The organism is Geoalkalibacter ferrihydriticus DSM 17813 (assembly GCF_000820505.1).
In the GTDB taxonomy this organism is placed as follows: Bacteria; Desulfobacterota; Desulfuromonadia; order Desulfuromonadales; family Geoalkalibacteraceae; genus Geoalkalibacter; species Geoalkalibacter ferrihydriticus.
Window position 1 is genome coordinate 477,501 of the sequence record NZ_JWJD01000002.1, and the last position, 115,343, is coordinate 592,843.

At 59.2% G+C, this 115,343-nt stretch carries 103 protein-coding genes, 2 tRNA genes, 1 rRNA gene and 1 pseudogene (2 of these 107 cut by a window edge); 35 read left to right on the forward strand and 72 right to left on the reverse strand.

Features of this window, described 5'->3' with window-relative positions:
• From GFER_RS08365 to GFER_RS08390, 6 genes are all read right to left on the reverse strand, one after another.
• Positions 1 to 721 (reverse strand): 16S ribosomal RNA (locus tag GFER_RS08365) (it extends 838 nt beyond the left edge of the window).
• A gap of 153 nt (positions 722 to 874) precedes the next feature.
• The gene (locus tag GFER_RS08370) at positions 875 to 1,138 is read right to left on the reverse strand and encodes a hypothetical protein (protein WP_040098300.1); all 264 of its coding nucleotides are present in this window, start codon (positions 1,136 to 1,138) and stop codon (positions 875 to 877) included.
• Between the two features lie 23 nt (positions 1,139 to 1,161).
• Positions 1,162 to 2,382 carry a tyrosine--tRNA ligase gene (gene tyrS, locus GFER_RS08375; RefSeq protein WP_040098303.1) on the reverse strand — a complete coding sequence of 407 codons (1,221 nt, stop codon included), beginning with the start codon at positions 2,380 to 2,382 and terminating at the stop codon, positions 1,162 to 1,164.
• Positions 2,383 to 2,427: 45 nt separating this feature from the next.
• On the reverse strand, positions 2,428 to 3,207 hold the full coding sequence (locus GFER_RS08380) for a TIGR00282 family metallophosphoesterase (RefSeq protein ID WP_040098305.1): 780 nt from the start codon (positions 3,205 to 3,207) through the stop codon (positions 2,428 to 2,430).
• Positions 3,208 to 3,231: 24 nt separating this feature from the next.
• A complete protein-coding gene (rny, locus tag GFER_RS08385; protein WP_040098308.1) occupies positions 3,232 to 4,794 on the reverse strand; it encodes a ribonuclease Y in 1,563 nt (520 codons plus the stop codon).
• A gap of 20 nt (positions 4,795 to 4,814) precedes the next feature.
• A complete protein-coding gene (locus GFER_RS08390) occupies positions 4,815 to 5,399 on the reverse strand; it encodes a 5-formyltetrahydrofolate cyclo-ligase (RefSeq protein WP_052446209.1) in 585 nt (194 codons plus the stop codon).
• On the opposite strand from GFER_RS08390, the gene GFER_RS18645 reads away from it, so the two are divergent.
• A complete protein-coding gene (locus tag GFER_RS18645) occupies positions 5,398 to 5,640 on the forward strand; it encodes a hypothetical protein (protein WP_139171950.1) in 243 nt (80 codons plus the stop codon). The two genes, GFER_RS08390 and GFER_RS18645, sit on opposite strands and share 2 nt — an antisense overlap.
• Positions 5,641 to 5,806: 166 nt before the next feature.
• Here the strand turns inward: GFER_RS18645 and GFER_RS19510 are convergent, their stop codons facing one another.
• The 4 genes from GFER_RS19510 to GFER_RS08415 all read right to left on the reverse strand — a co-directional run bounded on the left by GFER_RS19510 (position 5,807) and on the right by GFER_RS08415 (position 8,110).
• The gene (locus GFER_RS19510) at positions 5,807 to 6,154 is read right to left on the reverse strand and encodes a cell division protein ZapA (protein ID WP_074669457.1); all 348 of its coding nucleotides are present in this window, start codon (positions 6,152 to 6,154) and stop codon (positions 5,807 to 5,809) included.
• Positions 6,094 to 6,285, reverse strand: coding sequence for a cell division protein ZapB (locus tag GFER_RS08405; protein ID WP_040098314.1), 192 nt, complete (start codon positions 6,283 to 6,285; stop codon positions 6,094 to 6,096). Before GFER_RS08405 ends, GFER_RS19510 begins: the two co-directional genes overlap by 61 nt.
• A gap of 54 nt (positions 6,286 to 6,339) precedes the next feature.
• The gene (gene ftsY, locus GFER_RS08410; RefSeq protein WP_082047975.1) at positions 6,340 to 7,683 is read right to left on the reverse strand and encodes a signal recognition particle-docking protein FtsY; all 1,344 of its coding nucleotides are present in this window, start codon (positions 7,681 to 7,683) and stop codon (positions 6,340 to 6,342) included.
• 67 nt (positions 7,684 to 7,750) lie between these two features.
• Positions 7,751 to 8,110 carry a roadblock/LC7 domain-containing protein gene (locus tag GFER_RS08415; protein ID WP_040098315.1) on the reverse strand — a complete coding sequence of 120 codons (360 nt, stop codon included), beginning with the start codon at positions 8,108 to 8,110 and terminating at the stop codon, positions 7,751 to 7,753.
• A gap of 84 nt (positions 8,111 to 8,194) precedes the next feature.
• Between GFER_RS08415 and GFER_RS08420 the strand changes: the two genes are divergently transcribed.
• Complete coding sequence (locus GFER_RS08420; RefSeq protein ID WP_082047976.1) at positions 8,195 to 9,121, forward strand: RluA family pseudouridine synthase; 927 nt, start codon at positions 8,195 to 8,197, stop codon at positions 9,119 to 9,121.
• Between the two features lie 50 nt (positions 9,122 to 9,171).
• A complete protein-coding gene (locus tag GFER_RS08425; RefSeq protein WP_161807400.1) occupies positions 9,172 to 12,360 on the forward strand; it encodes a YhdP family protein in 3,189 nt (1,062 codons plus the stop codon).
• Between the two features lie 2 nt (positions 12,361 to 12,362).
• Here GFER_RS08425 and ubiE read toward each other — a convergent pair whose 3' ends face one another.
• Entirely contained in the window at positions 12,363 to 13,076 is a 714-nt protein-coding gene (gene ubiE / locus GFER_RS08430) for a bifunctional demethylmenaquinone methyltransferase/2-methoxy-6-polyprenyl-1,4-benzoquinol methylase UbiE (RefSeq protein ID WP_040098321.1), read from the reverse strand.
• Positions 13,077 to 13,310: 234 nt separating this feature from the next.
• Between ubiE and GFER_RS08435 the strand changes: the two genes are divergently transcribed.
• From GFER_RS08435 to GFER_RS08450, 4 genes are all read left to right on the forward strand, one after another.
• Positions 13,311 to 13,616, forward strand: coding sequence for a DUF4212 domain-containing protein (locus tag GFER_RS08435; RefSeq protein WP_082047977.1), 306 nt, complete (start codon positions 13,311 to 13,313; stop codon positions 13,614 to 13,616).
• Positions 13,617 to 13,639: 23 nt separating this feature from the next.
• Positions 13,640 to 15,352: a VC_2705 family sodium/solute symporter gene (locus GFER_RS08440; protein ID WP_052446210.1), complete on the forward strand. Its 1,713-nt coding sequence runs from the start codon at positions 13,640 to 13,642 to the stop codon at positions 15,350 to 15,352.
• Positions 15,353 to 15,388: 36 nt separating this feature from the next.
• Entirely contained in the window at positions 15,389 to 15,610 is a 222-nt protein-coding gene (locus GFER_RS08445; RefSeq protein WP_040098325.1) for a hypothetical protein, read from the forward strand.
• Positions 15,611 to 15,760: 150 nt separating this feature from the next.
• Positions 15,761 to 17,674: a putative nucleotidyltransferase substrate binding domain-containing protein gene (locus tag GFER_RS08450; protein WP_040098327.1), complete on the forward strand. Its 1,914-nt coding sequence runs from the start codon at positions 15,761 to 15,763 to the stop codon at positions 17,672 to 17,674.
• 68 nt (positions 17,675 to 17,742) lie between these two features.
• Here GFER_RS08450 and GFER_RS08455 read toward each other — a convergent pair whose 3' ends face one another.
• The 6 genes from GFER_RS08455 to GFER_RS08480 form a co-directional block, all read right to left on the reverse strand.
• Entirely contained in the window at positions 17,743 to 18,708 is a 966-nt protein-coding gene (locus tag GFER_RS08455) for a 4Fe-4S dicluster domain-containing protein (RefSeq protein ID WP_052446211.1), read from the reverse strand.
• A 326-nt stretch (positions 18,709 to 19,034) separates the two neighbouring features.
• Positions 19,035 to 19,799 (reverse strand): ParA family protein, encoded by a 765-nt coding sequence (locus tag GFER_RS08460; protein WP_040098330.1) that lies wholly within the window; start codon positions 19,797 to 19,799, stop codon positions 19,035 to 19,037.
• Positions 19,796 to 21,358 carry a CHAD domain-containing protein gene (locus GFER_RS08465; RefSeq protein WP_052446212.1) on the reverse strand — a complete coding sequence of 521 codons (1,563 nt, stop codon included), beginning with the start codon at positions 21,356 to 21,358 and terminating at the stop codon, positions 19,796 to 19,798. Before GFER_RS08465 ends, GFER_RS08460 begins: the two co-directional genes overlap by 4 nt.
• An 8-nt stretch (positions 21,359 to 21,366) precedes the next feature.
• Positions 21,367 to 21,846 carry a CYTH domain-containing protein gene (locus GFER_RS08470; protein ID WP_040098333.1) on the reverse strand — a complete coding sequence of 160 codons (480 nt, stop codon included), beginning with the start codon at positions 21,844 to 21,846 and terminating at the stop codon, positions 21,367 to 21,369.
• Positions 21,847 to 21,857: 11 nt separating this feature from the next.
• Positions 21,858 to 24,077 carry a polyphosphate kinase 1 gene (ppk1, locus tag GFER_RS08475; RefSeq protein ID WP_279615509.1) on the reverse strand — a complete coding sequence of 740 codons (2,220 nt, stop codon included), beginning with the start codon at positions 24,075 to 24,077 and terminating at the stop codon, positions 21,858 to 21,860.
• Positions 24,078 to 24,270: 193 nt separating this feature from the next.
• Entirely contained in the window at positions 24,271 to 25,011 is a 741-nt protein-coding gene (locus GFER_RS08480) for an MlaA family lipoprotein (protein ID WP_052446213.1), read from the reverse strand.
• 609 nt (positions 25,012 to 25,620) lie between these two features.
• On the opposite strand from GFER_RS08480, the gene GFER_RS08490 reads away from it, so the two are divergent.
• The 20 genes from GFER_RS08490 (at position 25,621) to GFER_RS08585 (ending at position 56,885) form a co-directional block, all read left to right on the forward strand.
• A complete protein-coding gene (locus GFER_RS08490) occupies positions 25,621 to 26,718 on the forward strand; it encodes a hypothetical protein (RefSeq protein ID WP_052446214.1) in 1,098 nt (365 codons plus the stop codon).
• A gap of 91 nt (positions 26,719 to 26,809) precedes the next feature.
• Positions 26,810 to 28,486, forward strand: a complete 1,677-nt coding sequence (locus GFER_RS08495; protein WP_040098338.1) for a phage tail sheath C-terminal domain-containing protein — start codon at positions 26,810 to 26,812, stop codon at positions 28,484 to 28,486.
• A gap of 14 nt (positions 28,487 to 28,500) precedes the next feature.
• The gene (locus GFER_RS08500) at positions 28,501 to 29,040 is read left to right on the forward strand and encodes a hypothetical protein (protein WP_052446215.1); all 540 of its coding nucleotides are present in this window, start codon (positions 28,501 to 28,503) and stop codon (positions 29,038 to 29,040) included.
• Positions 29,041 to 29,043: 3 nt separating this feature from the next.
• Entirely contained in the window at positions 29,044 to 29,523 is a 480-nt protein-coding gene (locus tag GFER_RS08505) for a hypothetical protein (protein ID WP_040098340.1), read from the forward strand.
• Positions 29,507 to 30,838: a hypothetical protein gene (locus GFER_RS08510; RefSeq protein ID WP_040098342.1), complete on the forward strand. Its 1,332-nt coding sequence runs from the start codon at positions 29,507 to 29,509 to the stop codon at positions 30,836 to 30,838. The genes GFER_RS08505 and GFER_RS08510 overlap by 17 nt, the downstream gene beginning before the upstream one ends.
• Positions 30,839 to 30,853: 15 nt before the next feature.
• Complete coding sequence (locus tag GFER_RS08515) at positions 30,854 to 31,405, forward strand: hypothetical protein (protein WP_040098345.1); 552 nt, start codon at positions 30,854 to 30,856, stop codon at positions 31,403 to 31,405.
• A 143-nt stretch (positions 31,406 to 31,548) separates the two neighbouring features.
• Positions 31,549 to 31,965: a hypothetical protein gene (locus GFER_RS08520; RefSeq protein WP_040098347.1), complete on the forward strand. Its 417-nt coding sequence runs from the start codon at positions 31,549 to 31,551 to the stop codon at positions 31,963 to 31,965.
• 218 nt (positions 31,966 to 32,183) lie between these two features.
• Positions 32,184 to 35,996, forward strand: coding sequence for a protein-arginine deiminase family protein (locus GFER_RS17650; RefSeq protein ID WP_052446216.1), 3,813 nt, complete (start codon positions 32,184 to 32,186; stop codon positions 35,994 to 35,996).
• Between the two features lie 21 nt (positions 35,997 to 36,017).
• Positions 36,018 to 36,617 carry a hypothetical protein gene (locus GFER_RS08530; RefSeq protein ID WP_040098349.1) on the forward strand — a complete coding sequence of 200 codons (600 nt, stop codon included), beginning with the start codon at positions 36,018 to 36,020 and terminating at the stop codon, positions 36,615 to 36,617.
• Between the two features lie 38 nt (positions 36,618 to 36,655).
• Positions 36,656 to 37,330 carry a DNA circularization N-terminal domain-containing protein gene (locus GFER_RS17655; protein WP_052446217.1) on the forward strand — a complete coding sequence of 225 codons (675 nt, stop codon included), beginning with the start codon at positions 36,656 to 36,658 and terminating at the stop codon, positions 37,328 to 37,330.
• Positions 37,331 to 37,333: 3 nt separating this feature from the next.
• Positions 37,334 to 40,690 (forward strand): IPT/TIG domain-containing protein, encoded by a 3,357-nt coding sequence (locus GFER_RS08540; protein ID WP_040098352.1) that lies wholly within the window; start codon positions 37,334 to 37,336, stop codon positions 40,688 to 40,690.
• Positions 40,691 to 40,702: 12 nt separating this feature from the next.
• A complete protein-coding gene (locus GFER_RS08545) occupies positions 40,703 to 41,701 on the forward strand; it encodes a hypothetical protein (protein WP_052446218.1) in 999 nt (332 codons plus the stop codon).
• A 204-nt stretch (positions 41,702 to 41,905) separates the two neighbouring features.
• Complete coding sequence (locus tag GFER_RS08550; RefSeq protein ID WP_040098354.1) at positions 41,906 to 42,709, forward strand: phage baseplate assembly protein V; 804 nt, start codon at positions 41,906 to 41,908, stop codon at positions 42,707 to 42,709.
• A 135-nt stretch (positions 42,710 to 42,844) separates the two neighbouring features.
• Entirely contained in the window at positions 42,845 to 45,277 is a 2,433-nt protein-coding gene (locus GFER_RS08555) for a proprotein convertase P-domain-containing protein (RefSeq protein WP_052446219.1), read from the forward strand.
• Between the two features lie 169 nt (positions 45,278 to 45,446).
• Positions 45,447 to 45,779: a hypothetical protein gene (locus GFER_RS08560; protein WP_040098356.1), complete on the forward strand. Its 333-nt coding sequence runs from the start codon at positions 45,447 to 45,449 to the stop codon at positions 45,777 to 45,779.
• 183 nt (positions 45,780 to 45,962) lie between these two features.
• On the forward strand, positions 45,963 to 46,430 hold the full coding sequence (locus GFER_RS08565) for a GPW/gp25 family protein (RefSeq protein WP_040098359.1): 468 nt from the start codon (positions 45,963 to 45,965) through the stop codon (positions 46,428 to 46,430).
• Positions 46,427 to 48,007 carry a baseplate J/gp47 family protein gene (locus GFER_RS08570; RefSeq protein WP_040098361.1) on the forward strand — a complete coding sequence of 527 codons (1,581 nt, stop codon included), beginning with the start codon at positions 46,427 to 46,429 and terminating at the stop codon, positions 48,005 to 48,007. The genes GFER_RS08565 and GFER_RS08570 overlap by 4 nt, the downstream gene beginning before the upstream one ends.
• A 1-nt stretch (position 48,008) precedes the next feature.
• Entirely contained in the window at positions 48,009 to 52,268 is a 4,260-nt protein-coding gene (locus GFER_RS08575; protein WP_040098363.1) for a hypothetical protein, read from the forward strand.
• Between the two features lie 40 nt (positions 52,269 to 52,308).
• Complete coding sequence (locus GFER_RS08580) at positions 52,309 to 53,232, forward strand: hypothetical protein (protein WP_040098364.1); 924 nt, start codon at positions 52,309 to 52,311, stop codon at positions 53,230 to 53,232.
• Positions 53,233 to 53,342: 110 nt separating this feature from the next.
• Positions 53,343 to 56,885 (forward strand): hypothetical protein, encoded by a 3,543-nt coding sequence (locus GFER_RS08585; RefSeq protein ID WP_040098365.1) that lies wholly within the window; start codon positions 53,343 to 53,345, stop codon positions 56,883 to 56,885.
• Between the two features lie 22 nt (positions 56,886 to 56,907).
• On the opposite strand, the gene GFER_RS08590 is transcribed toward GFER_RS08585, so the two are convergent.
• The 4 genes from GFER_RS08590 to pdhA form a co-directional block, all read right to left on the reverse strand.
• Positions 56,908 to 59,322: a Lon protease family protein gene (locus tag GFER_RS08590; protein ID WP_040098367.1), complete on the reverse strand. Its 2,415-nt coding sequence runs from the start codon at positions 59,320 to 59,322 to the stop codon at positions 56,908 to 56,910.
• 84 nt (positions 59,323 to 59,406) lie between these two features.
• Positions 59,407 to 60,855, reverse strand: a complete 1,449-nt coding sequence (locus GFER_RS17660) for a dihydrolipoamide acetyltransferase family protein (RefSeq protein ID WP_052446220.1) — start codon at positions 60,853 to 60,855, stop codon at positions 59,407 to 59,409.
• Between the two features lie 19 nt (positions 60,856 to 60,874).
• On the reverse strand, positions 60,875 to 61,852 hold the full coding sequence (locus GFER_RS08600) for an alpha-ketoacid dehydrogenase subunit beta (protein ID WP_040098369.1): 978 nt from the start codon (positions 61,850 to 61,852) through the stop codon (positions 60,875 to 60,877).
• A gap of 35 nt (positions 61,853 to 61,887) precedes the next feature.
• Complete coding sequence (gene pdhA, locus GFER_RS08605) at positions 61,888 to 62,874, reverse strand: pyruvate dehydrogenase (acetyl-transferring) E1 component subunit alpha (protein ID WP_040098371.1); 987 nt, start codon at positions 62,872 to 62,874, stop codon at positions 61,888 to 61,890.
• 182 nt (positions 62,875 to 63,056) lie between these two features.
• On the opposite strand from pdhA, the gene GFER_RS08610 reads away from it, so the two are divergent.
• A complete protein-coding gene (locus GFER_RS08610) occupies positions 63,057 to 65,171 on the forward strand; it encodes a 3-hydroxyacyl-CoA dehydrogenase NAD-binding domain-containing protein (protein ID WP_040098373.1) in 2,115 nt (704 codons plus the stop codon).
• Positions 65,172 to 65,258: 87 nt separating this feature from the next.
• Here the strand turns inward: GFER_RS08610 and GFER_RS08615 are convergent, their stop codons facing one another.
• From GFER_RS08615 to GFER_RS08625, 4 genes and pseudogenes are all read right to left on the reverse strand, one after another.
• The gene (locus GFER_RS08615) at positions 65,259 to 65,969 is read right to left on the reverse strand and encodes a VWA domain-containing protein (RefSeq protein ID WP_040098375.1); all 711 of its coding nucleotides are present in this window, start codon (positions 65,967 to 65,969) and stop codon (positions 65,259 to 65,261) included.
• A gap of 89 nt (positions 65,970 to 66,058) precedes the next feature.
• Positions 66,059 to 66,571: a hypothetical protein gene (locus GFER_RS19755; RefSeq protein ID WP_459542344.1), complete on the reverse strand. Its 513-nt coding sequence runs from the start codon at positions 66,569 to 66,571 to the stop codon at positions 66,059 to 66,061.
• A gap of 48 nt (positions 66,572 to 66,619) precedes the next feature.
• A pseudogene (locus GFER_RS19760) lies at positions 66,620 to 67,243 on the reverse strand (ATP-binding protein); the annotation flags it as partial.
• Positions 67,244 to 67,533: 290 nt separating this feature from the next.
• Positions 67,534 to 68,157 (reverse strand): LysE family translocator, encoded by a 624-nt coding sequence (locus tag GFER_RS08625; RefSeq protein WP_040098379.1) that lies wholly within the window; start codon positions 68,155 to 68,157, stop codon positions 67,534 to 67,536.
• Positions 68,158 to 68,170: 13 nt separating this feature from the next.
• Between GFER_RS08625 and GFER_RS18655 the strand changes: the two genes are divergently transcribed.
• From GFER_RS18655 to GFER_RS19195, 7 genes are all read left to right on the forward strand, one after another.
• Positions 68,171 to 68,380, forward strand: a complete 210-nt coding sequence (locus tag GFER_RS18655) for a hypothetical protein (protein ID WP_139171946.1) — start codon at positions 68,171 to 68,173, stop codon at positions 68,378 to 68,380.
• The gene (locus GFER_RS08630; RefSeq protein WP_139171944.1) at positions 68,377 to 68,883 is read left to right on the forward strand and encodes a cytochrome P460 family protein; all 507 of its coding nucleotides are present in this window, start codon (positions 68,377 to 68,379) and stop codon (positions 68,881 to 68,883) included. Before GFER_RS18655 ends, GFER_RS08630 begins: the two co-directional genes overlap by 4 nt.
• A gap of 19 nt (positions 68,884 to 68,902) precedes the next feature.
• Entirely contained in the window at positions 68,903 to 70,126 is a 1,224-nt protein-coding gene (locus GFER_RS08635) for a bifunctional alpha/beta hydrolase/OsmC family protein (protein WP_040098381.1), read from the forward strand.
• 238 nt (positions 70,127 to 70,364) lie between these two features.
• Entirely contained in the window at positions 70,365 to 70,772 is a 408-nt protein-coding gene (locus GFER_RS08640; RefSeq protein ID WP_040098382.1) for a hypothetical protein, read from the forward strand.
• 237 nt (positions 70,773 to 71,009) lie between these two features.
• Positions 71,010 to 71,462, forward strand: a complete 453-nt coding sequence (locus GFER_RS08645) for a hypothetical protein (protein ID WP_040098384.1) — start codon at positions 71,010 to 71,012, stop codon at positions 71,460 to 71,462.
• Positions 71,463 to 71,506: 44 nt separating this feature from the next.
• On the forward strand, positions 71,507 to 72,514 hold the full coding sequence (locus GFER_RS19340) for a RecQ family ATP-dependent DNA helicase (protein ID WP_235264036.1): 1,008 nt from the start codon (positions 71,507 to 71,509) through the stop codon (positions 72,512 to 72,514).
• The gene (locus GFER_RS19195; RefSeq protein WP_235264042.1) at positions 72,400 to 73,407 is read left to right on the forward strand and encodes a RecQ family zinc-binding domain-containing protein; all 1,008 of its coding nucleotides are present in this window, start codon (positions 72,400 to 72,402) and stop codon (positions 73,405 to 73,407) included. The genes GFER_RS19340 and GFER_RS19195 overlap by 115 nt, the downstream gene beginning before the upstream one ends.
• Before the next feature lie 102 nt (positions 73,408 to 73,509).
• Here the strand turns inward: GFER_RS19195 and GFER_RS08655 are convergent, their stop codons facing one another.
• From GFER_RS08655 to secY, 47 genes are all read right to left on the reverse strand, one after another.
• Positions 73,510 to 73,749, reverse strand: coding sequence for a hypothetical protein (locus GFER_RS08655; protein WP_040098386.1), 240 nt, complete (start codon positions 73,747 to 73,749; stop codon positions 73,510 to 73,512).
• A 33-nt stretch (positions 73,750 to 73,782) separates the two neighbouring features.
• On the reverse strand, positions 73,783 to 74,382 hold the full coding sequence (locus GFER_RS17665; protein WP_052446221.1) for an outer membrane protein: 600 nt from the start codon (positions 74,380 to 74,382) through the stop codon (positions 73,783 to 73,785).
• Positions 74,383 to 74,711: 329 nt separating this feature from the next.
• Positions 74,712 to 75,308 (reverse strand): arylesterase, encoded by a 597-nt coding sequence (locus tag GFER_RS08665; RefSeq protein ID WP_074669455.1) that lies wholly within the window; start codon positions 75,306 to 75,308, stop codon positions 74,712 to 74,714.
• Between the two features lie 196 nt (positions 75,309 to 75,504).
• Entirely contained in the window at positions 75,505 to 75,633 is a 129-nt protein-coding gene (locus GFER_RS19515) for a hypothetical protein (RefSeq protein WP_268746201.1), read from the reverse strand.
• Positions 75,634 to 75,762: 129 nt separating this feature from the next.
• Positions 75,763 to 76,374 (reverse strand): ComEA family DNA-binding protein, encoded by a 612-nt coding sequence (locus tag GFER_RS19200; protein WP_052446222.1) that lies wholly within the window; start codon positions 76,372 to 76,374, stop codon positions 75,763 to 75,765.
• The gene (gene cimA, locus GFER_RS08675) at positions 76,371 to 77,948 is read right to left on the reverse strand and encodes a citramalate synthase (protein WP_040098389.1); all 1,578 of its coding nucleotides are present in this window, start codon (positions 77,946 to 77,948) and stop codon (positions 76,371 to 76,373) included. Before cimA ends, GFER_RS19200 begins: the two co-directional genes overlap by 4 nt.
• 87 nt (positions 77,949 to 78,035) lie before the next feature.
• A complete protein-coding gene (locus GFER_RS08680; protein WP_040098391.1) occupies positions 78,036 to 79,268 on the reverse strand; it encodes an aspartate kinase in 1,233 nt (410 codons plus the stop codon).
• 60 nt (positions 79,269 to 79,328) lie between these two features.
• Positions 79,329 to 80,726 carry a dihydrolipoyl dehydrogenase gene (gene lpdA / locus GFER_RS08685; protein ID WP_040098394.1) on the reverse strand — a complete coding sequence of 466 codons (1,398 nt, stop codon included), beginning with the start codon at positions 80,724 to 80,726 and terminating at the stop codon, positions 79,329 to 79,331.
• Positions 80,723 to 81,220 (reverse strand): tRNA (adenosine(37)-N6)-threonylcarbamoyltransferase complex ATPase subunit type 1 TsaE, encoded by a 498-nt coding sequence (tsaE, locus tag GFER_RS08690; RefSeq protein WP_040098397.1) that lies wholly within the window; start codon positions 81,218 to 81,220, stop codon positions 80,723 to 80,725. Before tsaE ends, lpdA begins: the two co-directional genes overlap by 4 nt.
• On the reverse strand, positions 81,217 to 81,666 hold the full coding sequence (locus tag GFER_RS08695) for a CBS domain-containing protein (protein ID WP_040098399.1): 450 nt from the start codon (positions 81,664 to 81,666) through the stop codon (positions 81,217 to 81,219). The genes tsaE and GFER_RS08695 overlap by 4 nt, the downstream gene beginning before the upstream one ends.
• Positions 81,653 to 83,224, reverse strand: coding sequence for a bifunctional ADP-dependent NAD(P)H-hydrate dehydratase/NAD(P)H-hydrate epimerase (locus GFER_RS08700; RefSeq protein WP_040098402.1), 1,572 nt, complete (start codon positions 83,222 to 83,224; stop codon positions 81,653 to 81,655). The genes GFER_RS08695 and GFER_RS08700 overlap by 14 nt, the downstream gene beginning before the upstream one ends.
• On the reverse strand, positions 83,221 to 83,604 hold the full coding sequence (locus GFER_RS08705; protein ID WP_040098404.1) for a holo-ACP synthase: 384 nt from the start codon (positions 83,602 to 83,604) through the stop codon (positions 83,221 to 83,223). The genes GFER_RS08700 and GFER_RS08705 overlap by 4 nt, the downstream gene beginning before the upstream one ends.
• 3 nt (positions 83,605 to 83,607) lie before the next feature.
• On the reverse strand, positions 83,608 to 84,330 hold the full coding sequence (locus GFER_RS08710; RefSeq protein ID WP_412171502.1) for a pyridoxine 5'-phosphate synthase: 723 nt from the start codon (positions 84,328 to 84,330) through the stop codon (positions 83,608 to 83,610).
• The gene (gene glmM / locus GFER_RS08715) at positions 84,330 to 85,697 is read right to left on the reverse strand and encodes a phosphoglucosamine mutase (RefSeq protein ID WP_040098405.1); all 1,368 of its coding nucleotides are present in this window, start codon (positions 85,695 to 85,697) and stop codon (positions 84,330 to 84,332) included. Before glmM ends, GFER_RS08710 begins: the two co-directional genes overlap by 1 nt.
• Positions 85,697 to 86,386 (reverse strand): CdaR family protein, encoded by a 690-nt coding sequence (locus GFER_RS08720; protein ID WP_040098407.1) that lies wholly within the window; start codon positions 86,384 to 86,386, stop codon positions 85,697 to 85,699. Before GFER_RS08720 ends, glmM begins: the two co-directional genes overlap by 1 nt.
• Positions 86,387 to 86,395: 9 nt before the next feature.
• Positions 86,396 to 87,175: a diadenylate cyclase CdaA gene (gene cdaA / locus GFER_RS08725; protein WP_139171940.1), complete on the reverse strand. Its 780-nt coding sequence runs from the start codon at positions 87,173 to 87,175 to the stop codon at positions 86,396 to 86,398.
• Positions 87,176 to 87,199: 24 nt separating this feature from the next.
• On the reverse strand, positions 87,200 to 88,051 hold the full coding sequence (gene folP / locus GFER_RS08730; protein WP_040098409.1) for a dihydropteroate synthase: 852 nt from the start codon (positions 88,049 to 88,051) through the stop codon (positions 87,200 to 87,202).
• Entirely contained in the window at positions 88,052 to 89,989 is a 1,938-nt protein-coding gene (gene ftsH, locus GFER_RS08735) for an ATP-dependent zinc metalloprotease FtsH (RefSeq protein WP_082047983.1), read from the reverse strand.
• Between the two features lie 95 nt (positions 89,990 to 90,084).
• Entirely contained in the window at positions 90,085 to 91,449 is a 1,365-nt protein-coding gene (gene tilS / locus GFER_RS08740) for a tRNA lysidine(34) synthetase TilS (RefSeq protein WP_082047984.1), read from the reverse strand.
• A 75-nt stretch (positions 91,450 to 91,524) separates the two neighbouring features.
• Positions 91,525 to 91,601 (reverse strand) — tRNA-Met (locus tag GFER_RS08745).
• 40 nt (positions 91,602 to 91,641) lie between these two features.
• Positions 91,642 to 91,718, reverse strand: a tRNA-Met gene (locus GFER_RS08750).
• Between the two features lie 103 nt (positions 91,719 to 91,821).
• Entirely contained in the window at positions 91,822 to 92,526 is a 705-nt protein-coding gene (locus GFER_RS08755; RefSeq protein ID WP_040098411.1) for an SPOR domain-containing protein, read from the reverse strand.
• 18 nt (positions 92,527 to 92,544) lie between these two features.
• On the reverse strand, positions 92,545 to 94,209 hold the full coding sequence (gene argS, locus GFER_RS08760) for an arginine--tRNA ligase (RefSeq protein WP_040098413.1): 1,665 nt from the start codon (positions 94,207 to 94,209) through the stop codon (positions 92,545 to 92,547).
• Between the two features lie 96 nt (positions 94,210 to 94,305).
• A complete protein-coding gene (locus tag GFER_RS08765) occupies positions 94,306 to 94,662 on the reverse strand; it encodes an FtsB family cell division protein (RefSeq protein ID WP_040098415.1) in 357 nt (118 codons plus the stop codon).
• 104 nt (positions 94,663 to 94,766) lie between these two features.
• On the reverse strand, positions 94,767 to 95,063 hold the full coding sequence (locus GFER_RS08770) for a ComEA family DNA-binding protein (RefSeq protein ID WP_040098418.1): 297 nt from the start codon (positions 95,061 to 95,063) through the stop codon (positions 94,767 to 94,769).
• A 131-nt stretch (positions 95,064 to 95,194) separates the two neighbouring features.
• The gene (locus GFER_RS08775) at positions 95,195 to 97,300 is read right to left on the reverse strand and encodes an LPS-assembly protein LptD (protein ID WP_082047985.1); all 2,106 of its coding nucleotides are present in this window, start codon (positions 97,298 to 97,300) and stop codon (positions 95,195 to 95,197) included.
• A complete protein-coding gene (locus tag GFER_RS08780) occupies positions 97,297 to 98,568 on the reverse strand; it encodes a bifunctional folylpolyglutamate synthase/dihydrofolate synthase (RefSeq protein ID WP_040098422.1) in 1,272 nt (423 codons plus the stop codon). The genes GFER_RS08775 and GFER_RS08780 overlap by 4 nt, the downstream gene beginning before the upstream one ends.
• A 3-nt stretch (positions 98,569 to 98,571) precedes the next feature.
• A complete protein-coding gene (gene accD, locus GFER_RS08785; RefSeq protein ID WP_040098425.1) occupies positions 98,572 to 99,420 on the reverse strand; it encodes an acetyl-CoA carboxylase, carboxyltransferase subunit beta in 849 nt (282 codons plus the stop codon).
• Positions 99,421 to 99,542: 122 nt separating this feature from the next.
• On the reverse strand, positions 99,543 to 100,346 hold the full coding sequence (gene trpA / locus GFER_RS08790; RefSeq protein WP_040098427.1) for a tryptophan synthase subunit alpha: 804 nt from the start codon (positions 100,344 to 100,346) through the stop codon (positions 99,543 to 99,545).
• Positions 100,347 to 100,450: 104 nt separating this feature from the next.
• Positions 100,451 to 100,984, reverse strand: coding sequence for an SRPBCC family protein (locus GFER_RS08795; protein ID WP_040098429.1), 534 nt, complete (start codon positions 100,982 to 100,984; stop codon positions 100,451 to 100,453).
• 15 nt (positions 100,985 to 100,999) lie between these two features.
• Complete coding sequence (locus GFER_RS08800; protein WP_040098432.1) at positions 101,000 to 102,277, reverse strand: DEAD/DEAH box helicase; 1,278 nt, start codon at positions 102,275 to 102,277, stop codon at positions 101,000 to 101,002.
• 27 nt (positions 102,278 to 102,304) lie between these two features.
• Positions 102,305 to 103,501, reverse strand: a complete 1,197-nt coding sequence (trpB, locus tag GFER_RS08805; protein ID WP_082047986.1) for a tryptophan synthase subunit beta — start codon at positions 103,499 to 103,501, stop codon at positions 102,305 to 102,307.
• 52 nt (positions 103,502 to 103,553) lie between these two features.
• Positions 103,554 to 104,180, reverse strand: a complete 627-nt coding sequence (locus tag GFER_RS08810) for a phosphoribosylanthranilate isomerase (protein WP_040098437.1) — start codon at positions 104,178 to 104,180, stop codon at positions 103,554 to 103,556.
• 16 nt (positions 104,181 to 104,196) lie between these two features.
• Complete coding sequence (locus GFER_RS08815) at positions 104,197 to 105,552, reverse strand: TrpB-like pyridoxal phosphate-dependent enzyme (protein ID WP_040098439.1); 1,356 nt, start codon at positions 105,550 to 105,552, stop codon at positions 104,197 to 104,199.
• Positions 105,553 to 105,572: 20 nt separating this feature from the next.
• Positions 105,573 to 106,352 carry an indole-3-glycerol phosphate synthase TrpC gene (gene trpC, locus GFER_RS08820; protein WP_040098442.1) on the reverse strand — a complete coding sequence of 260 codons (780 nt, stop codon included), beginning with the start codon at positions 106,350 to 106,352 and terminating at the stop codon, positions 105,573 to 105,575.
• A complete protein-coding gene (gene trpD, locus GFER_RS08825) occupies positions 106,349 to 107,422 on the reverse strand; it encodes an anthranilate phosphoribosyltransferase (RefSeq protein ID WP_040098444.1) in 1,074 nt (357 codons plus the stop codon). Before trpD ends, trpC begins: the two co-directional genes overlap by 4 nt.
• Positions 107,423 to 107,432: 10 nt before the next feature.
• On the reverse strand, positions 107,433 to 107,999 hold the full coding sequence (locus GFER_RS08830; RefSeq protein ID WP_040098446.1) for an anthranilate synthase component II: 567 nt from the start codon (positions 107,997 to 107,999) through the stop codon (positions 107,433 to 107,435).
• Position 108,000: 1 nt separating this feature from the next.
• A complete protein-coding gene (trpE, locus tag GFER_RS08835; protein WP_040098448.1) occupies positions 108,001 to 109,482 on the reverse strand; it encodes an anthranilate synthase component I in 1,482 nt (493 codons plus the stop codon).
• A 142-nt stretch (positions 109,483 to 109,624) separates the two neighbouring features.
• Positions 109,625 to 110,122 (reverse strand): 50S ribosomal protein L17, encoded by a 498-nt coding sequence (gene rplQ, locus GFER_RS08840; protein ID WP_040098450.1) that lies wholly within the window; start codon positions 110,120 to 110,122, stop codon positions 109,625 to 109,627.
• A 35-nt stretch (positions 110,123 to 110,157) separates the two neighbouring features.
• Positions 110,158 to 111,174, reverse strand: a complete 1,017-nt coding sequence (locus tag GFER_RS08845; protein WP_040098452.1) for a DNA-directed RNA polymerase subunit alpha — start codon at positions 111,172 to 111,174, stop codon at positions 110,158 to 110,160.
• Positions 111,175 to 111,219: 45 nt separating this feature from the next.
• The gene (gene rpsD, locus GFER_RS08850; RefSeq protein ID WP_040098455.1) at positions 111,220 to 111,849 is read right to left on the reverse strand and encodes a 30S ribosomal protein S4; all 630 of its coding nucleotides are present in this window, start codon (positions 111,847 to 111,849) and stop codon (positions 111,220 to 111,222) included.
• A 20-nt stretch (positions 111,850 to 111,869) separates the two neighbouring features.
• Positions 111,870 to 112,265, reverse strand: a complete 396-nt coding sequence (gene rpsK / locus GFER_RS08855; protein ID WP_040098457.1) for a 30S ribosomal protein S11 — start codon at positions 112,263 to 112,265, stop codon at positions 111,870 to 111,872.
• 11 nt (positions 112,266 to 112,276) lie between these two features.
• Positions 112,277 to 112,645, reverse strand: a complete 369-nt coding sequence (rpsM, locus tag GFER_RS08860; RefSeq protein WP_040098459.1) for a 30S ribosomal protein S13 — start codon at positions 112,643 to 112,645, stop codon at positions 112,277 to 112,279.
• Between the two features lie 21 nt (positions 112,646 to 112,666).
• Positions 112,667 to 112,780, reverse strand: a complete 114-nt coding sequence (gene rpmJ, locus GFER_RS08865; RefSeq protein WP_040098462.1) for a 50S ribosomal protein L36 — start codon at positions 112,778 to 112,780, stop codon at positions 112,667 to 112,669.
• A gap of 73 nt (positions 112,781 to 112,853) precedes the next feature.
• Entirely contained in the window at positions 112,854 to 113,600 is a 747-nt protein-coding gene (gene map, locus GFER_RS08870; RefSeq protein WP_040098464.1) for a type I methionyl aminopeptidase, read from the reverse strand.
• A gap of 4 nt (positions 113,601 to 113,604) precedes the next feature.
• A complete protein-coding gene (locus GFER_RS08875; protein WP_040098466.1) occupies positions 113,605 to 114,249 on the reverse strand; it encodes an adenylate kinase in 645 nt (214 codons plus the stop codon).
• Positions 114,250 to 114,268: 19 nt separating this feature from the next.
• Positions 114,269 to 115,343, reverse strand: partial view of a preprotein translocase subunit SecY gene (secY, locus tag GFER_RS08880; RefSeq protein WP_040098468.1) — the 3' portion only. It continues 236 nt past the right edge of the window; the window shows 1,075 of its 1,311 coding nt (coding positions 237-1,311); its start codon lies beyond the right edge, outside the window; it ends in the stop codon at positions 114,269 to 114,271.

Consider the following 115,343-nt stretch of genomic DNA (forward strand, 5'->3'; position numbering starts at 1 on the left):
GAATATCTACGGATTTCACCCCTACACTCGGAATTCCGCTTCCCTCTCCCGTACTCAAGCTACGCAGTTTCCGATGCACTTCCCAGGTTGAGCCCGGGGCTTTCACATCAGACTTGCGCAGCCGCCTGCACGCGCTTTACGCCCAATAATTCCGAACAACGCTTGCACCCTCCGTATTACCGCGGCTGCTGGCACGGAGTTAGCCGGTGCTTCCTCTGAGGGTACCGTCAGACCGATGGGGTATTATCCCACCGGCGGTTCTTCCCCTCTGACAGAGGTTTACGACCCGAAGGCCTTCATCCCTCACGCGGCGTTGCTGCGTCAGGCTTTCGCCCATTGCGCAAAATTCCCCACTGCTGCCTCCCGTAGGAGTCTGGACCGTGTCTCAGTTCCAGTGTGGCTGATCATCCTCTCAGACCAGCTACCCATCGTCGCCTTGGTGGGCCATTACCCCGCCAACTAGCTAATGGGCCGCGGGCTCATCCAGAGACGGCAGGTCCGAAGATCCCCACCTTTTCCCGCGTGCTCCGAAGAGCTCGTGGGCTTATCCGGTATTAGCACTCCTTTCGAAGTGTTATCCCGGTCCCCTGGGCAGATTACCCACGTGTTACTCACCCGTGCGCCACTCGTCAGCGCCCCGAAGGGCCTGTTACCGTTCGACTTGCATGTGTTAGGCACGCCGCCAGCGTTCGTTCTGAGCCAGGATCAAACTCTCCAGTTAATTATCTGTAAAGTGTGATTCTAGTTTTGTACGCTTGACTTGATTTACCGCAAGCTGCACTTGCTATCTGCTATTTAGTTTTCAAAGACCAGACTTGCCCCTGCCGTTTTTGGCGGCAAGGAAGATCGACTCTAGCGAATCCAGTTTAACCTGTCAAGAACTTTTTTCAAGCTCTTTTTTTCGCCCAAGCTCCTGAAGGCCTCGGCCCTCGCTTGCTTGCGACGAGCGGTGTTTATAACCAATCCCGCTCGCCTGAGTCAACCTATTTTTTTTCAAAAGATCGTTTTTTCTTTCGGGCTGTTTGCGCCCTGTGCCTCGCGGCAACGGAGGCGCATACTGCCAATTCAGCGGCAACAAGTCAATACTTTTTTTCGCCACCAGGTCGATTTTTCTTATGCGGTAGAGATTCAGGCGCAAGTACCGCACCTTAACAATTTCAATCAACAGGAAAAGACCAGGCGCGCAAATTTACGCTTGCCTGCCTGGAGTACAATTTCGCCACGGGGAGGCACTTCCAAGGTCGGATCTTCCACCTTTTCTCCGTTGAGCCTGACCGCTCCCTGCTGTACGAGGCGGCGCGCCTCGCCGTTGGAGGAGACGAGTCCGGCATCATGCAACAGGCGACAAATCCATACCGGCTCAGAGGATGCGACGCTGATTGTGGGCATGTCGTCAGGGGTTTCCTTTTGCTTAAACTGCCGGATAAAATCTTCTTCAGCCTGGAGCGCTGATTCTGAGCCATGAAAACGCGCCACCAGTTCGCGGGCCAGTGCCTTTTTGCTCTCCATGGGGTGCCGCCCGCCTGGCATTACGGCGACCCCGTCTTTGACTTGTTGCAAACTGGCGCGATCGGCATCGGAGAGCAGTTCGTAATAACGCAGCATGAGTTCATCAGAGATACTCATGACCTTTCCGTAAATTTCCTTGGGGGGTTCAGTAATGCCAATATAGTTACCCAGGGACTTGCTCATCTTGTTAACGCCATCAAGGCCCTCGAGCAACGGCATGGTCAATACGCACTGAGGCGGCTGGCCGACCTGCTTTTGCAATTCGCGACCAACCAGCAGATTGAATTTCTGGTCCGTCCCGCCAAGCTCGACATCGGACTCAAGGGCCACTGAATCCCACCCCTGGACAAGAGGATACAGAAATTCATGAATGGCAATGGGCTGATGTCCGGAGAAACGTTTGTGAAAATCATCGCGCTCCAGCATACGCGCGACGGTGTGGCGCGCAGCGAGCTGGATCAGTTCAGCGGCTGACATCTTGCCCATCCACTCGCTGTTGAAGACCAGTCGAGTCCGGTCAGGATCAAGAATTTTAAAGACCTGATCCTGATAGGTACGGGCATTTTCCATCACCTGCTCACGAGTCAGAGGCTTGCGGGTTTCATTCTTGCCGGAAGGATCACCGATCATGCCGGTGAAGTCACCGATAAGAAAGTAGACCTCGTGACCGAGATCCTGAAACTGCTTGAGCTTCTGCACCAGCACTGTGTGCCCAAGGTGCAGATCGGGCGCGGTGGGGTCGAACCCGGCTTTAATGCGCAGCGGCCTGTTGGCTTTAAGGGACCTGGCAAGCTTTTCTTCAAGCTCCGCCTCAACCAGAATTTCCACAGCCCCGCGGCGGATAACATCCATCTGCTCTTTTACCGATAGCATCTCAAGCCAACCTCAATTCTTAATTCAATAGGAAAGGGATCGTGCCTAGGATCGCACAAGGATTCGCTCAATTGTGCGTGCCTGGCCGCTACGCTCATCGACATCAAGTAACACCGCGCTGAAAATGGGGTCTTTCTTGGCGAGTTCAAAGCGCATGGGAACCTGTTTTAGAAACTTCTCGATGGCGATCTCCTTGCGGATTCCGATGACTGAATCCTGACTACCGGTCATGCCGACATCGGAAATAAACGCCGTACCCCCGGGGAGAATGCGCTCATCAGCCGTCTGCACATGGGTATGGGTACCCAGAACCGCCGAGACACGACCGGCGAGATAATGGCCGAGGGCAATTTTTTCACTGGTGGCCTCGGCGTGAAAATCTACAAGGATAACCGGGGTGACTTGCCGCAATTCTTCCACAAGGCGATCAGCAACCCGAAAGGGGCAGTCAAGATTGGCCATGAAGACCCGGCCTTCAAGATTGATCACCCCGACGCGGCCGCCAGCGGGGGTGGAGAAAACTGCCGAACCCTGACCGGGAACACCCTCGGGATAATTACCTGGGCGCAAAATCCGTCCTTCGGACAAGAGACAGTCTAGGCCTTCTTTTTTGTCCCAGATGTGATTGCCCGAGGTAATGACCTGCACACCAAGATCGAAAAGCTCGCGCCCCACCTCTGCGGTGAGGCCGAATCCTCCAGCTGCATTCTCGCCGTTGGCCACCACCAGATCAACCATACGGGCATCCACCAGGGGGTCAAGATGCTGCTTCATTGCCTGGCGACCCGGTCGGCCTACGACATCACCGATAAACAGAATATTCAATACATTCCCCTTGCCGCCAGCTACTTAGCGGGCAAATTCGGTCGCACGGGTCTCACGAATGACGTTGACCTTGATCTGACCGGGATAGGTCATTTCATTTTCGATTTTTTTGGCAATGTCCTTAGCCAGGACAAAAGACTGTGCATCCGTCACTGAATCGCTGGAGACCATGACCCGGATTTCACGCCCGGCCTGGATGGCAAAGCAACTGCTGACCCCACCAAAGGAATGACCGATGCGCTCCAGATCGCCGAGGCGCTTGACGTATGTCTCCAGCGTCTCGCGCCGGGCGCCGGGACGAGCGCCGGAGAGGGCATCGGCCGCCTGCACCAGAATGGCGAGAACGGTTTCAGGTTTTTCGTCTTCATGATGCGCAGCCAGCGCGTGCACGATTTTGGGTGATTCACCGTACTTGCGGGCAAGATCGGCACCGATGACGGCATGGCTACCCTCGACCTCGTGGTCCACAGCCTTGCCGATGTCGTGAAGAAGCCCTGCACGCTTGGCCTGCTTGACGTTGATGCCAAGTTCTGAAGCCATAATGCCACACAGAAAAGCAACTTCCAGCGAATGCTGCAACACGTTCTGACCATAGGAAGTACGATATTTCAGGCGCCCGATAAGTTTGATGATCTCAGGGTGAATCCCATGCACCCCGACATCGAAGGTGGCCTGTTCGCCGGCTTCACGAATCGTGGTGTCCACGTCTTGTTCGGCCTTTTGTACGACTTCCTCAATGCGCGCCGGATGAATGCGGCCATCAGCGATGAGCCGCTCCAGTGAGAGCCGGGCGACTTCGCGGCGCACAGGATTAAATCCAGAGATAATGACCGCCTCAGGGGTATCATCAATGATCAGATCTATGCCGGTTGCGGCTTCAATGGCGCGAATATTGCGGCCTTCGCGACCGATAATACGCCCCTTCATTTCGTCAGTCGGCAAAGGCACCACGCTCACGGTTTTCTCTGCCACATAATCGCCGGCGTAGCGCTGGATGGCCAGAGAGAGTATTTCCTTGGCTTTTTTATCGGCTTTCTCCCGCGCTTCCTCCTCGATCTGCTTGATCATCTTGGCTGCATCGTGACGCGCTTCACTTTCCATGGACTGCATCAGGTACTGCTTAGCCTCTTCAGGACTCATTCCTGAGATCCGCTCGAGAGTATCCGTCTGCTCCTGCACCAAGGCATCAACAGACTTTTCGCGCTGAAGCAACTGGTCTTGCATCTGCTCCAGCTTTTTTTCACGGTTGCCCAGGTCCTCTTCGCGGCCGTCCAACTGAGACACCTTCCGGTCCAGGTGCTCCTCTTTCTGTAACAGACGCTTTTCCTGCGACTGGATATCGCGGCGCAAATCCCGCGCCTCCTGCTCCGATTCAGTCTTGGCCTGCAGAATAAGATCCTTAGCCTCCAGACTAGCCTCTTTGCGAATCGCGTCGGCGTCTTTCTGGGCGTCTTCAATTAGCTGTGAAGCGGCCTTTTGGGCGTCGGCGAGACGCCCTTCGGTAAACTTACGCCGCAACAGGATGCCGACGAAGACGCCGGCGGCCAGTGCGGCCACGATTAGGATGATGGCCAGTTCTATTGTCAAAACCTGAATCCTCCTTGCCTTTATGAATTAGCCCGACGATTTCCGGGGTTGTTGGTTGGGAATATTCCCGCTTCGGTAAAGATCAGCTTCATGGGGACATCATGGGCCTCAAACGGCAGCGCCGCGACCCGCTGAAATTCAAAGCACAGGCCGACGAGAATACTGCGCGCCCCTATCCGCTGCAACGCCCGGTCATAGAACCCCTTGCCGTAGCCGAGGCGATGGCCGGCATGGTCGAAGGCGACGCCCGGCAGCACCAAAAGGTCAATTTCGGCAATGGACACAACAGTCCCCCCCGAGGGCTCAAGAATGCCGAAGCGCCCATGAGCAAGCTGCCCGCGATCGGCGACTTCGATAAACTCGAGAGATTGCCCCTCGACCCGCGGATAACAAACACGCTTGGCAGTGCTGCGGGCTGCGGCAAAAAGCTCTTCAGTAAAGACTTCATTGTTGATGGGGCTGTAGAGCGCCAAGGTCTGCGCCTGCTGAAACACAGCGCTGCCGATCACCTGCTGCTGAACTTGGCGGCTCCACAACAGACAGGTATCAATCGACAGATGGCGTCGATGCGCCAGTAGGCTGTCACGAACAGACGATTTGGCCATGGCAGAGACCCCGGTTACATCCGGCAATCTCCGTGGGGAGGATTCAAACAGAAGTGTACAAAAAGGTGTCGCTTTAACAAAACAGGCGAATCAAACGCCAACGAGGGTCGGAAGCCCGCAGGCGGACCAACTGGCCGCCAAGAAAAATTGTTTGCGGACCCTGCTCGCCACAGCAGGCCGAATCATCCAATTTGGCCTTGTAAAAAGCCGTGGCCTGCCCTTTGACATGTATCTTGCCTGAGTCGTGAAACCAACAGGACAAACGCAAGCCTGAAACGCTCGCGGTAAGTAACCCTTGATGCCGAACTTCTATTGGAAAATCTCCGTACAGAGATTACGTCCCGGCAAACGCCGGTAAAAATTTCCGAACCGCCCTTACCATCCGATTTTCACCCGGAGGGCAGACATTAGCGCGAGGCCTCTCCGCCATCGGGGATGAATCGGTCAAGCTTTTCCAGCAAGACATCCAGGCGACGTTCTCCGACTGCGGCACTTTGCTTGAGATGAAGATAGGAGCCCGCCACATTGAGCAGAGTCAGCACAGCAACATCCAGGGTGTCGACGGCCTTTTGCCGCCCGGAAACCTCGGCGAGGGACCGGTGGATAAAGTCCACCACTTCCTGCACCTGCTCCGGCGTAGCCTCGGTGCGTAAAGAATACTGTTGGCCGAGGACGGTAACCTGATGGGTCCGCTTTAGCGGTTGTCCGGTTCCGGCGACCCCAGCTTGGCCAGAATCCTGTCCAGCTCCTGACAAAATCGCTCACGCTCCTTGAGAAAGCTCTCGTTTTCTTCCCTAAGCTTGCGGCACTCCTCGTCAAGGGACTGAGTTCGAGCCACAAGCTGATCGATCTTTTGCTCCAAGTGGAGTAGCGTGTCCAGATTCATCTCAATCCTTTTTAGCTCTTATCTTGCAATGCTAGGCAAAAACAACCTCGAAAGTCAAGATTCAAGATGATTGCCCTCTTTTTTGAAAAGAGCCGCAACAAACATTTCCGGGTCAAAGGGCCGCAGATCTTCAACGCCCTCGCCAATTCCAACATAGCGCACGGGCAGACCTAGTTCATTGCCTATAGAGACAACAATGCCGCCCTTTGCGGTTCCATCGAGCTTGGTCAAAGCAATGCCGCTTATGCTTACCACCTCGTTGAACTGCCGTGCCTGGGTCAAGGCATTCTGGCCGGTCGTGGCATCGAGAACCAGAAGGGTTTCATGGGGAGCACCGGGGATTTCCCGCCCGAGAACCCGGCGCACCTTTTTCAACTCCTCCATCAGGTTGGCTTTGGTGTGCAGACGCCCCGCCGTATCGAGAATCAAAACATCGGCCTTACGGGCAAGGGCCGCTTTTGCCGCATCGAAAGCGACCGCAGCCGGATCGGCGCCTTCCTTGTGGCGGACAACTTCGACGCCGCTGCGCTCGCCCCAGATGCAGAGCTGCTCAGCCGCCGCCGCGCGAAAAGTATCACCGGCACCGAGCACGACTTTCTTGCCCTGACCCTTGAACTGGCGGGCCAGCTTGCCAATGGTCGTCGTCTTGCCCACACCGTTGACGCCCACCACCATGATAACAAACGGTGTTGCCGCCGCCAAATCAATGGGAGCCGCCTTTAGCCGCATGCGCTGAGTCAATTCTTCCTGCAAGGCGCGGCGCAAGGCGTCCATATCTGCCAGTTCATTGCGATCTAAACGCGCCTGCAAGGCACTCACCAGGTCCTGGGTCGTTTTCATACCCAGATCGGCAGTGATAAGAATCTCTTCCAACTCTTCAAAAAGGTCGGCATCAATGGTCTTGCTGCCGCGCAACAGGGTGTCGATGCGACCGACCAACGACGCCTGGGTTTTGGCCAAACCCTGGCGCATTCGCTCAAAGAGGCTGACGGGGGGAGCCTCTACCTCCACAACCGGAGGCGGGGCGGGTGGCGCAGGCCGGACGGGCTCCTCATCCGGAACCTGCTCAGCGGGCGGCTCCTCCAAGGGAGGAGTCTCGGAAACGACCGACACCTCCTCCTCTTCTTCGGCTACCGTCTGCTCCTGCAACACTTCGGGCACTTGCGCCTCTTGCGCAGAAACGGAATCTGCCTCGCCCTCTTCTTCCGGCAATTCTTCAGCCGGTTTTCGGCCCCGCTTGCGGACAATCCGCAACAGCAGCAGAATAAATAGCAACACGATGACAATGGCCGTTACATAAACCAGGCCCAACGCGCCGAGGTCAAGGTAGGCTTCCGGCACTCCAAGATCGGTGAGCAGCAGTGCGATAGTTTCAAGCACCTGTTCAAACCATTCCATAATTCCCCACAACTCCTTCTTTTCCCGCCTGGCTAAGCGGCAAGGTGTTCAGTGCAAATCGATCAGATCAGCATATTTCCAGCCGTAATCGCTCACGATAGCTTTCCACTACTGAACGGGCGTGGGCGATGAGCGACCGCCGCTGCAGTGTCAGAACCAAAAAATATTCCGGCGAAACCGGTGAAATTAAAACCCTAAGCCTGCGTGCCTGAACCACTATTTCTTCAACATCTGTCTTGTCGAGGCGCTGTGCGACCTGGCGCAGATTTTCCAGAATGATCCCGTGATGAGCCCCAAGAAGCTTAAGCTCAAAGTCGTCCATATGCGAGACATGCTCCACCGCCTCGCCCTCCCAGTCGACAAGAATCGCCCCCAAGGCGCCGGGAATCTGATCGACGATATTGGTTAAAATGGTATTTAAGGACATGACGGCTCCCATCAACGTGCTGCCGGCAGGCAATGCCGGGGATAGTAGCAACGGCGAAACACCATGTAAAGAATACTTTGGCGCATGACGGAAAACTTGTCCGCCGCCGCGCCAGGGAGTATCATGCGCGCCATGCCCGAATGGACTCTCTACCCACATCAAGAGGGGTTTAGCGCCCTGGATTTTTTGCGCTGCCGCCTGCCCGCGGCACCCACGGCCTATCTGCGTCGTCTACTGCTTAGAGGAAAGGTTCTGCGCGGCACTGCTTGCGTACAGGAACACGACCTTTTGGCCTCGGGCGATTGCCTGAGACTGCCCGACAGCGCACGGATCAAAGAGTTTCTAGAGGCTAGTGCCGCCCTCGGGGTTGAGATTTTATGGGAAACGCCGCACTTTCTCATTGTGAACAAACCCCCAGGTCTGGCCGTGCATCGCGGCCAGGGGCATGAAGAAGACAACCTGCTGCTGCGTGTAGAGCGCTTGCTGACGCAGCGTGGCGAAAAAGTCCGCCCTGCGCCCATTCATCGCCTGGATCGCGACACCTCCGGCGCCCTGCTGCTCGGCAAGGATCGCAATGCGGCAGGTGAACTCGGCAAGCTGTTCATGGCTGGGGCCGCCGCGAAAATCTACCTGGCGCTGGTCTGCGGCCCCGGTCAGGGCTCCGGCCTGCTGACCGCGCCGGTTGCCGCCAAGGGCAAAATCAAAGATGCTGTTACCGCGTACCGCTTTCTGACATGCACCTCGGACTTTTCCCTGGTGGAGTTACGCCTGGAAACCGGCCGCACCCACCAGATCCGGCGCCACCTGGCCGCCTGCGGTCATCCGTTAATGGGTGACCAGCGCTATGGCGGTCAGGGCATCAGAGGACAGAGACATTTTTTTCTTCACTGCCGACAACTCTCTTTCATCAATCCCTGGGATGGCCACCCTCGTTCCATCAACGCGCCCCTGCCCGAAAATTTTGTTTCCGCACTCGCCCGTCTGCAACTGTGCGCCGGGGAGCGGGCATGATAAGATTGAACCTGAATCAAAATCAGCGTGACGCTTCTCGGAAGGACAGCATGTTTCGTCGCCACCCGATTCTTGTCGTCTTCGGCCTGCTCCTGCTGGGGATGTTGGCAGCGGTTGCGGTTTTTGTCTTCACTTTTGACCTCAACACATATCGTGAGCGACTGGAACACGAACTCAGCCGGGCCCTGCAGACATCGGTCACCAGCAGCGACGCCCGCCTGACCCTGCACCAGGGCATCGCTCTTGATTTTCGCCAAATACGCCTTGGCGATGAGGAATCGAACCTCACGGCAAGCGCCGAGCATCTCTTTTTGCAACTCGACCTGCTGCCCCTGCTGCGCCGGCGGATTTCTATCGCGGCGGCGGAACTTATGCAGCCGCACATTGTCGTGCGCGCCCTGCCGCAGGTGGAGTCCGCACCCGCCGCAACTCGCTGGACCCAAGAATTCCAGATCCGCAGACTTAAAATTCGCGATGGCCGTCTCACCTGGCACGGTGCTCAGGAGCAAGAGGCGCCAATCGCCTTTCAAGACATTGACCTCGACCTGGAGGGCTTGACCTCGGGCCGTTCCCTGCAATTTCATCTGAGCGCCGCATTGATGCAAAAGGAGAGAGCGGCAGCCCTGCGCTTATCCGGCAACCTGACTCCTGCCGCCGGCCTGGCCGATTGGCAGCACTGGGAAATCAAAGCCAAGATCGATGTCGAAGATCTTGCCGCGACGCAGTTGCCCATCGCGCCCTTCGGCCCCGACCGGGACTGGGCTGTTTCAGGGCGAGGTTCAGTGAATCTTGAAATCTTGGGAAAAGCGGCTTCCGGACTCCATCTGGATGCCCGCTTACGCGGCGACGGTCTTCAGCTGGTTCGCGCCGAGCACATTCTGGCGGTGCAAGGAGCCGGACTGAGAGCGGTCTGGCGGCACCAGGAGGCGGATTGGTGGCTGACTTTGCAGCAGGTAAAACTCAACCAATGGCGTTTAGAGGGTCCCCTGGAAATCGCTGGCGGCCAACAGCCTCTCATGTTTCAGGGTCAGGTGTCCGCCCCACCTCTGGCTGCGGAAGAAATTCTTCCCTGGGTCTCGGCGGCGCTGCCCGATTTTGCCCCCCAGACCCAGAATCTCAAGGTGACCAAAGGAACTCTACACCTCAAAAAACTGAGCCTGTCCGGCGAGCCGCCCTCTGACCCGAGGAACTGGCTGGCAGAAGAGGGGCCGATCAAGGACTTTGATCTTGAGATCACCGAGGCGGATCTGGATCTGGCGCAAGGCAAAATCCGCGCCGCCACGACGCGCCTGAACTTTGCACAGAATCGACTGGAAGTTGGCGCCGGCGAACTGCTCTGGGAAGGGGTTCCTTTGCGCTTCAGCGGCTACATCACCGCGCCGCGCGAACCCGAGGCACAGGTTTTCCTGGAGATCGAGAGCAGCGTTGACGCAACTCACCTGATTGATCTGATCCCCGCCGCTCCCGCTCAACTCAAAGCCCAGGGTCCGTTGAGCCTTCGCCTGGAAATCACCGGCAATCCCCAGACGCCAACCTTCTCCCTGAAGGCCGACCTGGCAAGCACAGATCTGAGCTATGCTAGCCAACTGAGCAAGCGCGCGGGGCTGGCCGCGCACCTGAGCGCTGACGGCCGGTGGCAGGCACCCCGGCTGATCATCGATGAGGCGCAGGGCCAGCTCGGGCCCCTTCGCTTCAGCCTCACCGGGGAATTTGAGCCCGGCGCGGATCGCCGCTATGACCTACATCTGAATTTGACGCAAATCGAGCTGAACGACTTGGGAGAACTCTCGCCGCCAGTAAAACAAGCCAAGTTGGGCGGGAAAATCACGGGAACGCTGAGCCTGGAAGGAGGCGCCGGCCAACTCAGGCGCCGCGAGGCAGAGTTCACGCTGAGCGACGGCCGGGCAAGCTTTGGCGGAGTTGTCGGGGATCTCAATCAGGCTCAGGGGCGCATCCTGGTTTCCGGAACCGAGTTGCGCATCCCGCAAATGAGCGCACGCCTTGGCGAATCGGCTATGCAACTGCGCGCCCGGATCCCCAATCTCAGCGAGCCACGTCTGCAAATACACCTCGAAGGACGCGATCTGCGCCCCCAGGATCTGATTTTCCCCGGGGAAGGTGGACGTTTTGTCTCTGTAGCCGGTGGCCTGATCATCGATGGACAAGAGGTGGTCTTTGATTCCATCTCGGCCGAAACCGCAGGCGGCACTCTTGCCGTAGTCAGCGGCGCGGTGACTAACTTCAACCGGCCCCAGGTCAATCTCAAGATCCTCGCCGAATATGGCAATGTCGATGAAATACTTGAATTTTTCCGGAGTCCGGCGAAACAGGAACCGCCAGTGGCGCGAGAAGGCAGGATACGGGTGCGCATCGAAGTCGAAGCGGCGCGCGGGCAATTTCACAACCTCGACTTTGTCGATGGCCGTGCCGTTATCAGCTATCACAACCGGGTACTCGACGTCTACCCGCTGCGCGCCGATCTCGCCCCCGGCTATTATGTCGGGCGGGTGGTCTGGTCCGGTGGACAAGATGGGCAGGCGCCGCGGCTGAGGGTGTCCGGGTCGGTGCTGGAAGGCGACGCCGAGGCGTTGCACCGTTCGCAAACCCAACTGCGAGGCTTGATCAGCGGCAAATTGCGGGGTGCCTTCTACCTGGAGGGCGCGGGAAACAACTTCTGGCCGAGTGCGCGCGGTGGGTTGAATATCGAGGTGCGCGAAGGAACCTTGTATCGCTTCCCGGTGCTGTCCAAGATCTTTTCTCTGCTCAACGTCTCGCAGATTTTTACTTTCCGGCTGCCCGACATGTCACGCGAAGGCATGCCCTTCAACACGCTGAGCGCCAACCTGGTGCTGCGCGACGGCCGCCTCAACACCGAAGATCTGCTGATTGACAGCAACGCCATGAACCTTTCCCTGGTGGGCGAGGTTAACCTGGTCGAAGACACCATCGATGCGGTAATCGGCCTCAAACCGCTGCGCACGGTGGACAGAATCGTAACCAAAATACCCATAGCGGGATGGCTGCTGGCTGGCGAGGAAGAGGCTCTGGTAACCGTTCATTTCAGGGTCCAGGGTCCGCGTAGCGATCCCGGCGTCACCGCAGTGCCCATCACCTCGCTCTCGGAAAAAGTGTTCGGCATCTTTCGCCGGGTTCTCGGGCTGCCGGGCAAGATGGTTACGGACTTCGAGCGGATTTTCGACGCCGAGACGAATAACGCGGCCCCCACCTCGGCTCCCTGAGATCAGCGGGGCTTTTCGCCCACGTAAATGGTGACGATGCCGCCAGTGCGGTCATGATGCCGCAAGTTGACGAATCCGGCATCCGTCATCAGATCACGGAACTGCTGCTGATCAGGGAACTCAAGAACCGAATCGGGCAGATACTGGTAGGCGCTGCGCCTTGAGAGCAGTCCGCCGATAAACGGCAGCAGGCGTCGGAAATAAAAGTAATAGACTTCGCGAAAAAAACGGCTGCGTGGATTGGAAAACTCCAGTACAACGGCCCGCCCGCCAGGCTTAAGCACGCGGCACATCTCGCGCAGACCGGCCGGCCGGTCGACCACGTTGCGAATGCCGAAAGCGATGGTAATGCCATCGAAACAGTTGTCGGGGTGGGGAATGACTTCGCAAGGAGCATTGACCAGATCGATGCGGTCGCGGTAAACCGAGGCGACAATTTTATCGCGGCCGCGAACCAGCATGCCCTGGGTGAAATCCTCGCCGACAATGCGCACCGAGGAGGGTGTCTGGCGGGCGATTTCCAGAGCGACATCCCCGGTCCCTGTGGCGATGTCGAGCACGCGGCCCTGCGCGGGAATCTGCAGCTGCGCCACGGCGAACGTCCGCCAGCGGCGGTCGACTCCCAGGGACAGCAGACGATTGAGCAGGTCGTAGCGCGGGGCGATACCGTCGAACATCTCGCGGATGCGGCGCCCTTTGTCGGAGAGTTGAGACATTTGACGCTCCTGGAGAAAAGATAGCTCGTTGCCTGGATCTGTTGCCGGCAGCGGCCCCTGTTTTTAGCACAGGCCGCACTCAGGCGCCAGAAAATTTGCCTCAATTATGCGGGCCTCCAGCGCGAAAGAAAGCACATTATTCAACCGCCAAGGTTTGCTTGGACGACAAATTGGGGTAAGGTCTACCTGCAAAGACGCCGCGGACGGCTTACAACCCAAGGAGGTACAAGGCGCATGACAGAAAAGCCAAGAGTATCCGTCAACTTCTTCTCGCCGTCGACCAGGAGCATGAAGGCGGAAGTTTCCGTCGCCGCCACCATCCTTGTCATCTGGGGGGCACTCAGCTTCGGCCTGCCCCTAATCATCTGGCTCGCCGGCCTCGGCGACCCCGAAGGGTTGGGGCGCTCTGTCATCACCGAGGCGCGCTTTCTCGGATTTCCCCTGCATTACTGGCTGATCGCCCAGGGCTGCACCATCGGCTATGTGTTGTTGTGCAAGCTCTACTGCATTTTGTGGGACAAACGGGTCACCAAAATTTAATTGGACCAGGAGGTCTGTTGTTTATGGGAAAAAGAACCCTGCTGATCGGCGCCGCCAGCCTGCCCCTGCTTCTTCTGGCAACCTCTCTGGGATTTGCCCAGGAGGCCGCCGCGCGCGCCGGAGAGGAAATCTTTCAGCTTGAGCCCGGCTTTAAGGACATCCCCGCCCTCATCATGGTGACGCTGATGGTGGTCTATGTCGGCGTCGGCTTTCTCTCGCGCGTCTCCACCACCTCGGGGTACTGGGTCGCCGGCCAGGGCATCGGCAAGTACGGCAACGGTGCCGCTATCGCTTCGGATTGGATGTCAGCCGCCTCCTTCATGGGCGTGGCCGGTCTGCTCTATCTGCAAGGTTGGTTCGGACTGGGCTACATCATTGGTTGGACCGGCGGCTATGTGCTGCTGCTGGTGCTGCTCGCCGCACAACTGCGCAGGTTTGGCAAATACACCATTCCCGAGTTTCTCGGCGACCGCTTCGACTCCCACGGGGTGCGCCTGTTTGCCGCCACGGTCACGGTCATCATCGCCATCACCTACGCAACCGCTCAATTCAAGGGTATCGGCCTGATCTGCGGCTGGATATTCGGCATGAGCTATGCCGCCAGCGTGTTCTTCGCCGCCGGGGTGGTGCTGGCCTACATGCTGATCTCCGGCATGTCGGGGGTGACCCGCAATCAGCAGATTCAGTACGTGGTGCTGATTTCGGCCTTTCTCATCCCTTTGTGGATTCTCATGCAAAAGGCCGGGGGTACCGGCATCTTGCCGCAACTCGAATACGGGCGCCTGCTCTCTGATCTGATGGAGGGGAAAACCGCCGTCGGCGTTCTCGAGGGCGAAGAACTGATGAAGGCCACCAAGGCGTACCTGCCGTGGGGCACCGGCGGCACCATCTACCACTTCATCGCCCTGGTGTTTACCCTGATGGTCGGCACCGCCGGATTGCCGCACATCATGATTCGCTTTTATACCGTCAAAAATGAAGACACGGCACGCCGCAGCGTGCTCTGGGGTTTGTTTTTTATCGGTCTGCTCTACTGGTCTTCCCCGGTCTACGCCGCCCTCGGAAAGTTCTGGAATCCCCTCGGAGGCAGGGCCGTGGCCGACGTCATCATCCTCTCGGCGCCCGAGCGGGCCGATCTGGGCATCGCCTTCATCGGTTATCTCGCCGCCGGCGCCATGGCCGCCGGGATTTCCACCGTCGCCGGTTTGCTCGTCGCCGGTGCCTCTGCAGTTGCCCATGACTGGTACGCCAGCGTTTTTCGACCCAACAGTACAGATAAACAGCAACTTTTCGTCGGACGGGTGTTTACCGCGGTGCTCTGCGGCATCGTGGTGTTGATCGCCCTCAATCCGCCCGCCCTCATCGCGCAGATTGTCGCCATGGCCTTCGCCATCGCCGGCAATACCATCTTTCCAGCCTGTGTACTGGCGGTCTGGTACTCCCGCGCCAACAAATACGGAGCCCTGGCCGGCATGACTTTTGGCTTGGCGATGACCCTGCTCGCCATGTTCGGTTGGATGCTCAACGTGCCCGCCTTTACCGCCACGGGCATTCTGCCGGCCACCTCCTCGGCGCTCATCGTCTGCCCCCTGGCCTTTCTCATCATCATCATCGTCTCGAACTTGACACAAGACAAACTCAGCGCCGCCTCTCTGGACCGCAGTGACCAGGTGTTGCGCAAGTTGCATAACATGCCGGCCGTACTGGCTGAATCTCCCCGCAAGTCTGGGGGCTGAACCAGTGAAGCCTGAAACGACTCAGGGTTGGAGAGTATGAAAAACCTGTTCACCCGTCCACGACTGGCTATTTTTTTCGCGGTCATCGGCATGTTGCTCATGGGCGTGGATCTGCTCATCACCCGCGATGTTTTCGCGCATGTGGGTGAATTGATGGTGCTCAGCCTGCTGTGCCTGGTCACGGCCCTGGTCATTGACCGCGAGCCGCAGCGGACAAACCGCCTCCCGTCCGAATCCGGCAACGAAAGCGAAAACTAACCTGGCTGCGGGCTGAAAAAAGCAGTTGCCCTTTGTCGGGGACGTGCTAGAATAAGAGTGCTTTCATCGTGGGCGGCCTTCCAAGCATTTTTGGAGGGCCGTTTCACCGCAATCCACTTTCCTCTTCCGATTCGGTTCAGACAAGCATTCATGGGATTGAGCAAACAACTCCAGGACTCCGAACTCTTCACCCATCTGCCTGCAGTTCTTTTTCAGGAGTTGCAGCAGCAGGCCACACACCGGAGCTATCCCCCCAACACCTATATTTTTCAGCAGGATGAGCCACCAACGGGCTATCTTTACGTCATCAAGGAAGGGCTCATCGAAATTACGGTTTTAAGTCCCGGTGGGGTCGAGATGGTGGTCGACTACCGCAAGGAAGGCCAGTTTTTCGGCGCGACACCCATCTTTACAGACGAACCTTACAGTGGCGCAGCGCGCACGGTGCGCAGAACCGATTGCTTCCTGATTCCAGCGCAGATCATTCGCAAGGCCGAGCGCGAATACCCGCAAATCAGCGAATACTTCACCCGCATCGTACTCTCGCGGGTGCGCCACCTTTATTCGGAAATCGTCTCCGACCACTCGCACAAGGCCCTCACGCAGATGGAGGCCTATCCCTTCAAGAAGCGCCTGTCCGAAATCATGTCCACCCCGGCGATTACCTGCCGCCCCGAAAACAATACCCGCGAAGTGGCGCGGCGCCTGACCGAGAGCGCCATCAGCGCGATTCTGGTCCTTGACGAAGGCGAGCGGTTACAGGGAATCATTACCGAACGCGACCTGGTGAGCAAGGTTCTCGCCCCGGAAGACACCAACCCCGCCACCCTCACCGCGCGGGAAGTAATGACCCCCCAGGTGCTCGGCCTGCCGCCGGAAACCTACATGTTTGAAGCCATGGCCTTCATGACCGCACACCGTTTGAGACATCTGCCGGTCCTGGATCGCGACGAGGTGGTGGGCATCGTGACCCTGCGCGACCTGATGCGCTTTCGCAGCCAGAAAGCCATGCTGTTGGTGGGCAGTGCCCGCCAGGCGCAGGACTTCGCCTCCTTGGCCGCCGTACGCCGGGAAATTGCCACCGTGGCGCGCACCCTGCTTTCGGAAACCCGCGCCACGCCCGATGTCATGGAAATCCTCTCCTACATTCACCACACCATCATCCGCCGCACCTTTGACCTGTGTTTAGCGCAGATGAAGGCCCAGGGTCAGGAACCGCCCGATATCCGCTATTGCTTTCTGATCATGGGCAGCGGCGGGCGGCGCGAGATGCTCCTCAACCCCGACCAGGACAACGGATTTATTTTCGAGGATTTTCCCGACGAGCGACTGGCGGAGGTGGAGGCGTTCTTTATTCCTTTTGCGGAAAAACTCGTGCATGCCCTCGACACAGTGGGCTATCCTCTGTGCAGCGGCAAGGTGATGGTCAACAACCCCATATGGCGGGGTCGGTTGTGCGACTGGCAGGTTCGCATCAACGACTGGGTCAACGAACCGGAACCGCAAAAGGTACGCTACTCATCCATTTTCTTCGATTTCGTACCCATGGCCGGCGACGGCACTCTGGCCCAGGATCTGCGCGAAATCGTGCACCAGCAAATCCGGTCGTTCCAGGGTTTTCTCTACCACATGATGTCCCTGGATCTGCGTTACCGCGTTCCAGTGGGTCTGCTCGGACGTTTCATCCTTGAAAAAAGCGGTCCGCACAAGGGAGAGCTTTCCGTCAAGCACGGCGGCACGGTCTACATCGTCGACTGCATCCGCATGTTTGCCCTGGAGCGTGAAATCTCCGAAATCACCACCTTCGACCGCCTCGATGCCCTAGTCAAACGCAACGTCTTCGCGTCGGAAACCGCCGAACATATCCGCGCTGCCTTTGAGGCCTTGTCGTTTTTGCGCCTGCGTAACGAAATCGCCAATATCGAGCAGGGCCGCCCACCCAGCCACCACCTCAATCCCCACAGCCTCTCCAAAACCGAACAAGACCTGCTGCGCGAATCCTTCAACGCGGTCAGCAAGTTACAGGACGCCACCAAGCGCCATTTCGCCCGCACACCGTTTTAATGACCCAAGAATTGGCCAAGAGATCTCAGGGCCGACACTCGCCGCGGCAAAACGCACTGAATCGACCTTCAGGATTTTGATCCGGATGGCAGCGCGGAGCGCACCTCGGCCAGGTCGATGCCTGCCGGACAGGCACGCGCACAGCGCGCACAGCCCACGCAGGAACCCTCGCCGCGCAGGGGACCGAAACCGAAGAATTTATGCTCGAAACGAAAACGCAGGCGCCCCCCCTGCTCGGAGGATAGGCTATGCCGGCCGTCCGCCAGGGCTAAAGGAGAGAAAACGCAACTGCCCCAGCGGCGAAAGCGCTCCGGTTGCCTGCTCGGCTGGGCCCTGTCGACCAGATCGTGACAGGTGCAGGTCGGGCAGACCGCCGAACAGGCACCGCAGGACAGACAACCCTGAGCAAAACGCGCCCACAATGCCGCCTGCTCATCCCCCGCAAAAACCTTTCCCAAATCACCCTGTCTGTCATCTAATCGCGCGGCGGGTTGAATGGGCGGCAGGGGCAGATCCTCGCGCTCGTTGGCAAGACAGCCTGCTAGCTGGGACGCCAACCGCTGTCCCTCGGCAGAACCGCACCAGAGCCGCTCACCGCTGACAAAGAGATCACAGGGAGGCTCTGCTTGCCAGGCAGGGCAAAAACAATCGTCGCGCGGTGTGCAAGACGTCCCGATCAGCAGAGTCTTTTGGCGACGTTGCACATAATGCGGATCATCGGCAAAGACCCGGTCGAGGTAAGCGATGGCGTGAAGGTCGCAGGGGGCCAGGCCGACCAGCGCCGTCGCCTTCTCGGCCAGGGCGATGCGGCGATATTCGTCGGAGGCCAAAGACCAGAGACGTTCGCGGGGTGGAAAAAGATATTTCTTGGGGGGAATCAGAGGGGGGTTGCTGCTCAGGGATTGCCAGCGCGAAACCGGTTGCAGCCGACACACGCCGTCGGCTCCACAAAAGGGACCATAGACCTGCCCACGGGAAGACAAAAGGGTGAGAAGAGCCTCACCAAAGCCACTCCCGACGTCGAAACTTTTCATGGAAAGCTCCGCCACGGAAAAAAGGAATGGGCCTATTGTACCATTGCCTCCCGGGGAAACAAGCTTTTCATGAAAAGGAAACACCCATGAGATGAAACAAAATGAAAAACCCCCGCTGGTTGGCGAGGGCTTTTCAGGTCTGTCGGCCGGGAACGTCTCTTCCGGCTCCATCATCCTGCGAGGCAGGACGCTTTGTGTTCCTCATCAGGAACGTTGTAGATATATCGTCACTTGTCATTTCCGTAACAGGAAGCCTCCTTTCTCCTTAGTACATGGTCATATTATTACAGAAAAACGCCTGGTTGCAAGGCCTTCGTGAAACTTTTTCAAAATTCATAAAATTTTCCAATACTTAGGCGTTTCAGAATATCGTCCCAGAGATCTTCAAAGGCCAGAGCAGCGGCACAGCACCCGGCGAAGCTGCCCAGGGGTGCCTTTTCCACACCCATGCGCTCTACCTCGCTGGCATAGGGAATGGCCGCGGTAAGCAAATCGGGCCATTGGCCAGGCAGTTCGGCCACGATCTGGCGGTGTAATCCCTTGCGCCGATCAACCATTGAGAAAAATGGCAAGACAGCAAGGTCATCCAGTTCCTGCCGAACGCGAAAAGCATAGAGTTGCTCCAGGGTGCGCAGCGACAAGGTCGTTGGGATCACGGGTACCAGCAGGGCATCGGCAGCGATAAAGACCGCCTCGGAAACCAGGGAGATACTGGGCGGACAGTCGAGAAAAATGACGTCATACTGGCCAGACAGGGGTTTAAGAACTTTGCGCAGACGCCGGGTCGGCTTTTTCTCCTGATCAAGCAGCAGGTCAAGACTACGGTAGGAGAAATCGGCGGGCAGCAGATCGAGATATGGAAAATCCGTGGCCTTGATCAAATCATCCAGATTGCGGCGGCCACTCACCAGGCCCTCACCTCCCCCTTTGACCTTGGGTTTGATGCGGAAATAATAGGTAGCAGCACCCTGTGGGTCGAGATCCCAGACGAGGGTGCGACGGCCACTTTTTGCCGCCAGCCACGCAAGGTTGACGGCCGCGGCAGTCTTTCCCACGCCTCCTTTGATGTTGTACGTGGCCAGAACCCTCATGGCTGCTCCTGCGCCGGGAGTTTAAAGAGTTGCCGGAAAAGAAGCTGATTCTTTTCCCGGGTAAAATGCGCAAAGCGCTCGGAAAATTCATGCCGCACCGCAACCTGGCGCCGGTCCAGAGCTTCCACCAAGCGCCCCAGGGCCAGCAGTGTCTCGGCGGGCACCTCGGCTTCTTCGGCCATTTCGTGGCTGAAACGGCGCAGAGTATCGACCTGCACATGCAGATCCTGATAGGTGCCGAGATTGTCCTGCAATTCCTTAAGAGCCTTGATCAGGCGCCGGATTTGTTGCGGCGGATAAAGGCTCTGGAAAAACTCCATCAGGTAGCGCAACTTTTTGCAAGTCTTACGCAATTCATGCAGATCCTCCGGCGGAGAATCAGCCCTGATGGAGAGCCCCTCCCGCATCACGCGCCGGTAAACTTTCCAGGTGCGTTCGGCGGCAACCTGCACCACAGGCCTGGTGCCGCCGGGAGACCCTTCGACATCGCCGGGGGTCTGAAGAAAATCCCGCCAGCGCGCAATCAGCTTGCGGTAACGGTTGGAGGCCAGGTGACGGCAAAGCTTGCGATATTCCTGCTGTTGATGCTTTAGGAGAAAGCGGCGAAAGGGCTGCAGGTCGTCGCGCACATCCGGCGGCAGGCTCGCCTGAAATCGGGGAAAATCCAAAAGGTAGACATCGAAATCACGCGCGCTCCCGGTGATGGAACCCAGCCAGGAGAACTCCTGGCGAAAAAGAACCACTTCCCGCGCCGGCAGCACACCCTTGATCTGCCCCAGGGCCGAGCGGGTACGCCGCACCGCAACCCGGAAATCATGCAGAAATTCGCTATCCAGGGCACCCTCCACCCCGGCCTGATTGGTGAGCAATGTTTCCAGCAGTTGCCAGAGAATTTGCCGCAGGGCTTCGGCGGCAGGCGTAGCGGGCGAAAGGTCAACCCGGACTTTCGACGAGTAATCTCCAGGACTGCGACCGAGAACCGCCAACCCCTCGCTGAACAGATCAACGTCGAGAGGCACCAGCCCGCTTTGTTTTTCAAGGAATTGCGCAATGGCTTGAGCTTCGCGCTGAAAACCTTTGAGAGGATCCAGGAGCAGACGCGGCAGCAAGGCGTGCATTTCTGCGCCAGGGCCACCGACACTGCAAGAGATTACTTCCAGCCGGACCACAGTCTTCTCGCGCCGGTCCAGCACGCGATAAAAATCCTGCCGCCCACGGACACACACCATCGGCAACAAAGCACGCATTTCAATCACCGGCTCCAGTGCGCTGCGCAAGGGTCCGGGAGGAAAATCCCAGAAAAAAGAAGGTGACGCGCAATCACCTGTGGCAACCAGGGCTCCTGAATCGGCCTGCACCAGTTTCAACCGCGCGGCCAAGGCTTCTTGATCATCGATCAGTTGCCAACCGGCCGCAGAGAGCCGCCAGTCAAAGGTGTCGCAGTAAGTCTGCGTCAAGGGGCCGCCCGCCTCGTGAATGAGAACAAATTTTTCGCCGAGAACCTTTGGCAGAACTTCATGGCCACCGACAAGATGATAATGACGCGGGCTCAGGGTCACGGGATCCCTCAGTTGGTGTTGGACCAGGCCGAAAAAGGCCGGCGGATCAGGTTGGCGTTGTAGTAGCGGGGGTCGCCTGTCACTTCGGCGCCAACCCAGGGCGGCAATTGCACCTCCTGGGCTTCATCTCCCAATTCAACCTCGGCCACCACCAGCCCGGCATTCTCTCCGAAGAACACATCGATCTCCCACACCAGTCCGGCATGGGGTACGCGATAGCGGGTTTTTTCGATGAGAGGACGCAAACAGAGTTCATCAAGCAACTGGGCGGCGTCTTGCGCCGGAATCGGATACTCGTATTCTCTGCGGGTAGCGCCTTGCGTCAAGCCTTTCACCGTGAGGGTTCCCTCCCCGTCGGCCAAGCGCACCCGCAGGGTACGCTGCGGGTCGGTGGATAAAAATCCCTGCTGCAAGCGGCTCTCGGAAATAACCGCCATGCGCCAGTCGTCGCTTTGCAGCAGAAACTTGCGTTCAATCTCGATCCCCATGCCCCAGCCTCTCAGCGCAAGTTGCGCCCGCCGAAATGTTTGGATTTGCGTTTGCGCAGACGGGTGATGTCTTTCTGACGCTTCTCAGCCAACTCGATCAGCAATTGATGGCTGCCTTTTTCCTGCTCGGGCGTTTCGGGCAGGCGCTGCACATAACTACCGTCAGGCAGCATGTCCCAGGCCGTGCGGCGGTCGGCCAATTGAATGTCGAGCATAGCGCGCAGATCGCGGCGCAAATCGGGAGATTCCACCGGCACCAGCACTTCGACGCGCGATTCAAGGTTGCGCTTCATGGCGTCAGCCGACCCGATAAAGTACTCTTCATCACCACCGCTGCGGAAGTAGTAGAGGCGAGTGTGCTCAAGAAAGCGCCCGATAATGCTGATCACCCGCACGGTTTCGGAGAGCCCCGCAACGCCGGGTCGCAGCCGGCAGGTGTCGCGCACCAGAAGATCAATGGGCACCCCGGCCTGACTGGCCTGATAGAGGGCCTTGACCACATCCATATCGTCCAGGGCGTTCATTTTAAACTGAATCAGACCCGGCTGTTCAGGGCGGTGCAGGGCAATTTCGCGCTCGATGCGCGCCAGCAGCGCTCGTTTGCAGATCTTGGGCGCGGGCAGAATTTTTTGATAATTGCGCTTGGGAGTGTAACCAGTCGTCAGGTAGTTAAACAACTCGGTGGTATCGCGGCCGATCTGCTCATCGCAGGTCAGCAGCCCGACGTCGCTGTAGATGCGCGAGGTGCCGGCGTGATAGTTGCCGGTGCCCAGGTGCATGTAGCGGCGCAACCCGCTGAAGTCCTGACGCACGACCTGAATCACCTTGGCGTGGGTCTTGAGTCCCACCACGCCGTAGGTGACATGAATTCCAGCTTCCTCCATGCGCGAAGCCAAGCGGATGTTGGCCGCCTCGTCGAAGCGCGCCTTGAGTTCGACCACCACCGCCACCTGCTTGCCGTTGCCCGCAGCGTCGATGAGATAATCGACGATACGGCTCTCGCTCTCGGTGCGGTAAAGAGTCATCTTGATGGCGCGCACCTTGGAATCACGGGCGGCTTCCTGCAAAAAACGCTCGACGGAGGTGCTGAAGGATTCATAAGGATGCTGCAAAAGGATCGCACCGGACTCACGGATCATATGAAAGACCTTGCGCGACGCCTGCAAACCCGGGTGATCGATGGGATGGTGAGGTGTATCCTTGAGTTCCGGAAAATCCAGCCCATGGATTTCCCAGAGATCCCGCAAGGCCATGAAACCGTCGATTTCAAAGACGTCTTCTGTTTCATCCAACCCCAGCTCCGCTGCCAACCGTCCGCGATGAACCGGATCCATGCCGCGATAGGTCTGCATGCGCACGATGGGGGCGAACTTGCGCTCGCGCAACTCCGACTCGATCATGGCCAGCAGATCCTCGGCATGCTCTTCGTTTTTCTCGGTATTGGCATTGCGCGTGACGCGAAAAAATTCGCAGGAAACGACCTCCATCTCGGGAAAAAGCATGTCGAGATTATGCGACATGACTTCCTCCAGGGGCACGAAGCGGTTTTTTTCGCCGATGCGGATAAAGCGCGGCGCCGCCGGCCCCACCGGCACTTTGACCCGCGCCATGGACATCTCGCCGTCCTGCGGATACTTGAGAGTCACCAGTAGGTTGAGGGAGAGATTAGAGATGAAGGGAAAAGGGTGAGCCGGATCGATGGACTGCGGCGTCACCAGGGGGTAAATATTCTGATAATAATAATCGCGCACCCCCTGACGTTCGCGGGCGGTGAGCTCATCATAGGCAAGAATGGCAATGCCTGCCGCGCGCAACTCTTTTTTCAAGGCGGCAAAAATCGATTGCATGTCCTTGACCATCTCGCGCACCAAGACGTAGCTTTCCTCGATCTGCTGGCGGGGTGTACGCCCGTCGACGGTCAGTTCGGTCATACCGGCACCGAGTTGCTGCTTGAGTCCACCGATGCGTTTCATGAAAAATTCATCGAGGTTGCTGCTGGTAATGGCCAGAAACTTGGCCCGCTCCAGAAGCGGGTTGCGCTCATCAGCCGCTTCGTGCAAAACGCGCCGGTTGAATTGCAGCCAGGTTAATTCGCGGTTCAGGAAAAGTTCGCGCGGATCGACCTCGGAAATTCTGCGTTGAGAAGACTGCTCAGGCTCCGAAATGGCCGTTTGCGCCCCTTTGGCATCCGCATTTTTTGCCTCGCTCACTGTACTGATCGATCTCGTCACATCCGCCCCTTTTCTGCCCAGCCCCTGGCCAGTATCCATCAAAACCGCACCTTTCCACGCAATATCGTGCAAAATTGTTAGATCCGGGTGAGCGAAATCCCAGAAAAGAAAACGAATGTCTGCGCTTCACCTTATAGAAACCCTAACAATTCCCCGGCGAAAAACAAGTAAACAGCGACTCCTTATCCCGATGTCACTCCAGTATCAGCGCCTCGCGGCGCTGGGTGTAAGCCTCACGGATATACACATAGGGATCGAGTTGTTCGCGCTTGATGGCTTCGTAGGTATCGCGGTCCAGGGACAGCCAGTTGATGCGTTCATAGGTCTTGACGGCCACAACTTCCCAGGTCTCGTCGAGGACATAGGGCCAGGGGTCGAGATAGCCATCGCCGAACCGCCCGACGGCATCGCGCGGATTGGACGGCCCGAAAACCGGCAGCACCAGATAAGGTCCGGCGGGGATGCCAAAATAGCCTAGGGTCTGGCCCAGGTCCTCATCCTTTTTCTGCCAACCGAGACGCTGGCGTGCCGGGTCGAAGAGGCCGCCGATACCCCAAGTGGTGTTGACGGCGAAACGCCCGACTTCCCGTCCGGCGTCGATGAAGCGAAATTGCAGCAGACAGTTGGCCAGGCGCACCGGAGTTGCGACGTTGGAAAAAAAATTACCCACGGAAGCCCGTGCCGGTTCCGGCACCACGCGATAGGTGCGGGCTACAGGCTTGAGCAAATAGAAATAAAGTTTATCGTTGACCCAGAACATGGCCCGGTTGAAGGGCTCAAGGGGATCAGGCGTTACAAGGAAAATCTCGTCGAAACCATCCTCATCCGCAGGCAGCGTGCGCGCTGCGGTAGGATCAACCAGTTCCTGAGCGCCGAGAGGCGAGGTTGTAAACAGAGCCATCAGAAGACTCAGGATCAGAACGGAAATACGCATGGCAGAAAGACTCCCTTCGCGGGTCATTTGCTTTCAAAAATATAACGACTGAGCAGGTCTTCGAGATTGATGGCGGACTCGGTTTCGAAAATGCGCCCACCTGGTGTCAATGTACTCCAAAACGCAGTCGGATAAAATACTATCTGAATCCGTGAGATCCGGGCGGAAAAAGAGTGTAAATGCCTGGCCTGAACAAATGTTTCAAAAAATCTGAGGTGCACCCATAGGTTCATCGGTGATTTTTTGAATGCACCGGTGAAGAAAATCACATAGACGTAGCCTGAGCCGATGAGATGAACCTGGCCCAGGATGGGCCCGATTTGTGTGAGGGATTGAAAGCACAAAAAAGGGAAGAGTTCCAACCGCGGCCAACAAAATCAGACACTTAAAAACCAAAAAAACTTGTAGCCAAACAAAAACCAAGAGGCCTGATAAACAACCCCTAATTCATTGAAAATAATTGTAACTGCGATTGAAATCCACCATTTTTCTGTCAGATTCTGAGAAAACAAACACTTATCTATAACTTTTTTCAATGAATTTTAGTGGCCTTCCAGGGCGAGATGAACACAGGCGGACAAAACCGTTCAAAATGCCCAGGTATGTTATATGAGTCCTTTTTTCCCCACGCGCCGACGCGCCGACAATCCTTCCCCGGCCCTTGAATCACCGGGACCCGCACCGATTCTCATGGCACCGCCGCCCAGCGGGCACGTGCGCAGCGCAGATCAGGCCGTGGCGGCCATGTTGAGCCTGCTTTCAACCTACCTCGTCCCCTCGGGAGCCGGACTGCCCGACGCCGGCGTCACCACGGTCAGCGTTGCCGAGCGCACCCTGGGTCTGGGCAACCGCCGCGGCACCGAACGCGCCGCGGGTTTCGCCGTCCTGTCCCTAAAAGGCGGGCGCATCGAAGCGGTCGTCCGTTTTCAGCTCTGGGCCGCAAATCCGGTCGGCGTCGACACCCTGGTGAGCGAGCTGCAAGACCGTCTGCTGGCGGCGCGCACCGAACTGTGGAATGCCGGGTTTCTCGTCGTCAAACAACAGGACACAGGTCTTTCCGAACAGGTTTCCTCTTTGAGCGGCTGGCGCAAGACCACCGATTTCAAAGTGCTCTACGAGTACCGTTACCGCGACCTCGACGGCGCCGAAAGTCTCATCGCGCGCATTCCCATCGACCTCGATCCCGAAGAGCCCGATTCTCCCGCGCGCGAAACAACGATGGTGCGCGACAAAATCATGCGCTGGGACGACCAAGGTGCCGAACCGCTGTCAATCAGGGGAAGCCGAACCGGAGCGAGAATCACCGGCCTGGCCGCACTGGCCTACCTGCCGCCCGGATTCGGTGGTGCCCAGGTGACCCTGGCGCGACTCGACCTGGACAACCCCGCCGCGCCGACCACCTACCCGGACATGGACGCCTTTTTGGCGGCGGTGACCGATCCTTCCGCACCCGAACACCACGGCCAGGTGGTTTTTGCCGACCTCGACGCCTTTCTCGCGGCTTTCACTACAGCGGGCGACCCCATCCCTCTGGGAGACTGGGATGAAGATGGGGTGACCGACGAATATCGGCCCGCCGTAGTCGCTTTTGCCCGCCCTTTACGGCTAGGCGGGCCTAACGAAGTGCTGCGCATCTCGTATCAGGACAGCACTTTTTCTGCTCCGGCGGTGCTTTACCTGCGCCTCGGCGCACGCCCGTTGAGCTGACATCATCACCCAACCGCTGTGTCTGACGGCCCATCCTAGCAACAGGCGACCGGCATTGGCACAAGGCGCAAACCCAAGGAGAGAGAAGACCATGACAGAGATGATCTTGCCGGGTGTTTACACTGAGGTCCGGCCCGAAGGGCTTATCACCCCCGGCCGGGTAACGGTCGGTAACCTGGGGGTCGTGGGCACCGCAAACAAGGGGCCGGTGGGTTCACCGGTGCTGCTCGGCAGCTATGCCGAAGCGCGACAGACATTCGGTCCCTACGATCCCTGGATCGATGGCGCCAACGACGAGTTGACCCTCGTCCGCGCCCTGGAACAGGCCTTCGCCCACGGCGCCACCACCGTCTTTGCCGTGCGTGTGGCCTCGGCGGCCGCAGCCCAAGCCACCTACACCCTGGCTTCAGCAGGCGGGCCCAACGTGCGCTTGAACGCCAAGACTGCGGGCACCTGGGGCAACGACCTGAAAGTCAATGTCTGGGATGCCGACGAAAATGCCTTTATCGAAAATGAGGAGCACAGCGGCGGCGGCGCCATCAGCCTCGGACGCATCCCGGTGGTGAAAAGCGCGCGCAACCGCCTGCGCCTGTTTACCGATGCCGACGGTCTGACCCGTTCGCTGAAGATTCTCTACGATGATGATCCGGGCCCACCGGGCCCCGGCGAGGTGCAGATCGATCGCGCCACAGGCGACCTCACCCTGGGGGGACCGGCGCCGGGGGCAGCTGATCGGCTCACGGCCTCATACCTCGTAGACAAAGCCAGCGCGGTCAAAGTCAGCCTGACCCTGGGTGATCTCAAGGAAACCTATATCACCGTCGACGGCAATGATTTAGCTGCCGACGTCAACCGCCTCTCTGCCTGGGTTGCCGCAGAAGCCTTGGCCAATGCGTCTGAAACACCCGCCCTGAGCAGCGCCGTCGACGCCTTTTCCGCTTTCGGCACCGGCGCCAATACGGCCGGCAACAACGGAGAATCGGGAGCTAATTTCCAGAGCGGCCTGGACGTGCTGCTTAACGAGGACGCGCACATCATTGTCGCCGCCGGACAGGACCACGGTTTTGCCGATGAACTTGACGCCCACTGCCAGAATGCCTCCTCGGATGCCATCCGTAAGGATCGCATTGCCGTGGTCGGCAGCGGTGTCGGCGCCGATCTCGACGCCATCCGCGGTCACAACGTCGCCAGCGACCGCGTCATTTTTGTCGCCCCCGGTATCAAGGTCACAGACACCGCCGCCACACCACCCGTCGAGGCAACCCTGCCCGGCGCCTATGCGGCCGCTGCCGTGGCCGGCCTGCTGGCGAGCTTTTCGGCACACATCAGTCTGACCAACAAAACCGTGCGCGTGGGCGGCCTGGAGCGCAAATTCACCGCGGCCGAACTTACCCAACTGGTACAGGCCCGCGTACTTACACTCGAACAACGCCAGGGTTTGCGCATCGTCAAAGCCATCACAACCAGCACCAACACGGCCTGGCACCAGATCACCACACGCCGCATCGTCGATTATGCCAAGTTCGGTGTGCGCTCCGCCGCCAATCCCTATATCGGCCTGCTCAACAACGAGCGGGTGCGCGGCGCCATGCGCACCACCATCAACAGTTTCCTCACCGAGATGGTCAACGACGAAATGCTCATCAGCTACGAGCTCGAGGTCAGCGCCACGCGCGAGGAAGAACGCCAGGGCATAGCGCGCGTCACCCTGGTGCTGCGGCCGACCTTCAGCATCGACTTCATTAAAGTCACCATGTTTCTGGAATAGGAGGACGTTAAGTCATGGCCAACACCAATGTGTTTACCGGAGCCCACGGCACCCTGACCCTGGCCCCCCCCGATACCGCCGAGGGCCGCGACGCCGGATCGGTCATCGAAGCCTACGACATCCAACAGGCGGTGGGGCGCGTGGTCGATGTCAAAGTCTGCGTACAGACCGATCTTGAGGAGTTCCACGAAATCGGCCGCCGTTATGCGACATCTCTGCATCCCGGCAACATTCACGTCAGCGGCACGGTGGGCCGCGCCTACATTAACGGCGCCCTGCTGGGATTGCTGCTGGGGCGCAAGTCCTTTCTCCCCTCTACCGCCGAGCCTTACGTGCAGCCGGCCTTCAACATGAACCTGCGCATCGATGACCCGGCCAGTGTCGGCCACGCCGAGCTGGTGATCAACGGTGTGCAATTGCAGAACTGGAGCTTCAACCTGCCCGAGGACGATTTCGTTATGGAAGAGGTGAGCTTCAAGGCGCTTTCCGTGGAAATTCTCGATGTCGAAGACGAGGTCACCGTCGGGCCGATATTCATCGACGAAGGAGCTTAACCGATGATGCTCTCGCCCGAAGAGCTCCTCGCCGGCAGTACGTTGACTCACGAGGTGGATATCCCCCCCGATTTGCTGCCGGCGGGAGGGAAAACCTCGGTTCAGCGCGTCGCTCTGCGGCCCCTGTCGGTGCGCGATCTGCAGCGCATCGACAAGGCGGCCAGGGACGACGAAAGTCTCTCGGCGGCGCTCATGATCAAGCAGGCTCTGACCGAACCGGCCCTGAGCGTCGATCAGGTCATGCAGTTGCCGGCAGGATTAGGGCGCTTCCTGGTGGAGCGCATCAACCACATCAGCGGCATTGACACACCGCAGGACGCTCTTGAGGAATACGTGCAGGCGCCCCTGGCGCGGGCCTGTTTCATTCTCGCCCGCGAATTCGGCTGGACCCCCGAAGAGGTCAGCGGCATGACCATCGGCCAGATTCTGCTCTACTTAGAGATGGCGCGCCGCGAAGGCAAGGATCATGGCACGGGAAATTAGGCGCATATTTGCTCTGGCCGCAACACGCCGGACCCTGCGCGGCGGGCGCGCGCCCGGCTGCGCGCAACGCCGACTCGCGCGCAGCCTCGCGGGACTCCAACAGGTGCGGCGGGCCTGCGCCTGGCTTGCCGCCCTGACCAGAGAGCGGCCGCGCCTGCGGCCCGCACCCCTCTGGGGAACCGGCCTTTGCCGGATGGTGCAAGATGCAGCTGCGGCGGCACAAGAATCTGCGCCGCCCACGGGACGGCGACGCTCCTCGGTTGCCGAAGAAGCTCAGGGGAGGAAACAACTTTTGCGGGAAATTCCTGCGCCGCCAGGCCCTATGCGCGTCCCACCAGCTCACGCGGAGACTGCGCACAGCGGCAGGAGAGCGCAACATCCTGCAATCGCCCCCAGCCGCCTCGTATCCCAGGCGCCGCCGGAACTTCTGCAGCGCCTCGTCCATCCTCGGCAACAAACTGAAAACTTCGCCACGACCCGCAGCACTAATGCGGTTCACCGGGATGACGCATCGCGCCGCATCAGCCCCGAAAAAACCAAAGCCCCAAGCCCTCAACCGCTATCAAAAACAGCGTCGGGCCCCGGCGGCGCGCCCTTCATCCGCGAAGAAAGCAAAGTGACGGCCTGGCGCCGACAAACGCAGGCCAGGGTGCGCCACAGCCTGCACAGCGCAGTGCAACCGGCCGCAGCCACGCGGACGGCCAGGGGGTATGCTGATCCTGAGATTTCAATACCGTCGCAAATGCCCCGTTTAGCGCGCCCGGAGCCCGAGGCCCGCAAGGCTTCTCCGCACCATCCTGAAGGCCTCGACCCCTGGCGGCAAACGATCGGCGGACAAACCCTGAGCAGCGAGAAGCTCGCGGCCCTGGCCACAGGCACCGCGGAGCAGTTCAACCAGACTTCGAAGCCCGCAGCGCAGCGACCGGCACAGGGAGGCCCGTCCCAGCAGGCCGCCGCAACAAACGCCGACAGAGCATCCGCAGGTCAGCCGGTGGCAATAAAACGCGCGCCCGGGCACGAACAGCCCAGCGCCGCCCCTCCAGTTTTTTTTGATGGTCCTTTGCGCGAGATGCTGCACCGGGCCAACCAGCAAAGCGAAAGGACGGGCTCGTTTCTCAATGCCGCCCCCCCTCGTTCAGGGCAAATGAGCGCGCCGCGAAATTCCTCCGAGGAACATTCCGGGTCCGAGGATTTTTCGGTAAAACGTCTTCAGCCGATAAGGCATGAAGGCACAGAGGATGATCTCGAGCAACTCGCCGAACAGGTGCAGCGCATCCTGCAGGATCAGGCGCGGCGCCACGGCATCGATCTTTAGGGGATAGATACAGGTATGCGCCCGATGATCGACGAACTCGAACTGCCCCAGGTCCAGGAGATTACGACCCGCGATCTTCGCGCCCTCGCCGAGCACAAACCGCCAGGCATGGACGGCAGCTTCTTGCAGAACCTGGGACGGCGACCCACCCGCCTGATCCTCGGCGGGGTCGCCAGCGGCCCTGAATCACGTCAGTTCATCGACGATCTGTACGACAAGTTTCAAGCGGGCGTGCCGGTGGCCTTCAGCGCCGATATAGTTACCGACACCGCCATCGAAGAGATGCTTATCGACGACCTGCAGTACCGCGACCTCGCCGGCAAACCCGAGCGCTTCGCCTATGTCGTAACCTTGCAGGAGCATATCGAGCCGGTCGAGCCCGAAGAGACCTCCCTGCTCGACAGCGACATTCTCGATGATGCCCGGGGGCTGCTTGACGATCTGGTGGAGGGACTGGACATCGGCCTTGATTTTTCCACCGGGCTGGAACGTTTTCTCGATCCGCTTCAGAGTTTGCTCGGGCGTCTGCGAGAGTTCAACGCTGCGGTTGACCGTGCGCGGCAGTAAAAAAAAATGAATAAAACCTTTGACAGGATGAACAGGATTTACAGGATTTTTTGCCGCGCGGTTTGGATTTCAATCCCGTCAATCCTGTAAATTCCGTCGTTTTTGAAGTTTCCCTTTGCTGCTCAACCCAAGGAGACAAAGCCATGGCCGAAACAAACCTGTTTGAAGAACTCAAGGATGTCCTGCAGGATTTCAAGGATTTTCTCGATGCCAACGTGCCGACCATCAAACCGGCGATTCAGGCGCTCGCCTCGCTGATCCCGCAGGTCACCGACCTTATCGACAAACTCATCGAGCTGATGAACAGCCTCAAGACCGAGATCAACAATCTCGATGTGAGCGCGATTCCGGGATTGAGCGAGGTGTCGTCCTTCACCACCAAGATCGGCACCTTTCTCGATACCGCCGAGAGTCTGCTCCCCGGTCAGGCGGGCACCATCAATGACGTGCGCAGCGTCGCCAACGTGGTCACCAGCCTGCCGTCGCTAGACGAGGTCAAAACGGAAATTCTGACACTTATCGATGCCATCATCGCGCATCTGAATTCGCTGAAGGCGTAAGAACAGTTTTTAACACCAAGACACCAGGGAGAGCACCAAGGCACCAAAAAAAAATCACTTAAAAACGACAGGATTAACAAGATTGACCGGATGGATTTATGGCTAGAAGTTTATCTTTTCTGTCTTGTCAATCCTGTTAATCCTGTCAAAAGTTTCATGCTTTTCTTCGTGTTTTAATGTTCGAATGCAACTGGAATTTAATCGTTAAAGGTTGTCCTATGTCTCTACGCCCCATGCTCGACGATATCGAACTGCAGCAGGTGCAGTTCATCGACAGCGACCAGGAGCAGATCCTGGTGGGGCATGCCGTGCCTGCGCTTGAAGGCGATTTCTGGCAGGGGCTGGGACGACGCGCGGGCGGAATCAATCTCGCGGGGGTGCTGACCGGCGCCGAGGCCGGTGAAGGGCTGAGCATCCTGCGTGATAAATTTCATGCCGCCGCACCCGTTTCTTTTGTCGCCGACATCGCCGAGGCGGTGCGCGTTGATCAGATGCTGATTGAATCCATGGAGGTGCGCGAGATCGCCGGGCGGCCCTTGCGTTTCGAATACGCCTTTCGCCTGCGGGAATACACCCCGCCCCCGCCGCCGCGCCGTGAGATTCCCCCCCCGCCGCCACCGCCGCCGCCACGGCCCGATGTCGGCATTCTTGAAGTTGAAGTCCTCGTCGAAGGGCAGCCCGAGTTCGACCATGGCGCGACAACGGTGAGCGTCGAAGGCGAGGAAGAGGACGGTAGCCCCCTGTCGCGCACACTGAACAATCGCAACGGCAACGTCTGGCGCGAGGAGGACTTTCCCCCCGGCGCCTACACCTGCCGCGCAGTGGTGGCGGGACCTCCCGCCCTGACTGGTTCTGTTTCGGCAACCGTACGCCCCGCCGAACTGACCCGGGTCACCATCGTGCTGCAACCCGGCCAGGTTCTGGCCAAGTCTTTTATCCTTCATCATCACTTCGACAGCGCCTTTATCGAACCCTGCATGCGCGCAGTCTTGCGCCAAGTGGCTGAATATGCGGCCGAACACCCCGATGAAAAACTGCTGATCGTCGGCCACACCGACGAGTCGGGCAGCGTCGCCTACAACCAGGCACTCTCCGAACGCCGGGCGCGCGCGACCTTCGCCTATCTCACCTACGGCCGCGACCCCGCCGCGGCGCAGGCCGAATGGAACGAATTGCGCCGCCCGCGCCCCAGCGGGGTGATCCGCACGGTGCGCGACACCTGGGGAACACGCGAATACCAGTACATATTGCAGGATCTCGGTTATTACTCGGGTAATATCGACGGCGTTCACGGCGGACAGACCGATCAGGCGGTGCGGACCTTTCAGGGCGAAAAAGGGCTCGGCGTCGACGGCGTGGTAGGCGACGCCACTTGGGCGGTACTCATCGAGGACTATCTGCGGCAAGGCAATCTGGGGGTCGGCGAACAGCATTTTTTTGCCAATGCCGAAAACGGCTGCGATGGCGGCATCGTCAAATGGCTGGGTTGCAGCGAGCGCATGCCGGTCAATTCAACCCCGCGCGGACAGTGTGCCGAGCCGGGCTGGCGGCCCAACCGGCGTACCGAATGCTTATTCGTGCGCGCAGAACGGCTGCCCTGCCCGGTTCCCCGACCCGCCACCTGGGACCTCCCCGGTCCCGGGGTACCTCCGGCTTGGTGCCTGGGGCCGACAAGCGGCGGCAGTCCCTGCTGCTTTGCGACCTTCGATCCGGAGGAAGGGGACAAGTGGCTGATTCAGCCGGCCGAGCCGGAGACAGTGGTGGTGCGCGGTTCGCTGCGCTTCGCGGACGGCACGCCCCTGGCCAATGCCCGCTTTCTCCTCATCGATCCGGACGGTGAGTTTCTCACCGGCGAGAAAACCTGCACGGCACCCAAGGGCACGGGAATACCGGGACGCACCGATGCCCAGGGAGCCTTCGCCTTCACCAACCAACCGCGACGGGTGGGCGTCTACACTCTGGAGGTGCTGGAACCCGTGGTGGTGCGTCCGGCCGACGATCCCGGCGTGGAAGCCAAAGGCAATGTGGTATGCAAGCGCCTCGATGGATCAGCGGATTTCGATGTGCTGGTATGCAGCGCCCCCGCCACCGATTTTACCCTACAGGTCGAGGGAGCCATCGAGGTGGGCGGCACAGGCAGCGGGACCTTTCTGGCGACCCTAGCACCCGGTGAAGAGGTGCTCATCACCGCAATAACCCCACCCGGCACCTGCGCGGCGCCGCGCAGCATCACCTGGAGCGGCGGCGAAGAAGTTCCCGAACGCGGCCTGCAGCGCCGCGTGTCGCGCGACACCATCACCCAGGTCGGTATTACCGCCAACCTGGCTTCCGCGGGAGTGACCCGCACGGCCGAAATTTTCGTCGTGCGCTTGACGCTTGATGTCGATGCCGATCGTGACGGCACCGTGGAGGAGGGTGCCGAGGACAAAAATCTGTGGGAATTCGGCGCGGGCCGCAAGGGGGCGATCATCTTGGTCAATTGCGATAACGACAACCGCCCCGCCGGGAATACAGAAATCGACAACACCAACCAGGTTGTCGACAGCGCGGCGGACCTTCCCGACCTGGCCGTGCTGGCGGTGCGCCGCAGCGGAGCGCTGCCCCCAGGCGTCACCCTCACCCTCGCCAGCCCCCAGCGCAACCATATCCGCATTTTCGACGCACGCGACGCAACCGCGACGCCCATCATCGGGCCACACCCCGCGGCGGGCGAAGCGACCATTTCGGCAAACACCGGCGCCGACATCGAACTGGGAATCGAGGCCCTGCGTTATCCGAACCCAAGCTTCAATGGCGAAGTACAGCTTCACCTGACTCTCAAGGACGGCGCCACGGAAGTGGCCCGGGACGAGGCGGTTGTACGGGTCGCCCCATGGGTCATGCCCACGCACCTGGAGCCGACCGAAGAACTCTACGTTGTCGAAACCGGGGACAACGCCGGCTTCGTCAGCGAAATTGCCGCCATCGCCACCGCCCGAGGCATCCCTTTGCATCGCACCAGCAACGTCGACCGCTGGATACAAGACACCATGGAGGTCGGCTACACACAGATGCCGGGACAGACTTTTCATGTGGTGCTCAAGGCGATGCGGCGCCGCGAATTGCAATTTTTCGCCCGCGATGAGCTGCTCGGCCCCGACTATGGCTACGTGGAGGTTTCTTCGCCGACCCCGCCCAACACCTTTGACGCCCACGGCAATCTTGAAGTTTCGCCGCCGGTGCGCGTGAGCGGCAACAACTATCGTTTAGGCCGCATCTATTTCGGCAGCGGCCGGCCGAGCAGCCCTTTCAATGCAGAATTTCGCCGTTTTCTCGAAGAGCAAAAGGTGCAGAAACCCTTCCCCATCGACACCGCCTGGCTCACGGTGGGCCACGTCGACGAAGTTGTCAGCTTTATACCGAGCACTACCGGCAGTCAGGGATTTCACATGCTCATCTCGGACACCGGAGCAGCCATCAGCCTGCTGAGAAACCTGCGCGATGCCGGTCACGGCAATCTCACCCTGTTCACCGCAAAAGCCAAGGAGATCTCCATCAACAATCTCCTTACCGAGCTCGCGCGAAGCGGCGCGGGCGAACTGGGCTGGGCCAACACGTTTTGCCAGGCGCGCCTTGACGGCATTCGCACAACCATGGAGACCGAATTGGGGCTCACCGCCGCAGACATCGTGCGCATCCCAGCGTTATTTGAAGAAAATCCGCGCTCGCCGCGCACTGTTGATGCCTCCTTGGCGCCCGTATTCGATGCCTATGTTCCAAGCATGGTCAATTTGCTGGTCATCACTGCCGCCGCAGTTGCGGACACGCATCTGGTGATGGCCAAGCCTTTCGGACCGGTGCAGGCAAGCTCCGGCGACCAATTGGAGCACGAAGTGAAAAACCGCCTCGCTCCCGTGGGTTATAACGCCGGCCAGATTCACTTCGTTGACAACTTTGAAACCTACCACCTGCTCTTGGGCGAGGTCCACTGCGGCACCAACTCGAAGCGCAGTCCGCAACCCACGCCCTGGTGGGAGCAGACTGATTTTTAAAGAGGGGAAAGGTAAATCTACATGATTCAATTCATTTTCCATACAGCCTTGTACGAACGCGGCGAATCCTACCTCGCCGCCGAGGCAGCTCTGCTCAAAAAGAAAAAACAGGCTGCGGACTTTCTTGCCCAGCTCCCCGACAGGCCGGATCCCCTGGAGGCCCGAATCGTCGCGATGTTGCGCCGACGCATCGCAGGAGATGAAGATTTTGTGCGCTGCCTTGCCTTTTTTGATCAAACCGAGGCGGAAACCGCTCCAACGGTGCAGGGTGAGCCAGTCCCTGAATGGGTGGCAGCCAAACTGCTTCAGGATTTTGGTCCGCGCGTCGCGCCGCTGCTCGGCATTTACCTGATCAAGCTCGAAGAAATCTGGCCGTTTTGGAAGACCGCGGGCAGTCTTCTTTACCTGGGCAAATTGGCGCCGCATCAGGCTTCGCCATATCTATTGGAATTCTTTGTAGGAGGAATCAGCGCGCAGTTTCGCTCCCTGGCCCGCGAGGGTTTGCTGGCCAGGGCCGATGCCGAGCTCATCGCCCGCGTGGATGAGCACTTGGCATTGATTGAAAATAAATCGGCGGCGCTGCGGCAATTGGCGCAAGACCTGCGCGCCCGCCCTAGCTGACCACTGCTGCTTGAATCAAACGCGCAACGAGGTTGCCAATGGCCCTTCGGCCCATGCTCGACGACATCGAATTGCAGCAGGTGCAGATCATCGCCGGCGACCAAGGACAGGCCCTGGCACAACACCGGGTGCCGGGACTTGAAGGTGATTTTTTTCAGCGAATGGGGCGCCGCGCGAGCAGTTTTCAGTTGTGTGCGGTCCTGAGCGGCGCCCAGGCACAGGAAAATCTCGAGACCCTGAACGATAAATTCCGCGCCGCCGCGCCGGTGTCCTTTGTCGCCGACATCACCGACGCCGTGCAGGTCGATGAGGTGCTGATCGATGCGCTGCATGTCCGGGACCTCGCCGGCAAGCCCCAGCGTTACGAAGTCCTTTTGCGACTACGCGAGTATCTGGAAACCCAGCCACCCACCACGGCGGAGGAAACCTTTACCGACCCGGCGGCTGCGCAAGCCACTCAGGACGAAGCGCAAGCCGCAGGCGAGGAACGCGCAGAGCAGGTTGTCACGCAGATTGCCGCCGGGCAGGGCGATCTGCGCGTCGAGGTGAGGCTGGAAGGGGGTGGCGATTTCTCCCAACTGGCGGTGCTGGTCGAGGGCACCAGCGATTCGGGTGAAGAGGTGCACTTCACCATTGAGGAACAGAACGAGGGTGTGTACGTCCGGCAGAATGTTCCCGCCGGTAATTACAGGGTGCAGGCATTCAGGAGATAGACCTTGAGCAATGGCGCTTCCACATCGCTGCAGGTTTTGACGGGACAGACCGCACTGGCCAGCCTCAGTGTCGGTGACCCGCGCTTCTGCCTGATCCCCGACAGGATCACCTATCCCAGCGCCTCTTCCTTCATCCGCCCCGACGCGCCATTCAAGATCGCCCTGAAAAACACCGCCGACCGCATCCAGAACGCCCCGCCCGGCGAGCAGCTGCTGGTGGTGGGACATACCGACGACATCGGTTCGCCCAGCGGCAACGATCCGCTCTCCGAACGACGCGCCCAGTGCGCCCTCGCCGTGCTGCAAGGCAATCCGGCGATGTGGGAGACGATCTTCACCACCGAGCGCGGCAGCGCCTCGGGCCCTTGGGGTAACGACAATTTTCGCGAAATGCTCACCGAGGTCAACGGCACGGCCCCCAGCCAGAGCGACATCGACCAGCACCGCGCCGCCAATGCCGCCGGCGCCGCCCTGCGGGCCACCCTGTTCGCCGCCTATTTCACCAAGCTGCTCGGGCGCACACCGTCCACCCTGACCGTCACTCCCTTGCCCCCCGGCTTTCTCGGCTGCGGCCAAAACCACATTCTGGGCGCCGGGCATCACGAGCCGAGTCGCCGGGTCGAATTTTTCTTTTTCCGCGGCACCGCAACGAGCCTCGATTGCAGCCTCTATCCGACCTGGCTCACCCCCTGCGTGCTGATCCCGACGGGCCCGATCACCGTCACCATCGCCCCCATCGACAGGGTGCGGGTCGGGGCCACCGAATCGGTGCTGGTCACGGTGAGCCAGTCGCCCTTGCCCCTGGGTGCGACGCTAACCCTTGAGATCAGCATTACAGCCGGTGCCGGCGCTGCCGAGTTCGTTACCGGCGGCGGCACCCGCTTGGAGATCAACCGCACAACGTCCGTGCGCCTGCGCGGAGTTCGCGAAAGCGACCGCATCGACAACCTGCGCATGACCGCGGTCATCACCGGTCAGCCCGCCGTTCTCGCCCAGGAAGACTTCACTGTCGTGCGGGCCTTCAGCTTCTTTCTCAAATTTGAGATTTGGAACCTTGGCACCGGAAATTTTGACCCTTTGGCCGGACAAAGGGTGCGGATGATGGATGCCAATGTCCTCTTCAGCGACACTCTCATGGCCGAGGGCACCTGTGACGCCCAGGGCCGGGTGCTGTTTACCTTCGACGATTTGACGGCCGCCGCCGACGGAGAAATGGAACCCGACATCTATTTGGCGGCACAACTCAGCGGCACCATCGCCGGACACAGCGACTTGCCTGATGAGTGGTCGACCAGGGGTTGGAAAGCCATCGACGGCACCCCCGGCTATCACCCGGACTTCACTGGCATCGGTCTGGGCACACCTGCCGCACCCCTGGTCTTTCGCGTCGGGGTGGATTTTCATGTACGCCTGCAATACCCGGTCGCGGGCGGCGCGCGCAGCGGCAGCACCGATCCCGCGGCACCGGGCATTCCCGTTGATTTTTGGGCCGGAGGCCGTCCGGGGAGGCGGCGCGGGCAGTTCCGCACCGACGAAAACGGCGAGGTGCACGGCGTTATCTTCGACATTTCCGGCGGCGACGAGGTCCACTTTCACACCAAATTCGAGATGGAGGACGCCGCCATCAACCTGCCGCGCGCCCGCGTACACATGAGCCAAAGCGGCTGGCGCACCTTCTGGAGCGACGCTGATCGTCTGAGCTTTCCCAGCGATGAAACCTCCATCGGCACCCAGAGCAGTCCGCAATTGCTCACCGCAACGGAGAACGAGCGCAATGTTGCGCTGTATTTCCTCAAAGTCCTGCGGGAATGGTCGGTCTTTCTCTTTCAGATGACCGGCGGCGACTGGACCGGGATCAACAATCTGGTCATGTTCCGCCGCTCTCTTTCCGGAGTGGCTTACTCCTGGCCGGTGGGTGAAGTCAATTTCCCCCCGAGTTCGCACTGGAGCCGCGACACCATCGCCCACGAACTGAGTCACCAGATCATGTGGAAGGAGGTCAACTTCTCCAGCCTGGGCATCGCGTATGAGGGCATATTCGGCAGCCTCGCCCTGTATCACCGTTCCAATCTGCTCGACAATCCCGAGCATGCCCTTATTGAAGGTTGGGCGGAATTTATTGAAAACATATTGGATTCAGGCCGCACGCCGCCCTATCACGTACTGACCGTGGTGGACAGCTTCTCCGGCGGCACCAGCCTGCCCCTGGGACCGCCCCCCAATAACCGCGGCGAAAGCGTGGAGGGCGCCGTCGCCAATGGGCTCTGGGCGATTTTCCAGAATCATGTCGCGGTCGTCCCCAGAGCCAACATCCCCGAGACAGTCAATGGCGACGTCCTGGCAACGAGTGCCGGGCCTTGGCTGACCAGCAGCGCGGCGCGCGATCGTTTCCTGACCATGATCTGGCAACCGTTCAAGGATCTCGCCGCCCACAGCAGTCCGACTTCTACCCATCTGTTTGAGCATATCCGCTCGCGCAATTCCGGCAACTGGCATGAGTTGCAACCAGAACTGCAAAAATTCAACATGGCCATGGCGGCCCCCAGCGTAATCAGCGCTTTTCCGCACTGGGGCCCTTTGTCCGGAGGCGCGGCCATCGGCTTGACTCTCACCGTCGGCGGAGACAACTTCATCGCTCGCGTCAGCGGCACTGCGGGATCTTCGTCCATTGCTCTGGAAACCCAGGTGAGCTTCGGCGGAGCGACCGCCACGCCGGTGACGGTCAGCGCCTCAAACAGCTTGACTGTCGCCCCTCCTCCCCAGGCACCCGCCGGCACCGTCGATGTCGTCGTGACAACGCCGGCAGGTTCGGCCACTCTTCATGCCGGCTTCACCTATATCGATGAGCCCCTACTGTTGAACAACGTGATCCCGGGCCGGGTGTCCACCCAGGGCGGCGACCTCATCAGCCTCACCGGCACCGGTTTTCTGCCGGGCGCCATCGTCTCCATCGATGGCAATGCCCTACCCGTCACGGCGGTGCAGATCACCTCGCCCGGCGACATCATCGCCGAGCTTCCGGCGCGCGGTCCCGGGCTTGCGACGGTTACGGTGCAGAATCCCGACGCCACCTTCTCCATCTGGCCCGGCACACTGGAATTCATCACACCGCCGCAGATTTTTTCGATTTTCCCCCCTTCGGGCCCGGCCACCGGCGGCACGCTGGTGGATGTTTTCGGCTCCGGATTCGACCCGGCAAGCAGCGTGGTTCTCGACACCATGACATTGGCCAACGTCGTACAGTTGACCAGCGGCCATTTGCAGTTCACCACCCCGGCCGGAGCTGCGGGTACCTGCGTGACCGGCGAGGTGATCAATCCGGATGGTTTTTCGGACACCTTTGAATTTTGCTTTGACTAGGGAGAAAACGCTATGGCCTTGCTCAACCCGGCCTACAAACTAACTCTAGGCAACCGCATCGTCGACACCACCGACGAGCCGCGGGCGAGCATCCTCACCGAGTTGCGCGTGGAACTCGACATGGATGTGCCCGCTGATCGCTTCCTGTTGGTCATGGGTCAGGTGGGCAGCTGGCGACCGCAACAGGAGGATGAGACGCGCATCGAACTGGGCTACGCCGACGACGGAGATCTAGCGCAGGTTATGACCGGCAGCGTCACGGCGGTGCAGGCCGATCTGCAAACCCGCCGGGTCATCGGGCACGGCGGCGCCGTTCACCTGCTGCGCAGCTTCGCCGACACCACCTACCAGGCGAAAAAGGCGGGCGAAATCGTGCGCAATCTGGCGAACCAGGCCGGGGTGGACGTCGCGCGCGCCGAGGACGGCAGCCACTTTCCCGCCTATGTCGTCGACGGACGCCGCAGCTTCTGGCACCACTTGCGCGACCTGGCCGAGTTGTGCGGCATGGACCTTTACGTCGACGCGGCGGGCGAGCTGGTGTTCGAGCGCTTTGTCGGCGGGCGCACCGTGCATGTTTTCGACTATGGCCGCGACATCCTAGCGCTGGAATCCTACTTCACCGCGCCGCGCGCCGCGCGCGTGGAGGCCTGGGGCGAAAGCCCGACGGGCGCCGAGGGCGAAGAGGCCTGGAGCTGGCTGACCAAGGACTTCAGCGGCTCGCGCGGCCAGGCGGGCACAGGTGAGCCGACCCTGTTGTTGGAGCGCTCCGCCCTGCGCACCGCTCAAGCCGCGCAGAGCTTCGTGGACGCTCTGCACATCCATATGCAACGACGCCGCCTCAGCGGCAGGCTGCAGGTGCTGGGCAACCCGGCGGTCAAGCTCGGTGATGCGCTACGCGTACAGCAGTCGCCGGAAGACGAACTTAACGGCACTTTCCAGGTACGCTCGGTGACCCACCGCATCACCAAAAGTGAAGGGTTCGTCACGACGATTGGTTTTCGGGGTATTTGAGAAGATTCAACTCCAAGACACAAAGGAGGCACCAAGAAAAATCTAAATCTTTTTGACAGGATGAAAAGGATTGACGGGACAAATACAAATTCTAGAGCCCAAAATTGATCTTCAAAATCCTTTTAATCCTCTCGTCTTTACAGGTTGTCTTGGTGCCCTTGGTGTGATCTTGGTGCCTTAGTGTTAAAGCTTGGAGGTTAAGATATGTCATCCATCGTCGCCACCATTCAGGAAATCATCCGCCACGAACTCAAGAGCGTGCGCATCGCCGAACTCGGCGTGGTGACGGCAGTCTATCCGCACAGCGCCGACGGCGACCACGACAACTACGGCTGCGACGTGCGCCTGAAAAACAGCCGCCTGGAACTCAAGCGCGTACCCGTCGCCACCGGCCACATCGGCACCGTGGCGATCCCCAACATCGATGATCTGGTGTTGCTCGCCTTCGACAAGGGCGACGTCAACCAGCCCATCATCATCGGCCGGCTGTACAACGACGCGGACCGACCGCCGTTGAACAATCCCGACGAGGTGATCTTCCGTCTGCCCCTGCATGCTTCGGACAACGAGGCAGTCAAGGCGCAGATCCGCAATCATCAGAACCAGACGCCGCCGCGGGAAATCCTCGTCGAGATGGCACCGAAAATTACGCTACGCATCAACGACGGCACAGTGACCGCCACCGCCGGGCAGACGGAAATGAAACTCCATCAGCCCGACGGCAGCGGCGGCACGGTGACGGTCGTGGCGGGCAACACCAAGATCGTCATGAACCAGGATGGCGACGTGGAGGTTGAGGCCTTGGGCGCCATGACCCTCAAGGCCCAGCGTGACCTGACTCTGGAAGGGATGAACGTCAAGATCAAAGGCCAGATGAACGTCGATCTGGAAGCCGGCGCCCAGGCCGGCGTCAAAGCCAACATGGGCGCTACGGTCAACGGCGGTTTGTCGTCCACGGTGCAGGGAGCGACAGTGAGCGTCAAGGGCATCACGTCCTTTTCGCCTTGAAAAAAAAGCGGCTGGCAGGATGAACAGGATTTTCAATCTGTCCATGAGAGAGAATCTTTATCCTGTCGATCCTGTAAATCCTGTCGATTTACGGGGTTTTACTGATTCCGGTCATCACGACCGCTGGAGGTCATCTTGAAAAAATCCGATGAAGGTCGTTTTCTCCGCCGTGGCGGGCAACAAATCGAGGTGGATCGCTCCGACGACAGTTTTACCGTCAGTCTGCGCAAGCCCAAGGATGCCGGCCACCTACGCGCCAGCGCCGAGGTGGAGCAGGTCGAGATGTTGACCGGCAAGATCGCCAAGGTGACTCTGACCGCCGACCAAAGCGTGACGCAGTGCCGTGACCGACTCATGGAAAAGCTGCGCCAAAGTGAGAGACTGGTGGTTCATCACGAATACGTCGATCACGCCAATCCCGACATCAACTACCAGATCACGCCGGAGATTTTCCTCAAATTCAAGGACAACGTCCCCCGCGAGCACATGGCCGAAATTCTCGACCAGATCGGCGTGGTTATCAAGAAGGAATATCCCGCGCTGGGGGCCGTCTATCTCGTCGAAGTCACCGACGCCGCCGGCGCCAATCCGATCAAGGTCGCCAACCGACTGGCGGCCAGGCCGGAGGTGGAATACGCCGAACCCTCACTGGTCAACCGCTTCGTCCACAGCAGCCTGCCGGTAGACGAGCAGTTCGTCTCCCAGTGGCATCTCTACAGCAAAACGCAGAACGCGCCGGATATCGAACCTCTGGCCGACGTCAGCGTTTACGAGGCCTGGCAGGTCAGCAAAGGCCGGCGCGAGATCGTGGTGGCTGTACTCGACGACGGCTTTGAGCTCTCCCATCCCGACTTTCAGGGTCCGGGAAAGGTGGTCGAGGCGGTGGACTTTGCCGGCGGCGACGACCAGCCCCTGCCCGAAGCGGGCGACTATCACGGCACGCCCTGCGCCGGAGTGGCGATTGCCGAGGAGAACGGCGTGGGCTGCGTCGGCGCCGCGCCGGGCTGCGCTTTCATGCCGGTGCGCTTTCCCCTGGGCGCAAACGATCCCTGGCTGATCGAAATCTTCACTTACGTCTCGCAACGGGCGCATGTGGCTTCATGCAGTTGGGGCATGATTCCCGGTAATTATCCTTTGAGTCTGGCGGTGCGCGACACCTTCACCAACCTTGCCCGTACCGGCGGCAAGGACGGCCGCGGCCTGATCATCGTGTTTGCCGCCGGCAACTACGATGCGCCCCTCGATGCCAGCGTTGATTATCCCATCCGTTGGCTGGGGCGCGACCTGCAAGGCAACTGGCGCACCTTCACCGCCACCGGACGCATCGTCAACGGCTTTCCCGCCCATCCCGACACCCTGGCGGTGAGCGCCATCAATTCCCTCAACCGCAAATCCCTCTACAGCAACTGGGGACGGCAGATTTCAGTGGCGGCGTCGAGCAACAATTTCGATCCCACCACCCTGAACAAACTGCCCGGGCGCGGCATCACCACCACCGACAATCTCTACTACGGCTCGAGCTTCACACCCGGTAAACGCTACACCAACAGCTTCGGCGGAACCAGCAGCGCCACGCCTCTGGTGGCCGGCGTCTGCGCCCTGGTCAAGTCGGTCAATCCCGAGTTGAGCGCCCTACAGGTTAAGGCGATTATCGAAACAAGCGCCGACAAGGTGGAAGATCCGTCCACAGACCCCCTGTATAACCACGCCAAAGGCACCTACCAGGACAATCATTCGGAATGGTTCGGCTATGGCAAGATCAATGCCCTGCGCGCGGTGCAGGAGGCGGCCGCCCGTCTGGTCCCGCGACGCGTCATCGAAAAAGAGAACGCCATCGCCTTGGCCATCCCCGATTTTTCGGCGACGGGCGTGACCAGCGCCATCCCGGTTTCCGAAGGGGGGCCGGTGACCGAGATCAGCGTCGAGATCGACATCAGCCACACCTGGATCGGCGATCTGGAAGTCAGCCTTCAGTCGCCGACGGGTACCCGGGTCCTGCTGCATAACCGCAGCGGCGGTAGCACCAAAAATCTTAGACGCAGCTACACCTCGGTGGATACCCCCGCCCTTGGCGCCTTTCTCGGCGAGGCGGCGGCCGGCGACTGGCTGCTGCAGATCGCCGACCGCGCCCGCGCGGACGTGGGCACCTTCAACCGCTGGAGTCTCAAACTGGTACTCGGCGAACCGCAGAAGATCCAGGTCAGCTCCAACCAGAGCCTGACCATCCCCGATAATGACCCGGCCGGCATCGCCAGCCCTCTCGCGGTCGGCAGCGAGCGACGGCTCAAGGACATCGCCGTGACAGTCGACATCACCCACACCTGGACCGGCGATCTGCGGGTGAGTCTGGTCGCGCCCTCCGGCCAGGAGGTGGTGTTGCACGACCGCAGCGGCGGCAGCGCCGACAACATCCTCACCACCTACACCCCCTTGCAGGTCCCGGCCCTAGGCGGCTTGACGCAGACGGGAGCGTCTGTCGGCGGCGTCTGGACTCTCAAGGTCGTGGACCTGGCGCGGCGCGATGTGGGCAAACTCAATGGGTGGGGAATGGAGTTGGGTGTTTTGTAACGGCACGGAAATTCAACACCAAGACACCAGGAGCAAGCAAAACATCTGACAGGATCAACAGGACTTACATGAGTTTTTAAAAAGCTTTCCATCCCGTTAACCCTGTCGCCTTGAAGATTTGTCTTGTGCCTTGGTGTTGAAAACAGATTTTCGCTTTAAGGAGCCGCACATGCCCGGACCACCCGTCTCCATAGGCTGCACGGTCATGCTGACCCCCGGTGCCGCCGGTCCGCCGGATACCGGAACCATCATCGCCGTGTTTCCGCCCTTTATCACCGCAGGCGGTATGCCCCTGGCGACCAGCGGATCCTTGTGCATGATGGTCAACTCCCTGAGCGGCGTGCCCTACCCCTTGACCATCGGCATGCCGGCCAGCAGTGGGGTGACGGTGGGCGGCCGCTCCCTGGTGCGCATGCTCGATCGCATTCCGACGCCGCCGGGGATCATGACCATTCTCGGCCCACCGGCGGCGCCGTATGTGACGGACAATTGGCCGCCGTAAAAGAGAAAAATGGATAAACACCAAGACATCGGGAAAAATTAAAAACATCTGACAGGATTAACAGGATTTTTTTAACGAGTTTTTTAAACGCTTTTTATCCCGTCAATCTTGTAAATCCTGTCGCTTTTGAAGGTTTGTTGGTGCCCTGGTGTTAAAAAGCTCTTCAATCGATAGAGGTATTCCATGTCTGATGATTTTACCCGCTTAGGTACCGACCTGCGGCTGCTCGGCGATCTGGAACAGCAGAATTCGCGCATGCGGGGCAGCGACCTGTTCATCCGCACCCGAACCGAAACCGGGAAGGTGGATCTGGCGACGCTGACGCAGGTGGAAAATCTGCAACAGGCGCTGCTGTTGCGCTTTCTCACTCCGGTGGGTGAACTGGCGCAACTCGGGCATCCCGATTACGGCTGCCGCCTGTACGAGTTGATCGGCGAGCCCAATACCGAAACCAACCGCAACCGCGCCAAACTCTACACCCTGCTCGCCCTGCAGGCCGAACCGCGGGTCAGGGAAGTCCTCGCGGTCAGCGTCACCACGCGGCGCAGTCAACCCACTCAGGTGGACATTCGGGCCAGGGTCAAGGTGATCGACAGTGACACCGAGCTGAATCTGGTCTTTCCCTTCTTTTTCGAAGGAGCTACGCCATGAACGGCGATACCCGCAATTTGATCGAACGCCCTTATCAGGAGATCGTCGACGACATTCTCACCGCTGTGGTCGGCGGGGTGGTCAACGAACCCATCATCTTCGATGTCAAGGAAGATCTTTATCCCCTGGCCGAGCCGGCGCGGGAAATCCGCGGCATCACCGGCACCCGTGGACGCGCGCCTCACAACTTCCAAAAGGAGATCGACTTTCTCTTCAGTGAGGGCGACAACGCCGTGGTCTGGCAGCCGGGCGGCACGCGACCCGACGACGAAACGACCTTCTATGTCGACTATTTCCGCCGCGAGAGCGACTCGCCCCTCACCGACATCAACGTCGGCAGCGTCACCCGCACCCTCTCCGAGGCCATCGGCCGCGAGATCGCGACCGTATACCAGCAGATCAATCAGGCCTATCTCGCCGGCTTCATCGACACCGCCGAGGGCACCTCTCTTGATCTGGTGGTTGCGATTCTCGGCGTGGTGCGTCAGACCAAGGACTATGCCGTGGGATTGGCGACCTTCTTCCGCGATCCGGAGGTGGAAGGCAACATCACCATCCCCGAAGCCGTGGTTCTGACCACGGAAAAGGGCGAAGCGAGTTTCGTCACCACCCAACAGCGCACCCTGCAGCGGGGCCAGGTGCGCATCGACGTGCCGATTCGCGCCGGCGAAGACTTCAAGGGCGAAGCGGGCAAGGTCGAGGCGGGCAAGATCACCACCCTGGCCGCGCCCATCGCCGGCATCGCCCGGGTAACCAATTTCGAAGCGACCTTTCTCGGCGCCAAGGATGAAACGGATGAGGAACTGCGCACCCGCGCCCGCGCCGTGCTGCGCGCCCTGGGCAAGGGCACCCTCGCGGCTCTGGCACGGGTGATCTTCGAAGGGCGCGGCGAGTTGGTGGAATACTGGGATCCTTCCGGACCGCCCGCCAAGCAGGCGCCCCTCGGCACCGTCACGCTGCTGGTGGAGGCCGAGCCCGAGCGCTTCCCCAGCTTGCAGGCGGCGGTGCACGAAACCCGTGCCGCCGGGGTTCTGGCGACCCTGGTAGCGCGTTATGTGTTTTTCAAACCGCGCGCGCGAGTGAAAATCTCCGCCGGGCTGACCGCCGCCGGCAAAGACAAGGTCAAGGCCGAAATCATTGCGGCGGTGCAGGCCTACGTTGACGGCTTGACCGCCGGCGACTCGGCAGAAGGCAGCGAATTGGCGGCGGCTTTCACAACGCCCAAGGAGATCACAGACGCAACCATCGTCGACGTCATGGCCTGGCGCAGCGATCTGGGCACCCCCGCTGGAGAATCCCTTGCGGATGCATTGACCGCCGCGGTGAGCGGTTTGCCGACCGGCGATGTGATGGCAATGCGCGAAGCCATCGACCAGATTCTCGCGGGCAGCGCGCCCACGCCCCCCGGCGGTCGCCGCATTGCCGATCGCTCGCTGGTCCGGGGACCGACGGGCGAGCGCGCCACAGATGAAGAAATCGAAGCGGGCACGTTTTCCGTAATCGCGCAAGTCGAGGGCGAGGACTGGTGGGTGGTGCTCGATCTGGAGCCTGCCGACATTGCGCTGGAGGAGGGCTGAGATGCCGACGAAAACCGAGCGTATCCTCAGCTATCTGCCGCAAACCTTTCGCGCTTTGCCGCGCCCCAGCGTGCTCTACAGCCTGGTGGACGCTTTCGGCAGCGAACTGCTCAAGGGCGAAAACAGCCTGGCGGCGGTGATGCTCGCCCACTGGGTCGATCATGCCGATCGCGGCGCCGAACTCATCGACGATCTGGCCCGCATCGGTGCGCTCTACGGTCTTGCGCCGCGACCCGACGAGAGCGTCGAGGAGTTTCGCGAACATCTCAAGCGCTACATCCGCACCTTCATTGAAGGCACGGTCACAGTGCAGGGTGCGCTGCGCATCACGGCGGAGGCCCTGGCTTTGCACATCGTCGATGACTACGCGCATATGGACTGCTGGTGGCACCGCGACACGGATGCCCTGGTGACACGCGAGTCCCAGGGCGCGGATGCGGCTCGGCTGGTGCTCGGCATCACCGAAACCCTTGTCGAAGGCAGCGACGCTACGGCGGCAGAATTCACGGGGAATCTCGATCTCTCTGCTGGGGTCGATCTGCGCCAAGCCGACAATCTGCATCTGGTGGTCGACGGCGCAGCGCCCGTGACCATCGCACTGACTACGGGCGCCGTGGATGCGTCTGCCGTGAGCCTTGACGAAATAAGCAGCGCCATCAACAACGCCTTAGGCCAGACCGTCGCCGGGCACGACGGCCGCCGCGTGCGCCTGGTTTCGCCCACCCAGGGTCCGGCCAGCCGCCTGGATATTCTCGATGGTCCCCATGACGCCGCTTCGACCCTGCTCGCGCTGCCGCCGCGCCATTATACAGGGCACGACGCCGCCCCGGCGCAACTCAGGGCGCAGAAAGAGCATGGGGGCGGGATCGATCTCAGCCAGGAACGCTTTTTGCGCCTCTTCATCGACGGCGCGCATCTCACCGAAATCGACTGCGCCGGGGCCATCCCCGCCGACACCAGTCTCGACGAAGTATGCGACGCCATCAACAATGCCCTGGGTTTTACCCTGGCCGACCATGATGGTGCGCGCCTGAGCCTGACTTCGCCCACGGTCGGCCTGGGCAGCCGCATTGAATTCTTCAAAGCCGCCGCACAGGACGCCGTTGAACGCCTGTTCGGCAGCGTTGCACCCTTGATTCTGGGCAGCGACGCGGCCCCTGCGCGACTGGTCGGCGCGGTCGATCTGTCTCCGGGTATCGACCTCGGCACTGCCGCGAACCTGGCCCTGCGTGTCAACGGCGGCGCGGCCTTGACCATCAACTGTGCCGGAGTCGACCCGGCACGCACCCTGCTGCCCGAAATCGTCGCCGCCATCAACACGGCTCTGGGTCTGGAGTTGGCGAGCCACAACGGGCGTCGCCTCATCCTCAGCTCACCAGCCGGCGGCGCCTCGGCGAGCATCGAGCTTGCCTTCGCCGACGAAGGCGACGCGAGCGAATTGCTCCTCGGTCTGAAACCCCGCTTTTATCAGGGCAGCGCGGCGCGCCAGGCGCAGGTCATCGGCCAGCCGGACCTTTCCGGCGGCGCAGATCTGGCCGCCCTGCACCAACTGCACCTTGCCGTGGACGGCGCACCACCCATTATGATCAACCTGCGCGCCGCTGCCGCCGATCGTCGGCAGGTGAGCCTCGGCGAAATGATCACGGCCATCAATGACACCCTGGCTTCACCAGTTGCCGGCCATGATGGTCGGCATCTGCTGCTCACCTCACCCACCAGCGGCGCCTCCAGCCGATTGGCGGTACAGGCCCTGGAAATGCATCAGGTGCGCCGCTTCCTTACCCGGACCCCGATCCTCGACGAGGCGGCCCCGGCAGTGTTCGGCGTCATCGCCGCTGAGGCACGCGGCACTCCTGCCACCGGCGCCCGCTTGACCGGCAGCGTCGATCTGAGCCGCGGCGCCGATCTGCGCGACGGCCGGTTCCTGCGCTTGGCCCTCGATGATGGAGCGCCCATGGAGATCGATTGTGCCGGACCGCGGCCCCGTGCCGCGACCCTGGTCGAGATCACCAAGGCCATTAACGGAACCTTGGGAGCGGAGATCGCCGCCCATGATGGCAGATACCTGTCCCTCGCCTCTGCGAGCAGCGGCGCCGGCAGCCGGGTGCGGATTCTGCCGAGCCAGGGCCTGGATGCCCGCGAGCTGCTGCTGGGACTTCCCGAAGGCACCGTCCGGGGCAAAGCGGCAACCGGCGTCACCTTCACCGGCACCGTCGATCTGAGCGAAGGCGTCGATCTGCCGGCGCATGCCGCCGTGAAAATCGGCATCGACGGCGAGACTCCCGTCGATATTGCCCTGACCGGGGAAGACCCGGTTCATAAAAACCTCAATCAGCTCATGCTGACCATCAATCTGGCTCTGGGACAGAACATCGCGCGCCACGATGGACGTTACCTCAACCTGTACTCACCTTCCATCGGCACCCTAAGTCGTGTGGAGTTCGCAGCGCCCTCCGGTAGCGATGCCGGCTTGCAAATCTTCGGCATCGCCCCGCCGCGCAGCTACCAGGGAGAAGACGCACGGCCTGCACAGCTTTTGGGGATCAAGGATCTTACGGGGGGAGTCGACCTAGGGGTGCGGCGCTTCCTGCGCCTGGGCATCGACGACCAACCGCCGCACGACCTGGATTGCGCGTCAGGTACCGCCGATCCTGCCGCTGCGACCCTCGACGAAATCATCGCCGCCATCAACATCCAGGCAGGCGCGGAGGTTGCGACACATGACGGCTCCCGCCTGATGCTCAGCTCGCCGACCAGTGGCGCTGCCGGTCGCCTGGGTCTCGCCGCGGCCGAGGCAGGTGATGCCGCCTTGAAATTGCTCGGGCCGGGAATCAGTGACGCCCGCGGCAGCGTCCCCGCACCGGCCGTTCTCGCAGGCGAGGTCGATCTGCTCGCGGGGGTCGATCTGAGTCGCCGCAGTCTGCTACGCCTCGCGGTTGACGGCGGGCGGGCCGCTGATGTGGAAGTCGCCGGGGCCGCACCTGGGCGCACCTTCGGCGATGAAATCGTCGCCGCCATCAACCGGGTGTTTCCCGGTCTAGCCGCCCTGACCGACGACGACCGCCTGCAACTCACCTCGCCCCTTAGCGGTGAAGACAGCCGCCTGAGTCTGATACCCTTGCGGCACCTCGAGGTCATCGAATATCCTCCGGCGCCGCGCGAAGTTTCAGCGGTTATGCGCTACGGCGAAGCACTTGATCTCAACAACGATGGCGCCGCAGACGTCTATGCCGAAGCCGAGTTTCGCACCGAGCAGGGTGTCGTCGGGCCGAGTGTGGCCGATGTCGCCGCAGGTTGGCGCATCGCTTTGCTCATCGCTCTGAATCCCGGTGAACGCGCGCGCGTATGGCGCGATGCCGCAAACGAAATACGCGCCGAGCGCATCGCCGTTGATGGCGCCTGCCACCCCATGGCCGCGGACAAAATTCATCTTGAGGGAGAGCATTCCGGCATATTGCGCCTTGCCCGCGGACGCAACCGCTGGTTGTTCGTCAATTGCCTGGGCCACCGTTTCAATTCTGCCCATTTCGACAGCGGCCGCTTCACCGGCGGTCTGTGCCGCACGCGCGGTATTTTCAATCTGAGCCGCTTCTTCCGCCTCGCCGACGGGCCCCTGGCACCGGTCTTTGCCTGGCCGCCGGGAGCAGACCCCGAACCCCCGACGCATATCAGCCTGCACTGGGTCGAGCATCAACCGGGCGCTTTTACCGTCAACCTGCCCGCCGACCTGCCGCCGCGCTTCGGCGGACGTTTCAATGAAGCGCGCTTTGCGCTGCCCGACGCGTCACCGGAATTCTATCCTTTCAGCGTTACCGAACCGGATAGCGATCCCGATTATCTGCCCACGCGCCTCAACACCTCCTCCAAGTTGGTCAAGGCGCAGATCGTTCCCAACGTACCCTTGGGCTGGCAGCCGGTCGCCATGCCTTTTCGCAAGGCGCGCTCCCTGTCTCTCGGCAGCAACGGCCAAGCGGCGCGCATTTATCTGACGGAAGAGGGTTTTCAGGGCTTTCTGGAAATCGAAGCCAAAATTCCCGGTGCGGCCGGCAACCGCATTCGCATCGCGGCACGCAAATCCGGCGCCGCACTGTTCGATGTCAGCCTCGAATTTGAAGGCGGACGCTTCGAAAATGCCCGCGGCATCGTGCTGGGCGCACCTCTGCCGGCTCTAACGAGCGACCTTCTCAAACCTTCAACGATCGGTCTGTTGCAGGCCAAGGCTGCGGGTATCGAGGTCAAGATCACGCGCGACCGAACTTGAAGTGAAACCGTCCCTTAATACTCACAAAGGAGAACAGATCATGAGCAACGATTGCACACCCTATGTACCTTCGACCCCCGGCGACCTGATCACGGCGGAAAACTGGAACGACATGCAGTGCAAGGTCCAGGAAGACATCGCGGCCAAAACCGCCGCCGCCAAGGAAGAGATTATCGAGGAGGGCGTATCACGGGCCGACAATGCCGAAAAATTCGACGGCAAAAGCGCCACGGAATGGACCGATCTTCTCGACAAGCGTTATGCCGCAGAAGTACACGACCATGAAGGCGTCGCCGGCTACCGACGCTTCATCAAGCGTTTCACGCCGGAACTCGACAAGGTTCTGCTGCATCACAAACTCGGCCGTTTCCCTCTGGTCGACATCTACCGACTCGAAACCGTCGCTGAAGTCAACGACAAACCCTGCAAGCTGCTGTTTTATTACGGCCACGCCGACGCCGAAAAATACAATCTGGCTCATCAGGTCTATCGCGAAAAAGTGCGTCTGGGCTTGCCCTTCGCCCAACTTCTCGATGAGGTCGGAACCGAATATGACGATGAAAACACCATTGAAGACGTTCTCAACGATTTCTGGGAATCTTTCATGCTGACCCCCAACGACGAAATCGACCATTGTCAGACCGACTGGGTGCGCGAATGCTGCGGTCAGCGCCGTACGGTGGCCGAGTTAAAGAAGGCCGATCAGTGGAACGATCTCTATGTGGCGATGCTGCCCGTTCGGGTTCTGGTAGGAGAGACGGTCTGCCGCGGCGCATCCTTCGACACCGCGCAGCCCACGGAACGACCGATCAACGAACTCAGACCTATCGACGCCATACGCGAAGTCGAAGGGGGATGCCGCGCGCTGCTCGCCCAGGTCAATTACAATACCATCTACCTGGAAGTGAAAGGCCTGACGGCAAACGTTTCGCCGGTGGACCTGATGATTCTCATGCGCAGTTGATGACCGAACATAATGACACCACAGGGGTGCGGCCTGCCGCGCCCCTACATTAAACCTGGATCCCTGAGATCCGGGTAAAACCAACCAACCAGGGCGCGGGCGATGACGCTATGAAATTGACGGAAACCTATTCAGGACAAAATGAGCGCTTCGAAGGGGATTTGACCTTGTGGCTGCGTACTCTGCCGGTCGGGGCGGTGGCGACCCGGGCCGTCGTGACCCTGGCACCGCCGCAATTCTCCTCGCAGCAGGAAACCATCACCTTCAGCAACGGCCAGGGGGAGTTGGGAGCGGTGAAGAGGCTTTCCGGCAATGACCTTGAGGTCGACTTTCGCGCGCGCCGCACCCTGGCGGCGGTGACCCCCCGGCCGGGCGCCACCGGCACCGCGACCCTGCAGGTCGACATGGGGGGCGCCTATGTCGGAGTCGCGCAGGACGGCACGTTTAATTCATCCGCATCTCCCTGGCAGGTCAATTTCGATCCTCCAAATCCACAACTCGACCTGCCGGGCCTGACCGTTACCCGCTTCAAACTGCACCAGGCCCCCCGCTCCTTCAACCTGGCCTCGGTGAGCATTCGCAGCGTGGCGAGCAACCTGCAGGTGAGCCTCGGCCAGATGGCCCCCTTCTGGGTGCATCTCGGCGAGTTGTCCAAGATGCAAACCTCCCCCGATTTCGCCGATGTGCTCAATTTTTTTCTGACCACGACCGAAGCGCAAAATGGCTTTTACCACATTCCGTTAGTGGTGCATTCAGATACCCTGGCGCGCCTCGACATCACCCTCAGCATCGATTACCTTTTGGAGCAGTCGATCCTGCCGCCGCACCTCTCCGAAGTGGATCTGCCCTATGACTTCTCGACCCTGCCGGGCAGCGAGGAGGGACTGCTCACCGTGCGTCTGCCGCGCGGCGCGGTTCCCGTGGAGGGGCGTACCAGCGCGGCCATTCGCGGCACTTTCGACCCGAGCCGTCTGGCCATGGGCGAAGCGGGGGCCATGCCTGCCCTCGGCGCGCTCACCCTTTCACCCCACTGCACCCTGGCCCAAGCCTTGACCCCGACCAGGGAAATCGAATTGACCGCCGTCGATCTGCCCCTGGCCAACACCCAACCGGGCTTGGCCGGCCTGCACCTGAGCCTGATGAGCGATGCCGACGGCAAGCCGACGGGGGAAATTCTCGCAAGTGCTGAGGTCAGCGTGGGCAAAGAGTTACCCGATGGCAGCGTCTGGGGCAGCGCCGATCTGGCGGAGGCGTTGCGTCTTCTGCCTGGAGAGCGTTACTGGCTGGTGGTGCAGAGCCGCGACGGCGAGGCTTTCTGGAGCGTGGACCAGGGTGATGCCCTCCATCCGCCCCTGCAATGCAGCCGCGATGGCGGCCTTTCCTGGCGCACGGCAAGCGGCACGGGTCTGGCGGCGCCGCTTGCCGCCGAATATCGCCTGCGCCATATGCCGCAGCGCTTCAGCCTGCCGGTTCAGTTGCAGATCGGTGAAGGCCCATCCGCAGTGCGCCGCCGCCTCGACGAGTACGCCGCGGCGGGTAAGATTGAGTTTTCCTTCGACTTCGCGCAGAAACTGCGCGAACATCTCGACCAGCCGGAGGTCTCCGGCCCCTCTCCCGACCAGCCCCCTTTGTGCAATCCCGATTTCGCCCTGCCTGGGCCCCAGGACGCGACCCGCCGCCTGTTCGGTTTCGACAGCTTCTGCTATTGGATGATCAACAGCAACGTGGACTTGTCACGCGGCCTCAATTTGAGCCATGAGCGCTACATCAGGCTCTCCATCGGGGATGGCCCGCCCGTGCGCATCGACTGCGCCGGAGCCGAACCACGGCGTACCCAGGCTGAAGAAATCGTGGGGGCGATCAACCGCACCCTGGGCGAAACGATCGCCACGCTCACCGTAGGCGCCAGCGGCGCGGGGCGGTTTCTGACCCTGCAATCCGCAAGCGGCGCCAACCTGTGCCTGCATCCCTGGTGCGGACAGGGACTACCCGAGTGCTGGCAGGGAACCGCCTCACACAGTCACCGGGTGCGCCTTAATGCCACGGATTTCAACGAATCACGCACCAGCCTGCTGCTTGCCGGTCCCAGCTTAATTGAGCAGGGCTTACGCACAACGCACCTGGGCGGCCTCATGAGCACAACGGGCCTGGGGGTCATTGAGCAGACCTGGCGTCCGGCCTGTTTCGCCGAGGGCGAAGTTTCAACCACCCAGGAAACGCAAGCCCGCCTCAGCCAAGAGTTCGCGGTGGCTCCCGGAGTCGAGTATCTGCTGCAATTGCGCTATGGTGTGCTGGAAGCCGCCCCTGCGACCGAGTGTTCGCCCTGCGCCCCCCAGGGATGTGCGCCCTGCTCCCCTGAAGGGGCGCAGGCGCCGCGCTGGGAAGTGGGGTGGTTTGACGCCGCCGGAAACTCCCTGGAGATCGCCGCCGCGCGTCTGGACGTCATGCGCAACGCAGCCCTGGTTTCTCCCGGCACGCTGCTGGAGGCACGACTGACTCCGCCACAGGATGCCGTACGCGGCGAATTGCGGCTGCTGCACGAGGCAGCCGACTCCTATGCGCTGCTGCTTGATGAGTTGTCTCTGCATCCCACTACCCACCTTACCCGTAATGGGGATTTCTCACGCTGGGAAACGCTCAACGGCGTGGAGATACCCGAGCAGTGGCACATCGAGAGCGGCTGGGTGGAGCAACATGCGCAAGGCGGGATGGTGTTACGCGGCGACGGCCCGGAAGAGGCGATTCTGAGCCAGGAGTTCGAAGTTACCGCAGGAACTGAATTTCGTCTGCGGATGCATGCCTTGAGCACTGCAGTGACGGAAGAAGCGCGACCGCTCGAGGAGCGTGCGCGGTTCGAACTGCTGTGGCGGGGGAGAGATCTCGCGACCCTTGAAGCCCTAACGCTACCCCTTGACGAGCGTGGGTTTGGCGGGCATGCCTGGCAAGGCAGCGCCCCCGCCGGAGCCGCGCAGGCGGAGTTACGCCTGGTGCAACCCCGGGGGCAGAGTGCTCTGCGCATTGCGGAGGTACGTCTGGAAAAAATCGACACCCTCGCCGTGCCTCTAACCTTCCTTGGCGAGTCGCCCGGACGGCTCAAAGTCAGCGACCTGAAGGTCACCTATGATCTGCCGGCAAACCCCCCAAGAGCCGTCACCCGCGGGGTCGTTCAAACCTCGCAGATCGCGCAAGCCTTTCTTGTCTCATCCCTTCCCCCCGGGGCAGGCATCGCGCTCGCCGCCCTGGCTGAGCAACCGGTCATTCACATTTCAGGGGTGGGACCGCGCTACATGGAACTTCTGGAGCGGCAACAGATTACCACCATCGGCGAACTGGCGAGACTGCACCCTGCCCGTCAGATCGAGGGGATTCCGCCGGGGCGATTGCTTGAAATCAAGGCTGCCGCGGAACTGGTCCTTGAAGGCGCCGGCCAATGTCTGTCTTTTCCCATGCTCGCCGAATATACCGTGGGCGAACTCATGGCCTTGTCCACCGAAGAGTTGGCGCGCCTCAGCGGCCAGCCCCTGGAGCGCGCCGCGCGTCTGCACAAAGGCTTGCGCACCCAGCATCTGCTCCTGGACAATCACGCGCTCCGCACCCTGACCCTGGGTCAACTGGCGGGCGACGCGACCAATAAGAAGGACCGCCCCGCGTGAGAAATGGCGGCGAAAAACGCCGTCATTTCTCGTTTTTTTCTTCTCCCTTACCGAACTTGCGCAGGGTTTCCGCCATCTTGAGCAAACGCTGATCGACCTTCTGGTTGATCGTATTTTCTGCCCAGCGGCCTTCCGCGTCGCGTTCACCGGCCGCCATGCCGGTAAGAATTTCAATGCCCTCATCCACCGAGGTCACCGACCAGATATGGAAGCGGCCCTGCTCCACCGCCTCGCGCACCATTTTGTTCAGCATGAGGTTCCTGCGGTTGGCCTCCGGAATGATCACGCCCTGCTCGCCGGTAAGCCCTTTAGCCTTGCACACCAGGTAAAAACCTTCGATTTTTTCGTTAACGCCGCCGATGGGCTGCACCTGGCCGCGCTGGTTGACCGACCCGGTCACGGCGATGCCTTGCTTAATGGGAACCTGCGCCAGGGATGAGAGCAGTGCATAAAGTTCCGCGCAGGAGGCGCTGTCGCCCTCGACGCCGGCATAGGATTGCTCGAAACAGATGGAGGCGGCCAGAGCCAGAGGCTTATCTTGAGCGAAGCGCTCACCGAAGAATCCCGAGAAGATCATCACGCCCTTATCGTGAATGGGGCCGCTGAGCTTGACCTCACGCTCGATGTTGACCATGCCGCCCTTGCCGAGGTAGGTACGCACCGTCAGACGCACCGGCTTGCCGAAGCTGTAATCGCCCAACTGATAAACGGTCAGGCCGTTAATCTGACCGACCACGGCACCTTCGGTATCGACCAGCAGAGTGCCGTCCTCGATGAATTCCTGAATTTTTTCTTCGACCTTGTTGCACCTATAGGTACGCGCCTCGATGGCCAACTCCACATGCTCGGCCGCCACCCGGTCACCACCGTCACGTTCAGCGTAAAACGCCGCCTCGCGAATGAGATTGGCGATTTCGAGAAAACAGGAGGAAAAGCGCGCCTGATCTTCAGTGAGGCGCGCCGAGTGCTCCACGGTTCGCGCCACCGCCGTCGGGTCGAAATGCAGCAGCGCTTCATCACGGCACTTGGCGCCGATGAAAAGAGCATATTGCTGGGCGTTCTCCCAGGTGTTCTTCATCATGCGATCGAAATCGGCCTTGACCTTGAAATACTTGCGAAAATCCGTGTCGTATTGAAACAGCAGGTAATAAAAAAGCGGCGTCCCGATCATGATGATCTTGCAATCGAGAGGAACCGGCCTGGGTTTGAGGCTGACCGTGGCAAGAAGACGAAACTGCTCGGTCATATCTTCGATTTTGACTTCCTTGTTGCGAATGCAGCGTTTGAGCGCCTCGTAGGAAAAGAGATTGATCAGCACCTCGCGACAGTCAAGAATCAGATAGCCGCCGTTGGCGCGATGCAGAGCTCCAGGCTTGATCATTTTGTAATCAGTGGTGGCGTTGCCCATCTGGATAACGTGTTCGATGCGGCCGAAGAGATTGAAATAGGTCGGGTTGGCCTCATAGACCACCGGCGCACCTTCCAACCCATGATTATCGACGAACAGGTTGACCAGATAGCGATCGAAGGAAGCTTCCTGCTGTGGCATTTTAATCCCCGGCAAGGCGATCTGCGGTCCTTTGTTCGGCCGCAGCTCTTCGATACGATTGAGAATGTCTTTTTTGCAATTGGTGAAGTGCTCAAGGATGCGCTCATCCTCGGCATATTTCTGTTCGAGATCGACAAAAAGATGCTTCATGGCATAGCTGACCACCTCCTTCTCCATCGCCGCGGTCGCTTCGCGGGCATCTTCTTCAATGCGGCGCACATCGCGCAGCACATCGTTGAGGTGGTCTTGAAGCTTGCTGCCGCGCTCGTCCAGGTCGGTTTTTTCCTCATCGGAGAGGTTCTCGTACTCCTCCTGGGAGAGAGGATGGCCGTCGCGCACCGGCACCAGGACCAATCCACTCACCGTGCGCTGTAGAGTAAAGCCTTTTTCTTCGGCCTCGTGCTCAAGCTGCTGGAAAAGCGCCTTGTGCTTTTCCTGATGTTCGGCGGCGATTTTACTTTTCTGCTCTTCATACTCCTTACTCTCAAAAACCCTGGGAAGTTCTTCGGCGAGGCGCTCGACCAGTCGATCGACATCCTTTTTGAATTCGCTGCCCTGACCGGCAGGCAGGCGAATAAAATCGGGCCGGGTGCCATCGTTAAAGTCATGGACATAGCACCAGTCGTCGGGAATCTCACGCTCTTTGGCGCGCGCATTGAGGATTTTTTTGATGGTCGAGGAACGCCCCGTCCCCGGTTCGCCGAGAATGAACACATTGAAGCCACTGTCCTTGATGCCCAGACCGAAATCGATGGCCGTCATGGCCCGTTCCTGGCCAATGGTTCCCTCCAGGGGGGGCAGATCGCGGGTGGTTTCAAATTCAAACTGATTGGGGTCACAGCGCCAGGTCAATGAATCGGTTTCGAGTCGCAGATGATCAAGAGCCATATGCAGAGTCCATTTCTTTCCTTGTGGTTGGGGCCCACATCTATGCGCCCTGGGCGGACGCAGTCCGCCCCTACAACACACCAATTATTCCGCTGATTCCAACAACTTCACCGGCGCTTCCAGGTACCCTTTGAGCGTATCAAGAAACGCTGCGGCATCGGCGCCGTCGAGCACGCGGTGATCGGCGGAGAGTGTCAGGCGCAGTCGCGGCACGACCTGGATTGAGCCGAACTCATCGGCGACGACATCTTCAGTCACCGCCCCTACTGCCAAGGCTGCCGCCTGGGGTGCGGTGATGATGGCGGTGAAGGAGTCCACTCCGAGCATTCCCATATTGGATACGGTAAAGGTCCCCTCGCTCAGATCCTCCTGGGTGACCTTGCCGTCCTTGGCCTTGCGCGCCAACTCGCGCGCCTTTTCACCGATCCGGCGCAGAGAAAGCCCGGCACAGTCGCGAATGACCGGGCTGTAAAGCCCCTTGTCGACGGCTACCGCCAGCGCCAGATTGATCTTGTCGAGCGTTTTTACGCCTTCGTCCTGCCAGCGCGCATTGACTTCGGGATGCGCGCTCAAGGCGCGCACGGCGGCGGCCAGGATAAAGTCGTTGACGGAAAGTTCGAGTTGGCGATGAAAACGCATGACATCCGACATGTCCACGACCGCTGTCACATAAAAATGCGGAGTACTGGTCCAACTTTCCGTCATTTTGCGCGCGATGGTCTTGCGCAGACTCGGCGATTTTTTTGCGGCGCTACGCTCGCCCCCTGTACGGGGCTCTTTACGCTTCTCATGGTGGGCGGTATCTTGCGAAGACTTGCGGCCGCTCAGATATTCTTCGACGTCGGCACGCACGATGCGTCCTCCGGGACCGCTACCGCGCACCCGACGCAGCTCGACATCTTTAGATTCAGCCAATCTTCGTGCTTCCGCGGAAACCCGGGCGACCTCCCAGACACGCTTGCTCAGATCGGCTTTTTCTTTTTCCGGCTCTTTTGTCCTCTTGGGCTTTTCCGCCGCCTCTTCTTTCTCTTCTTTCTCTTCTTTCTCTTCTTTCTCTTCGCCCTTTTCGTCCTTTTCGTCCTTTTCGTCCTTTTCGTCCTTTTCGTCCTTTTCGTCCTTTTCGTCCTTTTCGTCCTTTTCGTCCTTTTCGTCCCCTTTGTCCTCTTTGTCCTCTTTGTCCTCTTTGTCCTCTTTGTCCTCTTTGTCCTCTTTGTCCTCGGCGGCCTCTTCGTCCTCTGTGTCCTGCAATTTTTCCGGCTCGGCTTCTTTTTCTGCGGCCTCGGCGGATTCACCACCTTCGCTCTCAAACTCCGCCAGCACGGTTCCTACGGCGACCGTCTCGCCTTCCTTGACCTTGATGGCGCTCACCACGCCTTCGTCAAAGGCTTCCATCTCCATGGCGGCCTTATCCGTTTCAACCTCGGCGATGATGTCGCCTTTCTTGACCTTTTGCCCCTCTTTGATTTTCCACTCCAGAACCGTCCCTTCCTCCATGGTGTCACTGAGTTTGGGCATCTTTATTTCCTGGGACATAAAATCCTCCTGAAAATGATCAGTACTTCATCACCTCGTGAACACGGGTCATGACACGTCGAACATCAGGGATGGCCGCCTGCTCCAAGGCCTTGTTGTAGGGCATGGGCACATCGGCCGAACCCACGCGCAACACCGGCGCGGCCAAAGCATCAAAGGCATGCTCCATGATGATGGCGGCGATTTCTCCACCCCACCCGCCGGTGAGCCAGCATTCCTCCACAGTGACGGCACGCCCGGTTTTGCGCACCGAATCGAGAATCGCCGGGACATCGAGAGGGTTGAGTCCGCGCAGATCAAGCACCTCCGCCTCAATACCTTCTTCCGCCAATTTCTCTGCCGCATCAAGGCAGACATAGACCATCTTCGACAGACAGATGAGGGTCACATCCTTGCCCTCGCGTTTGACATCCGCCACGCCCAGAGGAAGGGTGTACTCCCCCTCGGGCACCTCGCCTTTGACGCCGTAAAGACCTTCATGTTCGACGAAAAATACCGGGTCATCGGAACGGATCGCCGATTTGAGCAGGCCCTTGGCGTCGGCCGGCACCGAGGGCACCACCACGCGCAGACCCGGACAGTGCATGAGCATTGCCTCGATGGAATGGCTGTGCTGGGCGCCGAGTTGATTGCCGGCGCCGCCAGGAGAGCGGATGGTCAGGGGCACTTTGACATTGCCGCCGAACATGTAACGAATAACCGCTACGTTGTTCATGATCTGATCCAGGGCGACGATGCCGAAATTGACGGTCATCAGCTCAACGATGGGTCGCAGACCGACCATGGCCGCGCCACACCCCATGCCGGTAAAACCGGCTTCGGAAATGGGGGTGTCGATAACCCGTTTATCGCCGAACTTGGCAAGCAATCCTTTGGTTACCTTGAACGACCCTTCGTATTGAGCGACGTCTTCTCCCAGAATAAACACATTGGGATCACGTTCCAGCTCTTCCTTGAGGGCCTGATTGATGGCGTCACGACAGGTAATTGAAGGCATGGGTAACTCCATTGAGGAGAAGGGGGTTCTAAGGTTCAGGATTCCACATAAACGTCGGTCCAGAGTTCTTCGGGTCCGGGGTCAGGACTTTCCTCGGCGAAGCGGATGGCTTCTTCGATCGTCTTTTTTTCCTCGTCCTTGATTTTCTGCAAATCGTCTTCGCTCGCCTTGCCCTCGACCACCAGCCAGTGACCGAGATTGGGGATAGGATCGCGCTCCTGCCACAACTGCTTTTCCTGCTTACTGCGATAATTTCCGGGGTCGGAAATGGAATGACCGCGAAAACGGTAGGTCAATGCCTCGATATAGGTTGGCCCTTCGCCGGCCCGGGCTCTGCCCACCGCTTTGCGCACTTCTTCATAGACCTTAAGTACGTCCATGCCATCGACCTTGACTCCGGGCGTTTCGTAGGCGCAGCTTTTTTTGAAAAGTTCTTCCACGGCGCTGGCCCGCGCTACCGAGGTGCCGATGCCGTACATATTGTTTTCGCAAACAAAGACCACCGGCACCTGATAAAGAGCGGCCAGGTTCATGGCTTCATGAAAAACGCCCTGGTTGGTGGCCCCGTCGCCGAACAGGCAGACCACGACTTCGTTTTTTTCCTGGTACTGAATTGCATAGCCCATCCCCACCGCAAGCGGAATATGGCCGCCGACGATGCCATAACCACCCATGAAACGGACACTGGGATCAAACATATGCATGGACCCGCCCTTGCCACGGCTGACCCCCGTTTTCTTACCGAACAGTTCGGCCATGACCGGTCCGGGATCGGTCCCCTTGGCGAGAATAAGGCCGTGTTCACGATAGGCGGCGATCATGTAGTCGTCTTTGCGCATGGCATGAGCAACGCCCACCCCCACCGCTTCCTGGCCGCTATACAAATGCAGAAAACCGCCCATCTTGCCCTGGCTGTAAAGGGATGGACAGGATTCTTCGAATTCGCGGATGCGCACCATGTCGCGATACATGGCAAGCAGTTCCTGTGTCTGGAGTTGTGTCGCTTCCTTTTTGTCTTTCATGGTCACCCCTTTCCAAAACCCGCTGCCGGCGGACAAACTTTTTGATGGAGTTTGTCGCCCTTCAATGTTAGCAACTCCCTTGGGCTTGGCAACTGCCGGACGGATAAGTCAATTACTTTCTTGCCCTGGAGAAAGGGCACGATATCCTTTAAAAAATAAGAATAGCGAGATAGGAGGAAGGCATGGCCGATTTTGTTTCCTACACCCTCAGCGACGGCATCGCACGCGTGGCACTTGATTCCCCTGATGGCAAAGTCAACATTCTCAATGGCGATTTTCTCGTGCAACTTGGCGAGATCGCGCGGCAACTTGCCGCCGATACGAGGGTGCGTGCCGCTTTCGTGGTCAGTACGAAAAACGCCGGCTTCATCGCCGGCGCCGATATCCGCGAGATCGCCGCAGTGCAGGATGCCGCCGAGGGCGAGCGCCTGGCCCGCGAAGGACAGCAGATCTTCGAGAGCTGGGCGCGCTTACCCTTTCCCGTGGTGGCAGCCATCCACGGCCACTGCATGGGCGGCGGCACCGAGTTTGCCCTCGCCTGCCATTATCGTGTCGTTACCGAAAACAGTTCCATCGCCCTGCCGGAAATCAAACTCGGGCTGTTTCCCGGCTTCGGCGGCACCCAACGCCTGCCGCGCCTGATCTCCCTCGAAAAAACTCTGGACCTTATTCTCACCGGCCGCAACGTCTCGGGCATCGAAGCTCTGAACCTGGGATTGGCCGATGAATGCGCAGCCCCGCAAGATATTGAACAAGCCGCCGAGGATCTCGCGCGCCGCGCCGTTCGCGACCCGCGGGAGGTTCTGAAAAAACGCCGCCGCAAGACTGCCGGCCTGCGCATATGGCTGCTTGAAAAAAATCCCATCGGGCGCGCCGTACTTTTTTACCAGGCCAAGAAAAAGGTGCGTGTACGCAGCGGCGGCCATTATCCCGCGCCCTCAAAAGCCCTGGAGGTGATCCGAGAAGGTCTGCGTGACACCCTGGAGGCGGGATTGAAATTGGAAGCACGTGAACTTGGGCACATTCTGCTGACCCCCGCCTGCAAAAACCTTATCCATGTTTTTGAGCTCAATCAGCGCGCGAAAAAAGCGCCGGGGCTCGACACCGAGACCCTGGACGTCGCGAGGGCCGCTGTCATCGGCGGCGGAGTCATGGGTCGCGGCATCGCCGGGCTGCTCGCCGAGCGCGGCATTCCGGTCGTAATCCGCGATCTTCAGGAAGAGATTGTCCGTCAGGCCCTTGACGCAATCCGCACACGCTTCGAGCACCAGGCCGAGAAAAAGCATCAGCCCCCTGAGGTGGTTGCGGAAAAGATGGCGCGCATCTGGGGCACCACCCTTGCGGAAGATCTCGCGGGCACCGATCTGGTCATCGAGGCGGTGGTGGAAAAAATGACCGTCAAACAGGCAGTGTTGGAAGAAATCGAACCACTGTTGCCCGAAACGGCCCTTTTTGCCACCAACACTTCGGCCCTCTCGGTGAGTGAACTGCAAAAAAGCGCGCAGCGCCCGCAAAACCTCGGGGGTCTGCACTTTTTCAACCCCGCCGAAAAGATGCCCCTGGTCGAGGTCATCCGCGGCGAAGCCACCTCTGAGCAGGCCCTCGCGACCTTGTTTGCTACGGCACTCAAACTCGGCAAGACGCCCATCGTCGTCGCCGACCGTCCGGGATTCCTTGTCAACCGTCTGCTCATGGCTTTTCTTAACGAAGCCTGCCTCATTGTGGAGAACGGTGTGGACTGGCTCTCCCTGGACGTGCGGGCCACCAGCTTCGGCCTGCCCATGGGTCCGTTCCGCCTCATTGATGAAGTAGGGATCGACATCGGCGCCGAGGTCGGCACGACCCTGAGCCAAGCTTTTACCTATGTCGAAAAAAGTTCACTGCTGGAACGCGCCGCCGAACACAAGGACCTGGGACGCAAAAGCGGGCGGGGATTCTATCGCTACCAGAAGGGACAGGAAATCGGCCGCAACCAGGCCCTGGCCGATCACCTCGACCTGCGGATTGACGGACGCTCCGCCCGGCGTGCCGACCTGCGCCGCATGCTGCTGCTGATGGTCAATGAAGCCGGCCGCTGCCTGGAAGAAGGCGTGGTCGCGACTCCCGAGGACGTGGATACGGGCATGATCTTCGGCACCGGCTTTCCGCCGTTTCTGGGAGGGCTGTGTCGCTGGGCCGACAGCCAGGGGCTGCCGGCACTGGTTACAGAACTGGAAACCCTCGCCACCGAACACGGGGAGCGTTTCAGCCCAGCAGGTGGGCTGCTCGGGCGCGAAAGATTTTATGAAAAGAAATAAGAAGGGGACGGTCGCGCAAGCCGCCGTCCACCACTTAACATCTGTTCATTTTTCCTGCACACAGAGATTCTATAGCCTGGGGCCGCCTCATTCCCCCAAGCCCTCTTCAATCAGAGCTATCAGCCGCCCGAGATTATTCCCGTGCAACGGATGACAGGGCGCACCCAGAACGGTTCCCATTTCCGGCAGAAGATTATCCCTGCTGCGGGCGCCCGTGTCGAACAAAACCACGGCGGTTTGCCCGTGGCGCAGAGTTTTGGCTTCGGCCAGGATTTCACGCTTGAGATCGGCGCCGCGCACACGCGGAACATTGGCCTCGCCGTCGGACAGCACCACCAGCAGCGCCTGCAGGCCAGGATCACGGCGGCGTTCCTGGTCGATGAGACGGCGGGCGGCGAAAAGCCCAGCCGCCAGGGGGGTAGCACCACCGATGGCCAGCCGCCGCAGACGCGCACGGGCCAGTGCGCCGCTGCGGGTCGGTGCCAATTGCACCTGCGCACCCCTTTCCCTAAAAGTTACCAGGGCCACCCGATCACGGCTCAAGTAGGCGCGGCGCAGTAGGGCCAGCACCGCCCCTTTGGCCAGAGCGATGCGCGCGGTCGTACCCTCGCCCATAGAATCCGAGGCATCCACCAGAAACACCACCAGGGTTTCCTGACGCTGCCGCCGAATGGTGCGGTGCACATCCGCCGCGTGAATCTTAAGATTGCCGGCTCCGCGACTGGCCGCCGCGCGCAGGGTGCGCCCCAAGGCCAGTTCATGAGAACCGCCACGTTCAGCCGGAACAGTGCGCAGCACGCCGCCGCTGCGTCCACTGTTACCTAAGCGTCGGCCGGCCCCGCGCAGGCGCCGGCGCCGCTTGCCGATGGCACCTATTTCAGGGAGGGTCAGGCTTTGGGGTTCGATGATGCGTGCAGAACTTTTTTTTTAAGAAAGGTAAACAACTGGCTACCCGCAGCCGTGGCGCCGGGAATCTCCATGGAAGCGCCCCAATCGTCCGCCTCGTCAGTCTCATCTTCCGCAAAGGGTTCTGCCGCCGGGAGTTTTTCCCCGGCAAGAACTTGGTGCAGATGCTGACGGAAATCAGCCTGGTCGCCACTTGCCGAGGAGCCGAGGCGGTGCGGCAACACCAGCAGCGCCGCCTCGAAAATTTCCGCATCGCAGACCCGTTCGCGCTCGAGTAACGCGGCCAACGCACGCGCCGCGCGCGCGATGGCCAGATCGCTGCGATGGCCTTGGGCGCCGACAGCCAGGCTGATCTGCACGGCGCGATCGATGGCCGCATCGGTCAGAACGACGGCATTGAGATTGGCGCGTGCCTGCACCACCTGGCGGCGCAGCATATCCTCCTGTGCAGCCCAGGTTTCAGCAAAAGCGACGGGATTTTCTTCAAACGCCATCCGTCGACGCACCACTTCGCGGCGCTGGGTGGCCTCCTCGATGCCGCGGACCCATACGCACAGGCCGAAACGATCGAGAAACTGGGGGCGCAACTCGCCCTCTTCGGGATTCATGGTGCCCACCAGCAGAAAGCGCGCCGGATGGCTGACGCTGATCCCTTCGCGCTCAACGCGATTTACGCCCGTGGCCGCTGCATCGAGCAGCAGATCGACCAGATGATCAGGCAGCAGATTGACTTCATCCACATAGAGAATGCCGCGATTGGCCGCCGCCAGCAGGCCGGGTTCGAAATGTCGCCGGCCGCTGGCGAGGGTTTTTTCCAGATGCAAAGTGCCCACCACCCGATCTTCGGTGGCGGCCAAGGGCAAGTCCACCAAAGGCATTGGGCGCTTGGTGATCTCCAGTGCTTCGCCGGCACGCAAACGCGCCGCGCATTCATCGTGCATGGCCTCAGCGGGTGCGGGCGGACAATGAAAAGGACAGTCGGCCACCGCCTCGATTTCGGGCAGCAGTGCGGCCAGGGCACGCACCGCCGTGGACTTGCCGGTGCCCTTGTGCCCCTGGATCAACACCCCGCCGATAGACGGGTCAACGGCATTGAGCAGCAAGGCGGTGCGCAGGTCTTCCTGGCCAAGCAGGGCGGAGAATGGATATGTGGCTGCGTCCTTCATCAAAAAATCCAAGAAAAAGAGAAATCCCTATATTCCTTGTAACCATTCTGCGGCAACCTCCGACAGTACCGCAGGGTGCGGCGGTTGAGTGCTGCGGCAAATGTTTGAGCCGCAGGTGAGTTTTTGCCGCACGCGATGCCGCCGTACCNGGCGGTTGAGTGCTGCGGCAAATGTTTGAGCCGCAGGTGAGTTTTTGCCGCACGCGATGCCGCCGTACCCTGCGGTGCATGCTGAACAGTTACGAATTCCTTAAGGATAAGACCTGTACCGATCACAAGCAACCGGCTCTCTCACCGCCTGCTCACCGCCAGGGTCAGCGCCAACCCGACAAACACGGCACCCGCCACCCGATTGAGGGCACGCTGAACGTTTGCCGAACGATTGAGCCAGGCGCCAAGCGTTCCGGCGAGCAGGGCGACGCTGCCGAAGACCAGGATAGTTGCGACGATAAACAACGCGCCGAGCAATAGGATCTGCACGGATACCGGCCCACGGTCCGGATCGGCGAATTGCGGCAGAAACGCCAGGAAAAAGATCGACACTTTGGGATTGGTGATGTTCATGAGGATGCCGCGCCGATAGAGCTTGAAACGGTTCAGGGCTCCGCCGGTCTCCATCGAGACCGGCGCGGCGGCACGAAAGGCCTGCCAGGCGAGATAGAGCAGATAAGCCGCGCCCACCAGTTTGAGCGCGGTGAAGGCGGTTGCGGAAACCTGGAAAATCACCGCCACGCCCATGGCCACCGCCAGGGTATGCACCACCAGGCCGGTGCACAAGCCCAGGGTCACGGAAAATCCCGCACCCTTTCCGTGCAGCGCCGATTGGGTCAGGACAAAGATATTGTCCGGCCCCGGCGCCAGGCCGAGGAGGATTGATGCGGCGAAAAAGGCCGACAGGAGTTCGACAGGAATCACGGGAAATCCTTTCTTGCGTCCGGCAGAAATCCGCGAGGATGAAACCTGGAAAGGCTTAGCCCAAGATACTTATTTCTCCCATCCATCACAAGCGGCTTGTTCACTGTTCGAAACGAGTGATTTGACATTGGGCGTTTATCCGCTACGTTTGGCAATGATCGCCAATCCGCTTTGCCCTGTTCTGTCTGGACAACGTTTCCTTGCCGAAGGAGAAGTCCCATGATCCCCAAGATCTTTCTCTGCGTACTGATTGCCACAGTTTTTGCCGGCCCCGCCTTCGGCGAATCCCAGGTCAAACCCGCTCCCAACGGCATCACCGTGCCGGACGGCTATCAGGATTGGCGCCTGATCAGCTCTTCCTATCGTGAGGACAACAAGACTCTGCGCGTCATCCTCGGCAACGATAAAGCGATTGAAGCGGCTCTCGCCGGTCAGACCAACCCCTGGCCCGACGGAGCCATTATCGGCAAGCTCGTGTGGAAGGAAGACCGCCACCCGCAATGGCCATCGGCGATCATTCCCGGCGAACTCTCGCACATCGAATTCATGATCAAGGATCAGGAGAAATACGCCGACACTGTCAACTGGGGCTTCGCCCGCTGGGTCGGCATGGAGTTGACGCCTTACGGCGAGAGCGCTGACTTCGCCAAAGAATGCGTCAATTGTCACATCCCCGTGAAAGACAAGGATTACGTCTTCAGCAAAATCTCGCCGCTCCCCCGCTAACCTGAGCAAGGCCTGCCCCATGAGACATGAAAAAACAACTTTTCGTAACGACGACGGCGACGAACTGGCGGCCATCCTTAACCTGCCCGAGGACGAGAAACCCCTTGCCTATGCCATTTTCGCCCACTGCTTCACCTGCACCAAGAACAGCCTGGCCGCCGCCAACATCGCCCGCGCCTTGAGCCGGCAACGCATTGCGGTGCTGCGTTTCGACTTCACCGGGCTGGGTGAAAGTAAAGGCGAGTTCGCCGCCACCACGTTTACCCACAACGTCAAAGATCTTCTTGCCGCCGCTCGCTTTCTGGAAGAAAAACACCAATCCCCGGAAATCCTGCTGGGTCATTCCCTCGGCGGCACGGCGGCACTTCAGGCCGCCGCCGACATCCCCTCGGCCAAAGCGGTCGTCACCATCGCCGCGCCCTTTCATCCGCGTCATGCCCTGAGGCTTTTCGGCAGCGCCCGCGCGGACATCGAAAAACACGGAGAAGCGCAGGTCGAGCTTGGCGAACGCTCCTTCACCATCCGCAAGGAATTCCTTGAGGACGCCGAATCTCAGGACCTGCGCGAGAATATGGCGCGGATCAAGGCGGCCCTGCTGGTCATGCATTCGCCCCGCGACACCATCGTCGCCATCGACAACGCGCGCGACATCTACCAGGCGGCGCGCCACCCCAAAAGTTTCATCTCCCTTGATCCTGCCGACCACCTGCTGACGCGCAAGGAAGATGCCCGTTATGCCGCCGACATGATCGCGACCTGGGCCAGACGCTATCTGGACGTCAAGGAGCAACCCGAAGACCGGCCCGAGATGATCGACAACCGTGTCACGGCGCGCACCGGCACAGAAGGCTACCGCACGGAAATATTCGCCGGCGGGTATTCTCTGATTGCCGACGAACCCGAAAATTACGGCGGCGAAGGTCTGGGCCCTTCGCCTTACGACCTTTTGCAGGCATCCCTGGGGGCGTGCACCACCATGACCCTGCAAATGTACGCGCGACGCAAACAATGGCCACTGCAATCCGCGGTGGTTCGCCTGCGTCACGAAAAAATCCACGCGAAAGATTGTGAAGACTGCGAAGAAAAGAACGGCAAGATCGACCGCTTTGAGCGCGAGGTGGAACTCGAGGGCGACCTTTCCACGGAACAGCGCCGGCGCCTCCTCGAAATTGCCGAGCGCTGCCCGGTGCACAAAACCCTTCACGGTGAAGTGGAGGTTAGGACGCGGTTGCGGGAGGAGTGAGTGCCGGCAACCATCGTCTTCCCCCGTGGGTTGCTCCACTGCATGCCATCAGACCCCTGTGGCCCGCTTCAGGGCTGTGCTTTTCATGAATCACACCTTCCAGGGGCGATGGGTTAACAAGGGCCCGATCCTTCCCCCAGGGCCTAAAGTTCGCTTTTTGCATCCCCCCTGAAATATGGTAAATTTTATAAGTTTTTTGACGTTTCGCGCGAATACTCGCTCTTCTGGGAGGGATGAAATGAAACTACTTCGAATTCTATTTCTGCTGCCGGCGGCATTGCTGCTCATGGGGATGGGCGATTTGGGCGGCGCGCCGCAGGGCGCAGTTCCTGAGACCGGGGAGGATATCCGCGCGGTGATCGTTGATCGCCAGGGCGTGAGAACCGAGGTGGACCGTTTTTCCATGGGGGGCAAAACTTATTTGGAGGGTGCTCGGGGAAGCGGTCGGATGATGGTCGAATTCCACAAACTCGCCGGCATCGAATTCAAAGAAGGTCTGGGCGACGAGGTACCGGTTATTCTCAACCTGCGCACTGGGGAGAAACAGGAACTGCTCGTAAACAAGAGAGCCGCCTTTTACGGCACCACTGATTTCGGCACCTTTATGATCCGCGCCCGAGACGTGCGGCACATCGCCTTTCCCTGAGTGCGCCAAAAGGGAACATGAAATGGGGAAGGATTTGTTTTTCCATCCTTCCAACCAATTAGTTGCAAAACATCAACTCCCGCGCGTAAAACCGCACCGCCGCTTCCATCGCCTACGCGTTGTTCCAGCGCCGGTCGGGGCAACAGGGGTTCCATAAATTCCTAGACCGCTGATTTTGCGCACTCCGGCAGGGATTTGATTCGGCACCTTCCGGCTTTTTCCGGTGGTGAGAACCTTATGGACAGCATTTGGCACGACCTCGAAGAAATCCAGACCCTGAGCCGCATCTTTCTGGCGGTTTTTGTTCTCATCGGCCTCTTCCCTTTTTTCAAAAAAAGCTTGGGACGATTTTTCGACGACCTCAACTCTTTGCGCCGATTTCGCACACCGATTATCGCACCGGTGGCCACAGAACCGGACGCGGCCGCCAAGGATCCGTCACGCCTGAACGATATGGAGCACCTCGTTTTCACCCACCTAGCGCAGACCGGCGCCAAGGGTGAGTCGCTACCGGCCATGGCGCAATCCCTTCACATGGAAAGCCGTCTGATCGCGCAGACCCTGAAGTCCCTCAACCAAAAAGGCCTGGTGGCCATCGCCCCGGGGTTTGGCATTATTAAACGATTGACTCTCAGCAAGAAGGGACGAGCCCTTGCCCTGGAGAAGGGCGTTGTCCCAAGGTTGTCTTAATTGCGGCAGAATTTTGCCCATGAAATCCAACTCAGGAGGGAAACATGCCCGAAAATTCACTTCACCGCTGTCTGCAGGACCACTTCGGCTTTGCTGAGTTTCGGCCGGGCCAGCAGGCGGTCATCGACTGCCTGCTGGCCGGGCGTTCGGCCCTGGCGATCTTTCCCACCGGGGGTGGCAAGAGCCTCTGCTATCAACTTCCCGCCCTGCTCCTCGATGGGCTGACCCTGGTCATCTCACCGCTCATCGCCCTGATGAAAGACCAGGTCGATGCGCTGCGCGAACGCGGCATTGCGGCCGCGCGCCTCGATTCAAGCATCGGCCCCGGCGAGGCGCAAATCATCTACGGCCAACTGGCCGAGGGCAGCCTCAGATTGCTCTATATCGCCCCCGAACGCCTCGCCAACGAACGCTTCTTGAACCGCTTGCAGGGACGCCCCATCGCCCTGCTGGCCATCGACGAGGCTCACTGCATCTCCGAATGGGGGCACAATTTTCGCCCCGAATACCTGAAGATCGCGCGCCTCGCCCAAAAACTCAAAGTCGGCCGGGTTCTGGCCCTGACCGCCACCGCCACCCCAGAGGTCGGCACCGATGTGCGGCGGGCCTTCCAAATCGGGGCCCGCGACGAGATCCGCACCAGCTTCCATCGCCCCAACCTGCAGCTCAACGTCACGTCCTGCCCCGCCCCGCAACGCCGCCAACTGCTGCTGCAACGACTGCGCGAACGGCCCCAGGGGCCGACTATCGTTTATGTGACCCTGCAGAAGACCGCTGAAAACATCGCCGCCTTTCTCGCCGCCGAGGGCGTTGCCGCCCAGGCTTATCATGCAGGGATGAAAACCGAGGAACGTACCGCCGTGCAGGACGCCTTCATGAAGGGCGATCTGCCACCATCGCCTTCGGCATGGGCATCGACAAGGCCGACATCCGCGCCATCTATCACTACAATCTGCCCAAAACCCTGGAAAACTACATGCAGGAGATCGGCCGTGCCGGCCGCGACGGGCAGGATGCCTATTGCGAAATCCTGGCCTGCGCCGATGACCTGACGGTGCTGGCTAACTTCAGTTACGGCGATACACCGGTTCCCGAGGCTCTTGCGGAGTTGGTGGAGTACCTGCTCGGAGAGGGGGAAAGCTTCGCTGTATCCCATTATGAACTCTCCACCCGCTTCGACATCCGCCCACTGGTGGTGGCCACGGTCTTCACCTATCTGGAACTGCGCGGCATTCTTCACGCCACGGGCCCCTTTTACGACAGCTTCAAGGTCAAGCTCAACCGTCCCCTGGAGGCGATCTGCGCTGGGTTCGATGCGCAGCGCGCCGCTTTTCTGCAAGAGCTCTTCGCTACCGCCAAACCGGGTCGCGTCTGGTTGCAGCTCACTCCCGAGGAGAGCGCTGCGACCCTGAACGAAACCCGTGGGCGCATTACCGCCGCCATCGGGTATCTGGAAGAAAGGGGAGATTTGAGAGTGCAGGCCAGCGGCCTGCGCCACGGTTATCGAAGCCAGGAACCGGTTGCCGATACCCGCAAGCTCATTGAAGACCTACAGAAAACCTTCGCCGAGCGCGAGGCTCGCGACATTGCGCGACTGCGCAAAGTGCAGGCCTATGCCCAAGAAGAGACCTGCCTGACCGGTCATTTGCTCGACTATTTCGGCGAAAAGGAACTTTCAGCCTGCGGCGATTGTAGCAGCTGTCGGCAAGGCATGGGGCAGCGCCTGTCCCGTAGCGCGCCCCTTGATCCCAGTGCCGCCCAGGCCGAGATCGTCGCCCGGGCCAGGGAGGAAAACCAGCCTGCACTCCGCCATCCGCGGCAACTGGCGCGCTTTCTCTGCGGCATCACCAGCCCTGCAGCCAGTCGCGCCCGACTGAGTCGTCATCGCGATTTCGGTGCGCTGGGGGAGTTGCCGTTTCGGAAGGTGCTGGCAATGGTTGAATAAATTCCCCGCACCACAACCGTTGCGCAAAACCAGAATCAAACACCGCTTTCGGCGAGTCCATCAGGCCGCGGGTCGTGGTGGTTAAGTGCCGCTGTGAATGCCTTAGCCGCAGGAAGATTTCTTCCCACAACAGCTTGAGCCTGACTGGACACTGAACAGGTCGTCCACACAGGCATCCTGTGCCTGCTTGATTTCGTTGACGGCAGCGGCAAATTGCCCGGCGGCCAACCCCTTGCCGCAGGTCGGACAGGTGGAGTAATCCTTTTCAAACCAACTCAAGGGCTGATAGATCGTTTCTTTGCAGTAAGGGCAATCCAGGGCGATCTTTGATTCTTTCAGCACGGGTACGGCTCTTTCTTAATCGCAAGGGCTGGGTTAGAAACCAAAACGCAGGCCCAGCAGGAGGTTGTGGGAACGATATTCCGCCTCGAGATGCCCGAAGTCGGGATCCGCGGTGGCAAAATAACGGTATTGGAGATCCAGATTGACTTGGGGACTCAATTCGATCGCGCCGCCGACTGCCAACTGATAGGCAAACACGTTGTCGTCTTTCTTGCCGTTAATGCCAAAGGCGTTGAGATCGGCTTCGACGTTGGCGATGCCGATGCCGCCACCAATGAAAGGGGTGAAACCCGTGCCCAAGGGAAAGTCCTTGAACAGGTTGCCCATCAGAGACACAGCGGTAACATCTCCGCCCTGCGGGATCGTGACGGCGCCTATACGCACACGATCGATATCATTGACACGGTAGCCTAGCTCGATCTCGCCACGAACATCGCCGGCAAAACGTCCGCCGAAGGCTCCAAGAAATGCATAGCCGTTATCCAACTTCATCTGTCCGCGGTTCGTGCCATCAAAAAGATCGGCATCGCGCAGATTGACAAAGCCGAAATTCGCCGAGAAATACGGGTCGGCCATGGCGGGTGCGGCTAAGAACACGGCAAAAAACACCAGGACAACTGCTTTTCTCATCATGTGATTTCTCCTCAATGAAAGCCCAGAGCCATCCCCGGCGAATACCGGGGAGATGGTTTCAACGCGAATATTTTACCTGTTTTTTTTGTTCCGTGAACCCTCGCGCAAGAGAATTTCTCACACGCTCTTCCCAGCGGAGGGTCATTCTTTGCCTGCATCCTCTCCGGGAACAAGGGCAAAGATCAATCCCACAAGCAATCCCAACAAGGCCCCTGACCAGGGACCGGCGAGGGGACCTCAGGTTCCCCCAACGCATTGGCCAAGATAACCCACGGCAGCACCGATACCGGCGCTGACGCCACAGACAATAAACATTTTTTTGATTCTTTTCACCGAAGCCTCTTGGCAATGGTTTCGGCCAGCACCGCATAACCTTGGGCGTTGGGATGAATGCCATCGCTTTGCAATTCGTTGCGCCTTAAAACATCCGGGAGCGCATGCTTGTCGATAGGCACGCCCATATCCCAGGAAATCCGCTCATAGAGTGGAATGGATTGGAGGATCAGGCTGGGCTGAGGAACACCGATTAACAGAACCTGGGCGCCGGCTTCGCGCGACAATTCGACCATAGCGCGAATGTTGGCTTCGATGTTCTGGGCGCTCAGTCTCTGAATGACATCATTGCCGCCATGACAGATGATCACCAGGTCGGGCTGCGCCTCAGCTAAAATGCCGGGAAGTCGCGCGACTCCCTCTTCCGAGAGTTCCCCCTTGACTCCGGCATTGATGACTTGATAGCCGGTGAGACGCGCGAGAATCTCCGGATAGGCTTCGCCTTCCTCGGCACCGGTGCCGAAGGTAATGCTGTCACCAAAGGCGAGAATCACGGCGTCTTCGGGCAAAGGGTTGAGGCGCGGGGTGCGATCGCAGGCGACCAGCACACTGAGAAACAAGGTCAAATAGAACAGAGCAATAATCTTTTTCATCAGCGGGCCCTTCAAGGGGAATTGTAAATGCTGCACAAGGGTAAGCTCAACGTGACAAATGGTCAAGCTTCGCATTGAATTTGGACCCCTCAAAACATAGAGAAACCCAAAAAGGGAAAAACCGGCGAGTCACCGGTTTTTCCCTTTGGGTATGCCTATATGCCCTTCTATGACGACCTAACTCACAACCATAGACTCAACCAATGTAGAGGTTATGGTTGCGAGCACGGTTGGCAAGAATCGTCGGATCGATCACCTCACCACAGGAGCAGCATTTCCACGCCTCGAAGGCGCGAACAAAATCATAGAATTTCTCTGCATACATTCTTCCTTTGCATTTGGGACATTTCATGGAACCTTCCCCCTTTCAGAGAATGAATGGAACACACTGGTTCATGCCTACGTCAGTCCTTTATTCATTAGGCATGCCAGAGTGGGGAGAAGGAAATTTTTTTTACAGATCATCTTTGTCAACTTTTGTTTTTCCATCGCGAAATCCGCCTGTTACATCCTCAGAAAAATAACCACGCCAGTCTGCAATTCGCTTGGGGCCAATGCCGGGGACTCGTATCAGGGCTTCGTAATCACCGAAACCGCCATTCATTTGACGATCCTCTTCGATGCGTGTCGCCAATCGGGGACCAATGCCGGGCAGGGCTTGCCAATCCGCCTGACTCATGCGTTCAGGATGCAAGGGGATGCCCAGCGCCATGCGTTTGGAAGCTGGCATCCAAGCCAAAGAAATATCCAACAAATTTGACTTGTTACAGAACAGGTCGAGACGCTGTCCAGACTCGGGAGAAGCTCCTGAGGGCCAGTCATGCGGAAAATCTCTGACACAATCCAAATTCGTCAACGAGATGACGCTCTTCAGGATTTGAGCGTCAGAAAATTGATAGATGCCGGGGCGTTCCACGCCCAGACCCAACTCTATAAGGATTTCATCGGGTTGGAAAACAGGGACGGCCGGCAGCCTTTCGCGGGGAAAGACCTGCCGGCCGACAGTGAGGATGAGCAGAAGAAACACCAGAAAGATCAGGGAAACAAGCCCCAGGGATTGATTCACCCCACCCTGTCCTCATCTTTGATCAGTTTGTAAAGAAGCGCATCGACCAGAGCCTGGTAGGAAGCATCGATGATGTTGTCACTGACTCCAACCGTGCCCCAGCGGCTGGTTTTGTCTCCTGATTCGATCAGTACGCGGGTTATCGACGCGGTACCCTTGCCCGCCGGCAATACCCGCACCTTGTAATCGAATAAGCGTACCTCGCGCAACTGCGGATAAAAACTCTCAAGGGCTTTTCGCAAGGCATGATCAAGGGCGTTGACCGGTCCGTTGCCTTCGGCAGCGGTGTGCTCGATGCGTCCGCCGACCTTGACTTGGACCGTGGCCTCGGACAGCGGCTTTTCCTGTTCATGGCGCTTGCTGTCGATTACGCGAAAGCCGATGACCGAAAAGTAGTGCCGCAAGGTTCCCAAGGCGCGGCGCATGAGAAGTTCAAAAGAAGCCTCGGCTCCTTCGAACTGAAAACCCTGGTTTTCCAAGTCCTTGATGTTTTCAAGAATTTCCTGGGTTAATGGATCCTTGCTGTCGAGGTTGAGATTGAACTGCTCGGCCTTGGCCAGAATGTTGGAACGCCCGGAGAGATCGGACACCAGCACCCGCGTCACATTGCCTACCAACTCGGGACGGATGTGTTCATAGGTTTCGGCGTGCCGCTGAATTGCCGAGACATGCACCCCGCCCTTATGGGCAAAGGCCGAATTGCCGACATAAGCTTGGTGTTTGTTGGGGATGAGGTTGGCCAGTTCGTAGATGGTCCGCGAGACGATGCGTAGCGTTTTGAGCTGCGCGTCGGTGATGCAATCATGGCCGAGTTTGAGCTTGAGAGCCGGAATAATGGAGCAGAGATTGGCATTGCCGCAGCGTTCGCCGAACCCGTTGATCGTGCCCTGGACATGCACGGCGCCGCAGGCTACGGCCATGAGACTGTTGGCGACCGCGCACTCACTATCGTTATGGGCGTGCATGCCCAGAGGCGTGCTTACCGTGGCGCGCACTTTCTCCATGATCGCGGGAATTTCATGGGGCAAGGTACCGCCATTGGTGTCACACAGAACGATACAGTCGATGCCGGCTGCCTCGGCCGCTTTCAAGGTCTGCAGGGCGTATTCAGGATTGGCCTTGTACCCGTCGAAGAAATGCTCGGCATCATAAATCACCTCGCCCACATTAGCTTTGAGATAAGCGAGCGAATCGTTGATCAACTCAAGATTTTCTTCCAGGGAAATACGCAAAGCCTCGCGTACATGAAAATCCCAGGTTTTTCCGAAGATGGTCACGGTGTCGGGGGCGGCCTGGATCAGGGTTCGTATATTGTTGTCCTTGTCCGGCGTTGTCTTGGCGCGGCGGGTCGAACCAAAGGCCGCGACCTTGGCCTGCTTCAGGCGCGTCTTTTTAATTTCTTTGAAGAAACTAATGTCCTTGGGATTGGAGCCGGGCCAGCCGCCCTCGATGTAGTGAATTCCGAGGTCGTCGAGTTTCTCGGCGATACGAATTTTGTCAGCGACAAGAAAGGACACATCCTCGGCCTGAGTGCCGTCGCGCAAGGTGGTATCGTAGAGTTGGATCAGACTCATGCCAGCATCCCCTTCACGGGCAAGGACGCAGAATTCTGCGTCCTTGCTGTTTCCGTCTATGATACGGGCAGCCCGAAGGGGCCGCGCCTATTCGGCTGTAACGTCTTTTTTTGCCAGGCCAAACGCCTCGTGCAGAACACGCACGGCGAGTTCGCAGTATTTAAGATCAATCACGCAAGAGATCTTGATTTCACTGGTGGAAATCATATGAATATTGATCCCCTCCTGCGACAGGGTCTGAAACATCTTGCTCGCCACACCGGAGTGTGAGCGCATGCCGACGCCGACGATGGAGACCTTGGCGATATTTTCATCGCTCTGCACGCCGCCTGCCCCGACATCCTTGGCGGTTTCCTCGAGAATCTTGAGGGCCTTCTTGTAGTCGCTCTTGGGCACGGTGAAGGTCAGATCGGTGAATCCTTCGTGGGAAACGTTCTGAATGATCATATCCACGGCGATGTTGGCGTGAGACAGAGGTGAAAAGATCTGCGAGGCGATGCCCGGCTTGTCGGCCACGCGCAGCACCGAAATCTTGGCTTCGTCTTTGTTGTAGGTAATTCCCGAAACGAGAACCGCTTCCATATCGGCATCCTCCTTCATAACCAGGGTTCCTGGATTATCGTTGAAACTCGACCGGACGTGAACTACAACCCCATACTTTTTGGCAAACTCCACCGAGCGGATTTGCAGCACCTTGGAACCCAGGGAGGCCATTTCCAGCATTTCGTCGTAGGAGACTTTCTCCATCTTGGAGGCCTCGGGCACGATACGTGGGTCGGTCGTATAGATGCCGTCGACATCCGTAAAAATTTCGCATACATCAGCTTTGAGCCCAGCCGCCACGGCAACCGCGGAGGTATCTGATCCTCCTCGCCCGAAGGTGGTGATATTGCCTTCGCGGTCGATGCCCTGAAAGCCGGCAACGACAATGATGGTGCCGTTTTTGAGGTCTTCACGAACCTTCTTGTCGTCGATCTTTTCGATGCGCGCCTTGGAGAATGCGCTGTCGGAAAGGATCGGAATCTGAAACCCGCAGTAACTCTTGGCCTTGTAGCCCATGGACTGCAGACACATAGCCAGCAAGGAAATAGTTACCTGCTCACCCGTCGACACCAGCACATCATATTCGCGCTCGCTGGGGAACTCGCACATTTCGTTGGCCAGCGCCACCAACTTGTTGGTTTCGCCGGCCATGGCCGAAACCACGACGATGACATCGTTGCCTTCGTCATAGGTGCGTGCCACACGTCGTGCGACATTGCGAATCCGTTCGATGGTGCCGACCGAAGTCCCTCCGTACTTCTGTACCACCAGGGCCATAGCTGTCTTCTCCTCCGTTGTTGAAAACGGGGCGGATGCCCCGAGATGCCTGTCATCGGATCATCGATTGCGCTTGCGTCCGGCCTTGTGCACAGCCAGGCCGTGGACGTCTTCGGCTGCTTCCATGACCATTTCGGGCAGAGTGGGATGAGCGTGAATGATGCGCCCCAGCGTCGAGGCACTGAGCCCTGCCGCCATCGCCACGGCCGCTTCGGACACTAGCGACGAAGCCTCTTCCCCGACAAAAGAAGCTCCCAAAATACGGCCATCATCGGCAGCCGTCAGGATTTTCACCAGGCCCTGCGCCTCACCGTCACACAGAGCCTTGCTTGATGCCTGATAAGAGAAGCGGCCGATTTCGATATCGAGATCCTGCTCTCGCGCCGCCTCCTCGCTGAGGCCCACCTGGCCGATTTCAGGCAGAGTGAAGATGGCGCTGGGAACGACCCGATAATCGGCTTTTTCGTCGCCGCCCAGGGCATTGGCTACGGCGATGCCGGCCTGATAAGAAGCGACATGAGCCAACTGCATGATGTTGGTCACATCGCCGATGGCGAAGATTGTCGACTGGGAGGTTCGCATGCCCTCATCAACAAGGATTGCACCTTTATCGGTTTTGACACCGGCCTCCTCGAGGCCGAGCCCGTCCGTGTTGGGCACCCGCCCTACGGCGACCAGCACCTTCTCGACGGTCGCCTCATCCTTGCCGGAGAGCTGAACCCGCACCTGACCTTCGCCGACCTCGAGAGCCTCGACTGCGGTGTCGGTATGCACGGTGATACCGGCACTTTTAAAGGCCTTTTCAACTTCCTTCACGGCCTGGCGGTCAGTGCCGCCGAGCAATCGCGGGAGTTGCTCGACCACCGTGACCTGGGTACCGAAGGCTGCAAAAATACTTGCAAATTCGCAGCCGATATACCCGCCGCCGATGATCAAAAGGCTCTTGGGAAGCTCCTTAATAGCAAGGATTTCGCGACTGGTCAAAACATTTTTCCCGTCTACGGGAAAGGCTTTGGGACGGAGCGCACGGCTGCCGGTGGCGAGAATAATATTTTTAGCACGCAGCCGCGCGGTGACTTCAGGGCGACGGATACGCAAGCGCCCCGGCTCCTCCAGAGCCGCCTGCCCACGGTAGAGCTCAACCCCTTGTGCCTTGAGCAGTTGCTCGACGCCGCCGACGAGCTTTTTCACTACGGCATCTTTGCGCGCCGCGGCACGCGCGAAATCAAAACGTGGCTCCTCAATTTCAATGCCGTGCTCCTCCGCGCGACGCAGGCGTTGCAACAAAAGAGCTGTACTGTAGAGTGCCTTGGTCGGGATACACCCGTGATTAAGACAAGTCCCGCCGACGCGTTCGGCTTCGATGAGACATACGCAGGCGCCCTGCTGGGCGGCGCGGATAGCCGCGACGTACCCCCCGGGACCGCCTCCGACTACAGCGATATCGTATTCGGTCATGATGTTTCCTCCCCGGCCCAGCGGGCCAACAGATGCTCAATCAGGAGGGTTTCCCCCACACCTCCGGGGCGCAGTTCGATACTGCGGGTGGTTTCGTCGATAACCGCCAGACGCAATTCAAGCCCCACCCCGACTTCCTCCCCGAAACGATCAGCCCATTCGACCACGGTCACGCCTTCTCCTTCCACATAGGCTGAAAAGTCCAGATCTTCAAGTTGCTCGGGACCGCTGAGCCGATAAAGGTCAAAGTGGTAAAGCGGCAGCCGGCCCCGATACTGATTCATCAGAGTATAACTTGGGCTGGTCACCGGCTCATCCGTCGGCACCTCAAGCCCTTGGGCCAGACCCTGGGTCAGGCAGGTCTTGCCCGCGCCGAGTTCGCCGGACAACAAGATGAGCAGCGGCGCGCCTACCAGCGACCCGAGCAGACGGCCGAACTGCTGTGTTTCCTGCGGCGAAGCCGTGGTTATTTTGTGACAGGATGAAGCGCTCATCTGCCCATGGCGCGGATAATGTCGAGGCGCGCAACCACCCCAACGACCTTGTCTTGCTCCAGAACGGGAATCAGATGCGCCTTGTTTTCCGTCATGAGCTGGGCGATTTGCGGCACCGTCGTTTCGGGATCGCAGGTGACGACATCCGTGGCGCAGATCTGGCCGACTTGCTGCGCGGTGATTTTCTCAACCTCCTCGGCGAAATCCTTCTGGCTTTGCAGATAAATCACCCAGTCGAAGATGTTGATAACCGTTGGAATATGCAGCGGACGATCCTGCGCGACCAGATCGGTTTCGGTGACGATGCCGAACAGCTTGTTGTCTTCAGTCACCACCGGCATGGCGTTGACGCCCTTTTCCATGAACAGACGCGCCAATTCCTCGATTTGTGTCTCCGGCGAGACGGATATGACCTCGCGGGTCATGATATCTTTAGCTTTGAGCATGAATGGCTCCTTCAATGAGTTCGTGACGAGTTGCGGGAATTTCCAGCAGCAGATCGGTTGCCGCCAAACCCGCGGTGCCCATTTTCCGGGCCAAGCGATCCGCCGCCCGAGCGTGAAGATAGACCCCAAGGGCAGCAGCGACGCCTGGTTCCATGTTCTGAGCAAGAAAACCACCGATCAGCCCCGTCAGCACATCGCCCATGCCGCCGGATGCCATGCCGGGATTGCCTCCGGAATTGATGAAGACACGTCCATCGGGGGCCGCGGTCAGGGTGCGGGCGCCCTTGAGCACCAGGACCACTTGGTATTTTCCGGCAAAGTCACGGGCAAAAGCCACGCGGTCTTTCTGCACATCGGCGATGCTAACGCCTGCCAGACGCGCCATTTCTCCCGGATGAGGGGTGAGGACGGTCGTAGCCGGCGGCCGCGCGGAGAGAACCTCAAGATGCCCGGCCAGGGCATTGAGACCATCGGCATCGATGACCTGCGGTAGCGCACACTCTCGCACCAGGCTTCGCACCAGGGTCTGTGTTTCCACGGCCTGGCCGAGGCCCGGACCCAAGGCCAGAGCCTGCCTGTCACGACAGAGCGCGACAATGCTTTCCAAGGCCCGCATGCTGAGCGACCCGCCGACATCCGGCAAGGATACGGTCATGGGTTCGGTCAATTTGATTTCAAAGATGTCATGAAGGCTTGCCGGGCAACCCAGGGTAACCAGCCCGGCGCCGGCACGCACCGCGCCCTCGGTGGTCATGGCCGCGGCGCCGGTTTTTCCCGCCGACCCACCAATGACCAGAAGATGGCCGAAGGTCCCCTTGTGTCCCTCGGCCGGGCGCGGCGGCAGCATGCGGCGCGCCTCATCCCCATCGACCCAGAAGTAGGCCGGTTGTGTATTTTCGATCAGAGCGGCCGGAATCCCAATCTCCACCACCTCCAAGGAGCCGACCAATCCGGCCCCGGGATACACCAGGTGACCGATCTTGGGCCGAGCGAAGGTCAGGGTGAGAGAGGCGTGCACCGCGCACCCGAGTATCCGGCCGCTGCTCGCGTCGATTCCCGACGGGATATCAACCGCGGCAACCGTGCAATCGCGCGCATTGAGCCACTCGATGGCAACGCCATAATGCCCGCGCACCCCGGAGGAAAGACCCGTGCCGAACAACGCATCCACGGCCAGCTGAAAGTCCCTTGAAGCGGCTAAAGCAGGCGCAAGCGTTGCTTCATCAGGAGCAAAAACAACCTCTTCCGTCAAGCGCAGCAACACGTCGAGATTGATCCGGGCATCACCGCTGAAAGCGGCGCGCTCGGCCAGGGCCAGGGTACGCACCTTCCAACCCCGCTCCAAGAGACAACGGGCGATGACAAAGCCATCGCCGCCATTGTTACCCTTGCCCGCCAACACCAGCACCGGCCCGGGGAAAAGTCTGGAGCAGCGCTCGGCAATGCACGCGGCAGCCCCGCGGCCGGCGTTCTCCATCAACACCGCGCCTGGAATGCCGATTTCTTCAATTGTCCGGCGGTCAACCTCGCGCATCTGCTGCGTACTGAGAATTCTCATGACGCCTCCAATATCACCACGGCCTGGGCGTAGTCACCGTCGTGGCTATAGGACAGATGAACACCTCGTACGTCGCGCTCACGGCACAACTCGGCGGCCCGACCCGACAAACACAGCGAGGGCTTGCCGAGATCATCGCGCACCACCTCTATATCCTGCCAGGTCATGCCCCTTCGCAGCCCCAGGCCCAAGGCCTTGAGAAATGCCTCCTTGGCGGCGAAGCGCGCCGCAAGATGCGGCGCCGGGTCTTTTTTAGCAAGTGCGTATTCCCGTTCGCCGGCAGTGAAGATTCTGGCGATAACCGCTACTTTCTCCTGCTCCAGCAAGCCGCGAAAGCGACCGATCTGCGCCAGGTCGGTTCCGACTCCGATGATTGGCACCCTTCAGCGCCCCTCGATCAATGCCAGCATCTCACGCACCGCCTGATCCATCCCGACCAGAACCGCCCGAGAAATGATGCTGTGGCCGATATTGAATTCCTCGATGCCACCAAGCGCCACCACCGGGCGAACATTCTGATAGTTGAGTCCGTGGCCGGCATGTACGATCAGCCCCAATTGCTGCCCGAGGCGAACTGCCTGCTCAATCTTCACCAGCTCACTCTGCCGCGTTTGCGTATTTTTCGCATCACAGTAAGTGCCGGTATGAATCTCGATGGCATCGGCTCCCAATTCCTGAGCCGTCTCGACCTGGGCAAGGTCGGGGTCGACAAACAGACTGACAAAAATACCGGCCTCGCGCAACCGCCGCACCGGATTTTCCAGCAGCCCTCGCTGCCCGACCACATCAAGGCCACCTTCGGTGGTGAGTTCCGCGCGCCTTTCCGGCACCAGGGTGACACAGTCAGGACGCGTGCGTAGCGCGATGGCGACCATCTCTTCGGTTGCGGCCATTTCCAGATTGAGCCGCGTACGCACGGTCTGCCGCAGCACGTCCACATCGCGATCCTGAATGTGGCGGCGGTCTTCGCGCAGATGCACGGTAATGCCGCCCGCCCCGGCAAGCTCCGCCAAAGCCGCAGCGGTCACGGGATCGGGCTCGACCGTACCGCGCGCCTGGCGCACGGTAGCCACATGATCGACGTTGACTCCCAGACGTGGCACCATCATTTCACCTTTTTCTCGCCCAGGTGGCGATCGATTTCTTCGGCAATCTGGTGCGCCAATTCCGTAATCTGGTACTTGTCCTGGCCTTCGAGCATGATACGCAGCAACGGTTCGGTACCCGAGTAACGGATCAGCACCCGCCCGGTTTCACCAAGTGCTTTCCGCGCGTGATCGATGGCCTTGCGCACCTCGGGGATGTCTTCGATCTCCCTGCGTTCGGCAACCCGAACGTTGACCAGCACCTGAGGCAACGAAACCATAACCTCGGCCAGTTCGGAGAGGGGCTTGCCCGAGCGCTGCATGATCGCCAGAACCTGCAGGGCCGAAACCATCCCATCGCCGGTGGTGTTGTGGTTGAGAAAAATCAGATGTCCCGACTGCTCCCCGCCCAAAGTGTAGCCGCCCTTGCGCATTTCCTCGACCACATAGCGGTCGCCCACATCGGTCTTGACCACTTTACCCCCGGCCTTTTTGACCGCGATGTCCAAACCCAGGTTGCTCATCACCGTCGCCACCAGGGTGTTGTGAGCGAGGCGCTTTTCCTGAAGCATGGTGGTCGCACAGATCGCCATGATGTGATCGCCGTCGACCTCTTTGCCGAACTCATCGGTAAAAATGACCCGATCGGCGTCACCGTCGAGAGCCATGCCCAGATGGGCGCGATGCGTTTTGACCGCTTCGGAAATGACCTCTGGATGGAGAGATCCACACCCGGCGTTGATGTTGGTGCCGTTGGGCGTCACACCGAGGGGAATCACCTCGGCGCCGAGCTCTTCCAGAACAGCGGGCGCAACCTTGTAGGCCGCACCGTTGGCGCAATCGAGAACGATTTTGAGCCCCTTGAGGTCCAGATCGCGCGGGAAAGAATTTTTCAGGAAAACGATGTAGCGGCCCACGGCATCATCGATACGGAACGCCTTGCCCACCTCGGAAGCAACCGGGCGCAGGGAATCGATCTTGCCACTGTAGATCAGATCCTCCATCTTGAGCTCCAGCTCATCGGGGAGCTTGAAGCCATTGCCGGAGAAGAATTTGATGCCGTTGTCCTGGTAGGGGTTGTGCGAAGCAGAAATGACCACCCCGGCGTCGGCCCGCATGGAGGCGGTGATGAAAGCGATCCCCGGCGTCGGCAGGGGGCCGACCAGCAGAACATCGACCCCCATGGAGCAGACGCCGGCGGCCAGGGCATTTTCCAGCATGTAGCCGGAAAGCCGGGTGTCCTTGCCGATGACGATGCGGTGGCGACGGTTGCCGTCACGAAAAATATAGGCGGCGGCGCGCCCGAGTTGCATTGCGGTTTCAGTGGTTATGGGTGGGATGTTGGCAACGCCACGTACCCCGTCGGTCCCGAATAGCTTTTTTTTCATCACTGGGAATTTTCACCTTTCTCCATGTATTCTATCTCCGCCGGAGGCGGCGGCAGGATCCTTACCTGAAGCTCCACCGTTTGCTCTTCCTTGAGACGCGAATAGCGTCCCTGATACCTGAGGGGAACCATCAGGGTAAAACTTTCGCGCGCGCCACCGAGTTCCACGGGCTGAGTCGACACCTCGGTCACATCCCGAATTTCGCTTTCAGCTCCTTCGATTTCCACGCGCTCGGGTGAAACCCTGAAACCGTCGAGCTGATAACCTTCCGCGAGTTCGCCGGAAAAGACCACCTGCACGGGTACGGTTTTGCTGCGCACCCGTTCGAGGCGCACATCGACAAAGGATGGCGAGATGCGTGTCACCTTAAGGCCGCCGGGGATATCGAGGCGCTCTTCCAGCCGCTTAAAGGATGTCAAGCCGGGTTTGAGGTCGGCAAGATCGACGGAAAAGCTGATATCGCCGGAACTCAGATTTACCAGCAGCGTCCGCGGGCCGGTCAACCTGATATCCACCAGATTGGGCACCTCATTGGCGATCATCATCCCCTGGGGCACGTTGATATATTCAATCGGCACGGTAAAACCGATTTCCACCTGACGCTCGCCGATGACAAAAAACCACAGAATCAGCGCGAACACCAGCGAGAGAAGCTTGAGACTCCAGTTTTCCGTCAACTTCTTAAACATACGGAACGATCACTTCCTGCCAAGGGTGCGCATCTCAAGCAGGCGCTTGAGAACCCGCTTGAGGGAGGCGGAATCAAGATCGCGGGTAAGGCGCCCGCCGACCACGATAGAAATCTTGCCGGTTTCTTCGGACACGACGATGGCCACGGCATCCACCAATTCCGTCAGTCCAATGGCAGCCCGGTGCCGCGTACCGAGGTTCTTGCTGATGTCGGGATTTTGTGTCAGCGGCAAAAAGCAGCCCGCCTGCTTGAGACGTCCCTGCTGAATGACCACGGCGCCATCATGAATCGGCGAATAAGGCAAGAAAATCGAGGTCAGCAAATCGCTCGATACGCGCGCGTCGATCTCGGTACCGACTTCAAGAAAATCCTTTAGACCGGTTTCGCGCTCAATCACGATGAGAGCGCCGATACGCCGATTGGCCATGACCATGCAGGCCTTGACCAGTTCGTCGATGACCTCGGTTTCTTCGCGATAGGACAGGCCGGCAAAAAAAGGATTGCGGCCGACATGCATGAGCGCCCTGCGAATATCGTTCTGAAAAATGACAATGATGACAAGGATGATTGAGGAAAGAAAATTGTCCAGCAGCCAGTGCAAGGTGCGCAGATCACCGACCTGAGAGGCGACATAGACGAGGAGAATAACCGCCAAACCGAGCAACATCTGAACGGCGCGGGTGCCCTTGATCAGTAGAATGATCCGGTAAATGATAAAGGTGACAAGCGCGACATCCAGAAGGTCGAGCCACCGGATACTTTTCAGAACATCGAAGATTCCATCCATGTCAGCGCAACCCGCCGGCAACTTTCAATCGGGAGGAGAATAGGAATGTACGGCAAAGGCGGTCAGAGCGGCCTCACGGGCCGGACCGACATCATGAACTCGAAAGATCGAAGCCCCCGCAGCGACCCCCAGAGCCACGGTCGCAAGCGTTGGGTAGAGACGCTTGCGCGGATCGGGCTGATCAAGGAGGGCACCGAGAAAGCTCTTGCGCGAAGTGCCCAGCAACAAGGGTCGTCCCAGCTGGTGAAATTCCGGCAGACGACGCAGGATCTCCAGATTTCCCGCCGTGCTTTTGCCGAAGCCGATGCCAGGGTCAACGGCGATGCATTCCTGGGAAACCCCGGCAGCCTGGGCCATGGATATAGCCCGCTCTAGATACCTGCAGATTTCGCCGATCAGATCCTGATACCGGACATGAGCTTGCATCTGATCCGGCCGGTGGCTGGTATGCATGAGAAACAGTCCCGCTCCGGTTTCCGCTGCAACTCCGGCCATTTCAGGATCAAAATGCAGGCCGCTGATATCGTTGATGAAGTGAGCTCCAGCAGCAATGGCGGCACGGGCCACACGACTTTTGGTCGTGTCGATGGAGAGGGGAACCGACAGTTCGCAGCTCAGAAGTTCAATGACAGGAACAACCCGCGCCAGTTCCTCCTCCGCAGTAACCGCAAGGGCGCCGGGACGTGTGCTTTCGCCACCGATATCGAGAAGATCCGCACCTTCATCCACCATCAAACGCGCCCGGTCCAGAGCGGCACGCGCGTTGACGAAGCGGCCCCCGTCGGAAAAGGAATCAGGCGTTACGTTGAGAATCCCCATGATGCAGGGACGCCGCAGATCGAGCCGGCAGGAACGTCCGACCAGACTACCTACCACTCAGGGCTCCTCCCGACGATCCTCCGCACTGAGACACCCTTCGTCACTGGGAGCGATGGTGCGCCCGGGAGGCGTCTTCGTCCCCTCAGAAGATTGGTCCTCGGGCTCATCTTTCGCTTTATCTTGTGCGCCTTGATCCTTGGGCACTTCTGTCTCGCCGAAGGTCAGGCGCCTGATTTCGGCACCATCAACCGTTTCGCGCTCCAGCAGCGCAAGAGAGATGCGCTCAAGGGCATCGCGATTCTCCCGCAGGATGTTGCGTGTGCGGTCATAGCAGCTCTGCACAATTTCACGAATTTCATTGTCGATTTCGCGCGCAGTTGACTCGCTGTAGTTCTTCATGTGGCCCATGTCGCGCCCGAGAAAAACCTCCCCTTCCTTTTCACCGAAGGTCAGAGGACCGAGCTTCTCGCTCATGCCCCACTCACACACCATCTTCCGCGCAATATGGGTGGCGCGTTCGAGGTCATTGGAGGCGCCGGTGGAGATACTCGGGAATACCAACTCTTCGGCGACACGTCCGCCGAACAAGGCGCAGATGCGCGTAAGCAGACCCTCTTTGGTTTCGTTGTATTTCTCCTCCTGGGGCAAGTACATGGTCACCCCCATGGCGCGACCGCGAGGGATAATGGACACCTTATGCACCGGATCAGCTCCGGGCAGAAACATGGCCACCAGGGCGTGCCCCGCCTCATGATAGGCGGTGACCTTCTTCTCATCTTCGGTAATTGCCATGGAGCGCCTTTCGGCACCCATCATGACCTTATCCTTGGCCGCCTCAAGATCGGCCATATGGACCTTGTCTTCATCCTTGCGCGCCGCCAGCAGTGCCGCCTCGTTGACCAGATTGGCCAGATCGGCACCGGAAAAACCGGGCGTGCCCTTGGCCACGACCATCATATTGACATCGCTGGCCAGGGGAATTTTTCGGGCATGCACCTGGAGGATTTTTTCGCGGCCGCGCACATCCGGCGGCGGCACGACCACCTGGCGGTCGAAGCGGCCAGGGCGAAGCAGCGCGGGATCGAGGACGTCGGGGCGGTTGGTGGCCGCGATCAGAATGACACCCTCATTGGACTCGAACCCATCCATTTCCACCAGCAACTGGTTAAGCGTTTGTTCACGCTCGTCATGGCCACCGCCTAGGCCGGCGCCGCGGTGTCGACCGACAGCATCGATTTCGTCGATGAAAATGATACAGGGAGCGTTTTTCTTGCCCTGTACGAACAAGTCACGTACGCGACTGGCACCAACCCCGACAAACATCTCCACAAAGTCAGAGCCGGAAATAGAGAAAAAGGGCACGCCAGCTTCCCCGGCGATGGCCCGCGCGAGGAGAGTCTTGCCGGTGCCGGGAGGACCGACCAGGAGTACGCCCTTGGGGATTTTACCCCCCAAGCGCGAGTACTTCTTGGGATCTTTGAGAAAGGAAACGATTTCTTCGAGTTCGTCCTTGGCTTCTTCCACACCGGCGACGTCGCTGAAGGTGACGCGGGCCGTATTTTCGTTGAGCAGCTTAGCCCTGCTCTTCCCAAAGCTCATGGCCTTGCCGCCCCCCGACTGCATCTGCCGCATGAAGAAAATCCACACAGCAATCAGCAGCAGGATCGGTCCCCAGGAAATCAGCAGGGTAAACCAGAAACCACGATCCTCAACCGGCTTGGCTTCGATCACCACCCCGCGTTCCTTGAGTTCGGGGATGAGTTCGATATCGGCCGGCGCATGTGTTTTGAAGGCGCTGCCGTCATCATAGACGCCTTCGATCTGCTGGCCTTGGATGGTAACTTCCATGATCCGGCCGTCGGAAACGGCCGCCAGAAATTCAGAGTAGTTGATCGTTCGATGTTCAGGCTCTTTCTGGGTCATCATATTGAAGAGCATGATCATCAGCAAAGATATGACCAACCAGAGCGCCAAATTTTTATAAAACTGATTCACTTTTCCCCCTGATTCAGGACAGGTTCTCGCAAACCGCCGCAACTGAGCGGAATCACCTTAAACTATCGAAGAAAAGTACCACAGCATCCACGGATTCACAAGCGAAGAGTCTCCATTTTTGCGTCATTGAGAACGACGCGGAGGATTTTCCCCGGTTCCGGCAGCGGCAGCAGCCCCTCGCAGCGGCGCAGACCGGCAACCCAGAGCACCCTGCCCGCACCAAGCAAAAGCGGAACCCGACCACGCTCTTCGCGCGGCAAGCGCGCTTCGCGAAAGACGTCCTTGACCTTCTTCTGCCCCCCCAGGCCCGTTGGGCGAATCCGGTCCCCGGCGTGCCAGGAACGAACCCGCAGCGGAAAGGGAATTTCGCAAGCGCAAAATTCAACAGCATGTGCGCCTTCACCGAGAGCCTGATCGCTCAAGGAAACCTGCAGGGTCCGCCCCTCGGGAAGCACATAACTACCCGGGGCGGGAATCTCGATGGAGAAGGGCAGCGCAGCCTGCGGGGGCGCACCGCGCAAACGCAGCACCCCACAGTCGGCGGCCACCCACAATCCCGGCAGATGGCACTCCTTGTATTCACCACCGCCCTGGAGTAGCGCGGCAGCGGCATTCACATGCTTTTCTTCGATGGCCCGCAAATCCCCGCGTACCTGCTCCATGGCGCGGCGCAACATCCGGTCACGCAGCGCCGGGTGCCACCGCCGACACTCGCCCAGCGCAAGGCGAACTTCGCCTTCCGCCATGGACAGACTGCCGACCTGCGCCGCCCAGTAATCTTCTTCGCAGGCAAGTCGTTGCGCCAGGCGGCAAAGCCCTTCTTCGATGCGCGGGTTGAAAGTTTGCAGCAGGGGCAGCAACTCGCTGCGGATACGGTTGCGGGTGAAACGCGGATCCCGATTACTGGGATCCTCGACCCATGACAAGTCGTGAGCGCACAAATAGGCGAGGATCTCTTCCCTGGAGATATCGAGCAAGGGCCGTATCAGAGTCCCTGAGCGGGGCTGCATGGCAGCCAAGCCCCCCGGACCGGAACCGCGCACCAGGCGCTGCAACAAGGTTTCCGCCTGATCTCCCCGGTGATGGCCCAGGGCGATCAGCTGACAACCCGCCTCGGCGGCAGCCTCACGCAAAAAAGCGTACCGCACCTCGCGCGCGACCTGCTCCACACCGCCCTGCCCACAGCCAAGAGCCGTGTTCACGGAAATGCGGCGCTTCACCAAGGGTACGCCCAGAACAGCACAGAACCTGCGGACGAAATCCGCCTCATCCCGGCTTTCGGCGCGCAAAGCGTGATCCAGGTGAGCGGCACACAGGTCGATGTCGAGCTCGTCGCGCAATCGCCATAACAGGTGCAGCAGGGCCACGGAATCACTGCCGCCGGAAACAGCGACCAGAACGCGATCTCCGGCCATCAACAATCGGTGATGGCTTATCATCCTGCGGACTTGTTCAATCATGCGTCAAGACCCGCGCCGACGCCGGCGCACAACAGAAAAACCCCCTCCGAAGCCGGAGGGGGTTTTTCTTGCGGTTGGTGGCGGTGCAGAGATTCGAACTCCGGACACTGCGGATATGAGCCGCATGCTCTAACCAACTGAGCTACACCGCCATGAAAAGTAGAAAGCTTCGACAAAGCAAGCTTGTTTTTTTGGTTGCGGGGGCAGGATTTGAACCTGCGACCTTCGGGTTATGAGCCCGACGAGCTACCGGACTGCTCCACCCCGCGTCACGGAAACAGGAAGGTATCCAAAATCCAGAAGCAAGTCAAGAGATTTTTCACACCCAGCTCTTCGCCGGAATCCGCCCGCTGAGGCAGACGGGGTCAGGCCTTAGCGGTTGGCGACAAAGGCATCGATTTTTTGTTCAGTTTTAAGACGCGTAACCATGACTTGCGCTTCGGCTGACTGCGCATAGGGACCGAGCCGCACCCGGTACCAGACGCCACGCTCGCCGAGGTCGGCCTGCTGCACAAAGGCAGGAAAGTTTTTAGCCTTCAGGCGATCACTGAGGGAGCGGGCATCGTCCGCCGAACGAAAAGATCCGACCTGCACAACGAAACGCCCCTCGGCGGTTGCCGCGGGCAAATCCCTTGCAGCAGGCGCCGCGGCGGGGGGTGGGGACGCAGGGGCAGTGGCTGACGGGCGATCGGCAGCGGGCGCCTGAGGCTCATCCGTTGCCGGCCCTGCGGTCTTCGTTGCCGAGGTCCGCGGCACATTGATTCCGGTACCCAGGGGCGCTTCTTGCCCCCGGGGCAGGGTATCAAAGAAGGTCAGGGGTTCCTTTTCGGGCGCAGCCACGTCCTGTTTGGGTTCGGCGACTGGCGGAACAGCCTTCGGAGGGTCTTGCTTGACGACCTGAATACGCTCAGGTTCGCTCTTGGCCGCGGGAATGGCAGGCTCCGACGAGCCGCTCTTGCCGATCATGACCCCCAGAGAGAAGCTGACCAGGGAAACCGCCAACATCAGCACAAGCAGCAGCAGTGCCTGTTTTTTTTCCATACGTCGCTGGCTTCGCGATTTTACGTCACGGGTCATGGTCGAGATACCTCCCTGCTACATTTTTTCCGGTGCCGAAACACCCAGCAAACGCAGGGCGTTATGCAGGACGATCCGCACGCAATTAACAAGATACAGGCGCGCTCGGGTAGTTTCCAGATCTTCGCTGATCACCCGGTTGCGGTTGTAATAACTGTGAAACTGAGCCGCAAGCTCCTGCAGGTAAAAAACCACCCGGTGAGGCGCAAAGCTTTGAGCTGCGGCCACCAGGGTTTCAGGAAACTGCGCGAGGTACTTGGCCAAGGCCAGTTCGTCGGAGAGCAGCAGACGATCGAAATCGACTTCGCCCAACTCGGGCACCCTCAGCCCTTGTTCGACAGCCGCACGGTTGATGCTGCACACCCGCGCATGGGCATACTGCACGTAATAAACCGGGTTGTCGTTGCTCTGTTGCTTGGCCAGCTCCAAATCGAAATCGAGCTGGCTGTCGGAACGGCGCATGAGGAAGAAAAACCGGCAGGCATCGCGCCCCACCTCGTCTATAACTTCGCGCAGCGTAACAAACTCACCGCTGCGAGTGCTCATGGCCACCGGCCGACCGCCGCGCAACAGGTTAACGAGCTGCACCAGTATCACCTGCAGGTCCTCGGGACTGCGCCCCAGGCCGGTAAGCGCCGCTTTCATGCGCGGCACGTAGCCGTGATGATCGGCACCCCAGACATCGATCACCATGTCATAGCCGCGGTCGAGCTTTTCCTTGTGGTAAGCCACATCGGAAGCAAAATAGGTCGTAGCGCCGTTGGAGCGCACCAGAACTCGATCCTTGTCATCGCCGTAGGCCGTAGTGCGAAACCACAGGGCCCCCTCTTGTTCGTAGGCCAGCTGACGCTCACGCACCAGTTCGATGCCACGCGCGACCTCACCGCGGTCATAGAGACTCTGTTCACTGTACCAGCGATCAAAGCGCACCCCGAAGGCCTGCAGATCTTCGTCGATACCGGCCAGGATACGGTCGCCGCCGAACCGCGCGAAATACCGCAAGGCATCGTCCTCGCCCAGGTCGAGCAGGCGCCGGCCTTCCTGGTTCACCACGATGCGCGCCAATTCGCGAATGTAATCGCCCTGATAGCAGGTGGCGGGAAACTCAACAGCTTCGCCAAGCAATTCCCGGTAGCGCAGGTACAGGGAAAGCCCCAGAGTCTGCATCTGGTTGCCGGCGTCATTGATGTAATACTCACGCTCGACATGATACCCGGTGTGCGCGAGCAGAGCCGCCACCGCATCACCGGTGGCCGCGCCACGGCCGTGGCCGATGTGCAAAGGTCCGGTGGGATTGGCGCTGACAAACTCAACCTGAACTTTCTTGCCCGCGCCGCACTGGCTGCGGCCGAAATCGGCTCCGGCCCGCGTGATGTCGTCGAGCACGCCGTACCAGCAACGGTTGGCAAGAAAAAAATTAATAAACCCGGGTCCGGCAATTTCTACCTGTCGCCACAAGCCGTCTCCAGCACCGAGGGCCAAAAGCAATTCCTCGGCGATTTTGCGCGGCGCTTTCTTCTCGGCGCGCGCCAAAAGCATGGCTAAATTTGTCGCGAAATCTCCGTGATCGGCGTGAGCAGGGACTTCGAGAACGATCTCGGGGATCTCCCCCGAATGCAGACGGCCCTGGTCATAACAACGACGCAGGGCCTGTTCAATCTGGGTCTTGAGGCGATTTTTCATGAAAAGTCTGTCTTTCTCGGGCGAATTTGGTGTGCATTTTAATTACGTGCATTCTCATGCCAGGGCAGAGGCAGGCCTGATCCGCGCGGTGGAATCCTAGGGGCGGGTCTCTGCCTCGGGCAAAAGCGCCTGCTCCGGCCAGGAAGTGGAGTGGAACTGATAAACCAGCTCGCCTTCTTTGACCATGCCCAATTCTTTGCGGGCAATCCCCTCCAGATGTCGGTCATTATTGCGCAAGCCCTCGATTTCGCCACGCAAACGCGCGTTGTCGAGTTCAAGCTCAGCGATTTTCTCCTGCAACGAGTGCTTGTACTGATGCATGCGCAGGGTTTGGAGAATTCCCCGGTCGCCGAACAAAGCCAAGCCAACCAGCACCAACACCAGAAGAAGCATCCATTTGGAGGGACGCCAAGATGTGACCACTGAGGATATGTCTTTTTCGTCGGCGGCCATGGCTAATACATCCACAGGCCGCACGCAAGCGGCCGAAGAAAGCTTGATTTTTGGGAGAATCAGCGAAAGGCGAAGGGGAAGCGGGAGCGGGCCGGCACCTAGAATCAGTCGACGGTTATCTGGTTGCGAATCCGCTCAAGAGTCGCCGCGCCGATGCCATCCACCGCCAGAATATCTTCCACTGCGGCAAAAGGCTTTGCCTCCCGATATGCCACAATGCTGCGGGCCTTGACCGCACCGATACCGGGCAAAACTTCCAGTTCCTCGGCCGAGGCGCTGTTGATATCAACCAGAGCCGCCTGGGCGACACGCTGTGTGGCTGCATCCTGTGCCAGCGCTTGGGCTCCTCCCCCCAATAAAATCATCAGAACAAATAAAACCGCATAAACAGATTTTTTCATAAGAAACACCCTCCACTATGTCACAAATAAATAAGTGAAACACCAAAATTACTTCCGGCCCCTCCCGAGGCATAGAATTAGCACAGCAGAGGAAACAGGGTCAACGATGTTTTGTGGCCTTGCCCAGTCCGTCAATCGGCGCGAGCGAGGGATCCCCCGAATTTTCCGACCCGCCCGACACCGGTGAGGGCAAAGGAGATCAGGTAGCGCGTTTCATCGGGACGATCGCTCAGGGTCAGGAAAAGACTCCAGCATTGAGAGCGATATTCGAGATCGAGAACCGTTTCCAGGGTTGTTGCGGAGCGCAAATCATGGCGATAGAGAAGATCGGCATGCACGGGATGCAGAATGGCGGTACGCAGGCGCGCCTCCAGATAGTCCAGATCCTCGCGCAGATAATGATAACCAAGCGCGGCACCATTTCCGCGCTCGTCATCAACCCCGGCATCAACGCTCAAGGTGGCAAAACCCATGCCCTTGCTTTCAGCGGTCTGAAAATCGTAACGACTGTCAATATCCAGATACCCCCAACGGGTTGGACGTAACAGCAGTTCCGCACGCAGATCGGAGAAGGGCCGCAGGTTATCGCGTGGGTTGAGAGGGTCGGCAGGAGACTCACGGATGTCGTATTGCTGCGAGAGGCGAAAATATAAGAATTCGTGATAATGTGCCGGTCCGTCTGGTGGTTCGATGCGCGCTGTCAGGCGGTTGGTGAGACCGTAAGAAACACGATGCAGGCCGCCGATACGGTCCTCGGCGTCGAACTGCGGCAAGCGCGACTCATCGCCGCGCGGGGTATAAGAATGCGTTGCGTCAGGACCAATGAGGTGTTGAATACGGGAAATCCGCCGCCCCTGCAGGGAGAATACCCGGGCAAAGGTAGAGGAAAGACGGGTTGAAAATTCGACCATGCCTTTTTGCGAAAAATCATCTTCGGCGCCGGAAGCGGAATAGAACCGCTGACGAAAGGCTAGCTCGGGGGTGACTTCAAGCACTCCGACCTGAAAAGGAGCGGCGAGGGTTGGCCGCAGGCTCAAACGTTGACCCTTGTCGCCCGCACGGCGCCAGAAGTGGTCGTAGCTTCCGTCAAAACCGAAAAACAAAGGCGACTCGGCCAGGCGGCGGGGAATGGCGGAAAAACGCACTTCGGGCAGACGCTGTAGCGTAGTGCCGGTGGGTTGATCAAGGTTCTTCAAGTATTTAAGCTGGCCGCCGAGGGTATACTTGTCCCAGGAACGGCTGACAAAGATTTTGGATTCCGTCTTATCCCGATTGTATTCTCCGGCGGCTTCGCCGAAGGTCTGAAGATAGTCGCGGTCACTGACATATTCCACATCGGCCCCAAGCCGCAATGCCCCGGGCAACTCTCCGACGTTGCGCCAATCAACGGCATAGGCGTCACCCTGATCATTGATGCCGCTGATGTGATAAAGCATCGCCTCGCCTTCATGATCGGCAAAAATATAACGGTATTCCAGCCCCTTACCGATGCCCAATTCGGTGAGATAATCCAGATGGAGGGTGGCATCCTGGTTGGGCGCGATGACTTGATAGTAGGCCAGGGAGACCTCCCAGCCGCGACGGTCGGAATAGCCATAGCGGGGCATGAGAAAACCCGATTCGCGCTCGGTTTTGGCCGGATAGAAAAAAAAAGGAACGTAGAGAACCGGCAGATCCTTGAGATAGAATCTGGCATGGCGGCCCTTGGCGATACGGCCCAGGTTGACCTCCAGATCCCGTGCGCTGAACTGCCAGTCGGGTCGTTCTCCGTCGCAGGTCGTGAAGGTGCCTCGCGCGAGACGATATTGCTGGGCACTAAGCCGCTCAATCCCCTCTCCGGTGACGTAAAGATTTTGCTCGGCCAGAAAAAAACGCCCCTGGGCCATGCGCCCTTGCCCGGTCTCCAGATTGAGCACCAGATCCTCACCGCGCAAAGTGCCTTCGGCATCAATCACGGAGACCGTTCCCGGCGCCCGAGCTTCGCCGCTTTGAGGATGCCACTGGACTTCGTCTGCCAGCAAAGTCAAGTCGCCCTGCCGGATGCGCACATTACCACGCGCCAGAAAGAGTCCGGTCTGACGATCGCTACTGAGATAATCGGCCTCGATCTCCACCGGCTGCGCACCCTGGCGCGATACCGGGCCGAGGTCATCGGCGCCACTGCTCACCGGCACCAGCAGCAAAAGCAAAAATAGCAACCCGGCCGGCGGAAAGCATCGTACACCTCGTCCCATCATTGCGGCACCTCGGCCTGGGCCATGAGCCACTCACGCACCTCGGCCACCAGGTAAAGCGAGCCCGCCACCACCACCAAGGGCGCCTGTGGCCAGTCGGCCAATGCCTGACGCAAAGCCGCCGAGGGCGATGGGCAGATACGCGAAATGCGTCCCTGACTGCCGAGGTATGCGGCGATATCTTCTGCCGGAACAGCTTTGTCAGCCCCCGGCTCGGCAATGTAGGCCTCAGCCATGAGGGGCAGCAAAGGGGCGCAAATATTTGCGGGACGACGTACGCCGCTCAGTCCCACCACCCAAGGCAGACCGCTCAGCCCCTGCCCTTGCAGATAAGCGGCGAGGACTCCCGCTCCGGCGGCATTATGGGCGCCATCGAGAAGTACTGCAGGGCTTGACTGCCAACGCTCCAGGCGACCAGGCCAGGTCAGAGTTTCCACGCCGCGGCGCAGGGCTGTTTCGGACAAGTTCCAGCCTTGTTCCTGAAGCACCTCGGCGACCGCCAGCGCCAGCGTAAGATTATCACGCTGATGGGCCCCGGCCAGGCTCGGGCGCAACCCTTCAAGCTTGAGCCGTTGCCCGCGATAATCAAAATGTTCGCCGTGCATGATGGCGTAAAAATCCCTCCCCGCCAGGCGCAACGGCGCGCCAGCCTGGTGGGCCAGTCTCTGCAGTGCGGCAAGGGCTTCGGGCTCCTGACGAGCGACAACCAAAGCCGCACCTGCCTTGATGATTCCGCCCTTTTCGGCGGCAATCGTCGCAAGATCTGCACCCAGGTGCTCGGCATGGTCCTCGGAGACCGGTGTTATCACCGCCACCTGCGGCTGCACCACGTTGGTCGCGTCGAGCCTTCCGCCCATGCCGACTTCCAACACCATGCAATCGACTTGCTGCTCGCGAAAATAATACAGGGCCAGAGCCGTGGTAAATTCAAAAAAAGTCAGCGGAATACCGGCGGCGCGTTCGCGCAACAGCTCCGTAAGACGTACCACCTCGGCTTCGTTGATGCAGTGATCGTTGATGCGAATCCGCTCGGTGAAGGAGTGCAGATGCGGGGAAGTGTAAAGGCCGACGCGAAAACCGGCCTCGCCCAAAATTCGGGTGAGGCCGGCGCAAACCGAGCCCTTGCCATTGGTCCCGGCCACATGGATGACCGGACAGCATTTCTCGGGATGACCGAGACGCTCCAGCAGCCGCAGGACGTTGGTCAATCCGAGTTTGATACCGAAACGCTGCAGACCGTAGAGGTAGTCAAGAGTTTCGCGAAAAGGCACCGCTCAGCTCTTGGTCAAGATGCGCAAAACCTGGGACAGGCGCGCCTTCATCTCCTGGCGGCGCACAATCATGTCGATCATGCCGTGTTCGAGCAGATATTCGGAGCGCTGAAAGCCCTCCGGCAAGGTCTGGCGAATGGTCTGCTCAATGACGCGCGGGCCGGCAAATCCAATCAGAGCACGCGGCTCGGCAATATTGAGATCGCCTAACATGGCAAAACTCGCCGTCACCCCGCCAGTGGTCGGATCGGTCAAAACAGAGATAAAGGGCAGACCGGCGGCCTTGAGCTTGGCCAGTGCGGCGCTGGTTTTGGCCATCTGCATCAGGGACAAAATGCTTTCCTGCATGCGCGCCCCGCCCGAGGAAGAAAAAATCAGCACCGGGCGGCGCTCTTCGAGTCCTTTTTCGATGGCCCGCGTGATCTTTTCTCCCACCACCGAGCCCATGCTGCCACCCATGAAGCCGAAATCAAAGACCGCCACCACCACCGGAAGTCCGTCAATGGTGCCGCCGCCACAGACGATGGCATCACCCATGGCGGTTTTCTTCATGGTCGACTTGATACGATCCTTGTATTTTTTGCTGTCCTTGAATTCAAGAAAATCAACCGAATGCATGCCGGCGTCGATCTCAACAAAAGAGTCGGTATCCAAGACCAATTCGATGCGCTCGCGGGCACTGATACGAAAATGGTAATCACACTTGGGACAGACGTTGTGGTTGCGCTCGATTTCCTTACTGTAAATGATTTCGTTGCAGTTTTTGCATTTGGTCCAGACCCCTTCGGGCATCTGCACCTGCTTCTGCTCCACGGGCGCAATCGGCGCCTTTTTTTTCAAAAACCAGGCCATGAATGTATCCTCGCCAGCAGCGCAATGGCTTTTAGGTGAAAAGCAAAATTCCCCGTCCGCCGCAAACAACGGACAGGATACCAGAAAGCGAACCGGCCGCAATGATCCGGTTCGACAAGAAATCAACCCCGTACAGGTAGAGCCTGTTTGAGTGTACGCACAAAGGTGTCGACCCGCTCATACAGGTCGGGTGACGTGGAATATTCGGCGATGACCTTGACCAGAGCACTGCCGACCACCACCGCGTCGGCAGATTGGCCGACAGCCGCCGCCGCGGCCGGGGTATTGATGCCGAACCCCACGGCCACCGGCACCGGGCTGAGGGTGCGCAGATGCTCGACAAGGGGTGCAATGGCCTGGGGATCGGCCTGTTGCGCACCGGTGACACCGGTCATGGAAACAAAGTAAAGAAAGCCCTCACCCTGCGCGGCCAATGTCGCCAGGCGGGCCGGGGGCGTGGTCGGCGCGATGAGCTGGATGAAATCGACGCCCGCGCTACGCAGATAAGGGTGAATCTCGTCGCGTTGCTCCGCCGGCAGGTCAACCAGCAACACCCCATCGACCCCGGCGCCGGCGGCTGCATGAGCGAAACGCTCGCAGCCGAATCGAAATACCGGGTTGAAATATCCCATGAGCACCACCGGGATCCGGATCCGGTTCCGTACCCGCGACACCATATCGAGAATGCCCTGCAAAGTCGTGCCGGCAGAAAGGGCGCGTTCGCTGGCCAATTGAATAGTGGGACCATCGGCCATGGGATCGGAAAAAGGTACTCCCAACTCGACAATATCGGCCCCCGCATCAGCCAAGGTCAACAGAAGCTTCTCCGTGATCTGCAGATCGGGGTCGCCTGCGGTAATGAAGGGGATCAACCCGACTTCCCCGGCAGCTTTGAGTCGTTCAAATGTTTGTGCGATACGGCCCATGTCAGTCCTTAGGGCAAATAAATGTTGCCCTGTTTATAGAAAAATTCGTCGTTCTTTGCAAGCGTCTTGTACAGCTCGGGGCCGGGTCGGCTCCTCATAAACGATCAGGCATCCCCGGCGGGCAGCCTTAGAGTATCGGGGGCTGCCCCTAGACGCAACTGCAATGATTTAAGCACCGCCTGGTGATAGCCGGAAAACCGCTCCTGCGAGGTGATACGCGCCAAAAAGGCCTGCGGACCGCGGATCCGGCTCTGCATGACAAAAACGGTGCCCCCTGTCGCCCCGGATAGTCGCAGGCTGGTATGGGTGGTACTGCCGAGTATGCCGTCACGCACCCAACTCAGTTTGCGCCCGGGCACCACCGTTTCAACGATGGCGGGCTTACTTCCCGGATCACCCTTGAGGGAGAGATCCAGGCGCGCACCGGGCTGCAATGCCGGGGTGACTTTGGCTGCTTCGAACCCGGGCCACCATTGTGGCCACTGCTCAACCGCGGACAAAACGGTCCACACCTCGGCGGGTGAAGTGGCCAGCAGCACCTCATCCTCGCGCGTGAATTCGGTCTGCCCTGTGACGGTCATCATGACGACAAACGCCACCAGTAGCAGCGCGGAGCACACCAGAATTTTCTTCAACATTTACTGCCCCTGCCGTCAGGATGATCCCGCATCTCCGCCCGAAGGTTTGGGGCGCGTGCGGCGACGGCGCGGCGGACGTTTGCGCTCGCCAGGCGCAACCGATTTTTCCGGAACCGGTGCCTTTTTGCGGGGATGAGGACGCTTATAATTCCAGAGAAAATCATCCTCGCCGGGAACCGCACTAGGAATCCGGCGGCCGAGATATTCCTCGATATCGCCAAGATGCAGCACGAGCTCCTCGTCCGCCAAAGAGATGGCTTTACCCGCCGCGCCGGCGCGGGCGGTCCTGCCGATGCGATGCACGTAGTCCTCGGGGTCCTGTGGCAGATCGTAGTTGATCACATGGGTGACATCGTCCACGTGAATCCCGCGAGAGGCCACGTCGGTGGCCACCAGAAAACGCAACAGGCCATTTTTGAATTCGTTCAGAATGCGCATGCGCTTGAGTTGCGGGATGTCGCCGGAAATCACCGCGGCACGAAAATCGTTGGCTCGCAATCGCTCGGTAAGATGTTCCGCCTCGCGTTTGGTGTTGACGAAAACCAGCACGCGATTGGCGTCCTCCTCCTTGGCAAGCAGCCCAAGCAATAAAGGAAATTTCTCCCTGCGGGAAACATGGAACAAAATCTGCTCCACCCGCTCGGCGGTCATCTGCTCGGGCTCAACCTCGACGCGCTCAGCGACGTTCATGAATTCATAAGCGAGTTCGCGCACCCGGTGCGACAAGGTGGCGGAAAACAGCATGGTCTGGCGCTGGTCGAAGGACGGCAGACGACGCAGAATAAAGCGCAGGTCACGGATAAAGCCCATATCGAACATACGATCGGCTTCGTCGATGACCAGAAATTCAATGCGCCCAAAGCTGAAGACCTTCTGCTTGGCATAGTCAATGAGCCGTCCCGGGGTGGCCACGATGACATCGACGCCGCCGCGCAGGGCATCGCGCTGCTTCTGATAGTCGATGCCCCCGAAGATGGGCTGCACCTTAAAGGGGACAAAGGCACCCAATCCCTTGGCGTCTTCACAGATCTGCGCCACCAGTTCACGAGTCGGCGCCAGAATCAGCGCGCGGGGATTGCTGCCTGTCTCGCGGGGATTGCGCAGCATGCGGGTAAACAGCGAGATAAGAAAGGCGGCCGTTTTGCCGGTGCCGGTCTGTGCCTGGCCGGTAACGTCATGGCCCGCCAGGGCCAGAGGGATCGACTCTTCCTGAACTTGGGTAAGGTCGGTAAAGCCCACCGTCTCGATGCCCTTAAGTACTTCCGGCGGCAAATTGAGCTCGGTAAATTTCATGAAAGTCCTGTCTGTCAATTCTTGCGTTTACAACTCGACGCCGATGGCCTCGGCGACGGTTTGCATGTCCTTGTCTCCGCGCCCCGAAAGGCAGACGGCAATGATCGCTTCGCGCGGCAGAGTCGGCGCGAGCTTGGCCACATGCGCCAGGGCATGCGCACTTTCCAGGGCGGGAATGATCCCTTCCAGGCGCGTCATCATTTGAAAAGCTTCAAGGGCTTCATCATCCGTCACCGCGACATATTCGGCGCGCTTGATTTCATGAAGAAAGGCATGCTCGGGGCCGACCCCGGGATAGTCGAGGCCGGCGGAAATAGAGTGCGCGTTGAGAATCTGTCCAGCCTCGTCCTGCAACAGAAAGGTTTTGTTGCCGTGGAGCACGCCGACCTGTCCGGCGCTGATGGAGGCGGCGTGTTTACCGCTGCCGATCCCCAAGCCGGCCGCTTCGACGCCGACCAGACGTACAGCGGTGTCAGCCAGAAAAGGGTGAAACATCCCTATGGCATTCGAGCCGCCACCGATGCAGGCCAGTGCCACATCGGGCAGGCGGCCCACGGCCTCAAGTATCTGCGCGCGGGTTTCACTCCCAATGACCGCCTGGAAGTCGCGCACCATTTGCGGGTAGGGATGAGGTCCGGCGACGGTGCCAATAACATAAAAGGTGTCGCGCACATGGGTGACCCAGTAGCGCAGAGCCTCATTCATGGCATCTTTGAGGGTCGCCGTGCCGCTGGTCACCGGGTGGACCCGGGCGCCCAACAGTTTCATGCGAAAAACGTTTTGGGCTTGTCGGCGAATATCCTCCTTGCCCATGAATATTTCACATTCAAGCCCGAACAATGCGGCAACGGTGGCGGTTGCCACGCCATGCTGTCCGGCGCCGGTTTCGGCAATAACCCGCTTTTTCCCCATGCGCCGGGCCAGAAGTATCTGCCCCACGGTGTTGTTGATCTTGTGTGCGCCCGTGTGGTTGAGATCTTCACGCTTGAGGTAGATGCGCGCGCCGCCATAGTGTTCGGAGAGCCGCCGGGCCAGATACAGAGGCGAGGGACGTCCGACGTAGTGGGTGAGATAGTCGGTGAACTCGGCTTCGAAGGCGGGATCCTTGCGGGCATCGGCGTAGGCCTGCTCAAGTTCGATCAGGGCCGGCATGAGCGTTTCGGCAACGTAGCGCCCGCCGAATTGCCCAAAGTGGCCGCGGGAGTCGGGATGGTTGGTCATCATACGTCCTTTTTCGGCTGGGCCCGGGGCGGGCTGCAAGCCGGAACGGGTTGGTTCATCCAAGGCCGACGGCTTTGGCGTTGCGGATAAACGCGGCGACCCGGTGCGGATCCTTGTGCCCGGGAGCGGATTCCACTCCGCTCGAGACATCGACGGCAAAAGGTTGTACCGCCTCAACGGCAGCGGCCACATTCTCAGGCGTCAGCCCCCCGGCCAGGATCACCGGCTGAAGTCGCGCCTGCGTCGCGGCCAGCTCCCAGTTGAAGGTTTCACCGGTCCCGCCGTAGTGTCCGGCCACCCAGGCATCGAGCAGCAGCGCTGCCACCGGATAGTCCGCAGCGTGCGCCAGGCTCGATTCGTCGCGCACCCGCAGCGCCTTGATCACGCGTCGTCCGTCAAACCGGCAATCCATGGGAGCTTCATCACCGTGCAACTGTAGCACATCGAGACGACAAAAATCAGCGATGGCTAAAATGCGCTTGCGTGATTCATTAACGAACAGTCCGGTCGCGCTGACAAAGGGCGGCAGGGCGGAGACTATGGGACGAACCTGCTCAGGTGTCACGCACCGCGGGCTCCCCGCGTAAAAGACGAAGCCCAGGGCATCAGCACCACAGGCAACCGCATGCCGCGCATCGCTCAGGGTGGTGATACCGCAGATTTTGACGCGCACCCCTCTCATTGCGACAGCAGCAAACCTAGAGTTCTACCCGCGGCAAATTCGCCAGGGATTCGCGGATGCTTTCGGCAGGATACTCATAGTCTTCAAGCTGCCCCGCCAGATAGGCATCATAGGCCGACATATCAAAATGACCGTGCCCCGAGAGGCAAAACAGAATGGTCCGTTCGTGCCCCTCTTCACGGGCCTTGATCGCTTCATCAACCGCGGCGCGCACCGCGTGGGACGATTCGGGCGCCGGAACAATTCCTTCGGTGCGGGCGAACAGCAGCGCCGCCTCGAAACACGCATTTTGCGGATAGGCGATGGCCTCGATAATGCCTTCATGATAGAGCTGGCTGACGAGGGCACTCTGGCCGTGATAACGTAGACCGCCGGCATGAATACCGGGTGGCACGAAGTCATGGCCGAGGGTGTACATCTTGGTAACGGGCGTCAACTTGGCCGTGTCCCCGTAATCGAAAGCATAAACGCCTTTAGTCAAAGTCGGACAGGAGGCGGGCTCAACCCCCACCAGACGAATGTCCTTGCCGTTAACCTTGTCGCGCACGAAGGGAAAGGCGATGCCGGCAAAATTGCTGCCGCCGCCACAGGCGCCGAACACCACGTCGGGATAGTCTCCGACCATCCGCAATTGCTCCATCGCCTCCAGACCGATCACGCTCTGATGCAGGCAGACGTGATTGAGCACGCTGCCCAAAGCGTAATTGGTGTCTTTGTGACTGGCGGCATCTTCCACAGCTTCACTGATGGCAATGCCCAAGGATCCGGGGGTGTCCGGTGTCTGCTCGAGAATTTGGCGGCCGACCGCCGTAAGCGAACTGGGGGAGGGAATCACCTTGGCCCCCCAGACCTCCATCAGGCTTTTGCGATAGGGTTTCTGCCCGCAACTGACCCGCACCATATAAACGGTGACCTCCAGGCCGAAAAAAGACGCAGCCAGAGCCAGAGAACATCCCCACTGACCGGCCCCTGTTTCACTGGCCAGGCGACGAATTCCGGCCTGTTTGTTGTACCAGGCCTGCGGAATCGCGGTATTAGGCTTGTGCGAACCCGCCGGGGAAACCCCCTCGTTTTTGTAGTAGATCTTGGCAGGCGTTTTGAGCGCCGCCTCCAGGCGGTGAGCACGGTAAAGAGGTGAAGGGCGCCACAACTGATAGGCCTTGAGCACATCTTCGGGGATATCGATCCAGCGCTCACGGCTCACTTCCTGCTCGATCAGAGCCATGGGAAAGATTGCCGAGAGATCCTCGGGAGCGGCCGGTTTGCCGGTCTTTGGATGAATGACCGGAGCCATCTGTCCGGGCATATCGGGGATGACATTGTACCACCGCTTGGGAATCTGATTGTCATTGAGCAGGATTTTGGTCTGCACGCTATTCTCTCCAGAAAGAATCAGTCGATCAGGCTCTTAAGTTTGGCTTCGATATCCGTCTCACGCATCAGGCTTTCTCCGATGAGAAAGGCGTCAGCGCCGGCGTCTTTAAGTCGCTCTATATCAAGGCGATCATGAATGCCGCTTTCCGTCACGCGCAAGCGCTGCGGCGGGATCAACGGCAAAAGTCGCTCGGAAATCCGCAAATCGGTAACAAAGGTCGAAAGGTTGCGATTGTTGACGCCGATAAGGGCCGCCGGTGTCTCCAGCGCCCGCCGCAGCTCCTCTTCATCGTGGATCTCAAGCAGGACCTCCAGGCCGAGTTCCGCCGCCAGGTACGAAAAATCAGCAAGCTGACCGCCGTCAAGAGCGGCGGCGATAAGCAGCACCGCATCAGCTCCGGCCACCCGCGCTTCATGGAGTTGGTAGGCATCCACGATAAAATCCTTGCGCAACAGGGGCAGCGCCACGGCATTGCGAATCATCCCAAGATAAGCAAGCTCGCCAAAGAAAAAGTCGCGATCGGTGAGAACCGACAAACAGGCGGCGCCGCCGCGTTCATAAGCCCCGGCAATGGCAACGGGGTCGAAATCGGCGCGAATGACGCCCTTGGAGGGAGAGCCCTTTTTGACTTCGGCAATCACAGCCGTGCCGCGGGCCGCACATTCCTTAAGCCGCACTCGAAAAGGGCGGCAGGGTGCCAGATCGGCGACGCGGGCACCAAGCTCAGCCAGGGGAACCTGTGACCGGGCGGCATCGACCTCTTCGTGCTTGCGCGCGAGTATGCGAGGAAGTATCACGGCAGGGTCCCTTCCTCGCGCACGGCGCTGGTCAACCGCACCAAACCATTGAGACGCTCAAGCGCGGCACCGCTATCGATAGCTTGGCGCGCTAAGTCGAGAGCCTGGCGCATCTCGGAGGCGCAGCCTGCTGCCACTAACGCAAAGGCCGCGTTGAGCAGAACGATGTCGCGCCGCGGTCCCGGATCGCCTGCGAGGATGGCGCGTACAATGCGGGCATTGACCGCGGCATCTCCCCCCTGCAATTCGCTTAGGGCGCAGCGCTGCAAAGCAAAATCTTCAGGTGTGACGCGATACTCGCGAATAAGGTCACCATCGATCTCGGCAACAAAAGTGGCTCCGGTCAACGTCACCTCATCCATGCCGTCCTCACCATGCACGATAAAGCCGCGCCGGCAGCCGAGGTTGGCCAAAACGTGCGCCAGGGGCGCGACGAGATCCTGCCGATAAACCCCCAGAACCTGCCGGTTGGCACCGGCGGGGTTGGTCAACGGCCCGAGAATATTAAAAATGGTGCGGATGCCGATTTCGCGACGCGGCCCGATGGCGCGCTTCATGGTGCCGTGCAACGCCGGGGCGAAAAGGAAACCAACCCCGATTTCACTGATGCACTTTTCCACGACCTGTGCCGGCACATCAAGATTCACCCCGAGCGCTTCCAACACATCGGCACTGCCGCACGCAGAAGAGATACTGCGATTTCCGTGCTTGGCAACCTTGACTCCACAGGCGGCGACAACCAGCGCCACCGTGGTCGAGACATTGAAGGTTTTGGTGCCGCTGCCGCCGGTACCGCAGGTATCAAGGATGCTTTCTCGATCCAGGTTGATATCGTCGCGGTCGAGATCGACCACCCCAGCAACACGAATCGGCGTGGCATGCGCGCGCATCACGCGCGCGGCGCCGGTGATTTCAGCGATGGTCTCACCCTTCATGCGCAAGGCGGTGATAAAGGCGGCAATTTGGGCCGGTGTCGCCTCGCCACCCATGATCTCGCCCATGACTTCAACCATCTCGCCTTCGCTCAGGCTCTGGCCTTCCACCACACGGGCAATTGCATTCTTGATCATGCGTTTCCCCTCATGTCATTTCCAGAAAATTCTGCAGCTGTTTTTTCCCTTCAACTGTCAGAATAGACTCAGGATGATACTGGATGCCCCACAGCGGCAACTCCCGGTGTGCGAACCCCATGATTTCTTTCTCGTCGGTCCAGGCTGTAATCCGCAGACATTCCGGAAGACTCGCGCGTTCGACGATCAGGCTATGATAGCGCGTGGCTTCAAAGGGGTTGGAAATTCCGACGAACAGGCCCGATCCATCATGAAAGACCGGACTGGTCTTGCCGTGCATCAGGCGCGCAGCGCGCACCACTCGTCCCCCCAGGGCCTGCCCGATGCATTGATGCCCGAGACAAACCCCCAATAGCGGAATTCGGCCGGTCAGTTCCTTGACGGCTGCCAGGGAAATCCCCGCCTCGTTGGGCGTACAGGGACCAGGGGAGATTACCAGGCGTCGGGGCTTTTTACGCAGAATGTCGGCCACGCTGATACGGTCGTTGCGATAAACCTCAACCTCTTCGCCGAGTTCGCGAAAATACTGGACCAGATTGTAGGTGAACGAATCGTAGTTGTCGATCATCAGCAACATGTCAGTCCAGTCCTTGCCGCGCGGTTTCGATGCTCTTGATCACTCCCTGAGCTTTGTTGATGGTTTCCTGGTATTCCGCCTCGGGACAAGAGTCTGCCACGATCCCGGCGCCAGCCTGCAAATGCAGCTGCCCATCCTGCACCACCAGAGTGCGGATCGCAATGGCCATATCCATATTCCCGGAGAAAGAAAAATATCCGACCGCGCCACCATAAATTTCACGGCGACAGGATTCTAGTTCCTCAATAATCTCCATCGCCCGGATTTTGGGGGCACCACTCAGGGTGCCGGCGGGAAAGGCGGCCCGAAACACATCAAAAGCATCGCAGTTAGCTTCCAAACGGCCCCGCACATTAGAGACAATGTGCATGACGTGCGAATACCGCTCAATCTGCATGAACTCGCTGACCTCGACACTGCCGGTGCGGCAAACCCGTCCGAGATCGTTACGCGCCAGGTCAACGAGCATTATATGCTCGGCACGCTCTTTAGGATCGGCCATCAGATCCACGGCCAGGCGCTGGTCCTGCTCGAAATCCGAGCCGCGGGGTCGGGTTCCGGCAATCGGGCGCACCTCGGCCGACTCCCCCTCCTTGCGCACCAGAACTTCCGGTGAAGCACCGACCACGAGCGTTTCACCGAAACGCAGGTAAAACATGTAGGGAGAAGGATTAATGGTACGCAGGGCACGATAGATATCAAAGGGATCCACATCCAGGGCACCCGAAAACCGCTGCGACAAAACCACCTGAATGATATCGCCGGCGCGCACATATTCCTTGCACCGTTCGACGGCCTTGATAAATTGAGCCTGCGTGAAGTTGGAAGAAAACTCCAGAGGCGGGCGCAACGCGCCATCTGGATAAGAGGGCGCAAAAGGCGTGCGCAGGCGCTCGATTAACGCCTCGATACGCGCACAACCGGCCCGATAAAGTGCTTCGATATCATCTCCTGGATGAACACTGACATTGGCCACCACCTTGATCTTATGGCTCATGTTGTCAAAGATCAGCAGTTCGTCCGTAAGCAAAAAACAGCAGTCGTAGGTGCCGATTTCACGGGAGCGAAGAGCCGGAAGATCCTCGATAAACCGCACCATGTCGTAACCGAGAAACCCAACTGCCCCGCCGCAAAAAGGCGGCAAACCAGCCAGCTCCACCGGGCTATAGGGCGCCAGCCACTCGCGCATGCGCCCTAAAGGATCGGCGCAGGGTGCCTCTTCAACCACCCGCCCGTTTTCAAGAATTTCGTAATGATTATCGCGGGAGCGAAAAATTCGCCCGCCGCCACTGCCGAGGAACGAATAGCGGGCCCACTTTTCGCCACCCTCGACACTTTCGAGCAAAAATGCATGGTCTCCATCATCAATCTTGCGAAAAGCCGACACGGGAGTTTCCATGTCGGCAAAAATCTCGCGATAAATGGGAACCAAGTTGCCCTGAAGGGTTAAAGCGCGGAATTCTTCGAGACTGGGGTGGTACATGAGAGCTCCTGGAAAAAATCGGACAAGGCTATCACGCGCAACCAAGCTTCGTCAAGCGTCCCCGCCCCTAGTCAGAACTGCGCTCAACGCAAAAAGGCAAGGGAACCTCCCTTGCCTTTTTGGATCATATAATTGTCTGAAACTAATTGTCTTTTTTTTCTTCAGGCTGACCCTCGGCATCGGGCACCAAGGTCTCAGCAGGGCTCTCAGTTGAAGCCTCCGCGGCAGGCGCAGCGGCAACGGCTTTCACCGGCGATGATGCTTTGCGTGGCCGGGGAGTGAATTCTTCTTCCACCAACTCGATGATGGCCAGTGCTGCGTTATCTCCAGCGCGCGCCCCCAACTTGATGATGCGGGTGTAACCACCGGGTCGCTCTTGAAAACGAGGGCCGATGCGATCAAAAAGCTTTGCTACGACTTTTTTATCGTGGATGACCTGCAAAGCCTGACGCCGGGAATGGAGATCACCCCGCTTGCCGAGAGTAATCATCTTTTCAGCCAGCTTACGCAGTTCTTTGGCGCGAGCGTCCGTCGTGGTGATCCGGTCGTGGTCGAGCAAAGAGGTCACCATGTTGCGCAGCATCGCTCGGCGATGGCTGGAATTTCTGCCCAGCGTTCTTCCTGCTTTATTGTGACGCATTTCCCAAAATCCTCACTTTCTTAGTTGCGGTTCAATCAATCTTCCTCTTCGCCCTTCTGAATCATGCGCAGATACTCGGGGTCAGGAAAATTTTCCAACTTGATACCCAGAGACAGCCCCATCTCAGCGAGGATATCCTTAATTTCGTTGAGCGACTTACGACCGAAATTCTGGGTTTTGAGCATTTCGGCCTCGCTTCTCTGAACAAGGTCACCAATCAGTTCGATGTTGGCGTTTTTCAGACAGTTGGCCGCACGCACAGAAAGTTCAAGCTCATCGACGCTACGATAGAGATTTTCGTTGATCTTTTTACTTTCCTCTTCAACCTGCTCTTCAAGGGGTTCGTGCCCCTCCTCGAAGTTGATAAAGAGCTGAAGCTGCTCCTTGAGAATCTTGGCCGCGAAAGCCACCGCATCATCAGGACGCACGCTCCCATCAGTATGCACCTCAAGGACAAGCTTATCGTAGTCGGTAATCTGGCCGACACGAGCGTTGCTGACTGTAAAATTGACCTTTTTGATCGGCGTAAAAATCGAGTCGATGGGAATGGTACCCACCGGCGCTCTCTCATCACGGTTACGCTCGGCGGGCACATAGCCTTTGCCCATCCTGACCACCATATCGATTTCAAGATCAGCGTCGTCACCACAGGTAGCGATGTGATGCTCGGGGTCCATGATTTCGACATTGGAGTCAGTAATGATATCTCCGGCGGTAACGACACCCGCACCTTTTTTGACGATCCGCACATTGCGCGGCTCGTTGCCGTGCAGACGAAGACGCACACCTTTGAGGTTGAGAATGATCTCGGCAACATCCTCCGTCACACCGGGCGCGGACGAAAACTCATGGAGCACGCCTTTGATGCGCACGGAAGAGATCGCCGCCCCCTGCAATGAAGACAGCAGCACACGGCGCAGTGCGTTTCCAAGGGTCGTACCAAACCCGCGCTCAAACGGCTCAGCGGTAAACTTGCCGTAAGAATCGCTGAGGCTGTCCGACTCGACCTGCAGCCGCTTAGGCCGGATCAGGTCTCTCCAGTTTTTATACATTCCAATCCTCCCTTGCACGGTTATGACCGGAAAAGAAAACGGCCATTACTTGGAATAGAGCTCGACAACCAACTTCTCCTGGAATTCAGGAGTCGTAAGCTCTTCACGAACCGGCAGCGCTTTCAGACTGCCCTTGCAGGCAGCGCGATCCAGTTCGAGCCAAGAAGGGACGCCCCGGCGCATGACACCGTCAAGAGCTTCATTGATGCGCACGACCTGCTTGCTTTTCTCCCGCAGCTCGACGACATCGCCGGTACGCACCTGGTAGGATGGAATGTTCACCTTATGGCCATTGACCAAGAAGTGATTGTGCCGCACCAGTTGGCGGGCCTCATTACGCGAAGTGGCAAACCCGAGACGGTAGACAACACTGTCAAGGCGGCGCTCGAGCAGGACCAGCAGGTTCTCACCGGTGACCCCACGCATGCGATCGGCCTTGTCAAAGGTTGAGCGGAATTGCCCTTCAAGAAGACCATAAGTCCTCTTCAACTTTTGTTTTTCACGCAACTGAACACCGTAGTTGGACACTTTTATCCGCCCCTGCCCATGTTGACCAGGAGCATAGTTACGGCGCTCAACAGCGCATTTGTCAGTATGGCATCTGTCCCCTTTAAGGAACAGCTTCGTCGCTTCTCTACGGCAAAAGCGGCAGACAGAACCGGTATATCTGGCCAAGGTTCTTCCTCCTTCTGGGATTAAACTCTTCTACGTTTGGGAGGACGGCACCCATTGTGAGGAATGGGCGTAACATCCTTGATCATTGCAACACTGAACCCAGCGGCTTGCAATGCCCTTACAGCGGACTCACGGCCGGAACCGGGGCCCTTGACGTAAACCTCGACAGAACGCATACCATGCTCCTGTGCCTTCTTGGCGGCAGTTTCAGCCGCCATCTGCGCGGCAAAAGGAGTGCTTTTACGCGATCCTTTGAAACCCATACCGCCGGCAGTCGCCCAAGAGACCACGTTACCCGCCATGTCGGTGATGGTCACAATGGTATTATTAAAGGTGGCTTGAATATGCGCGACACCCTTGGCGATATTCTTCTTTTCCTGCTTTTTCTTAACCGTTTTTTTACCCGGCTTAGCCATGGTTCCTCCAATTATTTCTTCTTACCCGCGACCGTCTTCCGGGGTCCCTTGCGAGTCCGGGCGTTGGTCTTGGTCTTCTGTCCACGCACGGGCAATCCCCGGCGATGGCGCAAACCGCGATAACAGCCAAGGTCCATAAGGCGCTTGATATTCATGGTCACCTCACGGCGCAGATCACCCTCGACCCGACATTCGCGGTCGATGATTTCGCGGATCTTGGCAACCTCGGTTTCAGCAAGGTCATCGGAGCGGGTATCAGGACTGACTCCGGCCTTGGAAAGAATTTCGTTGGCAAGTGTTCTGCCAATCCCAAAAATGTAGGTCAGAGCGACCTCCATCCGCTTGTTGCGGGGCAAATCTATACCAGCAATACGTGCCAATGCTCGACCCTCCTGATCCTGTTAACCTTGTCTCTGTTTGTGCTTGGGATTTTCGCAGATGACGCGGATGATGCCTTGGCGCCGAATCACCTTGCATTTGTCGCACATGCGCTTCACCGAAGCTCGAACTTTCATTTCCTCTATCCTTATTCTGTCTAGGGTTTCGTACCGTTTTCCATAAACTCGCCGCCCCCGGGAAAATCCCCGGCTAGAGACGAGTGAGAACCTCTGCACCGTGCTCGGTAACCGCCACGGTATGTTCAAAATGCGCCGACGGAAATCCATCAACCGTCACAGCGGTCCAACCGTCAGACAAAATCCTTACCGCAGGGCCGCCGGCGTTTATCATCGGCTCTATGGCAAAGGTCATTCCGACCTTTAACCGAGGCCCCTGCCCTGGAGGTCCGAAGTTCGGTAACTGTGGCGACTCATGCAATTGGCGCCCAATACCGTGACCAACGAATTCACGCACAATGCTGAAACCCTGACCCTCGGCATAAGACTGAACGACATGCGAAATGTCAGACAGCCGCCCCCCCGCATTCGCTTTGTCTATCGCCAGACTAAGCGCTTTCTCAGTGGTCGCCAAAAGTCGCTCCTTGGCTGCGCCGACCGGTCCTACGGGGAGCGTGACGGCAGCATCCCCAAAAAACCCATCGAGAACGACGCCAAAATCAATACTGAGAATGTCTCCCTCGATCAACGGCTCAGAGGTTGGAAAACCATGCACAACCTTTTCGTTGGGAGAAGCGCAAATAGTAAAAGGAAAACCGCCATACCCCTTGAATGCGGGGCGGGCCTTCCTTTTCGTGCATTCATTTTCGGCAATCGCATCAAGCTCCAGCGTGGTCATACCAGGCCGAACCTTTTCTCGCAGCAGGGCGAGAATTTCGGCGACGACATTACCGGCCCGCCTCATGCGCTCTATTTCGTGCCGCGACTTGAGGGCGATCACGCCACTATTTCCGCACCAAACCGAGAATCTGCCCCTGCACCTCGTCGATGCCGGCCATGCCGTCAACCTCCTGAAGCAAACCCTTGTCACGATAATAACCGATCAGAGGGGCCGTCTGCTCACGGTACACCTTGAGTCGCCGGCGGATAGTCTCTTCCCGATCATCGTCGCGCTGCACCAGAGAGCCACCGCAAACGTCACAAATTCCAGCTGTGCCAGGCGGATCAAAGCGGACATGAAAGCCCTTACCGCAAGCAGAACAGGTGCGCCGCCCGGTCAAGCGCTCAACGAGCATCTCCTCATCCACCGTGAGCGAGACGACCGCGTCAAGATCCTTGCCCAACTCCGAAAGAACCTCACCGAGAGCGTCAGCCTGAGGCACGGTCCGCGGAAATCCATCCAGAATAAACCCGGGATCACAGTCAGATTCCTGAAGACGATCACCAACAATTCCAATGACCACCTCGTCGGGAACCAGCCCACCCTGATCCATGAACGCCTTGGCCTTAAGGCCCATATCCGTGCCCGCAGCCACCGCGGCCCTGAGAATATCACCGGTAGAAATTTGAGGAATCCCAAACCGCTCAGTCAGCATCTTGGCCTGAGTACCCTTGCCGGCTCCCGGCGGCCCAAGCAAAATCAGCTTCATAACAAAAACCCCTTACAGCCTAACCCTGGCGCCCCTTGAGCGTGACGCCCTTCATAAATCCCTCATAGGAGCGACTGACCAGGTGGGCTTCGATTTGAGAGGCGGTGTCCAGACCTACGGCGACAACGATCAACAGGGACGTTCCGCCAAAGAAGAAGGGAACGTTGAACTGACCGATCAGAATGGTCGGCAAAACGCAAACCGCTGAGACGTAAATAGCGCCAGCAAATGTAAGTCGCGACAAGACGGTGTCAAGAAAATCAGATGTCTCCTTGCCAGGTCGAATCCCCGGGACATACCCACCCTGCTTCTTCACGTTTTCGGCGACATCGACCGGGTTAAACGTGACAGCCGTGTAGAAATAGCAAAAGAAGACAATAAATGCAACATAAAAAATATTGTAGATTATATGGTCGGGACTCATCACCGATGCAATCCGCTGCACCCAAGGAAGATCAACCAAGCTTGCGACAGTGGCTGGGAACATAATAATGGAACTGGCGAAAATCGGTGGAATAACCCCGGCCATGTTGACCTTGAGCGGCAAGTGACTGGTCTGACCACCATAGTTGCGCATTCCGACCACACGTCGCGCATAGTGAATAGGGACTCGGCGCTGTCCGCGCTCCATGAAAACAATCGCCCAGACCACCGCCACCATCAACACCGCGATAAAGATCATCGCCATGGGCGAAAGAGCGCCGGTACGCAGCAGACGCAAGGTATTGACCAGAGCCGAAGGAATCATTGCGACAATACCGGCAAAGATGATCAGCGAAATGCCGTTGCCGATTCCACGCTCGGTGATTTGCTCGCCCAGCCACATGATAAAGGCCGTGCCGGCAGTCAGCGTCAGCACAGTAAGAAGCACAAAGCCGGTACCTGGATAAGAGACCACAAGCTCCCCGGCGGGGCCACGCATAGTTTGCAAACCAATGGCGATCCCCGTCCCCTGAATCACTGAGAGAACGATGGTGCCGTACCGGGTGTATTGCGTGATTTTTTTCTGACCCTGCTCACCCTCTTTAGAGAGTTTCTCAATGGGCTCATAAACCACCTTCAGCAACTGCAAAATAATCGAAGCGCTGATGTAG

What these genes read in the sequence shown, in the direction of transcription:
- rplQ (WP_040098450.1), bottom strand. Translation starts at nt 110,122, where the DNA reads ATGCGTCACAATAAAGCAGGAAGAACGCTGGGCAGAAATTCCAGCCAT.
- accD (WP_040098425.1), bottom strand. Translation starts at nt 99,420, where the DNA reads ATGGCCTGGTTTTTGAAAAAAAAGGCGCCGATTGCGCCCGTGGAGCAG.
- glmM (WP_040098405.1), bottom strand. Translation starts at nt 85,697, where the DNA reads ATGAAAAAAAAGCTATTCGGGACCGACGGGGTACGTGGCGTTGCCAAC.
- GFER_RS08470 (WP_040098333.1), bottom strand. Translation starts at nt 21,846, where the DNA reads ATGGGGATCGAGATTGAACGCAAGTTTCTGCTGCAAAGCGACGACTGG.
- GFER_RS08530 (WP_040098349.1), top strand. Translation starts at nt 36,018, where the DNA reads ATGATTCAATTCATTTTCCATACAGCCTTGTACGAACGCGGCGAATCC.
- GFER_RS17650 (WP_052446216.1), top strand. Translation starts at nt 32,184, where the DNA reads ATGTCTCTACGCCCCATGCTCGACGATATCGAACTGCAGCAGGTGCAG.
- GFER_RS17665 (WP_052446221.1), bottom strand. Translation starts at nt 74,382, where the DNA reads ATGATGAGAAAAGCAGTTGTCCTGGTGTTTTTTGCCGTGTTCTTAGCC.
- rpsK (WP_040098457.1), bottom strand. Translation starts at nt 112,265, where the DNA reads ATGGCTAAGCCGGGTAAAAAAACGGTTAAGAAAAAGCAGGAAAAGAAG.
- GFER_RS08565 (WP_040098359.1), top strand. Translation starts at nt 45,963, where the DNA reads ATGTCTGATGATTTTACCCGCTTAGGTACCGACCTGCGGCTGCTCGGC.
- tilS (WP_082047984.1), bottom strand. Translation starts at nt 91,449, where the DNA reads ATGATTGAACAAGTCCGCAGGATGATAAGCCATCACCGATTGTTGATG.
- GFER_RS08585 (WP_040098365.1), top strand. Translation starts at nt 53,343, where the DNA reads ATGAAATTGACGGAAACCTATTCAGGACAAAATGAGCGCTTCGAAGGG.
- GFER_RS08755 (WP_040098411.1), bottom strand. Translation starts at nt 92,526, where the DNA reads ATGACCCGTGACGTAAAATCGCGAAGCCAGCGACGTATGGAAAAAAAA.
- GFER_RS08610 (WP_040098373.1), top strand. Translation starts at nt 63,057, where the DNA reads ATGGCCGATTTTGTTTCCTACACCCTCAGCGACGGCATCGCACGCGTG.
- GFER_RS08845 (WP_040098452.1), bottom strand. Translation starts at nt 111,174, where the DNA reads ATGTATAAAAACTGGAGAGACCTGATCCGGCCTAAGCGGCTGCAGGTC.
- trpD (WP_040098444.1), bottom strand. Translation starts at nt 107,422, where the DNA reads ATGATCAAGAATGCAATTGCCCGTGTGGTGGAAGGCCAGAGCCTGAGC.
- GFER_RS08550 (WP_040098354.1), top strand. Translation starts at nt 41,906, where the DNA reads ATGTCATCCATCGTCGCCACCATTCAGGAAATCATCCGCCACGAACTC.
- GFER_RS08695 (WP_040098399.1), bottom strand. Translation starts at nt 81,666, where the DNA reads ATGCTCAAAGCTAAAGATATCATGACCCGCGAGGTCATATCCGTCTCG.
- GFER_RS08560 (WP_040098356.1), top strand. Translation starts at nt 45,447, where the DNA reads ATGCCCGGACCACCCGTCTCCATAGGCTGCACGGTCATGCTGACCCCC.
- trpE (WP_040098448.1), bottom strand. Translation starts at nt 109,482, where the DNA reads ATGTACCACCCCAGTCTCGAAGAATTCCGCGCTTTAACCCTTCAGGGC.
- GFER_RS08775 (WP_082047985.1), bottom strand. Translation starts at nt 97,300, where the DNA reads ATGATGGGACGAGGTGTACGATGCTTTCCGCCGGCCGGGTTGCTATTT.
- GFER_RS08630 (WP_139171944.1), top strand. Translation starts at nt 68,377, where the DNA reads ATGATCCCCAAGATCTTTCTCTGCGTACTGATTGCCACAGTTTTTGCC.
- GFER_RS08455 (WP_052446211.1), bottom strand. Translation starts at nt 18,708, where the DNA reads ATGAAAAGTTTCGACGTCGGGAGTGGCTTTGGTGAGGCTCTTCTCACC.
- GFER_RS08570 (WP_040098361.1), top strand. Translation starts at nt 46,427, where the DNA reads ATGAACGGCGATACCCGCAATTTGATCGAACGCCCTTATCAGGAGATC.
- GFER_RS08580 (WP_040098364.1), top strand. Translation starts at nt 52,309, where the DNA reads ATGAGCAACGATTGCACACCCTATGTACCTTCGACCCCCGGCGACCTG.
- GFER_RS08480 (WP_052446213.1), bottom strand. Translation starts at nt 25,011, where the DNA reads ATGCGTATTTCCGTTCTGATCCTGAGTCTTCTGATGGCTCTGTTTACA.
- GFER_RS19340 (WP_235264036.1), top strand. Translation starts at nt 71,507, where the DNA reads ATGCCCGAAAATTCACTTCACCGCTGTCTGCAGGACCACTTCGGCTTT.
- GFER_RS08450 (WP_040098327.1), top strand. Translation starts at nt 15,761, where the DNA reads ATGGGATTGAGCAAACAACTCCAGGACTCCGAACTCTTCACCCATCTG.
- GFER_RS08765 (WP_040098415.1), bottom strand. Translation starts at nt 94,662, where the DNA reads ATGGCCGCCGACGAAAAAGACATATCCTCAGTGGTCACATCTTGGCGT.
- GFER_RS08710 (WP_412171502.1), bottom strand. Translation starts at nt 84,330, where the DNA reads ATGGTGCCACGTCTGGGAGTCAACGTCGATCATGTGGCTACCGTGCGC.
- GFER_RS08645 (WP_040098384.1), top strand. Translation starts at nt 71,010, where the DNA reads ATGGACAGCATTTGGCACGACCTCGAAGAAATCCAGACCCTGAGCCGC.
- GFER_RS08515 (WP_040098345.1), top strand. Translation starts at nt 30,854, where the DNA reads ATGCGCCCGATGATCGACGAACTCGAACTGCCCCAGGTCCAGGAGATT.
- GFER_RS17660 (WP_052446220.1), bottom strand. Translation starts at nt 60,855, where the DNA reads ATGTCCCAGGAAATAAAGATGCCCAAACTCAGTGACACCATGGAGGAA.
- GFER_RS08490 (WP_052446214.1), top strand. Translation starts at nt 25,621, where the DNA reads ATGAGTCCTTTTTTCCCCACGCGCCGACGCGCCGACAATCCTTCCCCG.
- GFER_RS08440 (WP_052446210.1), top strand. Translation starts at nt 13,640, where the DNA reads ATGGGAAAAAGAACCCTGCTGATCGGCGCCGCCAGCCTGCCCCTGCTT.
- GFER_RS08635 (WP_040098381.1), top strand. Translation starts at nt 68,903, where the DNA reads ATGAGACATGAAAAAACAACTTTTCGTAACGACGACGGCGACGAACTG.
- GFER_RS08720 (WP_040098407.1), bottom strand. Translation starts at nt 86,386, where the DNA reads ATGTTTAAGAAGTTGACGGAAAACTGGAGTCTCAAGCTTCTCTCGCTG.
- GFER_RS08800 (WP_040098432.1), bottom strand. Translation starts at nt 102,277, where the DNA reads ATGAAATTTACCGAGCTCAATTTGCCGCCGGAAGTACTTAAGGGCATC.
- cimA (WP_040098389.1), bottom strand. Translation starts at nt 77,948, where the DNA reads ATGAGTCTGATCCAACTCTACGATACCACCTTGCGCGACGGCACTCAG.
- GFER_RS08770 (WP_040098418.1), bottom strand. Translation starts at nt 95,063, where the DNA reads ATGAAAAAATCTGTTTATGCGGTTTTATTTGTTCTGATGATTTTATTG.
- GFER_RS08425 (WP_161807400.1), top strand. Translation starts at nt 9,172, where the DNA reads ATGTTTCGTCGCCACCCGATTCTTGTCGTCTTCGGCCTGCTCCTGCTG.
- GFER_RS08575 (WP_040098363.1), top strand. Translation starts at nt 48,009, where the DNA reads ATGCCGACGAAAACCGAGCGTATCCTCAGCTATCTGCCGCAAACCTTT.
- GFER_RS08505 (WP_040098340.1), top strand. Translation starts at nt 29,044, where the DNA reads ATGATGCTCTCGCCCGAAGAGCTCCTCGCCGGCAGTACGTTGACTCAC.
- ftsY (WP_082047975.1), bottom strand. Translation starts at nt 7,683, where the DNA reads ATGGAATGGTTTGAACAGGTGCTTGAAACTATCGCACTGCTGCTCACC.
- GFER_RS08405 (WP_040098314.1), bottom strand. Translation starts at nt 6,285, where the DNA reads ATGAATCTGGACACGCTACTCCACTTGGAGCAAAAGATCGATCAGCTT.
- trpB (WP_082047986.1), bottom strand. Translation starts at nt 103,501, where the DNA reads ATGATGACCAACCATCCCGACTCCCGCGGCCACTTTGGGCAATTCGGC.
- GFER_RS08415 (WP_040098315.1), bottom strand. Translation starts at nt 8,110, where the DNA reads ATGTCCTTAAATACCATTTTAACCAATATCGTCGATCAGATTCCCGGC.
- GFER_RS17655 (WP_052446217.1), top strand. Translation starts at nt 36,656, where the DNA reads ATGGCCCTTCGGCCCATGCTCGACGACATCGAATTGCAGCAGGTGCAG.
- GFER_RS08420 (WP_082047976.1), top strand. Translation starts at nt 8,195, where the DNA reads ATGACGGAAAACTTGTCCGCCGCCGCGCCAGGGAGTATCATGCGCGCC.
- GFER_RS08445 (WP_040098325.1), top strand. Translation starts at nt 15,389, where the DNA reads ATGAAAAACCTGTTCACCCGTCCACGACTGGCTATTTTTTTCGCGGTC.
- GFER_RS08640 (WP_040098382.1), top strand. Translation starts at nt 70,365, where the DNA reads ATGAAACTACTTCGAATTCTATTTCTGCTGCCGGCGGCATTGCTGCTC.
- GFER_RS18645 (WP_139171950.1), top strand. Translation starts at nt 5,398, where the DNA reads ATGGCAGAGACCCCGGTTACATCCGGCAATCTCCGTGGGGAGGATTCA.
- GFER_RS08495 (WP_040098338.1), top strand. Translation starts at nt 26,810, where the DNA reads ATGACAGAGATGATCTTGCCGGGTGTTTACACTGAGGTCCGGCCCGAA.
- ubiE (WP_040098321.1), bottom strand. Translation starts at nt 13,076, where the DNA reads ATGTCTCAACTCTCCGACAAAGGGCGCCGCATCCGCGAGATGTTCGAC.
- tsaE (WP_040098397.1), bottom strand. Translation starts at nt 81,220, where the DNA reads ATGAGCGCTTCATCCTGTCACAAAATAACCACGGCTTCGCCGCAGGAA.
- GFER_RS19515 (WP_268746201.1), bottom strand. Translation starts at nt 75,633, where the DNA reads ATGTATGCAGAGAAATTCTATGATTTTGTTCGCGCCTTCGAGGCGTGG.
- GFER_RS08520 (WP_040098347.1), top strand. Translation starts at nt 31,549, where the DNA reads ATGGCCGAAACAAACCTGTTTGAAGAACTCAAGGATGTCCTGCAGGAT.
- GFER_RS08500 (WP_052446215.1), top strand. Translation starts at nt 28,501, where the DNA reads ATGGCCAACACCAATGTGTTTACCGGAGCCCACGGCACCCTGACCCTG.
- rpmJ (WP_040098462.1), bottom strand. Translation starts at nt 112,780, where the DNA reads ATGAAAGTTCGAGCTTCGGTGAAGCGCATGTGCGACAAATGCAAGGTG.
- GFER_RS08810 (WP_040098437.1), bottom strand. Translation starts at nt 104,180, where the DNA reads ATGAGAGGGGTGCGCGTCAAAATCTGCGGTATCACCACCCTGAGCGAT.
- GFER_RS08830 (WP_040098446.1), bottom strand. Translation starts at nt 107,999, where the DNA reads ATGTTGCTGATGATCGACAACTACGATTCGTTCACCTACAATCTGGTC.
- argS (WP_040098413.1), bottom strand. Translation starts at nt 94,209, where the DNA reads ATGAAAAATCGCCTCAAGACCCAGATTGAACAGGCCCTGCGTCGTTGT.
- GFER_RS08435 (WP_082047977.1), top strand. Translation starts at nt 13,311, where the DNA reads ATGACAGAAAAGCCAAGAGTATCCGTCAACTTCTTCTCGCCGTCGACC.
- GFER_RS08875 (WP_040098466.1), bottom strand. Translation starts at nt 114,249, where the DNA reads ATGAAGCTGATTTTGCTTGGGCCGCCGGGAGCCGGCAAGGGTACTCAG.
- GFER_RS08680 (WP_040098391.1), bottom strand. Translation starts at nt 79,268, where the DNA reads ATGGCCCTGGTGGTACAGAAGTACGGAGGGACTTCGGTCGGCACCATC.
- tyrS (WP_040098303.1), bottom strand. Translation starts at nt 2,382, where the DNA reads ATGCTATCGGTAAAAGAGCAGATGGATGTTATCCGCCGCGGGGCTGTG.
- GFER_RS08545 (WP_052446218.1), top strand. Translation starts at nt 40,703, where the DNA reads ATGGCCTTGCTCAACCCGGCCTACAAACTAACTCTAGGCAACCGCATC.
- trpA (WP_040098427.1), bottom strand. Translation starts at nt 100,346, where the DNA reads ATGGGCCGTATCGCACAAACATTTGAACGACTCAAAGCTGCCGGGGAA.
- GFER_RS08700 (WP_040098402.1), bottom strand. Translation starts at nt 83,224, where the DNA reads ATGAGAATTCTCAGTACGCAGCAGATGCGCGAGGTTGACCGCCGGACA.
- GFER_RS08460 (WP_040098330.1), bottom strand. Translation starts at nt 19,799, where the DNA reads ATGAGGGTTCTGGCCACGTACAACATCAAAGGAGGCGTGGGAAAGACT.
- GFER_RS08665 (WP_074669455.1), bottom strand. Translation starts at nt 75,308, where the DNA reads ATGAAAAAGATTATTGCTCTGTTCTATTTGACCTTGTTTCTCAGTGTG.
- cdaA (WP_139171940.1), bottom strand. Translation starts at nt 87,175, where the DNA reads ATGGATGGAATCTTCGATGTTCTGAAAAGTATCCGGTGGCTCGACCTT.
- GFER_RS19755 (WP_459542344.1), bottom strand. Translation starts at nt 66,571, where the DNA reads ATGGCGTTTGAAGAAAATCCCGTCGCTTTTGCTGAAACCTGGGCTGCA.
- GFER_RS08390 (WP_052446209.1), bottom strand. Translation starts at nt 5,399, where the DNA reads ATGGCCAAATCGTCTGTTCGTGACAGCCTACTGGCGCATCGACGCCAT.
- GFER_RS08600 (WP_040098369.1), bottom strand. Translation starts at nt 61,852, where the DNA reads ATGCCTTCAATTACCTGTCGTGACGCCATCAATCAGGCCCTCAAGGAA.
- lpdA (WP_040098394.1), bottom strand. Translation starts at nt 80,726, where the DNA reads ATGACCGAATACGATATCGCTGTAGTCGGAGGCGGTCCCGGGGGGTAC.
- pdhA (WP_040098371.1), bottom strand. Translation starts at nt 62,874, where the DNA reads ATGAAAGACAAAAAGGAAGCGACACAACTCCAGACACAGGAACTGCTT.
- GFER_RS08795 (WP_040098429.1), bottom strand. Translation starts at nt 100,984, where the DNA reads ATGTTGAAGAAAATTCTGGTGTGCTCCGCGCTGCTACTGGTGGCGTTT.
- GFER_RS08510 (WP_040098342.1), top strand. Translation starts at nt 29,507, where the DNA reads ATGGCACGGGAAATTAGGCGCATATTTGCTCTGGCCGCAACACGCCGG.
- GFER_RS08590 (WP_040098367.1), bottom strand. Translation starts at nt 59,322, where the DNA reads ATGGCTCTTGATCATCTGCGACTCGAAACCGATTCATTGACCTGGCGC.